86 protein-coding genes (1 of these 86 running past the window's edge) are annotated in these 88,538 nt (G+C 66.0%); 39 read left to right on the top strand and 47 right to left on the bottom strand.

Annotated features, from left to right (window positions below; translation table 11 throughout):
• From QX132_RS18650 to QX132_RS18625, 6 genes are all read right to left on the bottom strand, one after another.
• The coding region (locus QX132_RS18650; protein ID WP_316162289.1) for a bifunctional serine/threonine-protein kinase/universal stress protein at positions 1-1,364 on the bottom strand (1,364 nt) is incomplete at its 3' end.
• 3 nt (positions 1,365-1,367) lie between these two features.
• Positions 1,368-2,108 carry a metallophosphoesterase family protein gene (locus QX132_RS18645; RefSeq protein WP_315737398.1) on the bottom strand — a complete coding sequence of 247 codons (741 nt, stop codon included), beginning with the start codon at positions 2,106-2,108 and terminating at the stop codon, positions 1,368-1,370.
• A gap of 21 nt (positions 2,109-2,129) precedes the next feature.
• Complete coding sequence (locus QX132_RS18640; RefSeq protein ID WP_316162288.1) at positions 2,130-2,357, bottom strand: hypothetical protein; 228 nt, start codon at positions 2,355-2,357, stop codon at positions 2,130-2,132.
• Positions 2,358-2,397: 40 nt separating this feature from the next.
• Positions 2,398-3,006 carry a hypothetical protein gene (locus tag QX132_RS18635; protein WP_315737397.1) on the bottom strand — a complete coding sequence of 203 codons (609 nt, stop codon included), beginning with the start codon at positions 3,004-3,006 and terminating at the stop codon, positions 2,398-2,400.
• The gene (locus QX132_RS18630; RefSeq protein WP_315737396.1) at positions 3,003-3,674 is read right to left on the bottom strand and encodes a hypothetical protein; all 672 of its coding nucleotides are present in this window, start codon (positions 3,672-3,674) and stop codon (positions 3,003-3,005) included. Before QX132_RS18630 ends, QX132_RS18635 begins: the two co-directional genes overlap by 4 nt.
• Positions 3,671-4,450 carry a MotA/TolQ/ExbB proton channel family protein gene (locus tag QX132_RS18625; protein ID WP_316162287.1) on the bottom strand — a complete coding sequence of 260 codons (780 nt, stop codon included), beginning with the start codon at positions 4,448-4,450 and terminating at the stop codon, positions 3,671-3,673. The genes QX132_RS18630 and QX132_RS18625 overlap by 4 nt, the downstream gene beginning before the upstream one ends.
• A gap of 194 nt (positions 4,451-4,644) precedes the next feature.
• Between QX132_RS18625 and QX132_RS18620 the strand changes: the two genes are divergently transcribed.
• Positions 4,645-6,003: a histidine kinase gene (locus QX132_RS18620; RefSeq protein ID WP_316162286.1), complete on the top strand. Its 1,359-nt coding sequence runs from the start codon at positions 4,645-4,647 to the stop codon at positions 6,001-6,003.
• 10 nt (positions 6,004-6,013) lie between these two features.
• Positions 6,014-6,661, top strand: a complete 648-nt coding sequence (locus tag QX132_RS18615) for a response regulator transcription factor (protein ID WP_315771064.1) — start codon at positions 6,014-6,016, stop codon at positions 6,659-6,661.
• 212 nt (positions 6,662-6,873) lie between these two features.
• Here QX132_RS18615 and QX132_RS18610 read toward each other — a convergent pair whose 3' ends face one another.
• Both QX132_RS18610 and QX132_RS18605 read right to left on the bottom strand, forming a co-directional pair.
• Complete coding sequence (locus tag QX132_RS18610) at positions 6,874-7,461, bottom strand: TetR family transcriptional regulator (protein WP_315737392.1); 588 nt, start codon at positions 7,459-7,461, stop codon at positions 6,874-6,876.
• Positions 7,458-7,631, bottom strand: coding sequence for a hypothetical protein (locus QX132_RS18605; RefSeq protein ID WP_315737391.1), 174 nt, complete (start codon positions 7,629-7,631; stop codon positions 7,458-7,460). Before QX132_RS18605 ends, QX132_RS18610 begins: the two co-directional genes overlap by 4 nt.
• A gap of 280 nt (positions 7,632-7,911) precedes the next feature.
• On the opposite strand from QX132_RS18605, the gene purB reads away from it, so the two are divergent.
• Complete coding sequence (gene purB / locus QX132_RS18600) at positions 7,912-9,222, top strand: adenylosuccinate lyase (RefSeq protein ID WP_315779787.1); 1,311 nt, start codon at positions 7,912-7,914, stop codon at positions 9,220-9,222.
• Positions 9,223-9,234: 12 nt separating this feature from the next.
• Here purB and QX132_RS18595 read toward each other — a convergent pair whose 3' ends face one another.
• Positions 9,235-11,670, bottom strand: coding sequence for a DUF2235 domain-containing protein (locus QX132_RS18595; RefSeq protein WP_316162284.1), 2,436 nt, complete (start codon positions 11,668-11,670; stop codon positions 9,235-9,237).
• A 380-nt stretch (positions 11,671-12,050) separates the two neighbouring features.
• Here QX132_RS18595 and QX132_RS18590 point away from each other — a divergent pair, with 380 nt between their 5' ends.
• Entirely contained in the window at positions 12,051-12,584 is a 534-nt protein-coding gene (locus QX132_RS18590; RefSeq protein WP_315737388.1) for a cytochrome b, read from the top strand.
• A gap of 258 nt (positions 12,585-12,842) precedes the next feature.
• Here the strand turns inward: QX132_RS18590 and ftsH are convergent, their stop codons facing one another.
• Positions 12,843-14,690: an ATP-dependent zinc metalloprotease FtsH gene (gene ftsH / locus QX132_RS18585; protein WP_316162283.1), complete on the bottom strand. Its 1,848-nt coding sequence runs from the start codon at positions 14,688-14,690 to the stop codon at positions 12,843-12,845.
• A gap of 65 nt (positions 14,691-14,755) precedes the next feature.
• Positions 14,756-15,709 carry a lipid kinase gene (locus tag QX132_RS18580; protein ID WP_316162280.1) on the bottom strand — a complete coding sequence of 318 codons (954 nt, stop codon included), beginning with the start codon at positions 15,707-15,709 and terminating at the stop codon, positions 14,756-14,758.
• Positions 15,710-16,268: 559 nt separating this feature from the next.
• On the opposite strand from QX132_RS18580, the gene QX132_RS18575 reads away from it, so the two are divergent.
• From QX132_RS18575 to QX132_RS18550, 6 genes are all read left to right on the top strand, one after another.
• Positions 16,269-17,246 (top strand): TerC family protein, encoded by a 978-nt coding sequence (locus tag QX132_RS18575; protein ID WP_316162278.1) that lies wholly within the window; start codon positions 16,269-16,271, stop codon positions 17,244-17,246.
• Positions 17,247-17,274: 28 nt separating this feature from the next.
• Positions 17,275-18,228 carry an exopolysaccharide biosynthesis protein gene (locus QX132_RS18570; RefSeq protein WP_315811593.1) on the top strand — a complete coding sequence of 318 codons (954 nt, stop codon included), beginning with the start codon at positions 17,275-17,277 and terminating at the stop codon, positions 18,226-18,228.
• A gap of 242 nt (positions 18,229-18,470) precedes the next feature.
• A complete protein-coding gene (locus tag QX132_RS18565; RefSeq protein ID WP_315811594.1) occupies positions 18,471-20,216 on the top strand; it encodes a CHAD domain-containing protein in 1,746 nt (581 codons plus the stop codon).
• 83 nt (positions 20,217-20,299) lie between these two features.
• The gene (locus QX132_RS18560; RefSeq protein ID WP_315737382.1) at positions 20,300-20,512 is read left to right on the top strand and encodes an MJ0042-type zinc finger domain-containing protein; all 213 of its coding nucleotides are present in this window, start codon (positions 20,300-20,302) and stop codon (positions 20,510-20,512) included.
• Positions 20,513-20,705: 193 nt separating this feature from the next.
• Positions 20,706-21,878, top strand: coding sequence for a M20 aminoacylase family protein (locus tag QX132_RS18555; protein WP_315737381.1), 1,173 nt, complete (start codon positions 20,706-20,708; stop codon positions 21,876-21,878).
• A 348-nt stretch (positions 21,879-22,226) separates the two neighbouring features.
• Positions 22,227-23,144: a DMT family transporter gene (locus tag QX132_RS18550; RefSeq protein WP_315811595.1), complete on the top strand. Its 918-nt coding sequence runs from the start codon at positions 22,227-22,229 to the stop codon at positions 23,142-23,144.
• A gap of 147 nt (positions 23,145-23,291) precedes the next feature.
• Here the strand turns inward: QX132_RS18550 and QX132_RS18545 are convergent, their stop codons facing one another.
• Complete coding sequence (locus tag QX132_RS18545) at positions 23,292-24,305, bottom strand: NAD(P)-dependent alcohol dehydrogenase (RefSeq protein WP_316162275.1); 1,014 nt, start codon at positions 24,303-24,305, stop codon at positions 23,292-23,294.
• 183 nt (positions 24,306-24,488) lie between these two features.
• Positions 24,489-25,343 (bottom strand): HWE histidine kinase domain-containing protein, encoded by an 855-nt coding sequence (locus QX132_RS18540; RefSeq protein WP_315737378.1) that lies wholly within the window; start codon positions 25,341-25,343, stop codon positions 24,489-24,491.
• A 449-nt stretch (positions 25,344-25,792) separates the two neighbouring features.
• On the opposite strand from QX132_RS18540, the gene QX132_RS18535 reads away from it, so the two are divergent.
• The 4 genes from QX132_RS18535 to QX132_RS18520 all read left to right on the top strand — a co-directional run bounded on the left by QX132_RS18535 (position 25,793) and on the right by QX132_RS18520 (position 28,457).
• Positions 25,793-26,206 (top strand): hypothetical protein, encoded by a 414-nt coding sequence (locus tag QX132_RS18535; protein WP_315737377.1) that lies wholly within the window; start codon positions 25,793-25,795, stop codon positions 26,204-26,206.
• Positions 26,207-26,372: 166 nt separating this feature from the next.
• Positions 26,373-26,558: a hypothetical protein gene (locus tag QX132_RS18530; RefSeq protein ID WP_315737722.1), complete on the top strand. Its 186-nt coding sequence runs from the start codon at positions 26,373-26,375 to the stop codon at positions 26,556-26,558.
• 159 nt (positions 26,559-26,717) lie between these two features.
• Complete coding sequence (locus tag QX132_RS18525) at positions 26,718-27,242, top strand: thermonuclease family protein (RefSeq protein ID WP_410052870.1); 525 nt, start codon at positions 26,718-26,720, stop codon at positions 27,240-27,242.
• Between the two features lie 117 nt (positions 27,243-27,359).
• A complete protein-coding gene (locus tag QX132_RS18520) occupies positions 27,360-28,457 on the top strand; it encodes a D-alanine--D-alanine ligase family protein (protein ID WP_315798260.1) in 1,098 nt (365 codons plus the stop codon).
• A gap of 42 nt (positions 28,458-28,499) precedes the next feature.
• Here QX132_RS18520 and QX132_RS18515 read toward each other — a convergent pair whose 3' ends face one another.
• The 7 genes from QX132_RS18515 to QX132_RS18485 all read right to left on the bottom strand — a co-directional run bounded on the left by QX132_RS18515 (position 28,500) and on the right by QX132_RS18485 (position 34,802).
• Positions 28,500-29,699 (bottom strand): efflux RND transporter periplasmic adaptor subunit, encoded by a 1,200-nt coding sequence (locus tag QX132_RS18515; RefSeq protein ID WP_410052873.1) that lies wholly within the window; start codon positions 29,697-29,699, stop codon positions 28,500-28,502.
• A gap of 2 nt (positions 29,700-29,701) precedes the next feature.
• Positions 29,702-32,068: an ABC transporter permease gene (locus tag QX132_RS18510; RefSeq protein ID WP_316162304.1), complete on the bottom strand. Its 2,367-nt coding sequence runs from the start codon at positions 32,066-32,068 to the stop codon at positions 29,702-29,704.
• A complete protein-coding gene (locus QX132_RS18505; RefSeq protein WP_315737374.1) occupies positions 32,062-32,823 on the bottom strand; it encodes an ABC transporter ATP-binding protein in 762 nt (253 codons plus the stop codon). Before QX132_RS18505 ends, QX132_RS18510 begins: the two co-directional genes overlap by 7 nt.
• 167 nt (positions 32,824-32,990) lie before the next feature.
• On the bottom strand, positions 32,991-33,263 hold the full coding sequence (locus QX132_RS18500; protein ID WP_316162269.1) for a hypothetical protein: 273 nt from the start codon (positions 33,261-33,263) through the stop codon (positions 32,991-32,993).
• A 302-nt stretch (positions 33,264-33,565) separates the two neighbouring features.
• Positions 33,566-33,979, bottom strand: a complete 414-nt coding sequence (locus tag QX132_RS18495; protein WP_316162268.1) for a GFA family protein — start codon at positions 33,977-33,979, stop codon at positions 33,566-33,568.
• Between the two features lie 17 nt (positions 33,980-33,996).
• Positions 33,997-34,476: an SRPBCC domain-containing protein gene (locus QX132_RS18490; RefSeq protein ID WP_316162266.1), complete on the bottom strand. Its 480-nt coding sequence runs from the start codon at positions 34,474-34,476 to the stop codon at positions 33,997-33,999.
• Positions 34,473-34,802, bottom strand: a complete 330-nt coding sequence (locus tag QX132_RS18485; RefSeq protein ID WP_316162265.1) for a metalloregulator ArsR/SmtB family transcription factor — start codon at positions 34,800-34,802, stop codon at positions 34,473-34,475. The genes QX132_RS18490 and QX132_RS18485 overlap by 4 nt, the downstream gene beginning before the upstream one ends.
• Positions 34,803-35,695: 893 nt before the next feature.
• On the opposite strand from QX132_RS18485, the gene murI reads away from it, so the two are divergent.
• The 6 genes from murI (at position 35,696) to QX132_RS18455 (ending at position 41,128) form a co-directional block, all read left to right on the top strand.
• Complete coding sequence (murI, locus tag QX132_RS18480) at positions 35,696-36,493, top strand: glutamate racemase (protein ID WP_316162263.1); 798 nt, start codon at positions 35,696-35,698, stop codon at positions 36,491-36,493.
• A 13-nt stretch (positions 36,494-36,506) separates the two neighbouring features.
• Positions 36,507-37,280, top strand: a complete 774-nt coding sequence (locus tag QX132_RS18475; protein WP_316162262.1) for an HpcH/HpaI aldolase family protein — start codon at positions 36,507-36,509, stop codon at positions 37,278-37,280.
• Between the two features lie 293 nt (positions 37,281-37,573).
• On the top strand, positions 37,574-38,398 hold the full coding sequence (locus tag QX132_RS18470) for an acyltransferase (RefSeq protein WP_315779757.1): 825 nt from the start codon (positions 37,574-37,576) through the stop codon (positions 38,396-38,398).
• 213 nt (positions 38,399-38,611) lie between these two features.
• Positions 38,612-39,229, top strand: a complete 618-nt coding sequence (rpsD, locus tag QX132_RS18465; RefSeq protein ID WP_011925811.1) for a 30S ribosomal protein S4 — start codon at positions 38,612-38,614, stop codon at positions 39,227-39,229.
• Positions 39,230-39,654: 425 nt separating this feature from the next.
• A complete protein-coding gene (locus QX132_RS18460; protein WP_315737362.1) occupies positions 39,655-39,987 on the top strand; it encodes a hypothetical protein in 333 nt (110 codons plus the stop codon).
• A gap of 73 nt (positions 39,988-40,060) precedes the next feature.
• Positions 40,061-41,128, top strand: a complete 1,068-nt coding sequence (locus QX132_RS18455; protein ID WP_315774285.1) for a threonine aldolase family protein — start codon at positions 40,061-40,063, stop codon at positions 41,126-41,128.
• A 3-nt stretch (positions 41,129-41,131) separates the two neighbouring features.
• Here the strand turns inward: QX132_RS18455 and QX132_RS18450 are convergent, their stop codons facing one another.
• Together QX132_RS18450 and grxD are read right to left on the bottom strand one after the other, a co-directional pair.
• Positions 41,132-42,352, bottom strand: a complete 1,221-nt coding sequence (locus tag QX132_RS18450; RefSeq protein WP_316162301.1) for a serine hydrolase domain-containing protein — start codon at positions 42,350-42,352, stop codon at positions 41,132-41,134.
• Positions 42,353-42,466: 114 nt separating this feature from the next.
• Positions 42,467-42,805, bottom strand: a complete 339-nt coding sequence (gene grxD, locus QX132_RS18445; RefSeq protein ID WP_006609190.1) for a Grx4 family monothiol glutaredoxin — start codon at positions 42,803-42,805, stop codon at positions 42,467-42,469.
• Between the two features lie 306 nt (positions 42,806-43,111).
• On the opposite strand from grxD, the gene egtB reads away from it, so the two are divergent.
• Complete coding sequence (gene egtB / locus QX132_RS18440) at positions 43,112-44,362, top strand: ergothioneine biosynthesis protein EgtB (RefSeq protein ID WP_316162260.1); 1,251 nt, start codon at positions 43,112-43,114, stop codon at positions 44,360-44,362.
• A gap of 54 nt (positions 44,363-44,416) precedes the next feature.
• Positions 44,417-45,388 (top strand): L-histidine N(alpha)-methyltransferase, encoded by a 972-nt coding sequence (gene egtD / locus QX132_RS18435; protein ID WP_316162259.1) that lies wholly within the window; start codon positions 44,417-44,419, stop codon positions 45,386-45,388.
• On the opposite strand, the gene QX132_RS18430 is transcribed toward egtD, so the two are convergent.
• Together QX132_RS18430 and QX132_RS18425 are read right to left on the bottom strand one after the other, a co-directional pair.
• Positions 45,364-46,566: a low temperature requirement protein A gene (locus tag QX132_RS18430; protein WP_315774281.1), complete on the bottom strand. Its 1,203-nt coding sequence runs from the start codon at positions 46,564-46,566 to the stop codon at positions 45,364-45,366. The two genes, egtD and QX132_RS18430, sit on opposite strands and share 25 nt — an antisense overlap.
• Positions 46,567-46,604: 38 nt before the next feature.
• Complete coding sequence (locus QX132_RS18425; RefSeq protein ID WP_315737357.1) at positions 46,605-46,844, bottom strand: BolA family transcriptional regulator; 240 nt, start codon at positions 46,842-46,844, stop codon at positions 46,605-46,607.
• A gap of 251 nt (positions 46,845-47,095) precedes the next feature.
• Here QX132_RS18425 and QX132_RS18420 point away from each other — a divergent pair, with 251 nt between their 5' ends.
• A complete protein-coding gene (locus tag QX132_RS18420; RefSeq protein ID WP_316162256.1) occupies positions 47,096-47,461 on the top strand; it encodes a DUF427 domain-containing protein in 366 nt (121 codons plus the stop codon).
• 81 nt (positions 47,462-47,542) lie between these two features.
• On the opposite strand, the gene QX132_RS18415 is transcribed toward QX132_RS18420, so the two are convergent.
• Positions 47,543-47,716 (bottom strand): DUF1328 domain-containing protein, encoded by a 174-nt coding sequence (locus QX132_RS18415; protein WP_009031962.1) that lies wholly within the window; start codon positions 47,714-47,716, stop codon positions 47,543-47,545.
• A gap of 432 nt (positions 47,717-48,148) precedes the next feature.
• On the opposite strand from QX132_RS18415, the gene QX132_RS18410 reads away from it, so the two are divergent.
• Positions 48,149-49,345, top strand: coding sequence for an acyltransferase (locus QX132_RS18410; protein ID WP_315776528.1), 1,197 nt, complete (start codon positions 48,149-48,151; stop codon positions 49,343-49,345).
• A 303-nt stretch (positions 49,346-49,648) separates the two neighbouring features.
• Here QX132_RS18410 and purL read toward each other — a convergent pair whose 3' ends face one another.
• Positions 49,649-51,856, bottom strand: coding sequence for a phosphoribosylformylglycinamidine synthase subunit PurL (purL, locus tag QX132_RS18405; protein ID WP_315776527.1), 2,208 nt, complete (start codon positions 51,854-51,856; stop codon positions 49,649-49,651).
• 196 nt (positions 51,857-52,052) lie between these two features.
• Between purL and QX132_RS18400 the strand changes: the two genes are divergently transcribed.
• Positions 52,053-52,535 (top strand): PaaI family thioesterase, encoded by a 483-nt coding sequence (locus QX132_RS18400; protein ID WP_315759029.1) that lies wholly within the window; start codon positions 52,053-52,055, stop codon positions 52,533-52,535.
• Positions 52,536-52,634: 99 nt separating this feature from the next.
• Here QX132_RS18400 and QX132_RS18395 read toward each other — a convergent pair whose 3' ends face one another.
• The 5 genes from QX132_RS18395 to purC all read right to left on the bottom strand — a co-directional run bounded on the left by QX132_RS18395 (position 52,635) and on the right by purC (position 56,977).
• On the bottom strand, positions 52,635-53,372 hold the full coding sequence (locus QX132_RS18395) for a tetratricopeptide repeat protein (RefSeq protein WP_315737718.1): 738 nt from the start codon (positions 53,370-53,372) through the stop codon (positions 52,635-52,637).
• A 236-nt stretch (positions 53,373-53,608) separates the two neighbouring features.
• Entirely contained in the window at positions 53,609-54,865 is a 1,257-nt protein-coding gene (locus QX132_RS18390; RefSeq protein WP_315779869.1) for a DUF1236 domain-containing protein, read from the bottom strand.
• Positions 54,866-55,063: 198 nt separating this feature from the next.
• The gene (gene purQ / locus QX132_RS18385) at positions 55,064-55,765 is read right to left on the bottom strand and encodes a phosphoribosylformylglycinamidine synthase subunit PurQ (protein WP_315779744.1); all 702 of its coding nucleotides are present in this window, start codon (positions 55,763-55,765) and stop codon (positions 55,064-55,066) included.
• Between the two features lie 188 nt (positions 55,766-55,953).
• Positions 55,954-56,196 (bottom strand): phosphoribosylformylglycinamidine synthase subunit PurS, encoded by a 243-nt coding sequence (purS, locus tag QX132_RS18380; protein ID WP_315737351.1) that lies wholly within the window; start codon positions 56,194-56,196, stop codon positions 55,954-55,956.
• A 13-nt stretch (positions 56,197-56,209) separates the two neighbouring features.
• Positions 56,210-56,977, bottom strand: coding sequence for a phosphoribosylaminoimidazolesuccinocarboxamide synthase (gene purC, locus QX132_RS18375; protein ID WP_208866972.1), 768 nt, complete (start codon positions 56,975-56,977; stop codon positions 56,210-56,212).
• A 311-nt stretch (positions 56,978-57,288) separates the two neighbouring features.
• Between purC and QX132_RS18370 the strand changes: the two genes are divergently transcribed.
• The gene (locus QX132_RS18370) at positions 57,289-57,609 is read left to right on the top strand and encodes a DUF1476 domain-containing protein (protein ID WP_315798246.1); all 321 of its coding nucleotides are present in this window, start codon (positions 57,289-57,291) and stop codon (positions 57,607-57,609) included.
• Between the two features lie 55 nt (positions 57,610-57,664).
• Here QX132_RS18370 and QX132_RS18365 read toward each other — a convergent pair whose 3' ends face one another.
• The 8 genes from QX132_RS18365 to QX132_RS18330 all read right to left on the bottom strand — a co-directional run bounded on the left by QX132_RS18365 (position 57,665) and on the right by QX132_RS18330 (position 64,898).
• Positions 57,665-58,018, bottom strand: a complete 354-nt coding sequence (locus tag QX132_RS18365) for a gamma-glutamylcyclotransferase family protein (RefSeq protein WP_315798245.1) — start codon at positions 58,016-58,018, stop codon at positions 57,665-57,667.
• 112 nt (positions 58,019-58,130) lie between these two features.
• Positions 58,131-58,619 carry a cyanase gene (cynS, locus tag QX132_RS18360; protein ID WP_315779742.1) on the bottom strand — a complete coding sequence of 163 codons (489 nt, stop codon included), beginning with the start codon at positions 58,617-58,619 and terminating at the stop codon, positions 58,131-58,133.
• Positions 58,620-58,669: 50 nt separating this feature from the next.
• Positions 58,670-59,572 (bottom strand): ABC transporter ATP-binding protein, encoded by a 903-nt coding sequence (locus QX132_RS18355; protein WP_315759035.1) that lies wholly within the window; start codon positions 59,570-59,572, stop codon positions 58,670-58,672.
• 158 nt (positions 59,573-59,730) lie between these two features.
• Positions 59,731-60,570 (bottom strand): nitrate ABC transporter permease, encoded by an 840-nt coding sequence (ntrB, locus tag QX132_RS18350; RefSeq protein ID WP_315759036.1) that lies wholly within the window; start codon positions 60,568-60,570, stop codon positions 59,731-59,733.
• 211 nt (positions 60,571-60,781) lie between these two features.
• Positions 60,782-62,167 carry a CmpA/NrtA family ABC transporter substrate-binding protein gene (locus QX132_RS18345; RefSeq protein WP_315776522.1) on the bottom strand — a complete coding sequence of 462 codons (1,386 nt, stop codon included), beginning with the start codon at positions 62,165-62,167 and terminating at the stop codon, positions 60,782-60,784.
• Positions 62,168-62,273: 106 nt separating this feature from the next.
• Positions 62,274-63,149 (bottom strand): sulfurtransferase, encoded by an 876-nt coding sequence (locus QX132_RS18340; protein WP_316162252.1) that lies wholly within the window; start codon positions 63,147-63,149, stop codon positions 62,274-62,276.
• A gap of 50 nt (positions 63,150-63,199) precedes the next feature.
• Positions 63,200-64,321 (bottom strand): acyl-CoA dehydrogenase family protein, encoded by a 1,122-nt coding sequence (locus tag QX132_RS18335; RefSeq protein ID WP_315811611.1) that lies wholly within the window; start codon positions 64,319-64,321, stop codon positions 63,200-63,202.
• 34 nt (positions 64,322-64,355) lie between these two features.
• A complete protein-coding gene (locus tag QX132_RS18330; RefSeq protein ID WP_315737343.1) occupies positions 64,356-64,898 on the bottom strand; it encodes an OsmC family protein in 543 nt (180 codons plus the stop codon).
• Positions 64,899-65,155: 257 nt separating this feature from the next.
• Between QX132_RS18330 and QX132_RS18325 the strand changes: the two genes are divergently transcribed.
• Positions 65,156-65,836 (top strand): TetR/AcrR family transcriptional regulator, encoded by a 681-nt coding sequence (locus QX132_RS18325; protein ID WP_315737342.1) that lies wholly within the window; start codon positions 65,156-65,158, stop codon positions 65,834-65,836.
• 237 nt (positions 65,837-66,073) lie between these two features.
• Here the strand turns inward: QX132_RS18325 and QX132_RS18320 are convergent, their stop codons facing one another.
• The 4 genes from QX132_RS18320 to QX132_RS18305 all read right to left on the bottom strand — a co-directional run bounded on the left by QX132_RS18320 (position 66,074) and on the right by QX132_RS18305 (position 69,938).
• Entirely contained in the window at positions 66,074-66,289 is a 216-nt protein-coding gene (locus QX132_RS18320) for a hypothetical protein (RefSeq protein WP_315737341.1), read from the bottom strand.
• Positions 66,290-66,328: 39 nt separating this feature from the next.
• On the bottom strand, positions 66,329-67,447 hold the full coding sequence (locus QX132_RS18315; RefSeq protein ID WP_315737340.1) for a DUF2336 domain-containing protein: 1,119 nt from the start codon (positions 67,445-67,447) through the stop codon (positions 66,329-66,331).
• Positions 67,448-67,654: 207 nt separating this feature from the next.
• The gene (locus tag QX132_RS18310; protein WP_315737339.1) at positions 67,655-68,437 is read right to left on the bottom strand and encodes a hypothetical protein; all 783 of its coding nucleotides are present in this window, start codon (positions 68,435-68,437) and stop codon (positions 67,655-67,657) included.
• A gap of 301 nt (positions 68,438-68,738) precedes the next feature.
• Positions 68,739-69,938 carry a TrmJ/YjtD family RNA methyltransferase gene (locus tag QX132_RS18305; RefSeq protein ID WP_315737338.1) on the bottom strand — a complete coding sequence of 400 codons (1,200 nt, stop codon included), beginning with the start codon at positions 69,936-69,938 and terminating at the stop codon, positions 68,739-68,741.
• A gap of 300 nt (positions 69,939-70,238) precedes the next feature.
• Between QX132_RS18305 and QX132_RS18300 the strand changes: the two genes are divergently transcribed.
• Together QX132_RS18300 and QX132_RS18295 are read left to right on the top strand one after the other, a co-directional pair.
• Positions 70,239-71,453, top strand: coding sequence for an NADP-dependent isocitrate dehydrogenase (locus QX132_RS18300; protein WP_315759047.1), 1,215 nt, complete (start codon positions 70,239-70,241; stop codon positions 71,451-71,453).
• A gap of 99 nt (positions 71,454-71,552) precedes the next feature.
• Positions 71,553-72,059 (top strand): DUF3455 domain-containing protein, encoded by a 507-nt coding sequence (locus QX132_RS18295; protein ID WP_316162248.1) that lies wholly within the window; start codon positions 71,553-71,555, stop codon positions 72,057-72,059.
• Positions 72,060-72,065: 6 nt separating this feature from the next.
• Here the strand turns inward: QX132_RS18295 and QX132_RS18290 are convergent, their stop codons facing one another.
• Both QX132_RS18290 and QX132_RS18285 read right to left on the bottom strand, forming a co-directional pair.
• A complete protein-coding gene (locus QX132_RS18290; RefSeq protein ID WP_316162246.1) occupies positions 72,066-73,724 on the bottom strand; it encodes a copper resistance D family protein in 1,659 nt (552 codons plus the stop codon).
• Between the two features lie 2 nt (positions 73,725-73,726).
• Positions 73,727-74,092, bottom strand: coding sequence for a copper resistance protein CopC (locus QX132_RS18285; protein ID WP_315737334.1), 366 nt, complete (start codon positions 74,090-74,092; stop codon positions 73,727-73,729).
• Between the two features lie 323 nt (positions 74,093-74,415).
• On the opposite strand from QX132_RS18285, the gene ilvD reads away from it, so the two are divergent.
• Together ilvD and QX132_RS18275 are read left to right on the top strand one after the other, a co-directional pair.
• On the top strand, positions 74,416-76,257 hold the full coding sequence (gene ilvD, locus QX132_RS18280; RefSeq protein ID WP_315737333.1) for a dihydroxy-acid dehydratase: 1,842 nt from the start codon (positions 74,416-74,418) through the stop codon (positions 76,255-76,257).
• A 216-nt stretch (positions 76,258-76,473) separates the two neighbouring features.
• The gene (locus tag QX132_RS18275; RefSeq protein WP_315737332.1) at positions 76,474-77,439 is read left to right on the top strand and encodes an amidohydrolase family protein; all 966 of its coding nucleotides are present in this window, start codon (positions 76,474-76,476) and stop codon (positions 77,437-77,439) included.
• Between the two features lie 283 nt (positions 77,440-77,722).
• Here QX132_RS18275 and QX132_RS18270 read toward each other — a convergent pair whose 3' ends face one another.
• Together QX132_RS18270 and QX132_RS18265 are read right to left on the bottom strand one after the other, a co-directional pair.
• Positions 77,723-78,847: a fatty acid desaturase gene (locus tag QX132_RS18270; protein WP_315737331.1), complete on the bottom strand. Its 1,125-nt coding sequence runs from the start codon at positions 78,845-78,847 to the stop codon at positions 77,723-77,725.
• Between the two features lie 300 nt (positions 78,848-79,147).
• A complete protein-coding gene (locus QX132_RS18265) occupies positions 79,148-80,227 on the bottom strand; it encodes an AI-2E family transporter (RefSeq protein WP_315772557.1) in 1,080 nt (359 codons plus the stop codon).
• Between the two features lie 25 nt (positions 80,228-80,252).
• Between QX132_RS18265 and QX132_RS18260 the strand changes: the two genes are divergently transcribed.
• From QX132_RS18260 to QX132_RS18225, 8 genes are all read left to right on the top strand, one after another.
• On the top strand, positions 80,253-80,438 hold the full coding sequence (locus tag QX132_RS18260) for a hypothetical protein (RefSeq protein WP_315779724.1): 186 nt from the start codon (positions 80,253-80,255) through the stop codon (positions 80,436-80,438).
• A gap of 569 nt (positions 80,439-81,007) precedes the next feature.
• Positions 81,008-82,183, top strand: a complete 1,176-nt coding sequence (locus QX132_RS18255) for a transporter substrate-binding domain-containing protein (RefSeq protein WP_315776512.1) — start codon at positions 81,008-81,010, stop codon at positions 82,181-82,183.
• A gap of 14 nt (positions 82,184-82,197) precedes the next feature.
• The gene (locus tag QX132_RS18250) at positions 82,198-82,821 is read left to right on the top strand and encodes an ANTAR domain-containing response regulator (protein ID WP_315779722.1); all 624 of its coding nucleotides are present in this window, start codon (positions 82,198-82,200) and stop codon (positions 82,819-82,821) included.
• Between the two features lie 240 nt (positions 82,822-83,061).
• Entirely contained in the window at positions 83,062-83,937 is an 876-nt protein-coding gene (locus tag QX132_RS18245; protein ID WP_315757691.1) for a nitrilase family protein, read from the top strand.
• A gap of 49 nt (positions 83,938-83,986) precedes the next feature.
• Positions 83,987-85,147: a substrate-binding protein gene (locus QX132_RS18240; protein WP_316162242.1), complete on the top strand. Its 1,161-nt coding sequence runs from the start codon at positions 83,987-83,989 to the stop codon at positions 85,145-85,147.
• Positions 85,148-85,210: 63 nt separating this feature from the next.
• Entirely contained in the window at positions 85,211-86,047 is an 837-nt protein-coding gene (locus tag QX132_RS18235; RefSeq protein ID WP_316162240.1) for a branched-chain amino acid ABC transporter permease, read from the top strand.
• 34 nt (positions 86,048-86,081) lie between these two features.
• Entirely contained in the window at positions 86,082-87,857 is a 1,776-nt protein-coding gene (locus QX132_RS18230) for an ABC transporter permease subunit (RefSeq protein ID WP_316162239.1), read from the top strand.
• On the top strand, positions 87,854-88,538 hold the 5' portion of the coding sequence (locus QX132_RS18225; RefSeq protein WP_316162237.1) for an ABC transporter ATP-binding protein. The gene runs 17 nt beyond the window's last position; 685 of the gene's 702 nt are visible here — the first part of the coding sequence; it begins with the start codon at positions 87,854-87,856; its stop codon lies beyond the right edge, outside the window. The genes QX132_RS18230 and QX132_RS18225 overlap by 4 nt, the downstream gene beginning before the upstream one ends.

Here is an 88,538-nt window from a genome sequence, read left to right as displayed (position 1 = left end):
CCCGCCTCCGCGGCGACCTTCGCCGAGACGCTGCCGAGCAGTGAGCGCAGTACGGAATCGCGGCGGGCGCCGATGATGATGTGGTCGACCTGGTTGGCCTCGGCGAACTCGATGATGGCGGCGGCCGGATCGACGGCCTCCAGCACGTGCACCGTCAGCCGGCTCGTGTCGAGCTTGAGCGGCGTCGCCCAGTGCTTCAGCGCGACCATGCGGTCGATGTGCTTGTTGTTGCCCTCCTCGTCCAGGGTGCGGTCGATGGTGAGGCGCCCGAGCTTCAGCACGTTGACGCAGGCGAGCCGCGCCGCGGGCAAGGTGGCGAGGATGCGCTGCGCCGTAAGCCGCAGCGCGCCGTTGAGCTCCTCGCCGCCTTCCACGGTGTCGATCGCGACCGCCACGATCGGGCTGGAGGCGATCTGCACCGCGACGTCGGATGATTTCTGTTCCGGCTGCACCAGGCCGCGGTTGAAGCGGCGGCGCCACACCGTGGTGATCGGATCGCGCGTCACCTTCGCCGAACGCGCCGTGAGCTTGACCTGGTCGGGATGGCCGAGATCGAAGGCGAGTTGCGCCGCGGTCGGGTAGCGCCACACCGACTCGATCTCGAGACAGCGCAGCACGATCTCCTGCAGCCACGGTGGATAGTCCGGCTTCAATTGTCGCGGCGGATAGGGATCGCGCCAGAGACGCCGGCGCATGCCGCGCAGGGTCTCGCTCTCGCCGAACGGCCGCACGCCGGTGGTGAAGAAATAGAGCAGCACGCCGAGTGAAAAAATGTCGCTGCGCGGATCGCTGCGCGTCCCCATCATGCGCTCGGGCGCCATGTAGGGCGCGGTGCCGTAAGGCAGGCGGAATTCCTCCTGCAAGAGATCCGGCAGGTGCCTATGGCAGGACAGGCCGTAGTCGATCAACACCGCCTCCCCTGACGGCCGGAACATGATGCTCGATGGCTTGATGTCGTGATGGATCACGTGCTGCCGGTGAATGTCGGCGAGCGCCGTCGCGATCTTCGCGACCAGCACCCGCGTCTCCTCGTAAGCCAGTGGCAGCTCGGGCAGCCGCTTGTACAGCGTCTCGCCCGGAATTTGCTCGATCACCACATAGGCCTGGGTGGCGAAATCGCCGGTGCCGAAACAGGCCGGCACGTGCGGTCCCGACAGTCTTGGCAGGATCATCTGCTCCATCTCGAAGCTGACGATCGCCGCGGGGTCCTCGCCCTCGGAGACGCGCGGCACCTTCATCAGGATCGGCCGGTCGATATCCGGACGGGTGACGCTCCACAACGTCGCCATGCCGCCGGAATGCACGCATTCGCCGACCGTGAAGCCGTCGATCACGACGCCCGGCTGAAGCTTTGACCTCGGCATGTTCTATCGCCCCATCGAGAGCCGCTGCGCCAGCCAGGGCGGCAGGCCGTTGTCGCGAATGCGCTGCGCCGCAGCCTCGACGTCATAGGGCACACGGCAATAGGTCAGCTCGCGGGTCTTGGTGTCGAAGGTCACGAACGACGCGGCAGGATCACCGTCGCGCGGCTGGCCGACCGAGCCGACCACGGCCAGCCATTGCCGGCCGCGCAACAGCTGAATGGGCATGTTGGCGGTCGGGGTGAAGCTCGTCATCTTCGCGGTCGCGGACATCGAATACAGCGCGGGACGATGGATGTGGCCACAGAACGTCACCTGCGCCTCGGTCGCGATCATGCTGCGGGCCGCGTCGGCCGACGACTGCACATAGCGCCAGCGCGGCGGGCTCGAGGCCTCCGCATGCACGAACAGCCGGTCGTCGTCACCGATGCTCATCGGCAGCTCGGCGAGAAAGCGGCGCTGCTCGGCGCTGAGCCGCCCGCGCGTCCACTCCATCGCCGCCTGCGCCTCGGCATTCATGGTCTCACTCGCGACCGAGACCGCATTGTCATGATTGCCGCGCACCGCCAGCCCGCCACCGGCGACGATCTCCATGACGGTGTCGACCGACCATTCCGGATCGGCGCCATAGCCGACGATGTCGCCGAGACAGATGAGGCGGTCCGCGCCACGCGCACGCGCCGCCTCGAGGCAGGCTGCAAAGGCCTGCCGATTGGCATGGATGTCGGTCAAAATCGCCAGCAGCACCCGTTTCCTCCGGTTGTCAAGCTAGCGGCCGTGGTCGCACGAGACTTGAGGAACATCAAACAAGATAGGCGGAGAGATGCGGAATGTCAGCGTTGCAGGTCCCCTGCGATGCGCCGGTGCGGCTTTCCTTCCCTGGGTAAAGCTGAAGCCCAGGACGTTGCGGTGGTTCGGTCTGGCGACCGCACTCTTGGCCTTGTTGACCTTGAGCTCGAGGCGCCGTGCCAGGAACGTCTCGATGCCCGCCATCATTCGCGCGCTCGCTTCACGCGGAGGATACGGCTGCAGCCGCCTACTGCTCGTCCTTCGGCGGCATGCGCGGCGGCAGCAGTGGTGTGAACGAGACGCCGTCGCCGGCGGTCTTGGCGGCCTTGAACTCGCCGGTGGAGGGATCACCGCCGGCGGTCTCGATGATCGTCTTCGGCAGAATGTATTCGCGCGCGGCATCGATGACCCCGCCGTCGCCGGTGCCGAAATCGGCGGCGCGGCCGCCCTGCGGATGGCCGGCCGCGATCTGGTCGGCGGCGTGCTGGGCCTTGTCGGCAAGTGTGTCGCTGTAGGGGATACGATAGGCGCGCGGCACGCCGCTCGGACGGTTGTCGTCGTCGAGCGCCTCGACCCATAGATAGACCGTGCCGGGATCGCCCTCGACGGAGTGCGGATCGACGATCCGCACCTGCAGCACCTTGAAGCTCCTCGGCAGCCGGTCGACGCTGGCCCAGCCGAGCAGGCCGCGGGCGCCGACGAAGCTGCCGACATAGAACGCGCTGGTGATGACCACGGCGACCGCCTTGGCCTGCCACGGCAGCCGGGCATAGACCAGCACCAGCAGCAGCAGCGCGCCGATCAGCGCGTAGCACACGGACAGGGTGACGATGACGGTCTGCAGATTGCTCGTCATGGCCTGAGCATCCTGACGCCGGTCTTGGGATCGATATCGGCGCCGTTGCGCCAATTGCTGCGGAACGTCTCCAAGAGCGATTTCGGCCGGCGCTGCACGTCGATCACCTTGCCCTCGGCATTGAGCTTGAAGCGCAGCGCCGTCTTCTCGTCGCCGGAATGGTCGAGCACGACCTTGTCGTCGAAGATCACCTGCGCGGTCGGGTTGAGCTTCTGCACCTTCACCGTGGCCTCGACCGGCGCGCCGCTGACGTTCTGGAAATGCGAGATGTTGACCGTGTATTCGCCGGCGACGATGCCTCTGACGGTGACGATCTCCTCGCGGATCGGCGACGGGATCTTCAGACCGTTGACCAGGATGAAATCGTTGGCGCCGCCGCGGTCGTCGCGGTCGAGCGTGAGGAAGCCGGCCTCGCGATGCCGATACCAGGCAATGTTGCCGACGGGATCCTGCACGAACAGGTCGAGATCATCCGGATGGTTGTCGGGCCAGTCCATCGTGATCAGGAATTCAGCCTTGCTGTCGACCTTGCCGTCCTTGGCGTCCGGCGAGATCGCGAGCACCGCGATGAAGAAGAAGAACGCGACGATCTGCAGCGCCTTGAACAGCATCACGCTGAACGGGTCGAACTGCTCCTCGCGCGGATAGAGTCCGAAATCGTCCATCATGCGACCTGCTCCGGCGCGAGATCCATCGCGCGCTCGAGCCGCGGCGTCACCCGCGTCTCCGTCAGCATGACGGCGTCCGAGAACATCCGTCCCGTCGCCGCATCGAGCATGTAGTACTGGATGCGCACCAGAATCGAGCCGACGAGCCCGGCGAGCGTCGTGTACATGGCAATCGCCATGCCGTCGCTCATCAGCCCCATCGACGATTTCATCGCGAGCTTATCGTTGACGTCGAGGCCGGCGATCGGCGCCAGCATGATGATGAAGCCGATGATGGTGCCGAGCAGGCCGAGCTTCATCAGCGTGTCGGAGGCGAAGCCACCGAAGCCGTTGGAGCCGCGCAGGCGGTCGGCCAAGGTGCGCAGTAGCAGCGTCTGGTCGAGCCGCCCTGCTCCTTGCGTTTGCGCCTTGGTGACGAGGCTGCGGATGTGGTTGGTGACGAGCCCCTTGGGGAGCAGTTGTGCATCAGGTTCGAGCGCGCGCGCCGCGTCGGGTCCGATCAGCACGGCGCGGCAGCGCCGCGCTGCATCCGCCTCGCGCGCGATCGCTCTGGTGCGCCAGAAGCAATGGCAGCACGTGGCGACGTAGAGCACGGCGATGACGCTGGAGATGTAGGTGCGGTCGGAGGCGACCATCAGGTGGAAATAGCCGTAGCGGGCGAGCACCACGGCGGCGAATATCGTGAGGCCGGTGAAGATCATCCAGAGCAGCAGCGGCCCGCGCTCGGCTGCGTCGCGCGCAGGTTCCACTCGTTCGGCACTGCTGACCACGCTCATGCATGAACTCCCGATGCGCGCCGTTTCGTTCGGCGCTTCGCAGAGGAGTTAAGCAGAGCGGCGGAACAGCGTCCAAAGACATCTGCCTCGAGGCTCTCGGGAAAATTTCCCAACCTGTCGCTTGCTGCAGTGCATTTGCTTGGCGGAGCACCATCCCATTGTTACGCTGCGGCAAAAGCCGTGGAGAGGATCGCATGCGTCTCGTGCTCCAGCTCATTGCGCGCCTCGCGCTGATCGTGCTGCTGTGTCTGGCCGCCGCGGCCGTATGGGTCACCGTCGACGCCTATCGCAGCGTCGACCGCGCCACCGCGGCATCGGCCGACCGGGTCTCCCAGGCGCTGGAGGCGTTGTATTGGCGTGAGCTGCTGCTGCGCAGCAACCGGTCGCGGGAGCGGCTGCTGCCGCTGCCCGACTGGCGCACGACCGAGACCATGAAGCTGATCGCGCCCGGCATCTGCGTCCAGCTCAAGCCCGAGGCAGCGTTCGAGAAGCCGCTGTGCGGCCAGAGCAAGGGCCTCGGCGCCGCGCCGCCGCGCTGGTTCTCAGGCGCCGTGGAAGCCATCCTCGGCGATCACGCCGCGGTCGCGCAGCCGATCAGCGCGCGCGCCACGACAGCGGGAACCGTCTCGGCGATCGCCGATCCCGATGCGGCGATCCAGCTCGCCTGGCTGCGCATCCAGGACAGCTTTGGTGTGGCGCTGGCGATGGCGATCGCGATCGGCGTGCTGGCCTCGCTGGCGATCGCGCATGCGCTGGCGCCGGCGCGCAGCATCGTCCAGGCGCTGCAGCGGATGGCCGAGGGCGACCACCGCCCCGCGCTGCCGCGCTTCCGCTCGATGGAGCTCGCCATGATCGGCCGCGCCGTCGGCGAGCTCGGCGACCGGCTGGCGCAGGCCAACGAGCAGCGCGCCGCGCTGACCGAGCGCCTGCTCGACATCCGCGACGAGGAGCGGCGGGCGCTGGCGCGCGAGCTGCACGACGAGTTCGGGCAGAACCTCACGGCGATCCTCGCCTTTGCCTCGACGATCGAGAGCGCCGGCAGCGGCCGCAACGATCAGGTCGCCCAGGATGCACGGATGATTACGCAGTCCGTCAGCCATCTGATGGCGTGCCTGCGCGGCACCTTGAGCCGGCTGCGCCGTCCGCTCACCGAGGAGCTCGGCCTCGCCGCAGGCCTGATCGCGCTGACCGAGAACTATCAGCATGCCGCGCGGCCCGCGATCCGGCTCGACCTCCACGGCGACCTCGCCGACATCCAGGGCCCGGTCGCGGTCACCGCCTATCGCATGGCGCAGGAGTGCCTGACCAACGCCCTGCGCCACACCAGTGCGAGCGAGGTGTCGTTGCGGGTCGAGCGCCGTCAGGGTCCAGACAGTGCGCTCGTGATCTCGGTCGAGGACGACGGCGGCGGCGATGCGACCCTGCTGGCGCAATCGAGCGGCTTCGGCCTGACCGGAATCCGCGAGCGCATCGCCGCGGTCGGCGGCTCGCTGTCGATCGGACCGGCCGCGCGCGGGCTCAGCGTCTCCGCGACAATTCCACTGGCCGCCTGAGACAACCGGGATGCCCGAGCGCACAGGCATTTCGATCCTGCTGGTCGACGACCACCCGGTGGTCCGGCAAGGCTATCGCCGCGTGCTGGAGAGCCAGGACGGGTTTCGAGTCATCGCAGAGGCCGACAGCGCCGCGGCGGCCTATGCCGCGTTCAAGGCGCATGCGCCCGACGTGGTCGTGCTCGACATCTCAATGAAGGGCGCCAGCGGGCTGGAGGCGATCCGCAACATCCGCGCCCGCGACAACCGCGCCTGCATCCTCGTGTTCTCGATGCATGGCGAGGCGCCGCTGGTGAAGGCGGCGTTCGCCGCCGGCGCGAGCGGCTTCGTCACCAAGAGCAGCGAGCCGTCGGCGCTGGTCCGCGCCATCCGCATGGTCATCAACGGCGAGCGCGCGCTCAGCGACGACGTCGCCCACGTGCTGGCCGCTGACAGTCTTGATCCGCAGCAGACCGTGCTCGACCGGCTCGGCGAGCGTGAGATCGAAATCCTGCGCCAGTTCGCGTCGGGCCTGACCACCGAGCAGATCGCCGCCAACCTGCACCTCAGCGTCAAGACGGTGCAGAACTATCATTATCTGGTGAAGGCCAAGACGGGATTGCAGACGGATGCGCAGCTGGTGCGTCTGGCGGTGACCAGCGGGCTGACGAATCTGTAGGCTGCCGTAGGGTGGGCAAAGGCGCTGCCGTGCTGTCGCCGCATGCGAGCCAGCAGTGGCGCCGTGCCCACCATCAAACTGATGAGTTCGCTGATCGACGGTAGGCACGGCGCGCGCGATCTCGGCCCAAGCCGATGTCGTGCAACGCGCCTTTGCCCACCTACGAGCTGTGTGAACCCGCATGTCGCTGCGCTCATGCGGGCTAGGCGCGCCTAGCGCGCCTGAAGTCCACGGAGCAGCAGGGTCAGCACGGCATCGACCCGGGCCTGACAGGTGCACTCGCCCCACTCGTCGGCATGGGCGGGATGGTGAAAACTTCTCGTCGCGTCGAAGATCGCCGCGGCCGCGGTCTTGGGATCAGTGACGTGGAACGTCCCCTGCGCGACCCCCTCCGCGATCATGCCCTCGACCTGGGCGATCAGGTGCTGCTTGTGCGCCTTGACCACCGAGCACGCCTCGCGCGCCAGGGTGAGATAGGTCGCGAACATCTCCGGATCTTCACAGACCCGCTTCTGCTTGGCGCCGAACAGCTCGCGCAGCCAGCGCTCCAGTTTCGCCGGCGCGGGTCCCGGCTCGGCCGCGATCTGCGCCAGCGGCGCGCTGACCCGCTCGAGCCAGCGCCGCGCCACCGCCTCGCGCAGCGACGCCTTGCTGGGGAAGTGACGATAAACGGAGCCGTGGCTGACATCGAGCGCTCTCGCGACGTCGACGACCGTCGCTTTGGCGAGCCCGTAACGGCGCAACACGTCCTCGGTGACTTCGAGGATGCGCTCGGATGTCAGAACCACGGCCTCATTCATGCGTGCACCATATCGGTGTCGGACGTATGCGCCTTGATCTGGATCGTCTCGGCTCGATCGGCGGACGACGGCGCGCGGAATTTGGCTGCCTGGGTCTCCAGGTGACGCGCGACCTGGTGATTCAGCCAGTCCTGAAATTGTGAGTGCAACAATCGCTTTTCAATCTTCATCGAAGCGGTCCTTCGCAGTTGAAACCGCTGAACCCATGGTCAGACAGTGCAAGTTGATCTTCAGCATGACAGCGGCAGAGACATACACCATCGCGCTGACAGATTTCAATATCTGTCAGCGCGATTTTTTTTAACGGTATCATAATCCACCTCGATCGCACCGGCCGAGCGGAAAGACCGCCGTTTGTGTCGATCCGGCCGCTCTGGTAAAGCGCGGCGTAAAATGCTGGCGTGGACGCCCGGTCCCGCCCACCTTCCCTCCCGCCTCGGAGCGCCGTCGATGATCCCCCGCTATACCCGTCCCGAAATGGCCTCGATCTGGGAGCCGCAGACCCGGTTCAAGATCTGGTTCGAGATCGAGGCGCATGCGGCGGACGCGTTGGCGCAGCTCGGCGTGATCCCGAAGGACGCGGCCAAGACGATCTGGGCCAAGGCCAAGGACGCCACCTTCGACGTCGCCCGCATCGACGAGATCGAGCGCGAGACCAAGCACGACGTCATCGCCTTCCTGACCCATCTCGCCGAGATCGTCGGCCCCGAGGCGCGCTTCGTGCACCAGGGCATGACGTCGTCGGACGTGCTCGACACCTGCCTCAACGTCCAGCTCACCCGCGCCGCCGACCTGCTGCTCGCCGATCTCGACCGCGTGCTGGCGGCGCTGAAGACGCGCGCCTTCGAGCACAAGATGACGCCGACCATCGGCCGCTCGCACGGCATCCATGCCGAGCCGGTGACGTTCGGCCTCAAGCTCGCTTATGCCTATGCGGAATTCTCCCGCGCGCGCGAGCGCCTGGTCGCCGCTCGGAAGGAGGTCGCGACCTGCGCGATTTCCGGCGCCGTCGGCACCTTCGCCCAGATCGATCCGCGGGTGGAGGAGCACGTCGCCAAGGCGATGGGCCTGTCGCCCGAGCCGATCTCCACCCAGGTGATTCCGCGTGACCGCCACGCGATGTTCTTTGCCACCCTCGGCGTGATCGCCTCCTCCGTCGAACGCTTTGCGACCGAAGTCCGCCACCTGCAGCGCACCGAGGTGCTGGAAGCCGAGGAATTCTTCTCGGAGGGACAGAAGGGCTCCTCCGCGATGCCGCACAAGCGCAACCCGGTGCTGTCGGAAAACCTCACCGGCCTCGCCCGCATGGTGCGCGCCTATGTGACGCCGGCGATGGAGAACGTCGTGCTCTGGCACGAGCGCGACATCTCGCATTCCTCGGTCGAGCGCATGATCGGTCCCGACGCCACCGTGACGCTCGACTTCGCGCTGGTGCGCCTCGCCGGCCTGGTCGAGAAGCTGCTGGTCTATCCCGCCAACATGGAAAAGAACCTCGACCGCCTCGGCGGCCTCGTGCACTCGCAGCGCGTGCTGATCGCGCTGACCCAGAAGGGGGCGAGCCGCGAGGACTCCTACAAGCTGGTCCAGCGCAACGCGATGCCGGTATGGCGCGGCGAAGGCGACTTCCGTACCCTGCTCAAGGCGGACGCCGAGGTGAAGAAGTATCTCACCGACGCCGAGATCGACGAGCAATTCGACCTCGGCTACCACCTCAAGCACGTCGACACGATCTTCCGGCGCGTGTTCGGCAGCGCCGAGTGACGGCGCGCGCCGTTACAGCTTCTTCAGCGAGACGGCCGCATTGCCCTTGTTGTTGAAATAGAATCGATACAACAACCAAGGAAACAGGATGGAGGTGTCGTTGACGTAGACGAACACCTCCCCATCGCTGCGTGCGGTGAACTCGGCCGTCCAGCGGCTACTGCCGGGTGCTTCGGGTCGGAAGGTGGGGAGATGCTCCTCCAATCCCGTGCTGCCCACCCGTACGATGGGCGCGAACCAGTTCGACCAGATCAGCCGCTTGAACGGCACGCCCGGTAGCTGCGTCCAGGTCCCGTAACCAAAGCCGGCCGGGGATGCAGGGATGCTGCCGTCGCTCCATCCCTCTCCGACATCGAGCGTGATCTGATACGTCTCGTCCTGCGCCACGCTAAGCGCTGTCGGATAGCAATGGTGGCGCGTCTCGAACAACGGCCGGATACTTCCATTATGCCATGCCCCGATCTCTGTCTCGTTGACCTCGGTCGGCCTCAGTGTTGCCTTGCAGAACAGACCGGCCGTGTTGGCCGCGCCGAACGCCAGCCACCAGAACAGCCAGAACATGATGGCGGTCGGGAAGATCCACGATTTCAGGACGTAGAAACCGGCGATGTACCAGCCCTGGCGTCGCAGCGAATAAACCGTCGCGCGCCAGCCGGTCACCGGCTTGTGCCGGGATGGATCGTTCCAGGCGATGCGTGCGGCGTCGCGGATCGTTCGCTGCAGTGAGGTGCCGCACGCCGTCAAGCCGAGCGCAGCGGCCACACCGACCACCAGCAAACCCGGCGAATCCCGAAACGCGACGAACCATGGGTCGAGAAATTTTGGCAGGAAGGCTGCCGCTCCGTTGACCAGCGGATTTACCAGCCCATGCAAGGGCTCATAAAGCACGCGCGGCCAATAGATGACGAAATATGGGATCGCCGCGACGAACAGCAGCGCGAACATGGTGGCGAAATAGACCACGCGGCGCAGCCAGACCCAGTTCCAGACATCGTCCTGCACCCGCGTCCGCGCGTGCCCGCGATCGAGCGGATGCGGCGCATCGACCGGCGTATCGGTCTCATCCGTGACGCGGTAGCTGGCGGGTACGACCACCGGTGCATAATGATCGGGACCCGACTGGATGCGCTCGAACACCGTGCGGTGAATGGTCGGCTTCACCGGCGGCAAGGGCGGCTGCGGAAGGCTCGGATGCAGATCGTCAGCAAGAAGCCCGGTCTGGGCCTTGAACGGCGAATGAAGCAGCCACTTGATGCGACTGACATCGTACCGGAGCGATAGCTTGTAGGGCGGCGCTTCATAGATTTCGCGCAGATTGCGCGGCTTGTAGCGGTAATAGGCAGCCAACCCCTTGCGTGAGTCGTTCAGCGTATCGAGCGGATCGATCTCGGGATCGTAGAGTAGCCTGCGCCGCCCGTCGAGATAGACGAGACCATAGGCCTGGGCGCGGTCGAGCATCCAATCGAGCGTCACATAGGAAAGGCCATCCTGCGGATAGCCGCCGCCGATGTCGGAATGCACGCCGGTAAACCACACCTGGCTGATGCGCTCGCGGTCACGTGGCGGCAGGTCGGTGCGCAGATGCGGCGGCGGCTCGGCCAGTTTCGCAGCCGCGCTGCGCGGATCGTGGTCGATGCCGAACAGCCAGTCCTTCTTGTCACCGCGGCCCGGGACAGCATCGTCCCGTCCCCACACATAGCGTTCGTCCCAGATCACCGGGCGGAAGGCGTCACGCTCCTCCTCGATCGCGAGCGCGTGGCAAGCACGATGGATCTTTGAATTCATGAACTGGTCCGGCATCGACAGCGGCCAGATCCAATAGTCGATGGCGCGCGTCATCTCCTCGATCGGCCCGCCATAGGCGTCAACGGTGTCCCAAATGCCGACGAAATGCACGCTCTCGACCTCGATCGCCGGCGGCGCCTCGGGCGCAACGCCCTGCAGCCTGCGCAGCAGCTTGATCCCTCCATCGCGCCATTTGCGGAGGTCCAGGCCGATCTTGCCGAGATATCTGAGAAGTCCGGTGTTGTAGCGGCGACGATAGCGGCGATAGGCGTCCGCAGCGAAGCGCGCGAGGTCGGCCTCATTGTTGTTGTAAGCGACGAGGCCCTGACCCGCGATCATCGCCGCCACGATGCGGATCGTGAACGCGCCGCGGCTGAAGCCGAAGCAATAGATGCGGTCGCCCGGCTTGTAGTTGCGGCAGCAGAAGCTGTAGATCGCAATCGCATTCCGCTTCAGGCCGAAGCCGAAGACGCCGCCGAGGGCTGCGAACAGCTTGAAGGAGGACGTTCCGACGCCATCGTCGTAGAAGGCGACTTGCCGGCGCGGATCGCGCAGGTCCAGCAGCTGGAACAGCCGCCAGACATTGGTCTTGAACACGGCCTTGGCGCTGTTGCCGGTCCCGTCCGACAACAGCACGATGTTCTTTGCAACAGGATTGGACACGAGGCCCCCCGACCAGAATGCCGGCAGGGAGATTGGTCCGCAATTGCAAGAAAATCAAGGCGCAATCCCTGCGCGAGCCTGCAGGACACCCGCTCAGTTCTCAGCACCGCCCGTCATCCGCAAGGCAACATCGTCGCTTGATCCGATGCAGACATCGAACGGGGGACGGCGTATCGAGCCCCCCGCAGGCCGGGTCGGCGCGCCCCAGGGATCACCGGAGGCGCGACTGACAGAGCGGCACGCATGGAATCACTCAAAAATGATCAGCAGATACCTTTGTGCGGTTGTCCGACATCTCGTCGTCGACCTCCGATCCTTCGACACCGACCAGACGAGGCCCTATGCAGGTCGTCCTGCTCCCCCATCGACGAGACACCCACATGCCGGCGACCTATGATCCTCTGCTGCGACGGATCCATTGGGCAACGGCGCTGCTGTTCATTGCAGCCATGCTGATCGGACTCTATTGCGGCCTGCAGCCGGCCGGGACATCGCCGCGGCGCGAGTTGCTGGAAATCCACAAGTCGCTCGGCGTCACGCTGTTTCTGCTCGCCATTCTCCGTCTGATCGTGCGGGCTCGCACGACGGCCCCGGCAGCTCCGGCCGCCTTCGGCCCGATCGTCCGCGCGCTGTCGCAGCTCAATCATTGGACGCTCTATGCGCTGCTTCTGGTCATGCCCGTCACCGGCTACATGTTCTCGTCGGCCGGCGGCTACTCGCTGCGCTACTTCTGGACGTTCAGCTGGCCGCGCCTGTTCGCCGGCGACAAGACGATCGCGCAGGCCGGCGAGATCACGCACGACGCGCTGGCCTATGTGGTCTATCTCGTCGTCGGCCTGCACATCGCCGCCACGCTCTGGCATGAGTTCGTCAAGAAGGACGAGACATTGGCCCGGATGTGGCCGCGGCGGTGAGCGCGTAGCCCGGATGAGCGCAGCGACATCCGGGTTCATCGCAAGCAGCGTTGGAGACCCCGGATATCGCTCCGCTCATCCGGGCTACGAGGTCAACACGCTGCGCCTTCGTAGGGTGGGCAAAGCAGTCGCCGTCAGGCGGCAGCGTGCCCACCGTCGTGCGGCAGAGCAAGCGATCAGATGGTGGGCACGGCGCCTTCACGATCTCGCTCGTAGAATGAGCACGGCTGCGCCTTTGCCCACCCTACACAGCACCAACTACATCGGCTTCGCCGCCGCAACCAGATCGCCGGCGCGCTGGTCCTGTTTCATCAGCGAGGCCAGCTCGCTCTCGTCGAGCGTCTCCTTGACCAGCAGCCGACGCGCGGCGCGCTCCAGCACGTCGCGCTTGTCCTGCAGCAGCTTGCGGGTGCGCTCCAGCGCGTTCGTCACGATCGCCCGCACCTCGGCGTCGATCGCATCGCCCGCGGCCTCGCCATAGTCGGCGCTGCGTGAGACGCCCGGCGCAAGGAAGGACTGGTTGTCGCGCTCGTAGGCGACCGAGCCCAACTGCTCCGACATGCCGTAGCGGGTCACCATCGAGCGCGCGATGTCGGTGACGCGGCGCAGATCGTCGGCGGCGCCTGTCGACAGATGGCCGTAGACCACGAGCTCCGCGGCGCGGCCGCCGAGCAGCACCGCCATCTTGTTCTCGAGCTCCTCGCGCGTCATCAGGAAGCGATCTTCGGTCGGACGCTGGATGGTATAGCCGAGCGCGCCGACGCCGCGCGGAATGATCGAAACCTTGTGCACGGGATCGGTGCCCGGCAGGCTCATCGCAACGATCGCATGCCCCATCTCGTGATAGGCGACGATCTCGCGCTCCTTCGGATTGAGCAGCCGGTTGCGCTTCTCCAGGCCGGCGACGATGCGCTCGATCGCGTTGTTGAAGTCGTCGAGCCTGACCTCGTCGCCGCCGCGCCGCGTTGCCAGCAAGGTCGCCTCGTTGACGAGGTTGGCGAGATCGGCGCCGGTGAAGCCCGGCGTCAGCGCGGCCACCTTCTCCGGATCGACGTCGGCGGCGAGCTTGGCCTTCTTCAGATGCACCTGCAGGATCTGGATGCGGCCCGGCTTGTCGGGCCGGTCGACCAGCACCTGGCGGTCGAAGCGGCCGGCGCGCAGCAGCGCCGGATCGAGAATCTCGGGCCGGTTGGTCGCCGCCAGCAGCACCAGACCCGTCGAGGAATCGAAGCCGTCGAGCTCGACCAGCAGCTGGTTGAGCGTCTGCTCCTTCTCGTCATGGCCGCCGGCGAACGGGCCCATGCCGCGGGCGCGGCCGAGCGCATCGAGCTCGTCGATGAAGATGATGGCGGGCGCCTTGGCGCGGGCCTGCTCGAACAGGTCGCGCACGCGCGCCGCACCGACGCCGACGAACATTTCGACGAACTCCGAGCCGGAGATCGAGAAGAACGGCACGCCGGCCTCGCCGGCCACCGCCTTGGCGAGCAGCGTCTTGCCGGTGCCGGGCGGGCCGACCAGCAGCACGCCCTTCGGCATGCGGCCGCCGAGACGACCATAGGATTTCGGATCCTTCAGGAACGAGACGATCTCGCGCAGCTCGTCCTTGGCCTCGTCGACGCCGGCGACGTCGTCGAAGCGGACGCCGGTGTTGGATTCGACGTAGACCTTGGCCTTGCTCTTGCCGATCTGCATCAGGCCGCCGCCGAGCCCGCCGGCACCGCCCATCATCCGGCGCGACAGCCAGTACCAGACGCCGAAGAACAGCGCGATCGGCATCACCAGCGAGAGAATGTCGCCGAGGATGTTGCTCTCGACGCGGCCGGTGAACGTCACGTTGGCCTTGCTGAGCTCCTTGGCGAACTCCTGGTCGACGCGCGTCGTCGCGAAGCGCGACTGGCCGCTGGGCAGCGGCTCCTTCAGCGTGCCTTCCAGATAGTTCTCGGAGACGCCGACCTCCTTCACCTTGCCGGCGGACAGGAGATCCTGGAATTGACTGTAGGGAATGACGGCGACCTGGCGATAGCTCGTCCACGCATTGTGGATCATCATCGCTACGAAGATCGCGACGATCGCGTACCAGAGATTGAAGCGGGTCTGCTTGGTCATGGGTCTCTCAATCGGGTGATCAGTCGAAAACGAGCGGCCGCAAACGGCGGATCAAGCGCATCGCGTCAGGCACGGTCCCGCCCTTCGGCCTTGGGGACGAATACGGAGACGGCGCGCGGCAGCACGCCGAAGCGCGCCGGCGTGAAGGTGACGAGCTCGCCATCGGCATTGATCGGGCGCGGACGCCGCGTGCGGATCTCGAAGGATGTGTCGCGCGTGGCCCGCACCTCCTGCCACAGGCCGTGGCGACCCTTGCGGAAGTCATAGGCCATCGCCAGCAGCTTCCAGACGCGGCCGATCTCCAGCGAATAGAGATCCAGATGGGAATCGTCGATCTCCGCGCTGTCCTGGACGGCCATGCCGCCACCGTAATAGCGGCCGTTGCCGACCGCGATCTGCAAGGTCTTGACGCGCGCCGCGCCGTCGGACGACACGATCATGGCCCGGAACGGCCGCGCATTGGTGAGCACCTTGAGCGCCGTGATCGCGTAGCCGAGCCGGCCGAACCGGCGCTTGGTCTCCTTGGTCAACTGACGCGCGAGGTCGGCGCTCAAGCCGAGGCTTGCGACGTTGAAGAATGGATGACCATTGACCTCGCCGAGATCGATCTGGCGGCGATGGCCGGCGGCGATCACGTCGACCGCGGCCTCCATGTCATCAGGCAGGCCGAGCGTGCGGGCAAGGTCATTGGCGGTGCCGGCTGGAATAATGCCGAGCGGCAGGCCGGTCCTGACCAGTGCGGGCGCAGCCGCGTTCAGGCTGCCGTCCCCCCCGGCGACGACGACCGCCTCCGCATCGTCGGCATGGGCTTCGATCCACGGCGCCACCTCGCGCGGACTATGCGGCGCCGAGATCACGAGATCATAGCCGGCCGCACTCAGCCGCGACACGGCAGTGCCCGCGGCCTCGCCGCCGGAGCGGCTGCCGCGGTTGATGATCATCAAGAGACGGCGCGTTGCGACGGCCGATCGCGACGGCGGCGCCTTCGCGATCGATATCTGGTCACCCCCCGTGGTCACGATTGTCTCCCGTACACGAGATGCCCGTGCGCATCAGCGCACCGGTTCCATACAAAGTGACGAGCACGCGCTCCGGTTCCATCACGATCAGGGCCGCCATCCGAGGGATTGCGGGAGGTATGAGCGGGGTCATGATTGTTGGGGTGGTGATGTGGGGGGCGAGAGCCCCAAGGGCTTGATCGCAACAAGGGCTGATAGCAACAAGCGACGCGTGTGGCCGCATCTGGTCAAACTCCTCAGGAATACCGCCGGCATCGGTCATGAAAGAGAGTCCGACATCATAGTCGCATGGACTATCAGAGGGGCCCGGATCTCCGGCCCTCTGGAATTAGTTTGGAGCCGCACGCCCGCAAGACGGCTGCCGCGGCAGCAGACACTCTGTCGCACCTTCACGTTCATCTTGCTGAACGTGGACGCAAGGCGCTGGCTCTTGAAAACCGATCGGGACACACATACGTCCGTTCCCTACCCCTGGTCCGGGCCCCTCTGGTGAACCTGCCGGTGCGCTCACGATGTCGGACCTGACATCAATTTCACCGGCTAGATAAGAGGACCCGTCGTGGAATTCCTGTTCATCGCGTTTGCCGGCAAGCCCGTCTGGATGTGGCTCGCCTTCCTCGCAATCGTGCTCGCCCTCCTCGTCTTCGATCTCGGCATCCTCCATCGCAAGACGCGCGAGATCTCGGTGCGCGAGAGCCTCGTCATGAGCGCCATCTACATCATGCTCGCCCTGGCCTTCGGCGGCTGGGTATGGTGGCAGCTCGGCGGCGAGGCCGGCACCGCCTATCTCACCGCGTTCACGATCGAGAAGGCGCTGGCGATGGACAACGTCTTCGTCATCGCCATGATCTTCAGCTACTTCTCGATCCCGCGCGCCTATCAGCACCGCGTGCTGTTCTGGGGCATCGTCGGCGTCATCGTGCTGCGCGCGATCATGATCGGCCTTGGCGCCGTGATCGTCGCCCAGGCGAGTTGGGTGCTCTATCTGTTCGCGCTGTTCCTGGTCGCGACCGGCATCAAGATGCTGGTGTTCAAGGACAAGCCGCACGACATCGGCTCCAACCCGGCACTGGCCTGGGTGCGCCGTCGCTTCGACGTCACCGACCGCCTGCACGAGGAGCGTTTCTTCGTTCGCCAGCCGGATGCAAGCGGCAGGCCGACCTGGTTCATGACGCCGCTGTTCCTGGCGCTGATCCTGATCGAGTTCGCCGACGTCGTCTTCGCCGTCGACTCCGTGCCCGCGATCTTCACGATCTCGACCGACCCGTTCGTGGTCTACACCTCGAACATCTTCGCGATCCTCGGCCTGCGCGCGCTCTATTTCGCGCTTGCCGCGATGGTCGATCGCTTCCAGTATTTGAAGCTGGCGCTGGCGGCAGCGCTGATCTTCATCGGCTCGAAGATCTTCCTTGCCGACCTGCTCGGGCTCGAGAAGTTTCCGCCCGCCCTCTCGCTCGGCATCACCTTCGGTCTGCTCGGCGCGGGTATCGCCTATTCGCTGTGGAAGACGCGGCCTGCCGTCGAGCAGATGAAGTGACGCAGGCCAGAGGACATGAGGTTGCCGCGTGGTGATGAATGATGTCGCATCCAACGATGAGGACTCGTCGGCGCCGCGCCGTCACAACGGGCCGATCAGCCGCCGTCTGCTCGCGATCGCCCGCACGGTGCGGTCCGAGGAGCCGTCCATCGGCGAATTGTTCGACCGACTGGAGTCGGAAGGTCTCGGCCTGACGTTGCTGCTGCTGACCTTACCGGCGTTGATCCCATTGCCCGGCCCGTTCGGCATGGTGTTCGGCACCTTGGTGGCTCTCGTCGCACTGCAGATCCTGCTCGGCGCCGAGCGGCTATGGCTGCCCGAGCCGCTGCGCCGCCGGCCGGTGCCGCAGCGGCTGCTGCGCAAGGTGATCCGTGCCGGACTCGATTGGGCGGGCTTTGCCGAGCGCGGCCTGCGTGAGGACCGGCTGGTCTGGCTGACCGGCCGGCCGGCGCGGATGCTGCTCGCGCTGCCCCTGCTGCTGATGGCCGTCACCATCATCCTTCCGATCCCCATGGGCAACGTGATGCCGGCGTTGGCGCTGATCGCCGCCTCGATCGGCTTCATGGCCGGCGACGGGCTCGCAGTCCTGCTGTCGATCCTGATTGCGATGGCCGCGGTCGTGTGGACGGCGGTTCTGCTCTATACGGGTGCCGCGGCCGCCGATTATGCCGCAACTCTCCTGGCACGCTTTGCGGTGCATCTGCGGGCCATGCTGGAGAGCGTCGGTGTCGATCTCGGCTTTGCCGCCGGCGTGACGACCGTGTTTGCGGTCGCAACGGGCATCGCCGCGCTTGCCTTCTGGGTGCAGGCGGTGCGCCACCGGCGCAGCCGGCGCATACCCATCGATCCGACGCAGGATCCGCGCGAATGCTCCCGCGCGCTGGCGCGACGCGGCCGCGGTCTCGTGGCCGCCGCGAGCATTGCGACCACCGCAGCCGCCGTCTTCATCGCCACGCGTTTCATGCTGACCGGCTCGATCTGAGTTCCCGCTGTGGCAGCGCGGCCGCGCCACGGTGCATTGCGCGGCTACGAGGGACATATCTTCGTGAGCGCCCGCCGGCCGCAAGCGCGAGCACTTGTCATTGAAGTAGCAACAAAAAATGCGACCGATAAGCGCAGGCGCGTCGAGCATCGTCAGCCGCCTGCGAGAAATGCCACTGTCCCTTTGTGCCGGCTGCAGCTATACGAGAGATGACTGTCACTAAACGGTTACAGAATCGACACATGCCCGATTCGAACGCAACGGCGTCGATCCACGGCAGTGGCCATGCGGTCGGCCTGCGGGATAGTGGTGACTCGGCGAGCAGCGATCCCGGTGGCGCCGCCGATAGCTTGACTGCACAGCACCTTGCCGATCACGCGGTCACACGGGGGAATGCCGTGGCGCCGGGCGTGGAGGTCGTGACGCCGTCCTTGCCGGATCCCGCGGCCGGCGCCGGCCATGAGATCGAGCTGAAGCTCCTCGTCGCGCCCGATCAACTCGCCGGCTTCAACAACGCACCGGTCGTCACCGCGCATGCGCGCAACAAGGGTTCGCGCAAGCATCTGACATCGGTCTACTACGACACGCCGAAGCGCATGCTGTGGAAGAACGGCTTCACCTTGCGGGTGCGCCAGAGCGGCTCGCGCTTCGTGCAGACCGTGAAAGAGCAGCACAGCGACGACCCGCTCAAGCGCGGAGAGTGGGAGGCCAGCGTCAGCTCGCTGGCGCCCGATCCGGTGCTGGCGGCCGCGCTGCTGCCGGAGGAGCTTCGCTCCGCGCTGGCCGATGCAACGCTCGAGGCGGTGTTCACGGCCGACGTGCATCGTCACGCGCGCATGCTCGACGTGCCCGGCGCGACCATCGAGATCGCGTTCGACAGCGGTGTCATCAAGGCCGGCGAGCACCGTGAGATCGTGAGCGAGATCGAGCTGGAGCTCAAAAGCGGCAACCCCGCCGCCATCTACGAGATCGCGCAGCGCATCGCCGATCACGGACCGATCAGACCTTCGATCCGCAGCAAATCCGCGCGCGGTTTCGACCTCGCAGCCGGAGCAGCGCCGGGGGCCGAAAAGCCGCGCAAGCTGCGCCTCGATCCGGCGGTGTCTCTCGACGAGAGCTTCGCCGTCGTCCTGCGCGGCAGCCTGCGTCATCTGCTGCAGGCAATGCCTGCAGCAGATGACGGACGCGATACGGAAGGCGTGCATCAGTTGCGGGTAGCGCTGCGCCGCCTGCGCGCCGCGTTGCACCTGATGCGGCCGCTCGGGACCTCGGCGACGCTCGACGGTCTCGAGGCGGATGCGCGCTGGCTGGCACAGAGCCTCTCGGCGGCGCGCGACCTCGACGTGTTCCTGAACGATACGCTGCCCGAGATCGCCGAGGCGTGCCCCACGGTTGCAGGCTTCGACTCGCTCCGGTCGCTCGCCGAGCGGCGGCGCGAACTCGCCTATCGCACGCTGCGCATCGCGCTTGCCGAGCGCCGCTGCGCCGCTTTCGTGCTCAGCCTCGGCGAATGGATCGAGACCCGCGGCTGGCGCAACGACGTCTCCCCCGACGATCTCCGACGCCTCGCCGCGCCCGCGATCGATTTCGCCGGGCCCGTCCTGTCGGAGCGCCACCAGAAGGTGCTCAAGCGCGGCCGCCGCTTCAAGAAGCTGCCGGCCGAGCGGCGCCACCGGCTGCGTCTCGCACTGAAGAAGCTGCGCTACAGCATCGACTTCCTGCTGCCGCTCTACGGCGCGAGCAAATCGGCGAAGAAATATGCCAGGACGCTCGCCGGTTTCCAGGAACAGCTTGGCCACTACAACGACATGGCGGTCACCGCCGGCGTGATCGAGACCCTTGGCACCACCTCCACCGACGCGGCGATCGCGGCCGCCGCGATCACCGGCTGGCAGACGCATGCCATGGCCGGCGTGGAGCAGCCGTTGCGCGAGGCGTGGCGCGCCTTCACCAAGGCGCCGACGCCGTGGCAGGCCGAGGAGGCGTGACGATCGGACGCGATGACGTCGGTTCATGGAGCGCATTGATCCGGTTCAAGGTGTCTGGTCGAGATGTGTGGGAGCGTGATCTCATGAAGATATCCAGCGTGACGTGTCCGCATTGCCGTGCCGCCTACGAGATCGCGGAATCGACATCCGCCGTTGGCGCTGCCGGGCGGTTCGACTGCGGCGTCTGCGGCACGCCGTTGGCAGCGTGGGACGAGCCGAAGCTGCGGGCCTTCCGCCTGGAGGTGCCGCCCGAGCGCAAATACCCCCGCGTGCCCGCCCCCGCCCCGCTCGCCTGAATCCCGTTCCGTAATCCGGAACGCCCGGCATCGTCCGTCGAGGTGACCGCGCATCCGCGCATGGCGCCATGGCCGGCCGCAACTTGCCTCGCTTTTTTGACCGGGTCATAGTCGGTCGTTGCGCGGTGCTGTCGGCTGGCCTGGCCGCATCACTGCAGCGTTCCGATTCACTTCAGCGAGTCATCCGGTCCTCATGCCCATCCTCAACAGCATCGCCGCGCTCTCCGACGAAATGGCCGCCTGGCGCCACGATTTCCACGAACATCCCGAGCTGCTGTACGAAGTCCATCGCACCGCCGGCATCGTCGCCGACCGCTTGCGCGAATTCGGCTGCGACGAGGTCGTGACCGGCATCGGCCGCACCGGCGTGGTCGGCGTGATCCGCGGCCGCAAGTCCGGCTCCGGCAGGACCATCGGCCTGCGCGCCGACATGGATGCGTTGCCGATCGAGGAAACCTCCGGCGTTCCCTATGCCTCGAAGACGCCGGGCCTGATGCATGCCTGCGGCCATGACGGCCACACCGCGATGCTGCTGGGCGCTGCGAAATATCTCGCCGAGACCCGCAATTTCGACGGCACCGCTGTCGTCATCTTCCAGCCGGCCGAGGAAGGCGGCGCCGGCGGCAAGGCAATGGTCGACGACGGCCTGATGACGCGCTGGGGCATCCAGGAGGTCTATGGCATGCACAACATGCCGGGCGTCCCCGAAGGCCATTTCGAAATCTCGCCGGGCGCGATGCTGGCTTCGGCCGATGCGATCCACATCAAGGTCACCGGCAAGGGCGGCCATGGCGGCGCCGGCCCGCACCGGGCCGTCGACAGCATCCTGATTGCCTCGCAGATCGTCAACGCACTGCAGTCGATCGTCGCGCGCAACGTCGATCCCTTGAAATCCGCGGTGATCTCGATCTGCTCGATCCATGGCGGCACCACCTTCAACGTCATCCCCGAGACCGTCGAGATGCTCGGCACCGTCCGCACGCTCGATCCGGAGATCCGCGACCTCGTCGAGAAGCGCATCGTCGAGGTCACCGAGGCCACCGCCCGTGCCTATGGCGGCTCGGCCGAGGCGATCTACGAGCGCAAATATCCGGTGACGATGAACCACCCGGCCCAGGCCGCCTTCGCCGCCGACGTCGCCCGCGACGTCGCCGGTGACGAGCGCGTCAACGACCGCGCCATTCCCCTGATGGGCGGCGAGGACTTCGCCTTCATGCTGGAGGCCCGCCCCGGCGCGTTCGTGTTCCTCGGCATGGGCCCCGGCAACGAGTGCCACCACCCGGCCTATCGCTTCAACGACAATATCCTCAGCGCCGGCGCATCGTACTGGGTGAAGCTGGTCGAGAAGAGCATGCCGGCGAACTGATGAGCTGATGAAAACGTAGGGTGGGCAAAGCGGCAGCGTGCCCACCGTAGCGCGTCATTCTTCGCAACGAGATGGTGGGCACGGTGCCATCACGATCTCACGCGGCGCGGTCGCGCCTTCGCCCACCCCACATTCTGGATTGTTCGCTTCGCTCGCAATGACGGGCGTGGCGGGCACCGGAATTCCTCCAAGCTCCGCCATCGCGAGCGCCAGCGAAGCGATCCAGGGGCGCAGCGCACGAACCGGAATGGCTACTTCGTTCGGAGCCGGAACGTTTCGTTCCGCATCGAAACGTCGAGCGCTGCCGGGCCGCTATGAGAAGGCGTCCTTCTCCGCCGCGAGTCCCCCATGCAGCGCCGCTCCGACCTCAGCCGCGAAATCGCCCTCCTGGTTCTGCTCTCGACCTTGTGGGGCGCCTCCTACACCTTCATCAAGATCGGCGTCGAGACCATCCCGCCGCTGACCCTGATCGCGGCACGCACGCTGATCGCGGGCTTGCTGCTGGCCGCGATCATCCGCAGCCGCGGCCTCGCTTGGCCGCGTGACCGGACGATATGGCGTCGCTTCATGATCCAGGCCGGCCTCAACAGCGTCGTGCCGTTCACGCTGATCGCCTGGGCCGAGCGCACCGTCGAGGCGGGCCTTGCGACGATCCTCAACGCCACCTCGCCGATCTTCACCTTCCTGCTGACCGCGCTGGTGACGCACCACGAGCCCGTCACCCTGCGCAAGCTGGTCGGCGTCGCCGCCGGACTCGCCGGCACCTGCCTCATCGTCGGCACCGAGGCGCTGGGCGGGCTTGGCCGCGAGTTGTGGGCGCAGATTGCGATCGTCGCCGCCACCATCTGCTATGCTGGCGCCGCGATCATGGGAAAGAGCTTCAAGGGGCTCAACCCTATGCTGCCGGCGGCGGGATCGCTGCTGTCTGGCGCCTTGGTCCTGATCCCGCTTGCGCTGGTCGTCGACCATCCGTGGACGCTGGCACCGTCGCTGCGCTCGGTGCTGGCGCTGGCCGCGCTCGCGACCGTCTCGACCGCGGCCGCGATGGTGATCTATTTCCGCCTGGTGCAGACGCTCGGCTCGATCGGCGCCACCGCGCAATCCTATCTGCGCGTGCCGATCGGCGTTGCAATTGCCGTTGCCGGCCTCGGCGAGCGCCTCGCGCCGAGCGCCTGGATCGGGCTCGCCTGCGTCGTCCTTGGTGTGATCGCGATGACGCTGCCCTCGCGCAAGGGGGGGATGGATGGCAGAGAGACGGTCCGCTGACCGCATATCCCGGCAGGGCTCAAAACAAGCGCAACTCACGCCGTCATTGCGAGCGCAGCGAAGCAATCCAGGGCGGCGAGCAAACAAGTCTGGATTGCTTCGTCGCCTTCGGCTCCTCGCAATGACGAGAAAATTGATGCAGCGCCCTTACCCGATCGCGATCGCTACCTTTCCGACATGCGCGCCACTCGCCATGTAATGGAACGCCTCGCGCGCCTCGCCGAACGCAAACACGCGATCGACCACCGGCTTCACCTGATGCAGCGTCAGCGCGTTCGCCAGCGCCTGGAGATCGTCGACCGAGCCGACCGTGACGCCCTGCAGCCGCTGCTGCTGCATCACCATCAGCGGCAGCCGCAGCTCAGAGGCCGGCGCGCCGGCGAGCACGCCGATGAAGGCGATGGTGCCGCCGATCCGGGTGGCGCGGATCGATTCATTCAGCGTACCGACGCCGCCGACCTCGACCACGAGATCGACGCCCTGCCCGGTGATCTCGCGCGCCTTCTTGCCCCAGTCCGGCACCTGCTTGTAGTTCAGCGTGACATCGGCGCCGAGCGCCTTCAGCCGCGCGATCTTGGCCTCGCTCGACGACGTCGCGATCACCCGCGCGCCCGCGATTTTCGCGATCAGCAGCGCAAAGATCGAGACGCCGCCGGTGCCTTGCGTCAGCACGGTGTGGCCCGGCCTGATGCCGCCGAGCTTGATCACGGCACTCCAGGCGGTGACGCCGGCGCAGGGCAAGGTCGCGGCCTCGACATCGCTGAGATGCGCGGGCGTCCTGATCAGCGCCTGCACCGGAAAGACACGATACTCGGTCAACGTGCCGTCGACGCCGCCGCCGAGCGCCCCACGCATCTTCGCTTCGCTCGGCTCGCCGCCCGTCCAGCTCTCGAAGAAGCTGCCGACGACACGATCGCCGGCTGCGAACGCCGACACGCCATCGCCGACCGCCTCGACCACGCCTGCGCCGTCGGACAGCGGCACCAGCGGAAATTTCTGCCGTGAGCCGTAGCCGCCCCTCACGGTCAGGAGATCGCGGTAGTTGATGCTCGCCGCCGTCAGCCGCACCAGCACCTCGCCCCTGCCGGGCTGCAGCACGGGCTTGTCGACCAGCGCCAGCGCATCGATTCCGCCGGGCCCCTGCAGCTCGTAGCATTGCATCCGATGTCTCCCGCCCATGCGGCGCTGTCGCTTCGTTCTTCTGCCGGGAATGGTGAAGCGTTTCGTGCCGGCGATCAAGCCGACCGTCGTTCCATGCGACGGACAAACAACGCAAACACGCGCATGCTCCGCGCTGGAGTCCGGAGATCACCGCGACCGCGCGTGCCGACCGCCGACACGCCGTCACATCGCCGCTTCGAACCTGATCCGACAGACCAGACCCTCGTCGCGAAAATCCTGCTCGATGCTGCCGCCGATCGCTGCGAGGCTCGCTCGGATCATGCGCGCGCCAAATCCCTCGCTCCCAGGCGGCTCGATCGCGTGCGGACAGAGCTCGCGCCAGGCCACGGTGCCGCGGCCGCCTTCCTGCGCGATCTGGACCTCGAGCCGTCCGCCCTGACCGCGCAGCGCGCCGTATTTGACGGCGTTGGTCGCGAGTTCGTGGAACACCAGCGCGAGATTGCGCACCGCTTCCGGCCCCAACGGCATGTCCGGCCCGTCCACCGTCACGGCGCCGGAGGCGCGATACGGCTGCAGCTCGACGTCGAGCAGCATGCGCAAGGTCATCAGGCGGTGGTCCGACCAGGCGAGACTGTTGGCGCGCGCGACTGCGTCGAGCCGCAGCGCGATCGCCTCCCCTTTGGCGCGATCCTCGCCTGACAGGCTTGATCTGACGATCGCCTGAAACAACGCGAGCTGATTGTTCACGCGATGCCTCAGCTCGCCGAGCAGCAATTCGCGCGCATGCTCGCTGCGCTTCAGCTCCACGAGCGCGCCGCGACAGAGATGCCCGAGCCAGATGATCAGCGCCGCGGTGCTCAGGAATCCAACGAGGTTGATCGCCTCGGCATGATCAGGACGATCGGTGAAGCCGACGAGCACCACGGTGGCGGACAGCCAGGCGGCAAAAATGGCCGCGGGAATGCCGCCGAGCAGCGCTGCGAACACCACCGCCGGGTAGAACGTCGCGTAGGGCAGCGTCGCGCCGGCATAATCCAGCCCGATCCGGCCCGCGGTCGAAATCGCGACGGCGAGCATGGTGAGCAGAAACGTGGTCGCCGACCACCGTCTGCTCCGAACGATCCAATCTGAGAAACTCCGACCCGCGCGCACGATTGACCCCGAAGGCAAGGTCTATCGCCGGACGCCGGCTGGAACAAGCTGAAGGAACTGCCACCGGGGCGCAAATATTTTAGGAACCTTTGCCGCGCCGTTGCGTTTGGCTACCCCTGTTGCGCCAGACGGAACGCATCATGCCGCGCGGTGGGAGAAGCCACCGCTCCGCCGCCAAGGGCACGCACTCCGCGTCGCGTCTGCGCCGGCACGAATGCCGGACGTTGCACGATGAGTTCGTCGCAGGCTCGCCGACGAACTGAAAAGACAACGGTATCGGAACGCTGCACGCGAAAGAGCTTGTATCCGGCGCTTCTCGCTGCGCTAACCCTAGCGGCTTGCCGCTGAGCGCCGCAGCGTCGATCATCGCGGCCATGACGACGAAATCGCGCGAGAGACTCTACGGTGCCGGCATCCGCATCGCGCAGGAGCAGGCCGCGCGTGCGCGTAAGGAAGCGGATCGTCTGGCCTGCGACGCTTGGAATAAGCGCATGCTCGGCTACAAGGGGCCGGCGCAGCCGTCACCGCTGCTCGGCGATGCGCTCAACGCCGGCTATTACTATCTGGAAGTGCACTGCCTCGGCTGCGACACCAATCAGACCGTCGCGCTCGACATCATCAGGCGCGCCAAGACGACGCCAATCCATGAGCTCGAGCGCTACATGCGCTGCCAGGATTGCTCGCGGCTTCGCGGTCATCCCTACAAGCGCAGCGCGCTGGTGGCGTTGCGCGAGACCAAGATCTCGGCCGCGCATCCGGCCTCGACATGGTGGCCCGGTGAGCGATAGGCGGTCGAATACCCAGCGTCGCGTCCCCTCGGATTCGTGCAGAGGTACTCCGATCAGGCACTGACTGCGCCCGCTCGAAAAATACGTGGATACTCGGAACAATCATGACGATCCGTTGTTTCGAAAACTTGCCGGCGCGGCAGGGAAGCGGAACATGTCAGAGTTGATGACTCAGCCGGACAAGCTGCGGGCCGACGCGGCGGAATGCGCCCTCATTCGTGATCTCGCCACCGACCGCGACAAGCGCGAACTGTTCGCGCGTCTGGCCGAGCATCTGAGCATGCTCGCCGCCGAGGTCGAGCGCGCGGCCCGCGCGCAGGATGGGCGCACAGAGAAAGCGAGCCTTCGCTGAACCGCGAAGCTCCCTGGACGAGCTGCGCGGATTCACGCTCCCCTGCTGTCGCTGCGCTCGCCACACAATCGCGCAACTCCACTCCGTTATAGATCGGGATGATCCGCGATCGATTCGCGCAGCGAGCGATCACGCTCCTCTCAGCGTCAGGTGCCGATCTTGCGACGTTTCCTCCCCTGCCTCGTTCTGCCGCTTCTCCTCGCTTTCCCCGCCGCAGCGGCTGAGCTCGTTGGCCGCGTCAGCATCGTGGACGGCGACACGCTGGACATTCACGGCGAGCGGATTCGCCTGTGGGGCATCGACGCGCCCGAAAGCGCACAGCTCTGCCGCGGCCGCGACCGCAGGCCGTATCGCTGCGGCGCGCTGGCCGCCAACACGCTGGACGCCTTCACGCGCGGCAAGGTTCTGCGCTGCATGCCGGTCGACGGCGATCGCTACGGCCGCATCGTCGCGCGTTGCGCCGCCGGCGCGACGGATCTCGGCCAGTTCATGGTGTCGCGCGGGCTCGCGGTCGAGGAGCCGCAATATTCGCGCGGCGTTTACACCGCCGATCAGCGCGCCGCCCGCCGCGCCGGCCGCGGCATCTGGTCCGGCCGTTTCATTGAGCCGCCGCTCTATCGCGGCTGCATGCATGCCGGCAGGACGACGTCGGTGTGCTCGGACGGAGGGATCGGCTGGCGGTGAGCGCGGCCGCATGACGGCGTCGCCTTGTCCACCACACCGGCCACAACACCTCAATTGCCACGCGTCGCCCTCTGGCTGTACGGTCGCGCACCGCAAAGACCAGGCTGGATGAGGACGATGACAGAGACAAAGACGCGCGTGGCGATCCTGTTCGGCGGGCGCTCGGCGGAGCACGACGTCTCGCGGGCCTCGGCGGCCAACATCTTCCGCTCGCTCGATGCCGGCCGCTACGCCGTCACGCTGATCGGCATCACCACCGACGGGCGCTGGGTGCTCGCCGACGCTGCGAATGACGGTACAGGCGCGGCGCTGACCGTACCGACCGACGGCCCGCAGATCGTGCTGCTGCCGGCCGGCCAGGGCCGCGCGCTGGTCATCGGCGACGGCGCCCCGCGCGAGCTTGCCTTCGACGTCGTGTTTCCGGTGCTGCACGGTCCGAACGGCGAGGACGGCACCGTGCAGGGCGCGCTGGAGCTCGCCGATGTCGCCTATGTCGGCGGCCGCGTGATGGGATCGGCGGCGGCGATGGACAAGGACGTCGCCAAGCGCCTGCTCCGCGATGCCGGCCTGCCGATCGTGCCGTTCGTCACCATGACGGAAGCGTCTCCGGTGACCTATGAGGCGGCGGTCGACGCCGTCGGGTCGTCCGAGCTGTTCGTCAAGCCGGCCAATCTCGGCTCCTCCGTCGGCATCTCCAAGGCGCGCAGTGCCGAGGAGTTCGCCGCCGCCTGCCGCCTGGCGCTGCGCTTCGACCGCAAGATCCTGATCGAGCGCTGCATCAGCCCGGTGCGCGAGATCGAATGCGCGGTGCTGGAGCATCCCGACGGCAAGGTCGCCGCGTCCGAGCTCGGCGAGATCGTGCCGGCCGACAGCCACGGCTTCTATTCCTACGAGGCCAAATACACCGACGCATCGGGTGCCTCGCTGCACGTCCCGGCACAGGTCGAGCCGGGTCTCGCCGCGCGCATCCGCAAAATGGCGACCGAGGTGTTCGGCGTGCTCTGCTGCGAGAGTCTCGCGCGCGTCGATTTCTTCGTCCGCGGCGAGGAGGTCTACGTCAACGAGGTGAACACCCTGCCGGGCTTCACCAACATCAGCATGTACCCGAAGATGTGGGAGGCCACCGGCCTGCCCCAGCCGGCGCTGATGGACAGTCTGATCGCGCATGCGCTGGCGCGTCATGCGCGGCTCAGGGAGTTGGCGTCGCAGCGCTGACGACGATCGCCGGCCGCTCCTCGGGCCCGACGGCGCCGCAAGTCAGCGCGGCGCGACCTTGACGCCGTCGGCCACCCGGTCGCTAGGATAGATGATCACGACATCGCCGCTGGCGACGCCGTCGGCCACGGAGGCGAACCGGCCTGAGCGCCGGATGAGCCGGACGGTGCGCAATTCGGCGCGCCCATCCTTCAGCGCGAACACCGACCAGTCGTCACCGCGCTTGAACAGCGCGCCGGTCGGAACGATGGTCGCATCCTCCTGCGTGAAGACGACGATCTGCGCATCGAGCTGATAGGCATCGCCGAGCCGCTGCCATTGCTCGGCCGGCGAGACGATGTCGATCAGCACGTTGACCCTCTGCTCCTCGATTCCGAGCGTCGATATCTTGGTGAACGCCGCCGGCTCGACCCGGCGAACCCGCCCAGAGAGTCGGCCGGCGCCGCCCCAGCGATCGATCGTGACATCAGCGCCGGGACGGATCTCGACCGCATCGGTGCTGAGCACGTCGACGACCACTTCGAGATCGTGGGGATCGCCGAGGTCGAGCAATGCCGCACCCGGCTGCACCGTCGTTTCGCTTTCCTGGGTCACCTTCAGCACCAGCCCGCCGACCGGCGCGGTCACGCTCCAACTATCCGCCGGCGCATCGGCATCGGTCTTGCTCCCGTAGCGCACCAGCATCGCTCTGAGCTGGCTCAGCTCGTGCTCGGCGGCATGGTCGACATATTCGGCTGCGCGCAGGTCACGCTCGGCGATCCGCATCGCGAGCTCGGCACGCTCCCGCGCCTGCGCGGTCGCCGCTCCGCTGGCGGCCAGGGCCGTGGTACGCGCCAGATCGGCGCTTGCCTGCGCGCTCTGCGCCTGCGCTCGGGCCACGACCGCCTTGGCCCGCTCGACGTTGGCCTCTGCCGCGCCGAGCAGCTCCTCGGTCTCGCGGCGGGCGCGCGGATCGAGCAGCGGCGCTGGCCCCGGCGTGATGGTGGCAACCACGTCGTCCGCCTTGACCTGGTCGCCGGCCTTGAAGCGGATGCGCCCCAGCCTGCCGGCGAGCGGCGCGGCCACGATGTAGCGCTGGCGCACCCGCGTCTTGCCGTCGTCATCGACGGTGGCAACGAACCGCCCCTTGGTCACCACGGCCGTCTCCACCGGAACTGCGCCCGGCATCGCCATCCAGGCGATGACGGCGGCGGCCGCCAGGAACGCTGACACGATGCCGAGGCGGCGCAACACGGGACGCATGCTCATTCCCTGGTCTTGAGGGCCGCGACCAGATCGAGCCGATCGACCCTCCTGCGGACGATGATGGCGCTGATCGCGGCGCTGGCCAAGACCACCGCGGTGGCGATCAGGTAGGTCCGCAGCGCGATCACGCCAGGAATCTGGAAGCTTTCGCTGGAATGCAGGTGCGCGATCAGCGCAATGACGCCGCGCGACAGCAACAGGCCGAGCGGAATCCCGACCGCGATGTCCAGCGCAAACTCGCCGAACAGGATGCCCGCGACCTCGCTGCGGGTGAAGCCGAGCACCCGCAGGCTGGCGAGCTCCCAGGCCCGCTCCTGCAGGCTGATGCGTGCGCTGTTGTAGACCACGCCCACGGTGATGATCGCGGCGAAGCCGGTCAGGATGCCGGCGACGACGAACACGAGGCCCGCGATCTTCTCCATGAACGATGCGATGACATAGGCCTTCATGGTCACCGATTCGATCGCCGGCATGGTCTTGAAGCTCGCACCGAGCGCAGCCAGCGCCGCCGGCTCGACATGGAGGCTCGCCGCCGAGACCGCCGCGCCTTCGCCGGTGAAGCGATTGAGCGTGTCGATATCCATGTAGGACGCCATGCCGACCGCCTCATCGACGATGGCGCTGACCGGAACGTCGCGCCGCCGGCGACGGCCTTCCATCGCCTCCACCGTGACGATCTGCCCTGCGTTCAGCGCCAGGCGCTCCGCAAGGCGTCGGGTCAGCGTAATGCCATCAGGCGCCGCCACGATCGGACGGCGCGCGGAATCGTGCGGCCGGCGCAGTTCGTCCGTCGCGGCCAGCCCGATCACCGAGGTCAGGTAGCTCTGATGCCCGGCGCGCAGGCGCACCGGAACGATGCGCTGACCTTCGACCGCGAGCACGCCGGGCTGGCGCGCCAGATCGCGCAGCACCGCACGGTCGACCGGGTGGACAAAGGTGATCATGGCGTTGCCGCGCTCGACCAGGTTGAACTGCAGCTCGATCATGTCGCCGATCGCATCGCGCCAGAAGATCCCGAGCACCATCATCGGCACCGCGAAGGCGATGCCGATGATGGTGAACAGCGAGCGGAACGGCCGCCCCGCGACGTTGCGCAGCATCATCATCCGCCGCGCGCCGAACGCCCTGCCCGGCACGATGCGCTCGATCCAGGAGCGGCGGAACCCCAGCGGCATCGCGGGCCGCATGGCTTCCGCCGGCGCAAGGCCGACGACCTCCTGAAGCGCCGTGATGACCCCGAACGCGCCGGCCGCGACGCTGATCGCGACACCGGCCACCGCCGCCCATGGCGCCAGCCGGAATGGCAGCTCGGGCAGACGGAAGAACCCTTGATAGCTCGTGATCATGGCACGGCCAAAGCCGACGCCGCCGGCGATGCCGAGCGCCGATCCGATCAGCACGATGACCAGCATCAGCTTGAGATAGTGCAAGGTGAGCAGCAGCGTCGGAAAGCCGAGCGCCTTCAGCGCCGCGATCTGCTCGCGCTGCGCCGCGACCAGCCGCCCGAGCGCGCCGTTGAGCAGGAACGTGGCGACACCGAAGAAGATGATGGGAATGGTGATCGACATCACCTTCTGCTGGTTCAGCTCGTCCTCGAGAAAGCGGTTCGACGGCTGGTCCCGCCGCGCGATCGCGCCGATCGACCCATAGGGCTCAAGCAGCCGGTCGAGCTCCTCGATGACGGGCTTGGGATCGACGCCCGGGGCGAGCGCGATCACGGCGTCGTTGAACGCGCCCTTCATGTCGAAGGCAGCCTCGGCCGCGCTCCGGTCGACCCACAGAATGGCATAGAGGCGATCGTCGGGAATCGGCAATCCGGGCTTCACCGCGTAGACATATTCCGGCGACAGGGCGATGCCGGAGATCCGGAAGCCCTGCACCCGGCCATTGAGCAGCACACGGATCTCGCCGCCCGGCCTGACGCCGTTGGCGTCGGCAAACGCCTCGTTGACCGCGGCGCTGCGCGCGGCGCCCGGCTCGGGCGCCGTGCCGCGGCGCAGATGCAACCGCGCCAGGGGCTCGTCGCCGGCATGGGTCAGCGACACCAGGCGAGCCGAGACCGGTTGCGAGACGGCAGGCCAATCGACGATGACCTCGCGCACGATGCGCGGCTCGACCGCGACCACGCCAGGAATGGAATTGAGCCGCGGCACCAGCGCGAGCGGCGCCCGCTTCAGCGTGACGAAGATCTGCGGAAACCGGCCGTCGGCATAGAACTGCTCGCAGCCGCCGCGCAGGGACAAATAGGTCGAGACCGAGCCGACGAACACGGCGACACCAGCCGCCACCAGCAGCGCGATCGTGACCACCTGTCCGCGCATCGCGCCGATGTCGCGCCACAGCTTGCGGTCCAGCAGGCTCACCAGCGCACCTCATCGGCCGAGAGGCGCCGCGCATTGCGCGTCTCGCCGACGATGCGCCCGCCGCCGAGCCGCAGCACGCGATCGGCCATGCCGGCGATCGCCGCATTGTGCGTGATGATGATCGTGGTCGTCCCGAGCTGCGCGTTGGCCCGGGCGATCGCGGCGAGCACGACCTTCCCCGTCTCATAATCCAGCGCGCCGGTCGGCTCGTCGCACAACAGCACGTCGGGCGCCTTGACCATGGCGCGGGCCACCGCGACGCGCTGCTGCTCGCCGCCGGACAGCTGCGAGGGAAAGTGGTCGATCCGCCGCTCGAGGCCGACGAGCTTGAGCACCTCGAGCGGATCGAGCGGCTTGTCGGCGATCTCCGTGACCAGCGCGACGTTCTCGAGCACCGTCAGACTCGGGATCAGGTTGTAGAACTGAAACACGAAGCCGACATGCTCGCGCCGGTAGCGCGTCAGCTCGGCATCGCCGGCGCCGACCAGTTGATGATCGCGCCACTGCGCCTCGCCCGAGGTCGGGCTGTCCAGCCCGCCGAGAATGTTGAGCAAGGTCGACTTGCCCGACCCCGACGGCCCGAGCAGCACCACGAGCTCGCCTTCGTAGATGTCGAGGTCGACGTCGCGCAGCGCATGCACCTCGACCTCGCCCATCCGATAGGTCTTCGAGAGCTTGCGGGCGCGGAACACCGGGGTGGCGCCGGACCGATCAGGAGGCGCGGCGGGGCCCCCGTCGTTGGTGACGGCCGAACTCATCGGGCTGCGGCTCCTGCACCAAAGGCCCGCATCGAACCTGCGAGACGTCTCACGCCTGAATCCTCGACATCGGATGACATCCCGCCGACCATCGGTCGGTAGCCATCGTCATCCGTTGATGCATGTCAAGCGGGCACATCATCACGTGGCCAACGCGCTGATGTCCATCAGACCGCGGTCGCGATGACGTACACCAGCACGGCTGCGCCGAGGCATCGGCGCCAGGGGTTGACGCCGCGCAGGAGTTCGTCGAACGCCCAGACGAAGAGACCGGCTTTGACGAGACAATCCAGATTGGTGCCAGCCTGACCCGGCGGATGCCAGACCCAGCTCACGAGGCTGCCCACCAGCACGATCCACAGAGCGGGGTTGGGCATCTGGGCGATCGTGATCTCGCCGGTCGCGCGATTTCGGAAGAACCAATTCAGAAATCGCGACATCGTACCGCCAGTGGGGGATGATCTTGCGATCCTAGAGCTCAACTGCAGCCAAGTACAACCCGGTGGCACGGCTCAGGTTCTGGTGAATCGACGACCGATTTTCCAGATCGGCGGCGGGTGCTGGGTCGAGATCTCACGATCTCCACGGCTGTCATGCTCCGCGAAGGCGGAGCATCCAGTACTCCGCAGCAGAAGATATTGGACCGAGACGTCACCGCGCACTGGATCGTCGGCCTTCGCGGACGAAGACACGGGCGGTCTACAATGTCGATAGTCAACCCTCCTACGCCCAACGACCGAACTCACCTGGGCGGCATCTTCTCGAATTTCGGCAGCGCCGGATCGAGGTGATCCCAGGCCTGTCCCGCCGCAGTCCACGACACCAGTTGCGGCTTGTAGCGGCTGGGATCGTCGAGGCTCGCCGGCGGAACGATGAACACCTCGGGCATCGCGGGAAATGTCAGGTGAACGTGCGAGCCGCAGGTCGGGCAGAACGCGCGCCGCTTGACGGTGCCGCCGTCGCCGACGCTCTGCCAATGCGACACCTCGCCGTCGACTTTCACCTCCGCCGCGACGAAGGTCAAATGCGATTGATGCCCGGTGCCGCTGTCGCGCTGACATTGCCGGCACTGGCAGTCCAGCATCACGGCCGGCTCGCCCGTGATCTCATAGCGTACCGCGCCGCAGGCGCAGCCGCCGGCATAGGACTGGGTCATACCGTTCTCCTTTGGCATCAGTGCAGCTGTTTCGACGACGCCTCTTCGCCGGCGATCCGGTCGAGATTGGCGACGACCTTCTTCCAGCCTTCGCTCATCTTGCGATAGGCGGTGTCGTTGGTTGGAATTACGAAGCCAGAATGCACCAGGCGAAGGCGCGTGCCCGTGTCCGCCTTGGAAAGACTGAAGGTGACCACCGTCTCCAGCTTCGCGCCGTAGCCGACATTGCTGTCGTGTCCGCCCTTCCACGCGTAGGACAGCCGCTCGTTCGGCACGACCTCCAGCACCTCGCAATGAATGGTGCCATCCCATTCGCCCGCCGGAGTGGTCTGAAAGGTGAAACGAGTGCCGACGACGGCCTCAAATCCCTTCGGCGCCATCAGCCAGCGACCGATCAGTTCGCCGCTGGTCAGGGCTTTCCAGATGACCTCGGGCGCATGAGGGAAGGTGTCCTCGACCACAATGGCCTGCGTGTCCGCATTCACGGCTTGGTTCATGGATCGATGTCCTTCAGCAGGTTTTTCAGCTTGGCGAAACGGTCGCGCCAGAACACGCCGTAATGGCTCATCCAGTCGGCCAGCGGCTCCAGGCCGCGTGGCTCGGCGCGGTAATAGACCTTGCGGCCCTCGGGGCGCTCGCAGACCAGGCCGGCCTGTTTCAAGGATTTCAGATGCTGGGAGATCGCGCCCTGCGTGACGGTGCTGCCGCGGGTGAGTTCGACGACGGTGATCTCGTCGGCCTCGACGATGCGCTCGAACACCGCACGCCGGGTTGGGTCGGCCAAGGCGCGCATGACGGTGGTGATGGTTTCAGGCTGGAACATGCAAAACCAATAGCCACCACTAATCAATTAGTCAATACTAATGTTATTATTCTGCCTGGTCTTTCGCCCTGGCGGGACGACTCCAGCGTGAGAGACCACCCCGGAAAATCCGAATTTTCTTCTTCCGTTTTTCGGAATTCGATGCTATGATGTCGCATCCCGCCTCGATTGAGGGGCGTTTCGCGATCGTCACGAGCGTTGGTGCGGGATGCGGTGGGCGTGTCGGGTTGCAGCGTGAGCGATCATGCCGACGAACGATCCGATGCGCACGGCGAAATCGTGTAGTCCTGGCATCCCGGTGCTGATGCCAAGTCCGGTGCGCAAGTTCGACGAGCGCGCGGGCGACGGGGGCAATAAAGCCGATCCCCGGGGAGATCACGTATAAGCCGTAACGCCATCGCGCGGGGAAGGCCGGATGATCCGGCCCGTACCTGTGGTTCCTGCCGCCTGCATTTTTTTCGCAGGCGGGCCATGGGTGCGACCGGCACCCGGCCTTTCCCGCGCCCTCATCTCTGAGAGGGCGATCAGAGGACAACACTCGGACGCAAGATGCGGGCGCGAGGATGAGAGCGCATGTTTCACGGTCTTCATGTCTCGGCGTCATTGCGAGCGAAGCGAAGCAATCCAGAGTCCCGCGCCGACTCTGGATTGCTTCGTCGCTGCGCTCCTCGCAATGACGCCTCCGTCTCCGCTGTCGTCCCGGACAAGCTGCGCCAACGCGTCAGCGTGGGCGTGGCGCCGCGCCCCGCGACTATCTGGCAGCCACGGCGGCTCGTATTGCGGATGTTTGAACCTCTCAGCTCGCAACCGGAACACACCCAGACGCCTCATTCCTGCCAAACCCCGCAGAAAAACCGACTGAATCACCCCTCCCATTCCGGTAGACTCGCCACGTGACCCACCGCCCGACGATTCTCGTCTTCGACTCAGGCCTCGGCGGCCTGTCCGTGCTGCGCGAGGTGGTGCGGGCGCGGCCTGACGCCCACTACGTCTACGTCGCCGACGACGCCTTCTTTCCCTACGGCCATCACAGCGAGCAGGCCCTGATCGCCCGCGTGGTGCCGCTGATGGGCGAGCTGATCGCCGCGCACCGGCCCGACCTGATCGTGATCGCCTGCAACACCGCCTCGGTGCAGACGCTGGCGCCGCTGCGGGCCGCCTACTCCACGCCCTTCGTCGGCACGGTGCCGGCGATCAAGCCGGCCTGCGCGCAGTCAAAGACTAGGCGCGTCTCCGTGCTCGGCACCAAGGCGACGGTCCAGCGCGAATACACCCACGCGCTCATTCGCGATTTTGCGCAAGGCTGCAACGTCACCCTGGTCGGCTCGCCGGAACTCGCGTCACTGGCGGAGGCCGCGCTCGGCGGAACGCAGGTCAGCGACGCGGCCATCGCCGCCGAAATCGCGCCTTGCTTCGTGGGCGACGCCGCCGATCCCGCAGGCCGGACCGACACGGTCGTGCTGGCCTGCACGCATTATCCGCTGCTGCTCGACCGGCTCGAACGCCTCGCGCCCTGGCCGGTCGCCTGGATTGATCCGGCGCCGGCCATCGCGCGCCGCGTCGTGGAGCTGCTGGGCCCAGCATCCGGCCATGCCGACGACGGCGACTCCGCGATGATCTTCACCTCGAACAAGCCACATCAGCTCGGCCGCGCGCTCACGCCCTATTTCGGCGGCCGCGTCCCGGCCTGACGGAGACCGTCCGATGTCCACAGCGCCCCAACCGCTCAACCGCCTCAAGCAGGCCTGGCGCGACAAGCGGCCGACGTTCGGCGCCATCGCCACCATCCCGAGCATCCAGACCGTGCGCATCATGGCGCAGTCGCTCGACTGGATCATCGTCGACCTCGAGCATGGGCCGATCGATCTCTCGACGGCGCATGCGATGATCACGGCCACCGCAGGCACGCCCTGCGTGCCGCTGGTGCGCATCGCCGCCAACGAGCCGCATCTCGCCAAGGCGCCGATGGACCTCGGCGCGCTCGGCATCAACTTCCCGATGATCTCGAGCCGCGCGGACGCCGAGAAAGCCGTGCGCAGCGTGCGCTACCCGCCCCACGGCGACCGTCTGTGGGGTCCGTTCCATGCGCCATTCCGCTGGAACGTGTCGATGGCCGACTACATGGCGACCGCCGACGACGACATGGTCTGCATGGTGACGATCGAGCACGTCGAGGCGGTCGAGCGCATCGACGAGATCGTGGCCACCCCCGGCATCGACATTGCCGTGATCGGTCCCGGCGACTTGGCGACCTCGATCAACAAGCGCGGCCAGCTCGATGATCCCGAAGTGAAATCCCTGATCGCCCGCGCCGAGGCCGGCATCCTCAGATCGGGCGTGCCGATCGGCGGCGCCGCGCGCTCGGCTGAGCAGGCCAATGCAATGATTGAGCGCGGCTACCTGGCGCTGGCGCTCGGCTTCGACTGGTCCTTGTTCCAGCGCGGCATTGCCGCGAGCTTCGAGGGGATCAAGCGCTAGAGTCGGCGGCCGGCTTGGGCCGGTCCTTCACGTTCCAAACAAAGAACAAGAGTTGGGGGGAACACCATGATGAAAAAGACGATTCTCGGCCTGTCGCCGGCCCTGCCCGGGCTCGGGGTGGTCGACAAGACCAAGCCGCTCGCCTCGCCGGCGCCCTGACGCCCAAACGAGGCGTTTGCTGCACGGCGCCCCGGTGCTAACAGAGGCCCGCCACCGGCCCAGGCCGGGAGCCACCAAGCAACGGCCACGCGAGACGGCCAAGACAGAAACCAGCGGGAGCGATCGATCTCACGATGCGCGGAACAACCAAGCCGATCTCGCTGCACCGCCGTCTGATCATCGATCTGATGCATGCCTCGCGTGACGTGCCGTTCGTGTCGCTGGCGCGTACGATCCATATCGGCCCGCTGCTCGAGGCCCGCGCCGCGGCCGTCCGTCCGCCCGGTTTCGCCGCGATCTTCGTCAAGGCGTTCGCCCTGGTCGCCCGCGACGAGCCGGTGCTGCGCACGCTCTACGTCAAATGGCCCTGGCCCTGCTTCTACGAGCTGCCGCGCAGCGTCGCCACCGTCACCATCGCCCGGGTCGAACATGGTGAGGATTGCGTGCTGCCGCAGCGCATCTCCGGGCCGGAGACCATGACCCTGGCCGAGATCGATGCCGTGATCCGGCAGGGCAAGGAGGCGCCGGTCGAGGACGTCGCCATGTTCCGCAAGATCATGCGGGCGACCCGGCTGCCGTTGCCGCTGCGCCGGTTCGCCTGGTGGGTCGGGCTCGGCTTCGGCCGGCAGCGGGCCAACTGGTTCGGCAATTTCTCCGTGACCAGCGTCGCCGCCTGCGGTGGCGGCCAGCTGCTGGCCCTGAGCCCGGGACCGTTCATCGTCAATTACGACGTCATCCAGCCCGACCATACCCTGGCCATCCTGATCCGCTGGGACCACCGGGTCACCGACGGCGCCATGATGGCCAGGACCGCAATCCGGCTCGAGCAGGTGCTGAACGGGGAGATCGCGGCCGAGCTGAAGGCCGGAACCCCGTGCGGCCGTGGGCCGGCGGAGGCCGTACCCGGATTCCCGGCTGCGCGGCAGAAAATTACCGTTGCGGGAGAGCCGCAGCGGTGATTCGCCGGCAAAAGCGCCGGTTGCGGTTTGACAAGTCGGCAGGTTCTCCCGTAGAACCCGCCTGCTCGCGGGCCGGTTTCGGCCCGCGTTGCGTTTCGCGACCCGTGGCCTTCATCCCTTCATGCTTTGGGGATGGGCCTGTCGGTGGACCGGGCTTCCGGACACACAGGAGGGCGCGTTTCCTCAAACCCTAACTTGATCGAAGAGGACGCGATGACTAAGCGCAGTGAGGCGAAGTACAAGATCGATCGCCGCATGGGCCAGAACATCTGGGGCCGCCCGAAGAGCCCCGTCAACCGCCGCGAATACGGCCCCGGCCAGCACGGCCAGCGCCGCAAGGGCAAGCTCTCGGACTTCGGCGTGCAGCTGCGCGCCAAGCAGAAGCTGAAGGGCTATTACGCCAACATCTCCGAGCGCCAGTTCCACGGCATCTATGTCGAGGCCGGCCGTCTCAAGGGTGACACCGGCGAGAACCTGATCGGCATTCTGGAGCGCCGTCTCGACACCGTCGTTTTCCGCGCCAAGTTCGTCTCGACCATGTTCGCGGCGCGCCAGTTCATCAACCACGGCCACATCAAGGTGAACGGCCGCAAGGTCAACATTGCGAGCTACCAGGTCAAGCCGGGCGACGTGATCGAGGTCAAGGAAGCCTCGAAGCAGCTCGCCGTGGTGCTGGAAGCGACCCAGCTCGCCGAGCGTGACGTGCCCGACTACATCGAGGCCGATCACTCCAAGATGACCGCGAAGTTCATCCGCATCCCCGCGCTGTCGGACGTGCCGTTCGCGGTGCAGATGGAGCCGCATCTGATCGTTGAGTTCTACTCGCGCTGATCTTGACCGGACCGCGGTCCGGTCCCATCTGATAATCCGAAGGCCCTGGCACGCGCCGGGGCCTTTCTTTTTTGGGCTTCTTTTCGGATGGGCGAACCGATTCCCGAATGCCACACCTGCCACGAAATCGCCCCAAGCTGGGCTGACAGCGAATCCGTCCCGTGATTCACTGTCTGCAGTTGTAAAGTAGCGGGGCGTTCGCCATGGAGTTCAACAGGCGCAATATCATCTTCGGTGCGTTGCCGACCGATGCGGTCGGTGCTCCGCCTCTGCCGCCGTTGCGGGCGCCGCCCCTCAGCGCTTCACCGTTACGCGCACGGCCCTCGGGGATCCGTTACCGATTCAATGACGGCCTCTACCCTTCGACGGTCTTCGACATTCTCGAACGCTCCTGCTGGCACGTCCAGTCTGATGCGACAGCCCATGTGATCCGCCATCTCGGCACCGGGCTCACCTTCGCCGACGCGCAGCTTCGCCACGATCCCTACGCGCTCGAGCTCCTGCACTGTTTCGACGATTCCCGCGAACTCGCCGACGAATGGCACACCATGCTGGTCGGCTGGGCCGCGGTGAACATGGGCTGGAACATCCGGCGGCAGCGGCCGGGCGCCGCGCTGCTGCTTTCACCGTCACGGCAGAGCCCGCTCGACTCCTGGGTGTTCGATTGCACCGAGGCGCCGCCGCTGGTGGCCGAGCCGATCGAGACCCGGCCGTTGCGGCGGCCGGACATCTGGCTCAACCCGCCGCGCGCGGCGTAATCGAGGAGGCGTTTTGCGGGGGCGATGCGAGTTGGGTAAGGTCGGGTCGTGATGAGCCGAACGAGGACTGCCGATGTATTACACCCCGCCCCCGCGCGATCCCAAGGCGCCGCCCGTGCGCGTCAATCTGTTGTCGGACACGCAGACCCGCCCGACAGCCGCGATGCGCGAGGCCATCGCGCGCGCCGAGGTCGGCGACGAGCAGATCGGCGACGATCCGACCGTGCATGAATTGTGCGGCCGCGTCGCCGCGCTGCTCGGCAAGGAGGCCGCGGTGCTGATGCCGTCGGGCACGATGTGCAACGTCGCGGCGACGCTGGTGCATTGCCGGCCGGGCGACGAGATCCTCGCGCATGAGACCGCGCACATCATCTCGCGCGAGGGCGGCGCCCATGCCGCGCTCGGCGGTTTCCAGGTGACGCAGTTGAAGGGGCCCGACGGCCAGTTCACGCCGGAGACATTCCGCGCCGCGCTGCATCCGCGCTCGCGCTACCAGCCGCCGCAGACCGTCGTCAGCGTCGAGCAGACCGCCAATATCGGCGGCGGCACGATCTGGAAGAAGGCCGCGCTCGACGAGATCGTGCAGATCGCGAAGGCCCAGGGCATGGCGACGCACATGGACGGCGCCCGGCTGCTCAATGCCACCGTCGCCACCGGCATTCCGGCGGCGCAGATGACCGCGGGCTGGGATTCGGCCTGGATCGATTTCTCCAAGGGGCTGGGCGCGCCGATCGGCGGCGTGCTCGCCGGCAGCGCCGCCTTCATCGACGAGGTGTGGCGCTGGAAGCAGCGGCTCGGCGGGTCGATGCGCCAGGCCGGAATCGTCGCGGCAGCCTGCATCTACGCGCTCGATCACCATGTCGACCGGCTCGCCGAGGACCACGCCAATGCACGGGCGCTGGCGCGCGGGCTGTCGCAGATCCAGGGCGTCGAGGTCCAGGAGCCAGAGACCAATCTCGTGTTCTTCAAGCCCGACGGCGCCGGTGTGCCCGGCGACAAGATGGTGGCCGAGCTGCGCAAGCGCGGCGTGCTGCTCGCGATGATGGACGGCCGCATCCGCGCCTGCACCCATCTCGACGTGACCGCAGCCATGATCGAGGAGACCATCGGCCATGTCCGGGAGATCTTGCGCGGAGCATGAGGATCATGGTGCGAGCGCCGCATAGACCAGCCGCCGCACATCGCTCGCGATGCGGCCGCGCTGCGAGGGCGCCTGCATCATGACGATGACGAACAGGTCGTCGGCGGGATCGATGAAGAAGAACGTCCCGCCGACGCCGTCCCAGCCATATTCGCCTGATGGCACCGGAGGCTTCTCCGTGATGCGCACGGAGAAACCCAAGCCGAAGCCGCTGTCGGCGCCGGGAAAATAGAGGTCGTCACGACGAATTCCCGCCCCAACGACATGATCCCGCGTCATGACCGCGACGGTCTCAGGCTTGAGATAATAGCGGCCGTCAAGCTCACCGCCGTTCAGCAGCATCTGAGCGAACCGCGCGTAGTCGGAGATGGTGCTGATCATCCCCGCCCCGCCCGACTCCCAGCGTCTGGGCCGAATGGGATCGTCGATGCCGGCGATCGGACGATCGAACCAGTCGCGCGGCGACGGTTCGGCGACGCGGCTACGCTGGCTCGGGTCGGCGAGGAAGAACGCCGTCTCGCGCATGCCGAGCGGCCCGAGCAGCCGCTCCTGCTCGAACTCATAGAGCGAGCGGCCGGAGACGATTTCGATCACACGCCCGAGCACATCGGTCGAGTGGCCGTAGTCCCACACCGTGCCAGGCTGCTCGGCCAGCGGCAGCCTGGCGAGGCGCTCGACGAAGGTGGCGTTGTCGATGTCGCCGTCAAACAGAGGCGCCTTCGCATAGAGCCGGCGCACGGCCGTCTCGCCATAAAAGCCGTAGGTGATGCCGGAGGTATGGCGCAGCAGATCGCGGATGGTGATCGGGCGCGCCACTGGAGCAGCGCCGACCCTCACGTCAGCGAAGGCGGGAATGTAGCTCGCCAGCGCATCATCGAGCTTCAGCCTGCCGTCATCGACCAGCATCATCGCCGCCACCGACGTGACCGGTTTCGACATCGAGTAGATGCGGAAGATCGCATCCTCCGTCATCGGCGCGCGCGTCGCGGGATCGCGAACACCGAAACACTGCAGCAGGACAGGGCTGTCGTGCTGCTGAATCAGCACGACCGCGCCCGGAATGTTGCCGGCGTAGACTTCGTCGCGGAAATAGGTCGGGACCGCCTCGAGGCGCCGCCGGTCGAGATCGCGCGGCGACTGTGCGCCTGCGCGGGCCAGAGCAGGCAGCATGGGCGCCGCGAAGAGTGCGCCGAGCAACGCGCGTCGCGAGACGAGGCCGTCCATGACGCCAGCCCCGCCCGTCAGTCTTGCTCTCGACATCGCACGCTGCCGCGCCGTGCCATCAACGCGGCGCCGACAATCCCGTCAGCGCTGCGTTGGGGGATGTCCGCGGATAGCTCAGGCCGAGGCCGCCGTGCCGACCGGGATGCCCTTGTCGGTGAACAGCTGCTGCAGCTCGCCGCTCTGGAACATCTCGCGGACGATATCGCAGCCACCGACGAACTCGCCCTTCACATAGAGCTGCGGAATCGTCGGCCAGTTCGAGAACGTCTTGATGCCGTTGCGCAGCTCGGCAGATTCGAGAACGTTGAGGCCCTTATAGCCGACGCCGACGTGGTCCAGGATCTGCACGACTTGGCCGGAAAATCCGCACTGCGGAAACTGCGGTGTCCCCTTCATGAACAGGACGACGTCGTTCGACTTCACTTCGTTGTCAATGAATTGCTCAATGCTCATCTTCGCTTCCTCTAGGGCGCCTCAAGGAACGCCTGGGGCTCGGTGCCGCGCGGGTCGCCGCCGGACAGATTTCGTCCAGAGCCGACCGTCACTGTCTTATATGTAGCGCAAACCGTTGTTCAGCCAAAGTAAAATGCCGAGGATCAGTCCGCAACACAGTCACCCGGCCGGACCATAGGCTGATGGCAGCAATATTATAGCCGCCACGAGGGTTTCATCCCGTAACCAAGCCCCTATCTAGGACGAACCGCCCAAAAGGAACTTGTTCCGTCGAACATCGTTTTCTCCCGGCAAACGGAGACCCTCGTGACCAGTTCAGCGTCCGCCACGGCCCCGCATCAGATCACCGCTGCGCAAACCCCTGGGCCGGGTCGCCTGGCCGGCAGTCTGATCGAGGCGTATCTCGCGGTCCGGAACGAGACCGAAGCCCGGGCGGCCCCGCTGACCCCGGAAGACCAGGTCATCCAATCGATGCCGGACGCCAGTCCGGCCAAATGGCATCGCGCCCATACCACTTGGTTCTTCGAGCAATTTGTGCTCGGCGCGCACTGCCGAGGATATGCCCCTTTTCACCCCGATTATGCCTTCCTGTTCAACTCCTATTACGTCAGTGCGGGCCCGCGCCACACGCGGGGCGAGCGGGGCCTGATCACCCGCCCGGGGGTGGCCGAGATCACGGCGTACCGCCGGCATGTCGACGCGGCCATGGTCGACTTCCTGGGCCAAGCCGACGCCGCGACCTTGGCAGCCGTGGCGCCGCTCGTGGAGGTCGGCCTCAATCACGAGCAGCAGCACCAGGAGCTGATGCTGACCGACATCCTGCATGCGTTCGCGCAGAATCCGACGGCGCCGGCCTACGATCCATCGTGGACATTTCCGTCCCCAACGGACCGGAGCAAGGATTGGGTCCACCTCCCCGAAGGCATCCACACCGTCGGGCACGCCGGCGATGGTTACCATTTCGACAATGAGGGGCCGGCGCATCGGGCGCTCGTCGGGCAGGTCGGGATCGCGCGCAATCTCGTCACCAATGCCGAGTGGCTCGCCTTCATGGATGACGGCGGCTACCGGACCGCCACGCTCTGGCTCATGGACGGCTTCGCTGCCGCCAGCCGCGAGGGCTGGCAGGCTCCCGGTCATTGGTACAAGGTCGAGGGCGAGTGGCGCATCATGACGCTGGGCGGATTGACGACCGTCGATCCTGACGCAGCCGTCTGCCACGTCAGCTACTACGAGGCTGATGCGTTCGCGCGCTGGCGCGGCAAGCACCTACCGACCGAGATGGAGTGGGAGGTCGCCGCGCGCGGCAACCAGCTCAATGATGCCTTCGGCACCGTGTGGCAATGGACCCGCAGCGCCTACAGCCCCTATCCCGGCTATCGTGCCATCGAAGGCGCGCTCGGCGAGTACAACGGCAAATTCATGGTCAATCAGCTGGTGCTGCGCGGCTCATCGCTCGCGACGCCGGCAGGCCACAGCCGCGTCACCTATCGCAACTTCTTCTATCCGCATCATCGCTGGCAATTCACTGGGCTCCGGCTCGCCGACTACGCCTGATCAACCCACATTCGCTTCCCGACAGTCGCGCCCGTGCGCGTCCAGGAGAGTATCATGAACGTGCACGTCAACACGTTGTCCAACGCTCACCTTCCCGACGCCGAGACGTCGGCATTCGCGCGCGATGCGGTCGCAGGCCTCGCGCAGCAGCCCAAGCAGCTGTCGCCGAAGTATTTCTATGACGCGGCGGGATCGGATCTGTTCGAGCAGATCACGCGGCTGCCGGAGTACTATCCGACCCGCACCGAGCTCGGCATTCTCAGGGATCGCGGCGCCGAGATCGCAGCGATCATTCCCGATGAGGCGGCCTTGGTCGAGTTCGGCGCCGGCGCCACCACCAAGGTGCGGCTGCTGCTGGAAAGCTGCCGCTTCGCGGCCTACGTGCCGGTCGATATTTCCGGCGAGTTCCTGACCGCACAGGCCGACAGCCTGCGCCGCGACTTCCCGCAGCTCGCCGTGCACCCGGTCGTCGCCGACTTCACGACGGCGTTCAAACTACCCGAGGCCATCGACGGCAAGCCGAAGGTCGGCTTCTTTCCGGGATCGACGATCGGCAATTTCGAGCCGCACGAGGCCTGCCGCTTCCTGCGCTCAGCGCGCGAGATCCTAGGGACCGGCGCGCTGATGATCGTCGGTGTCGACCTGGAGAAGGACGAGCGCGTCCTGCATGCCGCCTACAACGACGCGGCCGGCGTGACCGCGCGCTTCAATCTCAATCTGCTGTTGCGGATGAACCGGGAGCTCGGCGGCAATTTCGACCTGTCCGCCTTCGTCCACCGGGCGATCTACAATCGCGAGCAGCACCGCATCGAGATGCATCTGGTGGCGCGGAAGCCGCAGACTGTACGGCTGCTCGGCACCACCCTCTCGTTCCGCGCCGGTGAGAGCATCCACACCGAGAACAGCTACAAATACAGCATCGAGCGCTTCGGCGCGCTGGCCCGTGGTTCTGGCTGGAAAGTCCGGACCGTGTGGACGGATGCCGAGAAGATGTTCTCGGTTCAGGCGCTCGTCGCCGAGGCGTGAGGCTCTGGCTTCGATCGCAGCGACAGCGTCTCCCACAAGGCGACGATCGCCAGCAACGCGCTCGTCAGGGCCGAGAGCACGAGAGGCGACAGTTCGGTCGCGAACCAGCCGAGCCCGATCAGCGCCAGCAGTCCAGCGCCGTGCGACAATTGCAGGAAACCGCGGATGTTGAACTTGAAGAGGATGGTCCCGAGCAGAAACACGAACGGACCGCCGATCGTTGTCGCCGCCGTATTCAAGTCGGCATGCCCGAGCGGGTGCTTCAGGACGATCTCGTCCGACACGGCCGACACGATGATGCCGGCGACGATCGGCATGTGCAAGTAGGTGTAAGCCGAGCGCGCCATCAGCCCGGATTGCGCCGACTGCGAAATCACCTCCGATCCCGCCTCGGCGCCGCGGTTGAAATACACCGCCCACATCGCCACCGTGCCGATGAAGGCGCTGGCGAAGGCGGCAATGTTGGCTCCGGTCCAGTCGAGCTCGGCAAAGGTCGCGCCGGTGACGACGATGGATTCGCCGAGCGCGATGATGATGAACAGCGCACAGCGCTCCGCCATGTGGCCGCCTTCGACCATCCAGTCCTCCACGGTGGATGCACCCAGCCCGGGGACCCAGAAGCGGACGGCCGGCGAAACATATTCCAGGGTGAGCGCCGCCCCCCACAGCCCCATCCGCGCCGGGCCCTCGGCAAGGCCGCCGAGCAGCCAGAGCACGGCGGAGGCACTGAGCCAGGAGAGGATGCGGGCGGCGTTGCGGCGGACGGCAGATCGCTGCGGCGGCGTCGCGGTCAACCAGAACGCGGTCCGGCCGACCTGCATGGCGGCGTAGGCCATCGCGAACCACAGGCCGCGGTCGTCGAACGCCCGCGGGATCGACATCGACAGCACGAGGCCCGCCAGCATCAGCGCGAACAAGAGACCTCGGACCAGCGCCTTCTCGGGATCGAGCCAGTTGGTGACCCAGGCGGTGTAGACCCACACCCACCAGACCGCGAGAAACAGGACGGCTGTCTGGGCGGCGCCGAGCGGCGAGAAATGGCCGATCAGATAGTGCGAGATCTGCGTCACCGCGTAGACGAAGACGAGATCGAAGAACAGCTCGACGAACGTGACCCGGCTGTGCCGGTTCGGCTCAATGACGCGAAACAGCGCACCACGCGGATCGTCCACCGCCATCTCCCCCGGATGCGTGCTGCGCGATCTGCAATGAACGGTCAGCGCTGCTCAGGCACGCCGGTCTGCAGCGCCAGAGCGTGCAGCACGTCACCCATCTGGCCGCGCAGCGATTGATAGACGAGCTGATGCTGCTGCACGCGGGATTTGCCGCGGAACGATTCCGAGATCACCGTCGCGGCGTAATGGTCGCCGTCGCCGGCGAGATCGCGAATCGTCACCTGGGCGTCAGGGATGGCAGACTTGATCATCTGCTCGATATCGTGGGCATCCATGGGCATCCCGGTGCATCTCCTTATGTCAGGCAGGCGCCGCATCCCGTGGACGATGTAGCCCGCAGGGCCCGCGGCTTGGCTGCACTCCCATCAGTGGCCCGCCGAGCACGGCGAATCAAGGCGTTCTCGCGGGACCGTGATGGTGAAATCTAGCGCGAACCGCTTTCGAGGTCACGCGCGGAACCACTATATACCGGGATCAAACGAGATACGTCGGACCGGGTGACGCACCCAAAAGGCTGAATCGTGAGGGCGACATGAAGCTTCCAGGACCGGATCACCCGATCACCATCACCCCCAATCCGAAACGTGTGCGGGTGATCGCCGACGGCGCCGTGATTGCCGACACCACCCGCGCGTTGACGCTGAAGGAAGCGAGCTACCCCGCGGTTCAATACGTGCCGCGGGCCGACGTCGACATGGAGGCCCTGCAGAAGACCGATCGTGTCACCCATTGTCCGTACAAGGGGGATGCGAGCTATTTCAGCGTCGTCGCCAACGGCAAGACATTGGACAATGCGATCTGGAGCTACGAGGCGCCCTTCCCGGCGATGACCGAGATCTCGGGCCACCTGGCGTTCTATCCGGACAAGGTGCGGATCGAGGAGATCGCAGTTGATTGAACTGCGGTGACAGCCCGCCGCGCGGCCGGCGCGAGGCCATACCGGCGCGGCGGTCGTTTCGGTCACTGACCTGATGGCGTGCTACACTCTGAAAATCGTAAGCCCCAGAATCAGGAGCACGAGGAAGATCACCAGGAAGATGTAGAACAGGATCCGCGCAATGTCGGCGGAAGCTGCCGAAATGCCGGTGAAGCCGAGAATACCGGCCACCACCGAGATCACGAAGAACAGCAACGCCCATTTGAGAAGTGTCACGGTATGGTCCTCCGGTTCTGCGCCGTGCCGGCGCGGCGCCTCACTAACGATGCCGCGGGGAACCGGTTCCTTCGGCCATCGATCCCGTCGCCGAGAAGTGCGCAACCCACGGCAGTCCCGCCCGTAACTTCGTAGGTCGTCGGTTCGTAAGGATATCGGGAGCGGAAATCGGCAGAGGGTGTGAGAAACCGGCTTGCGGACCGCGGCACTTGCTGATTTGCAGCACCAACGACAACATCTGGTGGTCCGGCGCCGTCATTCGCTCGCTTGCGGGCGTCTCCAGCGAATGACGGTGCCAGACAGTCACACGATCTCATTGAATCATTCCGGCTCGCGCAGCCTTGGACGGCGTTTGCGTGACGCCCCGCGGCGAAGGGGATGCGAACGTCACATCCGCTGCACGGGCCGGGCAGCAGCGACGCTGGGGGGCATATGGTCATATCGGTTACACAATCGGCGGCGGCCGCAAAGGTCGAGCTTCAGGCCCGCCCGCGCGCCCGGGCGCGCAACGCCGCGCTCGATCATGCCCGGACATTCCTGACGCTGGTGGTGCTGCTCCACCACGCCGTGATTCCCTATACCTATTTCGGGCACACCGATCCGACGTCCTTCCTCGGCTTCGATGCCATCGTGCTGGCCACCGACAGCTTCTTCATGGCCATGTTCTTCTTCCTGTCGGGCCTGTTCGTGTGGTCGGGCCTTGCTCACAAGTCGACGCTGCAATTCCTGCGCGACCGGCTGTTGCGTCTTGGCCTGCCCTTCGCCATCGCGGCCCTGACCGTCATTCCGTTTGCCTATTACGCGATCGAGCTGCGCGCCAATCCCGAAGCCAGCTTCGCTGCCTTCTGGTGGAAGACGGTCACGGTCGGTCCATGGCCGAGCGGGCCGATCTGGTTCATCTGGGTGCTGCTGGCGTTCGACACCTCGGCGGCCCTGCTGTACCGCGTCTCGCCGCGCCTGCTGGATCCGATCAACCGGCTGTCGCAGCGCGCCTTCGAGAATCCGGGCGACTTCTTCTTCGTCTTCCTGCTGATCACTGGCGTGCTCTACATCCCGTCCCGGCTCTATTTCGGCCCGACCTTCTGGTTCGAGGCCGGACCGCTCTCGGTGCAGGCCAGCCGCGTCTTGCTCTACGCCGCCTATTTCTACGTCGGGGCTGGCATCGGCTCGGCCAATTTCGAACGCGGCCTGCTGGCCGCAGAAGGGCAGATGTCGCAGCGCGGACTCGGGGCCTGGATCGTGGTCACGCTCGTGCCCTATGCGCTGCTCTGGGTGCTGATCACGATCAAGCGCCAGGTGCTGGGCAATCCGCCCGTGTTGCCGCAGTGGTACGAGGCGGCCTACGGCTTCTTGTTCGTCATCTTCAGCGCCGCGATCCTGTTCGCGATCCTGTCCTACTTCCTCAACAACCGCCGCTCGGAATTCTCCGTGCTCGATCGCATGCAGGCCGATGCCTATGGCATGTTCCTGGTGCACTATCCGATCGTGCTGTGGATCCAGTACTGGCTGTTCGACCTCAATCTGCCGGCCATTGCCAAGGCCACGATCGCCTTCGTCGCCACCGTGCTCCTGAGCTGGGGTGCAACGTGGGCGCTACGGCAGATTCCGGGAGCGAAGAACGTGCTGTAAGCACGACCCTGTCTCCTCCGTCATTGCGAGGAGCGAAGCGAAGAAGCAATGCAGACTGCATCCGCCGATGGAGTCCTGGATTACTTCGCTTCGCTCGCAATGACGCCGGGCAAGGCTGCGGCGCTCACGGCAATTTCCCCTGTCGTCCCTGCGAAAGCAGGGACCCATAACCACAGGGCGTCGTTGTTGAAAGAGCTCAACGACCAGCGTGCGTGACAACCGCGGCCGCGGAGTCTGGGTCCCGGATCGGCGCCGCGACGGCGCCTTGCGCCGTCGTGGCTTGTCCGGGACGACAGGGGTGAGTTAGGCGGCCCCGCCCATGTAGCCGGGCAGCCAGCTCTCGAAGCGGGTCTTGAGCGCAGTGACCTCGACCGACGCGTCGCCAGCGATGGCAAGCGCTGTGCCGCCGGTGGTGCCGATGCGGGTGCACGACACGCCGGCGCCGCGCATCTTGGCGAGCACGCGGCCAGCCTCGGTCTCCGGCACCGTCACGAGATAGCGCGCCTGGTCCTCGCCGAACCAATAGGCATGCGGCACGATCGACGCAGGCGCGGCCAGCAGCCGCGCGCCGATCCCGGAGGCCATCGCCATCTCGGCGAGCCCCACCAGCAGGCCGCCGTCGGAGAGATCGTGTGCGGCCGTCGCTGTGCCCGCATGGATCATGCCGCGGACGACATCGCCGATGCGCTTCTCGGCGGCGAGATCGACCGGCGGCGGGGCGCCCTCCTCGCGGCCGCAGATGTCGCGCAGGTAGACCGACTGGCCGAGCCAGCCATGGGTCTCGCCGATCAACAGGATCGCCTCGCCCTCGGCCTTGAACGCGATGCTCGCCGATTTGGTGAAATCATCGAGCAGGCCGACGCCTCCGATCGACGGCGTGGGCAGGATCGCGCGGCCATTGGTCTCGTTGTAGAGCGAGACGTTTCCGGAGACGACGGGGAAGTCGAGCGCGCGGCAGGCTTCCGAAATGCCTTTCAGACAGCCGACGAACTGCCCCATGATCTCGGGCCGCTCCGGGTTGCCGAAATTGAGATTGTCGGTGATGGCGAGCGGCCGGCCGCCGACCGCGGTGATGTTGCGCCAGGCCTCCGCGACGGCCTGCTTGCCACCCTCGAACGGGTCGGCCTCGCAATAGCGCGGCGTGACGTCGACGGTGAGCGCAAGCCCCTTCGGGCCATCCTGCACGCGCACCACTGCGGCATCGCCGCCGGGGCGCTGCACGGTGTTGCCGAGGATCACATGGTCGTACTGCTCCCAGATCCAGCGCTTGGAGCACAGATCGGGCGTTGCGACGAGCTTCTCCAACGCCGGGATGATGTCCATCGGCGACTTGACCTCGCGGGCGTGGATCACCGGCAGCGCCGATGAGGCCACATGCGGACGGTCGTACAGCGGCGCCTCGTCACCGAGCTCCTTGATCGGCAGGTCGGCCATGACGTCGCCGCCATGCTTCACCACGAACCGCTTGCTCGGCGTGGTGTAGCCGACCACCGCGAAATCGAGCCCCCATTTGCGGAAGATCGCTTCCGCCTCCTTCTCCTTCTCCGGCTTCAGCACCATGAGCATGCGCTCCTGGCTTTCGGAGAGCATCATCTCGTAGGCGCTCATGCCGATCTCACGGGTCGGCACGGCATCGAGATCGAGATCGACGCCGAGGTCGCCCTTGGCGCCCATCTCGACCGCCGAGCAGGTCAGGCCGGCCGCACCCATGTCCTGGATCGCAATCACGCAGTCCGCGGCCATGATCTCTAGGCACGCCTCCAGCAGCAGCTTCTCGGCGAAGGGGTCGCCGACCTGCACCGTCGGGCGCTTCTCCTCCGAGGAATCGTCGAACTCGGCCGAGGCCATCGAGGCGCCATGAATGCCGTCGCGGCCGGTCTTGGAGCCGAGATAGACGATCGGCATGTTCACGCCGGAGGCCGCCGCATAGAAGATCTTGTCGGCGTCGGCGAGGCCGACCGCCATGGCGTTGACCAGGATGTTGCCGTCATAGCGGGTGTGGAAGCGGGTCTGGCCGCCGACCGTCGGAACGCCAAACGAGTTGCCATAGCCGCCGATACCGGCCACCACCCCGGACACCAGATGCCGGGTCTTGGGATGCTCCGGCGCGCCGAACGACAGCGCGTTCAGGCAGGCGATCGGGCGCGCGCCCATCGTGAACACGTCGCGCAGGATGCCGCCGACGCCGGTGGTCGCACCCTGGTACGGCTCGATGTAGCTCGGGTGGTTGTGGCTCTCCATCTTGAACACGACCGCCTGGCCGTCGCCGATGTCGATCACGCCGGCATTCTCGCCGGGGCCTTGGATCACCCAGGGCGCCTTGGTCGGCAGTCCCCGCAGATGGATGCGCGACGACTTGTACGAGCAGTGCTCGTTCCACATCGCCGAGAAGATGCCGAGCTCGGTAAAGGTCGGCACCCGCCCGATCAGCTTCAGGATGCGCTCATATTCATCGGGCTTCAGCCCGTGGGCGGCGACGAGCTCGGGGGTGATCTGCGGTTCATTGCGCATGGAGAAATGCCTTTGCCCGTGGGCCGCTGGTCCCTTGAAGCCTGCTTCATAGAAAGATCGCCAGGGCGGGAAAAGGCCTTTTACGGCCCTATTCCGCCCTGTCCAGAGCTTTGGCCCGGACCGCCAGAAGGGATATTTGCAGATTGGCGACCAATCGGATTTAAGACGGTAAATCAACAGTTAAAGGCCCTGACACGTGCACGACCTGTCCCGTTCCGCCTTCGAGAACCGTCCTGGCATCCACATCGCGACCGACGGCGAGTTCGCCGGCTGGCGGACCTGGATGCGCGACAGCTACGAATCCCACACCGGGCCATTCTGGCACCGGATGGAGGACGATGGCTCGATCCGCTGCGCCTTCCGGGTCGAGAAGAAGCACCTCAACGGCGGCGGCAACGTCCATGGCGGCTGCCTGATGACCTTCGCCGACTACTGCCTGTTCGCCTTCGCCGCGCCGATCATGCAGGGCCCGGGTGTCACGGTGTCGTTCTCGAGCGAATTCCTCGACGCGGCGCGCGAGGGTGAGTTGATCGAGGCCACCGGCGAGGTCACCCGCGCCGGCGCCTCGCTGATCTTCCTGCGCGGCATGCTGCATTCCGGCCCGAGGCCGCTGTTCTCGTTCTCTGGGACCATCAAGCGGGTCAAGCGGCGGACGCCGGAGGCGGCGAACTCGCCGTAGCGGATGATGTCGTAGCCCGGATGAGCGCAGCGATATCCGGGGTCTCACGCGCGCTGTCCGTGAACCCGGATATCGCTGCACTCACCCGGGCTTCCGGCGTCACCCCGCGAGCTGCTTCTCGGCGAGGGCGATCCACTCGGCCTGCGCCTTGCGCACATGTCGTGGCGCGCGCTTCATCTGGATCAGCAGCTCGGTGAACACGACCTTGGCCTCATCGATCCGGCCGACCAGCTTGAGCAGCGTGCCGTAGCGGACCTTCGCCTCGCTGCCCGGCGCATAGTCCAGCAGCGCCTGGTACTCCTCGATAGCCTCGTCGGTGCGGCCGGCTTCCTGCAAAGCCCGCGCATAGAGCAGATGCGCCTCGGCCGAATTGTAGTCCGGCCAGGCCTTCTGCAGCTCGTCGAGCGTCGCCAGCGCATCCGCGGGGCGGCGGCGCGCGAACTGCGCCTTGGCCTTGCCGAGCGCGAACAGCGGCTCGTGGCCCATCGGCAGGCTCAGGATGTGATCGTAATGCTGCTCCGCCTCGTCATAGCGTCCGACGGCGACGCATTCCTCGGCCAGCGCCGCGCGGTTGGCGATCGTGTCCGTGATCGCGACACGATCGGACAACTCGCGGTAGTACTTCTCCGGGTCGAGCTTGTTGGCGACGCGCTTGCGCGCCTTCTGGACGTCGTGGCTGCCCAGCCATTCCGGCACCAGCTCGACCACGATGTAGGCGAGCGCGCCGATCAAGGGGACCAGCAAAATGATGAACGCCCAGGGCTGCATCCGCCCGGTACGCGAGGCGTGGTAGATCAGCGAGATCTGAAGAAGTATAATGACGAGTGCAACCGGCACGACGGTCCCCACGGCCAATCCCTACACGCCGACGTTGATAGCGTGGCCGAGCGCGGCCGACAATCCCGCATCCGCCGGCTCAATTGACGATGCCGGTTGGACGCATCGGGACAACGGCCGGTTCAAACAACAGAGCAAGGCTTGTTCAATGGCCGTACGGAAGGCGGTCCTGTCGCGAAAAAGGGCGGAAGCGCGTCGCGCTCCCGCCCTCGAGCCGCCGTCGTATCGCCGCGCTGTTATTGCTGCTGGTCGATGACCTGCACCACCTTCTGATCCCGCGGGTCGACCAGCACGACCTGCTCGCCGATCGCCAGATACTGGTAGTTGGCGAGCTCCGGATTGCTGCGCGCGAGCTCATCGGGCACGCGGCGCAGGCTCAGGCAGCTCGGTCCGGACGAGGTCGATGACGATGTCGTCGAGCCCACAGTGCCTGTCTCGGTGGCGGCGCGGCGCAGGATCTGGCGCTGATCGTCCGACAGCACGATGCGGGTCGAGCTTACGCCGTAGCCACCGCGGTCATAGCCGCGATCGGCGCGCATGCCGTTTTGCGGGATCACGTCGACGATCTCGCGGCTGCGCGGATCGATGATGGCGATCTCGTCATGCACAACCGTATACTCGTAGCCGCGATATTGCGGAACGATGGTGACAATCTCCGACGGCAGCGGACGCGGCCGCACGCGCTCCGGCAGGCGCTCGCCGACATTGATGCGGATGTCGATATCGGTGCGGGCACGGTCGAAGTCGTGATCACGCTTGAGCTGGTCGACCACGCGGGTCTTCTGCTGCTCGTTGACCGAAACCTGCGTGCTCGAGCGGGTGCTGTTGGTCTGGGTCTGGTTGCTGGCCTGCCCGGTCGCATCCGGCTTGCCCGCGGTGGCGCCGGCCGGACCGGTCTGCTGGTTCTGCTGCGCGGTCGTGCTCTTGCTGTCCGTTGCGCCCGGCTGATTGGGCTGCCTGCTGCGGTCGGTCTGCTTGTCGGCCGCCTGGTCCGACGTGCCGGCCTTGCGCTCGTCCTGGCTCTGCCGGCTCTTGTCGATGCCGCTGCGATCGGCCTCGCGGTCGGACTTGCGGTCGGTTGCACCCGACTTGCTCTCGGCCGCGCGATCCTCGCCCTTGCGCGGTTCGTCGGCGCGTCCCTGCTGTTGCTTCGACTCGGCCTTGCCCTTGCTGTCAGACTGCTTGCTGTCAGCCTGGGACCTGGTCTCGGCGCTGTCCTTGGCATCGTGGTCGCGCTGCGCCGAGGCCGGCCCGCGCTCAGCCTTGCTGTCAGCGCCCTGCTTGGTCTCATGCGCCGAGCGCTCCGAGGCTCGCTCCTGCGCCTGCTCGCGCCCGGTCGAGGACGAAGGTTCGCTGCGGCGCAGATCCTGCGCGCTCTGCTTCGCATCGGACCCGGCGCGTTCCGCCGCGGCAGCGCCGCCGCCCTTGGACTCCGCGCCCGGACGGGCCGCCTCGCGCGGCGAGGCCGCGGCCGGGCCACCCTCGTGCTTCATTTCCGATTGCGCTGACGCGGCATTCGCACCCGCGCCGATCGCGAGAATGATGGCGGCAGTTCCCAGCCAATGTTTCGTCGTCATATAAGAACCTCCTTGGTTCATGCCCCATGGAATCGGGCGGACAACGCAAACAGCCGCCCGGTGTTGCCGGGCGGCGCGAGAAAAAAGCTACGGAACGATTTCGATGAACGGCCTTCAGGCCGCGCGATCGAGATGGGCGACGAGACCGGCAAACAGGCCGCGACCGTCGGTGCAGCCCATGATGTCCTCGACGTGATTCTCGGGATGCGGCATCATGCCAAGCACATTCCCGTTCTCGTTGACGATGCCGGCGATGGAATGCGCAGCACCGTTGATGTTGCTGATGTCGCCGACCTCGCCATCGGCCGAGCAGTAGCGATAGAGCACGCGGCCATCGCCATTGAGGCGCTTCAGGGTCTCCTCGTCGGCTGCATAGTTGCCCTCGCCATGGGCGACCGGCACGCGGATCACCTGGCCGGCATTGTAGCCGCGCGTGAACGGCGAGTCGGAGCGCTCGACCCGCAGATGCACGTCCTTGCAGATGAACTTGAGCTTGTCGTTGCGCATCAGCACGCCCGGCAGCAGGCCGGATTCGCACAGGATCTGGAAGCCGTTGCAGACGCCGAGCACAAGACCGCCTTTGGCGGCGTGGTCGCGCACCGCATCCATGACAGGTGCCCTGGCCGCGATCGCGCCACAGCGCAGATAGTCGCCATAGGAGAAGCCGCCGGGGACGACGACGAGATCGGTGCCCTTCGGCAGCGACGTCTCGGCGTGCCACACCATCGCCGGCTCATGGCCGGAGATCATGCGCAGCGCGCGCGCCATGTCGCGCTCGCGGTTGATGCCGGGGAAGACGAGAACGGCGGATTTCATGATCTTACGTGCTTGCTCGAGGATCGCTCCCTCGCGGCCACGCGAGAGTGTTTGAGTCTGACGAGAGCTCCAAATTCAACGCTCGCACACCGGCAAGGAGCTCATCGACCGAATGTTCGACAAGGACCAGATCACGCGAGATCTCCAGCAGTCGCTCGTAGATCTCGCGCTCGGTCACGGCCATTGCCCTATCCCAGCAGCTCCACCCGGTAATTCTCGATCACCGTGTTGGCGAGCAGCTTGTCGGCGGCCGCCCTCAGGGCGGCCTCCGCCTTGGCCTTGTCGGCGCCTTCGAGCTCGATGTCGAACACCTTGCCCTGGCGCACGCTCGCGACGCCGTCGACGCCGAGCGATTTGAGGGCGCCCTCGATCGCCTTGCCCTGCGGATCGAGGATGCCGGATTTCAGCGTCACCGTGACACGCGCTTTCACGTCTTGTTCCCTTTTAGCTCTTGACGAGAACCGGACCGGAGCCCACCGGACGCTCGTTCTCCATCAGGATGCCGAGCCGCTTGGCGACCTCGGTATAGGCCTCCAGAAGGCCGCCAAGATCGCGGCGGAAGCGGTCCTTGTCGAGCTTCTCGTTCGACTTGATGTCCCACAGCCGGCAGGAATCGGGGGAAATCTCGTCGGCGACGATGATCCGCATCATCTCGTTCTCGAACAGCCGGCCGCACTCCATCTTGAAGTCGACGAGGCGGATGCCGATGCCGAGGAAGAGCCCGGTCAGGAAGTCGTTGACGCGGATGGCGAGCGCCATGATGTCGTCGATCTCCTGGGGGGTCGCCCAGCCGAACGCGGTGATGTGCTCCTCCGACACCATGGGGTCGTTGAGCTGGTCGTTCTTGTAATAGAATTCGATGATCGAACGCGGCAGCTGGGTGCCTTCCTCGATGCCGAGGCGCTGCGACAGCGAGCCCGCCGCCACATTTCGAACGACGACCTCGAGCGGCACGATCTCGACCTCGCGAATCAACTGCTCGCGCATATTGAGCCGGCGGATGAAGTGAGTCGGTACCCCGATGTCGTTGAGGTGCTGAAACAGGTACTCCGAGATGCGGTTGTTGAGGACGCCCTTGCCTTCGATCACCTGGTGCTTCTTGGCATTGAAGGCGGTGGCGTCGTCCTTGAAGTGCTGGATCAGGGTGCCCGGCTCGGGGCCTTCGTACAGGACCTTGGCCTTGCCTTCATAAATGCGACGCCGACGGCTCATTGGGATGTACCGTGTTTTGTTGAAATCCATGAAATGGTGGGCTCCGGATGACTTTGGACAGGACCACGACGGAGCTGCCGCGAGGGCCCGGATGTTAAGGAAACAGAACGAGAACCGGGCCTGTGGGAAACCTATCTCATTGGTGTCCCGAGCACAATCGATCCGGGCCTCGGGAGCGGAGTTTTACCGCCCTTCCCTGCGGCCTCGTACCCGTTGTATTGGCAAGATGTTCCAATTATTTAGGCGTGCGGCCACCGCCCCGCAACCGCCTGCGCGGTTAACCCTCTTCGGCAACACTGGAAGTTCCGACCATGACCACGTTCGACAAGCGCGAGGACGCCTTCGAGAAGCAATTCGCCCATGACGAGGAATTGAAGTTCAAGGCAGAAGCCCGCCGCAACAAGCTGCTCGGCCTGTGGGCAGCCGAAAAGCTCGGCAAGTCCGGCGCTGACGCCGACGCCTACGCAAAGGAGGTCGTCGCGGCCGATTTCGAGGAAGCGGGCGATGCCGACGTGCTGCGCAAGGTGCTGGGCGACCTCACCGCCAAGGGCGCTTCCGTTACCGAGGCCGAGGTCCGCGCCAAGATGAGCGAGCTGCTGGCGACCGCGGTCGCCCAGATCAAGGCGGGATAGTGCGAGGCCAATAGCGGCTTGGGAGTAGCGAATGGGGATGTCCGTCCCCTCTTCGCTACTCGCCTGCTTTGACGTACACCCACGCGCGAGTGCCGGAGCGCAGCACCACATCTACCCGCTTGTAATCGGCCACCTCGTACTGGTCGGCTGCGTGCAGTTCGGCTGCCGTGATTTCAAACACCGTTCCGTCGACGGCATCGTCAGGATCGTCGCTCGGCACGACGATAGGGTGAAACTGCTCTCCACTGCTGGCGAGCACATCCGGGTCCGTGATCTCAATGAAGCTCTTTCTGAAGCCCGGCATCGAATCGGCACGCCCGACGAGACGTCGGCCGAAAGACTTCAATTGAACGCTTTCGAGCTGAAGCGTGCCATAGGAGAACAGGAACGTGGTCTGGATGACGCTCAAGCGCAGTCTCCGCGCGATCTGGCCAATCGCGGATAGACATATCTGACACCAGAGTGAATGGCGAGCAGCAAATAGGATGTCGTTCTATTCGCTACTCGCTATTCCCTGCTCGCTATTCCTCTTTAAATCCATATTCCGGCACGTTGCCGCTGGCGCCGTAATATTTGTACGGCAGGAACTTGCCCGACATCGTGATCTTGACGCGGTCGCCCTTGGCATTGGGCAGGCGCTCCATCACCATGTCGAAATCGATCGCCGACATGATGCCGTCGCCGAATTCCTCCTGGATCAGCTCCTTCCAGGCCGGGCCGTTGATCATCACGAGCTCGTAGAAGCGGTAGATCAGCGGATCGGTCGGCGGCATCTGCACGCCCTCGCCACGCATCGGCGTCTCGTTCAGCATCGCGATCTCGGACTTCGACAGGCCGAACAGCTCGCCCGCATTGGCGGCCTGCGGCTTGGTCAGCTTCATCTGGCCGAGGATGGCGCCGACGATCAGCACCTCGGAATAGCCGCCGATCGTCTCGCAGATGTACTTCCAGCTCCAGCCCTTCTCGCGCTTGATGTCGAGCAGCTTCTCGGTGAGGTCGGATCGCTTCATGCTTGGTCTCCCTTGAGAGTCTTCGTTGATGGGTTTCTTCCGGCTGGGCGTCAGCGGGCGATCGCCTGCGGCGCGTCGTTCTCGACCGGGTTGGACGCGACGATCGTCGGCTCGCTGCGCCCGATCTTCACCACCGGCACCTTGCGCGGGTCGTAATCGGGCGTCTCGGCGGTGAAGGTCTTGCTGCGGCTGACCAGGAAGTCGATGATGTGGTTGCGCAGCGCGTAGTACAGCGGATGGCGGTGCAGGTCGCCGCGCAGCCGGTCCTTCGGCAGCGGGTTCTCGACGATCTCCGCCAGCACCGCGCCCGGCCCGTTGGTCATCAGCACGATCTTGTCGGCGAGATAGATCGCCTCATCGACATCGTGGGTGATCATGAACACGGTCTGGCCGGTCTCGACGCAGATGCGCCGCACCTCGTCCTGCAGCGTGCCGCGCGTCAGCGCATCGAGCGCTGAGAACGGCTCGTCCATCAGCATGATCTTCGGCGTGATCGACAGCGCGCGGGCAATGCCGACGCGCTGCTTCATGCCGCCGGACAGCTCCGACGGCCGCTTGTGCTCCGAGCCGGCGAGGCCGACGAGCTCGATATATTTCAGCGCATGCGCCTTGACCTTGGCGCGGTCCCATTTGCGCCACTTCGACGAGACCGCATAGGCGACGTTGCCGAGCACCGTCCGCCACGGCAGCAGCGCGTGGCTCTGGAAGATGACGGCGCGGTCGAGGCTCGGCCCCTCGATCGCCTGGCCATCGACGATGACGGCGCCCTCGCTCGGCACGTCGAGGCCGGCAAGAACATTCAGCACCGTGGTCTTGCCGCAGCCGGAATGGCCGATCACGCAGACGAACTCGCCGCGCGCCATCGTGAGCCACAGGTTCTCGAAGATCGTCGTGCTCCGCGCCCCATCATAGCGCTTGGCGATCCCCTCGATGGAGATGAACTTGTCGGTCATAGGAAGGTCTTTCCGTTCCCTCCCCCCTTGTGGGGGAGGGGCAGGGAGGGGGGTTCCCCACAAAGACTCGTGCCTGGGGCACCCCCACCCCTAACCCCTCCCCGCAAGGGGGAGGGGAACGGAGTTGCGCACCTTGCAGCAGTTCGCCTGATCATGCCCTACTCCGGAAACGTCACGAGCCGCGACACGCGGGCCAGGATCTGATCCAGCACCATGCCGACGAGACCGATCAGCAGGATCGCGATGATCACGTTGGTGATCGACAGGTTGTTCCACTCGTTCCAGACGAAGTAGCCGATGCCGGTGCCGCCGACGAGCATCTCGGCGGCGACGATCACGAGCCAGGCGATGCCGATCGAGATCCGCATGCCCGTCAGGATGGTCGGCGCCGCCGCTGGCAGGATGACGGTGAAGGCGCGGCGGAAATTCCCGACCTCGAGGGTGCGGGCGACGTTGATCCACTCCTTGCGGACGCTGGCAACGCCGAACGCGGTGTTGATCAGCATCGGCCAAACCGAGCAGATGAAGATCACGAAGATCGCCGACAGGCTGGAATCCTTGATGGTGTAGAGCGCCAGCGGCATCCAGGCGAGCGGCGAGATCGGCTTGAGAATCTGGATGAACGGATCGAGCGCCTTGCTCATCAAGGGCGACATGCCGATCAGGAAGCCGAGCGGGATCGCGACCGCGACCGCGATCAGGTAGCCGAGCATGACCCGCCCGAGCGAGAAGGCGAGCTGGATGCCGAGCCCCTTGTCGTTCGGACCGTTGTCGTAGAACGGCCGCCGCAGATGCTCCCACAGCTTGGCGCCGACATCGAGCGGCCCGGGCATCGCCGACTTGCCTTGCGTCGCTGTCATGCCCATCAGCTTGGCGTATTCGGGGCTCATGTTGGCAGCCGTGCCCGTGCTACGGGTGGCGATATGCCAGGCGCCGAGGAAGACGGCCAACAAGACGATCGAGACGACGGCGGCGCGCAGGCGGAGTGAGGCGGTCATGACGTCGCTCCACCCACGCTGTCGTCCCTGCGAACGCAGGGACCCATAACCACCGTCGGCAGTTGATGGAAACGATTGTCGCTACCGCCCCTGCCCCAAGACAGGTCACGGCGTATGGGTCCCCGCGTTCGCGGGGACGACACCGGTGGTGTGGTTGGCGGCGTGTTCATCACCATGGGTGGGGTCGGCAGCGTCGCCCTCGTCGCCCCCATCACGACGCCTTCTTGATCTTGAAGCTGGCGACGTAGTCGTCCGGCTTGGTCGGGTCGAACGGCTTGCCCATCACCGAGAACGATTTGTAGGAGTCCTTTGGCGGCGTCAGGCCCATGTCGGTCATGACCTTGCGGGTGTCGGTGGCGAGATAGATCTGCTCGGCGACCGCCTTGTAGTCGACATCGCCCTTGATCTGGCCCCAGCGCTTCATCTGGGTCAGCATCCAAACCGCGAAGGACTGCCACGGGAACGGATCGAAATCGACCCGCTTCGGATCGGTCTTCACGCCGCCGAGGCCGTCGGCATAGGTGCCGGTCAGCACCTGCTCCAGCACCGTCACCGGCGCGTTGATGTAGTTGGCCGGCGCGATCGCCTCGGCGATCTGCTTGCGGTTCTCGGCTTTCGACGCATAGGCGGTGGCATCGACGATGGCGCGGGTCAGCGCGGCGAAGCTGTTCGGCGCGGCCGTGATGAACTCGCGGCTCGCCGCGAAGCTGCAGCAGGGGTGACCGTCCCAGATCTCCTTCGAGAGAATATGCAGGAAGCCGACGCCGTCAAAGATCGCACGCTGGCAGATGTTGTCCGGCGCGAGGAAGCCGTCGATGTTGTCGGCGCGCAGGTTCGCGACCATCTCCGGCGGCGGCACCGAGCGCAGTTGCACGTCGGTGTCGGGATCGATGCCGTGCTCGGCGAGATAGTAGCGCAAGAGATAATTGTGCATCGAATAGTCGAACGGAATGGCGAACTTCATGCCCTTCCAGTCCTTCGGGTCGCGCTTGTCCTTGTGCTTCATCGCCAGCACGATGCCCTGCCCGTTGATGTTCTCGATGGCAGGTACGGTGAACGGGATCGGCTGCGCGCCAAGCCCGAGCGAGATCGCGATCGGCATCGGCGCCAGCATGTGCGAGGCGTCGTATTCCTTGTTGATGGTCTTGTCGCGAATGACGGCCCAGCCGGCGGTCTTCACCACCTCGACGTTGAGCCCGGCCTTGGCATAGAAGCCGAGCGGCGCGGCCATGATGATTGGCGTCGCGCAGGTGATCGGGATGAAGCCGACCTTGAGATCCTTCTTCTCTGGCGCGCCCGCTTCGGCAAAGGCTTCGGTCGCCGTCTTCAGCGGAAAGAATTGTGAGACCGCGGCGAGCGCGGTGGCGGCACCCACCGACTTCAGGAACGCGCGACGGGTGGCTGCTTCCGGAAACACCGCGCGCAGCACGGCTGACGCGACCACGTTCTCGTAACGCTTCTCGGTGGAGTCCGTCACGGGCTCGCAGCGCAGCGCCAGCACGGCGTGCTCGTGTTCGGCCGGACTGCGATGCTGGCCGCAGATACAACCGGCATTCACGCTGGCCTCGGCATCGAACGGATCATCGAAAATCGACATGTGCTGCGCCCCTTTGTCACACCTGCGCGAACTGCGCCTTCGAACTGCTCATCCGGCCGCATTTTTCAGCGGCCGGACGTGCCCTTGCGAATTTTCTATGCAGCTTTTATGCCGCCTTGCTGGTCATCGCCGGCATCGGCAGACCTTCCTCGATCGGCAGCGACGGGTCGCGCGACCACTCGTTCCACGAGCCGAAATACATCCGCACATCCTTCACGCCGGCGTTCTTCAGAGCGAGGAAGGTGTTCGACGCACGCGCGCCCTTGAAGCAGTAGAGATAGACCGGCGTGTCCGGGGTGATGCCGACGGTGGCGCATTCGGCGAGGATCTCGTCCTTCGACTTGAAGCGCGGACCTTCGGCGGTCGGCTTCATCATGCGGTACCATTCGAGCCAGACGGCGCCGGGGATGCGGCCCTTGCGCGGGCAGAAATCCTTGCCGTAGGGCGAGGAGGAATCGCCGATCCACTCGTCGACATCGCGGACATCGAGAATGGCGATGGCGGGATTGCCGACCGCCGCCAGCATGGCCTTGGCGTCGATCAGGATGCTGCCCGCCTCCGGCACGATCGCGAACGAGGCCTTGGCCGGCGACGGCGCATCGGTGGTCACGGCCATGCCTGCGGCAACCCAGGCATCGTAGCCGCCATGCAGCACCTTGATCTTGGGATAGCCCAGCATCGTCAGCAGGAAGTAGCCGCGGCAGGACTGGCCGAAGCCGGAGTTCATCGACTGCTCGTAGACGACGGCGGTCTCGGCACCCGACAGGCCGGCGGCGCCGAACGCGTCGGCGAATTTCGTCTTCAGCTCCTCGATGCCTTCCGGCGTCGACGTCGCGAGATAGGTGAAGATCTCATGGACGTTGACCGCGCCGGGAAGATGTCCCGCGCCATAGGCATCCGGATTGCGGGTGTCGATGACGACACACGGTTCTTTCTTGATGAAATCAGCGAGTTCGCCGGCAGTAATCAGAACGTCCGTCATGGCAGGCCTCTCCTGGTCTAAACTTTGTTGGTTTGCCGTTCTCGCCGGCGTCAGCCGTCGGCGAGCATCTTGCGGAGCTGCTTGGTCGCGGGGGTGACGATCGCGACGAAATAGGCCTCGCGCAGGCGACGTTCGGCGCGATTGCCCTTGATGTAGCCGCGCGCTCCGCAATGGAGCATCGCGGCGTGAGCCGCAGCCACGCTGGCCTCCCCGGCCCGGAGGCGCAGCGCGACGACCTTGCGCCAGGTGGTCTCGTCCGTGTTGAACGGATCGCTGGCGAGGATCATGGTCTCCCGTGCGAGCTCATCGGCGAGCGCGCTGAAGTCGACCGGCTGCTGCGGCAGATAGCGGTTGACGTGGCCGAGCGGCGCCTCGACCTCCTGCATGATCTTGATGCAGTCCCTGATCAGGCCGAGCGCCATGCCGGCCTGCAGAAGAATGAAGCCGGCGCGGATCTTCTTCACGAAGGGGCCAGCGGGATCTGCCAGAATCAGTTCGTCCGGCACGAACAGGTCGCGGAGCTGGATGCCGTAGGTGCCGGTGCCGTCCATTGCGAGGAACTGCTGGCACGGCTGCAGCGTCACCGCCGGGTCCGAACAGTCGACGATGAACATCACGATCTCGCCGGGCGCATCCTCGCGCTCGAAGATCGTGCCGAACATGTGGTCCGGCCCGAGGTTCGAGACCCAGGGCAGCACGCCGCGCACGACGTAGCCGCCCTCCACTTTCCGGCCCTTCAGCTTGAGCTTCTCGATGCCGAAGAAGCTCTTCATCGGGTTGGAAAGGCCGGTGCCGCCGAGCAGCCTGCCGCTCGCGGCATCGTCGAGCAGACGCTTCTTGAGCGCCTTGTTGTCCGAATTGGCGATGTACCAGACCAGCGTGTTCTGGCACCACGCCATGAAGGCCGAGGCGCCGCAGACCTCGCCGATCGCGCCGATGGCATCGATCGCACAGTTGAGATCCGCCGCGCCATTGTCCGGCACGTGGCTGCTCCACGCGCCGACCTCGCCGAAGCGGCGGAGAACGTCAGCCGGATACACCGTTCCGGCGTCGATTCCGCTGGCCAGCGGCGCAAGCTCGTTGCGCGCGATCGCCGCGACCTGCTCCACGGTCGACGGCACGGGCATCACGCCCGCACTGTCGATCGCCAGATGCTGTCCGAGTGAACCCATGACGTCCTCCGCTCCATATGGCCTCGAGCCAGGCTCAGACACCGACCTCGAGATTGACGGGACGCGTGAAGGTGTTGGCGACGGGCGACCACTTCTTCACGTGGTCGACCAGGGCCTGGACCTCCTCCTTGGAAATGCCTTCGCACTCCATGTCGACCTTGACGCGCACGTCGGTGAAGCCGACCGGCTTCTCGCTGACGTCGCCGGTGCCCCAGACAGCGGTGATGTTGAGGTCGCCCTCGAGCTCCAGCTCGAGCTTGTTGACGGTCCAGCCGCGATGCACGGCATTGGCGTGCAAACCCACCGCAAGGCAGGAGCCGAGCGCGGCCAGCGAGGCCTCCGACGGATTGGGCGCGGTGTCGTCACCGAGCAGGCCCGGCGGCTCGTCGACGATGTAGGGCGCGAGGTTGCGGATGTAGTTGGCGTGGCGGAACTTGCCTTCCGCCACGGTCTTGCACTTCAGGGTCTTGATGACCTTGGGGTTGGCCTTGCCGTTGACGATGAGCTGTTCGAGCCCGTTCTTGTCGATGGGTGCGAGGCAGCCCGTCAGCGCCGTCTTCTGAACCACAGCGGTCATCTCATTTCTCTCCCTGGGATGAGGATACCGAACGGTCTGTATCCTGCACGAAGCGTGCCAGAGAGGCCGAAAATCAAAAGCCGGAATGATCCTCGCGGCTTATGCGATCAGGGCGGCGAGCAGCGCCCCGCCACGACCCAGCCGCTGCCCAAGTGCGATGCAGAATGCCGCCTTCAGCGATCAAATTGAGCGCAACGCTGCCTCGACCGCATCAGCAGCCTTGCTGACTCACGCGCACAGCGATTAAGCTCGTACACATGGGCAAGTCAGCTGCGGGCAAACAAACCGGCAAGAAGCAGGCGATCGCAAGGACGATCGCGGCCAGCGATGACGAATCCGCGCGCGGCCGTCTGCTCGGCGCCGCCACGCGGCTGTTCTGCAAGAACGGCATCAATGCCACCGGCATCGATGCGATCATCAGTGAGGCGGGCACCGCGAAGACCACGCTCTACAAGCTGTTCGGATCAAAGACCGCGCTCGTCACAGCCGTGCTCGAAAGCGAAGGCAAGCAGTGGCGTGAATGGTTCATCGCGGAAATGGAGAGCGGCGGCGGTGACGCCGAGACCAAGCTGGCACGCATCTTTCCGGCGCTGAAGAGCTGGTTCGGCGAGGAGCGCTTCTACGGCTGTCCCTTCATCAATGCAGTCGGCGAGCACGACAAGGACCAGAAGCAGTTTCGCACCATTGCAATGCGCCACAAGAAAGTGGTGCTGGCGCATATCGAGAAGCTCGCCCGTGAGATGGGCGCTGCCGAGCCGGAGAGCTTCTCGCATCAGCTCGCACTGCTGATCGACGGCGCGATCGTGGCGGCGATGGTGTCACGCAATCCCGAGGTCGCGGACACGGCCGGGCTGGCCGCGAAGGCGCTGATCGAGCCGGCGAAGCACAAGACGGGAAAGCGCCTCGGCAAGCCGGACACGCAGCTCGCCGCTGTGTGAAGCGGCCTGCTCGCCCTGAGTCCCACCCACCGTCATTCCGGGGCAAGGCCGCAGGCCTTGAACCTGGAAGCTCTATCTTGTCTTGCGTCCATTCCTCACAATCTCGAGATTCCGGATTCAATCGCCAACGCGCAAGCGCGTTGGCGATTGCCCCGGAATGACGGCGGAATGGACGGGGAGGACGGAGTTGTCAACTCGTGACGCCGCGGAGCGCCCCGTGCAAAGCCATCAATCGAACTAGCGGAAGTAGTCTGTCACAAGCTTCACGTCGGCCTGATCCGCGACTGCGCCGTTCAGGCTCGAATCGATCACGCGGCGGCAGGCGGCGACCGCAGCCTCGTCGCCGAGCTCGTTGGCCGCTTCGAGCACATGCCAGGCCGCATCGACTGCCGCGCCGTCCGCAGGCGCCTCGCGATGGCCGAGCCGTTGCTCTCCGCGAAGAGGAAATCCCATGCCGCTCATCCGCGATCACCTCCGTCCGTCGCTGCAGGTTCAATACGCCGCGGCGCGCGGCGCGGACGCCTTGCCGCCTTTGCCTGGATTCTTGCGGGACTGATAGAATTCGAGCACGCTGCGCGACGTCTGCGACTGGAGCTTGGCATAGTCGCGCTCCAGCTCCTGCAGCTCGCCGGCCGTGATGCGATGTTCGCGGGCGCCGAGAAAGGCGAGCGCCATCATCGTATCCCAGGTAAAGCCAAGCGCCTTGGCGAGCATCAGCAGCATCTCACGGTTACGGTCGAACAAGGCGCGCTCGACCACGTCGACCGGCAGTCCCGACAGCAGCGCGAGGCCGATCGTCACCTCCTCGACCTTGTGTGCCGTCGCATAGCTGGCAATGGTGCTCTCGTGCAGATTGCCGAGGCGGTGCTGGATCGTCACGGTGCGCTTGGCGACGAAGTAGTTGCGCGAGCCGGGGCCGAACTTCGACTGCAGGTCGCCGGCGATGTTGGCGACCGAGCTACTGATCTCGCCAAGCAGCTCCGGCCGCTCCCCGGCCAGCCGCTTGCCGACATCGTCCGAGGCCTTGGCGATCAGTTGCTGGAACAGGTGGCGCGGGATGTCGAGCCGCCGGCCGAGATGCTCGGCGAGGATCGAGTCGTTCTCTGCTCGCTGGACCATGTGCAGGAAACCGGCACCGGAGAACTGGGCGCCCTGATTGCGCGCCACCGCCGTGGCGACGTCGCGGTTGCCGCGCGTGGCCAGCACGTCGGTCACCGCCGGGCTGAGCGTTCGGCGTTCGGCGATCGCGAGCAGATGGTCCTGGCTCTTGGTGCTGGCGTTCTCGACCAGCGTGGCGTCATCGAGCCGCTCGGACTCGCGCAGCACTGGACCGGCGACCCAGATCTCATCGTCGAAGGCCAGCTTGCGGATGACGCTGGCCGGCGAATATTCGATCCTGGCGAGGCGATCCGCAAGCTTGGCGCGCGCTTCGATCTCGATCTCGTCGGCGAGCCGGCCGATCACCTCGCCGAAGGTGGCGATCTCCTCCTCGCAGTAGCGCCCCGCGATCAGCAGGTCGGTCGCATGCCACAGCGCGCGTTCGCGGCTGTCGGCGGTCCCCCGCGCAATCGCATCCTCGAGGTCCCGCAACACCGATCTGGTTTCGTTCATGATGAAAGGCCGCACAGTTGCAACGATGAAAGGGCAATGCGCAGATCATAGCGTTCGAACCCGAGCGTTCCGTAACCCGCGCCGTGCGGATTTGACCGGGCATTTTCACTCAAATGCGCGCGTGGGCGTTAAGCATGCGGTCGGGGATCCGGTCGCGGCGCGATCGCCGCGCCGATCCGTTCTTGCCGCGCGAGCGACGCAGGACGCCTACGGCATGACGCGGAGCGCGCGCGCCTCAGCCTCGGCGACCGAGCGTTCGCGCGATGTCCACGGGCACTCGGCGAGAGCGCGGTCGATCAATTGCATGGCATCACGCTCACGACTCTGGTCGAGCATCAGCTCGCCGGCGAAGAAGCTCGCCTCGCAACGCCGTGCCCTGCGCGTGGCGGGAGCACCACGGTCGGCCGCCGCAAGCACAGCCTCTGTCGTCTCCTGCCCGAGGAAGAGACGGACGATCGGGGCCGGCCATTTGCCCATGTCGAGCCGCTTCGCGTGGTCGGCGAGCTCGCTCGGCAGGCCGGCGCGGCGGCGGGCCAGATCCAGCCACAGGGCCGCATCGGCATTGTGGGGATCGATCTCGCTGAGCCATCTGAAATCGTCGTGCGACTGCTCCAGAAGACCCGCCTGGAAGCTTGCGATCCCCAGCGCGCGATAGGCTTGCGCCCGGTAGCCGTTGCGCCCGAACGCCCGCCCGAAACCCGACCCCGGCTGCGGCTCGCTCTCGCGCAGATCAGGAGCGGCGCGATCGAATGCGGCAAGAAGACCGGCCGAGGACTGCTCGATGACGATCTTGTAGTCGTCGATCGCATGCTCGACGTCTCCCTTGCGGAAATAGGCTCCGGCGCGCGCGAAACGGGCCTCGATCACCAGCGGCGTCGCCGGCTTGCCGTGCTCGATCACCATGGTGCAACCGGCAATGCGCTCTTCGGCGCCGAGATCGGCCGCGGTCGTGCACCGCTTCGCGCCGGCTGCGTGGGCACTTGCCGACAAGCCGAAGATCGAACCGATGATCAACGCACAACACAGAAACGAGCGCCATCGTCGCGTAGTCATGAATGCCCCCTTGGTCTTGCTCTTTGTGCTGCGATCTAACCAAAACCGATCGGGCAAACCACAATCTGGAATTGCGATCGCAAATCATCCTTCAGCCGGTGTAAACGGGATCGCAGACTCGGCCTGCCCTGGATGTTTGGATCAACTGCTACGGCGGTGTGAGCCACGCGACGGCGCAATCGGCGATTGCGCTCACGCGTGGCAGGCGGCGCCGTGCAGCCGGCAATGCGACCGTCAGCTACTTCGCTTCGGCGATGAGCGCCTGCAGCCGCACCAGCTCGGCCTCGAGATTCCCTTCGACATCCGCCGCCTTCACTTCGGTGACGCGGTAGTCGCGGCTTTCCAGCCACGCCCGTCGCGCGCTGCGGTCGGCGACGACGCCCTCGCTCTCGCCGGGGCCCACCAGCTCAATGGCGAGGCGGTGGATGAAAGAGACGAAGTCGGGGATGTGGCGGCCGACCGGGGTCTGGCGCTTGAACTGGCCGGCGAAGCGGCGGTCGCGCGACAGCGCGTGCCACAGCGCGCGCTCGGCGTCGGTCGGGTTGCGGCGGAGCAGCCGCGCCAGCCCGCGCAGCGAGCCGCGCGAATCCGGCAGGTTCGCCACCGTGCCCTGCTCGGCGATCAGGGCGCGCAGACGCGTGGCCTGCTCGCTGTCGAGCACGCCGCCCTTGGCCGGCCCCTTGCGCCCCTCGGCGATCGCCATGACCACGCCGTGCAGGGTGTGGATGTCCTGCCGCGACGGCTCCATGCGGAAGAAGATGTTGCGCAGGTTGACCAGCATGGTCTCGCGCTTCTCGGCCGGCCGCAGGAATTCGACCCGGTCGAGCTCGCGCACCAGGTTCTCGAAGAACGCTTCCATCTGATCCTGGGAGGCGCGCTCGGAGCGCTCTGGCATCGCGAACGGCAGCGAGCCTGACGTGACCAGCTTGAACCATTCATAGCCCATCAGCAGCACCGCCTGGGCGAGGTTCAGCGAGGCAAAGCCTGGATTGACCGGATAGGTGACGATGCGGTTGGCGCGGGCGACCTCCTCGTTGGTCAGGCCCGCGCGCTCGCGGCCGAACAGGATGCCAGCCCGGCCGCCAGCGGCGATCTGGCCCTGCATCTCGCGGGCGGCCGCCTCCGGTCCCATCACCGGCTTGGCCTGGTCGTGGGCGCGGGCGGTGGTCGCGAAGACGAGGTCGAGGTCGGCGATCGCCTCCGGCAGGGTGTCGAACAGCCGGACATGATCGATGATGTGGTCGGCCCCGGCGGCAGCCCGCTGGGCGGCGATGTTCGGCCAGCCGTCGCGCGGATTGACCAGGCGCAGCTCGGACAGCGCGAAATTGCCCATGGCGCGCGCGGCCATGCCGATGTTCTCGCCGAGCTGCGGCTCGACCAGGATCACCACCGGGCCTGCAATCTCCAATCCCACCTTGGTCTTGTCGGTGCCCGACACGCTCAATCCTCGCCCTCTGAATCCGGTTGAAGCGCCCGCGGCGCGCCCTGCCCGCTCCGTTGACCTGACCGGGGAGAATTCTCAAGCAAAATAATCGGCTTAGCCAAGAATTTTAGGGTTTGCTCGAACCTGCAGGCCGGCCGGTAGCCGCCGTTGCCCACCGCATGAGCGGGCTGCGAAAATCAGCACCGGGCGCATACCGGCTGCGCTTCCGCCCGCGGTGCAGCAGTGCTATGACGCGCTTGATTTCACAAGCGCTTTCCACTCCTGGCGCGCTGTTCCCAAGAGGCCCCATCGATCATGGCAAAAATCAAGGTGACCAACCCGGTCGTCGAGCTCGACGGCGACGAGATGACCCGGATCATCTGGCAGTACATCAAGGACAAGCTGATCAACCCCTTCCTTGATATCGACCTGATGTATTTCGACCTGGGGATGGAGAGCCGCGACAAGACCAACGACCAGATCACGATCGATGCCGCCAACGCGATCAAGAAGGTCGGCGTCGGCGTCAAGTGCGCCACCATCACCCCGGACGAGGCGCGCGTGAAGGAGTTCGGCCTCAAGGAGATGTGGAAGTCGCCGAACGGCACCATCCGCAACATCCTGGGCGGCGTCGTGTTCCGCGAGCCGATCATCTGCAAGAACGTGCCGCGCCTGGTCCCCGGCTGGACCAAGCCGATCATCATCGGCCGCCACGCCTATGGCGACCAGTACCGCGCCACCGACTTCAAGTTCCCCGGCAAGGGCGTGCTGACGATGAAGTTCGTCGGCGACGACGGCACCGTGATCGAGAAGGAGGTCTTCAGGGCGCCGGGCGCCGGCGTCGCGATGGAGATGTACAACCTCGACGAGTCGATCTACGATTTCGCTCGCGCCTCGCTCAACATGGGCCTCGCCAAGAACTATTCGGTCTACCTGTCGACCAAGAACACCATCCTGAAGGTCTATGACGGCCGCTTCAAGGACATCTTCCAGGAGGTGTACGACAAGGAGTTCAAGGACAAGTTCGAGGCCAAGAAGATCACCTATGAGCACCGCCTGATCGACGACATGGTCGCCGCGGCGCTGAAGTGGTCGGGCGGCTATGTCTGGGCCTGCAAGAACTATGACGGCGACGTGCAGTCCGACACCGTGGCCCAGGGTTACGGCTCGCTCGGCCTGATGACCTCGGTGCTGATGACCCCGGATGGCCAGACCGTCGAGGCCGAGGCCGCCCACGGCACGGTGACCCGCCATTTCCGCGAGCACCAGAAGGGCAAGGAGACCTCGACCAACTCGATCGCCTCGATCTTCGCCTGGACCCGCGGCCTGTCGCACCGCGCCAAGCTCGACAACAATGCCGAACTGGCGAAGTTCGCCGCCACCCTGGAGAAGGTCTGCGTCGACACCGTCGAGTCCGGCTACATGACCAAGGACCTCGCGCTCCTGGTCGGCGCCGACCAGCGCTGGCTGTCGACCACCGGATTCCTCGACAAGATCGCGGAAAACCTCACCAAGGCGATGGCGGCGTAAGTTTCCCCACTTTCGCCTTCTGGTTTCGTCACCTATCAACGGGCCGCGCCACAAGCGCGGCCCGTTTCTGTTTCACTCCTGCCGTCGAGGAACCTGATCATGCGCTTGACCTCATCGCTCGCCCTGCTGTTGCTCGGGGCCCAGATCGGCTCCTCCCACGCCGCAGAGACCACGATTCCCGATGCGCTGGTCGCCGCCGGCGAAAAGGCCGTGCTGACGCTGCATGCCGAGGGCGCGCAGGTCTACGACTGCAAGACCGACAAGGACGGCAAGCTCGCCTGGACCTTCCGTGAGCCGATTGCCACCCTGTTCGCGGACGGCAAGACCGTCGGCCGGCACTATGCCGGGCCGAGCTGGGAGCACCAGGACGGCTCGATCGTCGGCGGCCGGGTGCAAGGCACCGCCATCGGCGCCACCGACAACGACATCCCCTGGCTGAAGCTCGCCGTCATTTCTCACCGCGGCGCTCAGGGCGTGCTCTCCGACGTCACCACGGTGCAGCGGATCAACACCGCCGGCGGCAAGCTGGAAGGCACCTGCGACACCGGCGGGCAATTCCGCAGCGTCGCCTATTCCGCAGATTACGTGTTCCTGCGGAAGGAGTGAGGCTCGTTACGCCTCGCGATAATCCAGCAGGATCAGCCCGACCAGCACGAAGGCCACCGGCCAGACCCAGGCGGCGGCGCGGCTGATGCGGCCGTCCAGGCGCAGCTCGAGCCAGCGCGCCCAGCCGGCGGTGATGCCGCACAGCGCTAAGGGCGTGTGGCTCATCTCGATCAGGAGCTGATCCTTGATGTTGGCGATGGCGTGCGAATGGGTCAGCAGCAGCGCGCCGCCGGCGGCGACCGTCAGCGGAAACACCAGCGCCGCCCGGCCCGCCGCCTGCCCGCGCAGCCGCACCCGCCATTCGAACAGGCCGAACAGAATGATCAGCACCACGAACAGCCGGTGCTGCGCCACTTCGGGATCGCGCAACGAGGCGAAGAAGCCGATCGGGCCGAGCGGCCAGGCCATCTCGTCGGCGCGCAGGAACAGGAACGCCGCCATCCCCAGGAACAACAGCGGCCAGTGCCGGGCCCAGCGGCCCCAGGAGAAGCGCTCGATCAGCGCGAGCACGCCGATCAGCACGACGAAGATGCCCGCCCAATGGTGGTTGTATTCCGACCAGGCGATGTCGGCGGCGCTGCGCGGCAGGATCACGCCCTCGCCGGGGACATAGGCCTGCGGCGCGGTCACGCGCTGCGCGTCGGCGGCATCGATCCTGGCCTGCAGCTGCGAGATCGTGAGCTGGTCGACCGAGGGGCTCGTCAGCCGCGGCCATTGCGGCGCGGCGCGCGCGACGATCTCCTGCCAGCTCAGCCGGTCCTGGCTGAGATCGATGCCCGGCGGCAGCGAGGTCAGCGAGCCCGCGGTGAGCAGCACCGTCAGCCCGATGCCGAGCTCGACCTCGACGAAGCGCCTTATGCGCGAGAGCGGTGCGATGGGATCACGACGGCGCAGCCGCTCCACGGCGAAGAAGTTGGCCGCCCCGAGCGCGAGCAGCATCAGCAGCATCGCGACCTTGGCCGAGGTCATCACGCCGTAAGCGGTGCCGTAGATCGCCGCGAACGCGCCGAGATAGGCGATCGCCATCACGGTGCCGCCGATCACGATGGCTGCCACCGAGACCATCGACATCAGCGAGTAGCGCCGCCCGATCAGGCGCTGATCGTCATCCGCCTTGCAGCCGTTCAGCGCCATCAGGAAATACGGCAGGCCGCCGATCCAGACGCCGGCGCCGAGCATGTGCAGGAAGTCGGCGGCAAGCAGCGGCCAGCGCACCTCAAGCCGGCTCGCCGCGTGCGTCAGGTTGAGCTGCAGCAGCAGCGCTGAGACGGTCAGCACAGTCAGCGCCACGACGCGCCAGGCGGCCCAACCGCCGGTCCGGGCGAGCACCGCGATGCCGAGCGCGCAGGCGGCAACGGCCATGTCGGAGCGGGCGAAATCCGCGCTCGCCGCCGCGCCGAGCGACAGGTCGAGCGTCCCGATCAGCGCGCCCATGTTGACTGCGAGCGAAGCCAGCACGACCGCGAACCAGCCGAATGCGCTTCGGCGCAGGAAACGCTGGCCGCGCTTGCCGACCACGATCGCGTCAGCGGACAGCCTTTGCTGTAGCGGGCGCAGCAGCAACAGCAGAAATGCCAAGCCGCCGATGGTGAAGGACTGTGCCAGCAGGGTCAGGCCGCGCAGCACCACCGAGAGATAGCCGAAGATGTCGAGCAACAGCGACACGGCTAGCGCACGTTGAAAGGAATGTCGCCACGGGTGATGTGGCCATCGACGCTGAGCACCTGCCATTGCAGATGCCAGGCGCCGGGGCTGAGCGCCTTGGCCTCGGCGTCGATCTCGTCGGCCGGCGCATCGGCTGCCGGAGTAAGCGCCTGCTCGGCTCCGTCGGGCGCGCGCAGCTTCAGCCGCGAGCGGGCGTGATCGATGCGGCTGTTGAAGCGCAGCCGGATCAGTGTCGGCTGCGTCTCGATGGTCCCGCCCGCCGCGGGCTGCGACGAGACGATGATGGCATGGGCCGAGGCGGCGCCGGGAACGCCCAGAAGCAGCGCGGCAAGGGTCGGCAGGTGGCGGAAGCGGATGACGGACGGCATGGGACGCGCGGGCGGCGGAAGCTGCGGCAGGGACGTTCGGGGACAAGACCGGGACGAACAAAACTCGACCGTTCTAATCTAAGCGACCTTCCTGTTCCCGACGTAGCCACAAACGCGTGACCGGGGCCGGCCGGAACCTGCGGGAGCGGCACGAGGCCCCGGCCCTGCCCGGAGGGCATCCCGGAACAGCGAAATTTAGGGTCGAATCATCAAGCCCTTCGCTGTATGCCTCGCCGCATCATTGCCGTCCGTCGGTTGTCGGGACCCTTTCCGCCCCACGGACCAACATTGCCTGATCCCGAGGAACGCCTGAGGAAACCGCCATGCCCGCCTATCGCTCCCGTACCTCCACCCATGGCCGCAACATGGCCGGCGCCCGCGGCCTGTGGCGCGCCACCGGCATGACCAACGAGGATTTCGGCAAGCCGATCATCGCGGTCGTCAACTCCTTCACCCAGTTCGTGCCCGGCCATGTGCATCTGAAGGATCTCGGCCAGCTGGTCGCGCGGGAGATCGAGAAGGCCGGCGGCGTCGCCAAGGAGTTCGACACCATCGCCGTCGACGACGGCATCGCGATGGGCCATGACGGCATGCTCTACAGCCTGCCCTCGCGCGAGCTGATCGCCGACAGCGTCGAGTACATGGTCAACGCGCATTGCGCCGACGCCATGGTGTGCATCTCCAACTGCGACAAGATCACCCCTGGCATGCTGATGGCCGCGATGCGGCTCAACATCCCGGCCGTGTTCGTCTCGGGCGGCCCGATGGAGGCCGGCAAGGTCAACATCGCGGGCAAGCTGCGCAAGGTCGATCTGATCGACGCCATGGTGACCGCCGCCGACGACAAGGTGTCGGACGCGGATGTCGAGGTGATGGAGCGCTCGGCCTGCCCGACCTGCGGCTCCTGCTCCGGCATGTTCACGGCGAACTCGATGAACTGCCTGACCGAGGCGCTCGGCCTGTCCCTGCCCGGCAACGGCTCGGTGCTGGCGACCCATGCCGACCGCAAGGGCCTGTTCGTCGAGGCCGGCCATCTCGTCGTCGACCTCGCCCGCCGCTATTACGAGCAGGACGACGCGTCCGTGCTCCCGCGCAACATCGCCAACTTCAAGGCGTTCGAGAACGCGATGAGCCTGGACATCGCGATGGGCGGCTCGACCAACACCGTGCTGCATCTGCTCGCGGCCGCGCATGAGGGGGAAATCCCCTTCACCATGACGGATATCGATCGCCTCTCGCGCAAGGTCCCTTGCCTGTGCAAGGTCGCGCCCGCTGTGGCCGACGTGCACATGGAGGACGTGCATCGCGCCGGCGGCGTGATGGGCATCCTCGGCGAGCTCGCCCGCGCCGGCCTGCTGCACACGGAATTGCCGAGCGTGCATTCGACTTCGCTGGCGGCTGCGCTGGAGCGTTGGGACATCCGCCGGACCGCGAGCGAGAGCGTGAAGAACTTCTATCAAGCCGCGCCCGGCGGCGTGCCGACGCAGGTCGCCTTCAGCCAGGACCGCCGCTACGAGGAGCTCGATCTCGACCGCGAGAAAGGCTGCATCCGCGACATCGAGCACGCCTATTCCAAGGACGGCGGCTTGGCCGTGCTGACCGGCAACATCGCGCGCGACGGCTGCATCGTGAAGACCGCGGGCGTCGATGCCTCGATCCTGAAGTTCTCCGGCCCTGCGCGCGTCATGGAGAGCCAGGACGCCGCGGTCGAAGCCATCCTGACCAACAAGATCAAGGCAGGCGACGTCGTCGTCATCATCTATGAGGGCCCGCGCGGCGGCCCTGGCATGCAGGAGATGCTGTATCCGACCAGCTATCTGAAGTCGAAGGGCCTCGGCAAAGCTTGTGCGCTGATCACCGACGGCCGCTTCTCCGGCGGCACCTCGGGGCTCTCGATCGGCCACGTCTCGCCGGAAGCTGCCGAGGGCGGCCTGATCGGCCTCGTCCAGGACGGCGACCGCATCGAGATCGACATCCCCAACCGCACCATCCATCTCGCAGTGTCGGATGAGGAGCTCGCCAACCGGCGCGCAGCGATGGCGGCGAAGGGCGATCAAGCCTGGAAGCCGAAGACGCGCGCCCGCAAGGTCTCGACCGCGCTGAAAGCCTATGCGGCGTTCGCGTCGAGCGCCGCCAAGGGCGCGGTGCGCATCGTCAAGGAGTAAGACCGATCTGTTCGGTCGGCAGCACCGGTCCTTTCCGACCGGTTGCTGCGGCCGGCGGCCGCGGCCTCACCATAGACTTCCTCGTCTCGCTCTCGTCCTGCGAACAGCGATGCCGCACTTCGTTCTTGCCCACTGACGACAGCGGGTTCAGGCTCCCTTCATCGACAATGAGCGCGTCAGCCACAATGCACGCGCCAAGCCCTGGGAAGGATCGCCATGCTGAACCGCCGCAGCCTGCTGCTCGCCTCGCTTGCCGCCGGAGTGACGATGACCACGACAGCCGCGCGCGCCAAGCCGGCGCAACCTTCGACCCCGGTCGATTTCGACGTGCCGCCACAGGCCTGCGACTGCCACACCCACATCCACGGGGACCCCGAAAAATTTCCGTTTGCGGCGAGCCGGGTCTACACGCCGGAGCCGGCCCTGCCCGACGAGATGGCGGCGCTGCACAAGGCTCTACATATCCAGCGCGTGGTGATCGTGACGCCGAGCGTCTACGGCACCGACAACTCTGCGACGCTGTACGGCATGAAGGCGCGCGGCAATGACGCGCGCGGCGTCGCGGTCATCGACGACAAGACCACCGAGGCACAATTGGATGCCATGCATGCCGAGGGCTTCCGCGGCATCCGCCTCAATCTCGCGACCGGTGGCATCAACGACCCCAATGTCGGCCGCGCCCGCTTCCATGTCGCGGTCGAGCGGATGAAGGCGCGCGGCTGGCATGTCCAGCTCTACACCAACACGGCGATGATCGCGGCCATCAAGGACCTCGTGATGCAATCGCCCGTGACGGCCGTGTTCGATCATTTCGGCGGCGCGCAGGCTGATCTCGGCCTCGGGCAGCCGGGCTTTGCCGATCTGGTCGAGCTCGTCCGCAGCGGCAAGGCCTATGTAAAGATCTCCGGCGCCTATCGCGCCTCGACCCGCGGCCCCGACTACGCGGACGTGATCCCGCTCGCGAAGGCCCTGATCGAAGCCAACCCCGATCGCATCGTCTGGGGCACCGACTGGCCCCACCCGGATTCGTCGCCGCATCCCGAATTGAAGGTCACGGATATCAGGCCGTTCTATCCGATCGACGACGGCCGGCTGATGAACCAGCTCCCGGTGTGGGCTCCAGACGCCGCGATCCGCAAGAAGATCCTGGTCGACAATCCGGCGCGGCTGTATGGGTTTTGATGGCGTTGTCAGTCCGTAGGGCGGGTTAGCGCAGCGTAACCCGCCGCACGATGCTACGCCGCCCGTTGGCGGATTACGCTCCGCTAATCCGCCCTACATACTTTGATTGCGAGCGCAGCGGCGCAGCGAAGCAATCGTAGGGTGGGCAAAGGCGCGCTCCACCGCGATCTCGGCTTGCACCGCAGTATCGCGCGCCGTGCCCACCGCCGTCACGCACCGGCGCCGTCGGTGGGCACGCGCCGCCTGACGGCGTCGCTTTGCCCACCCTACGATTCCCGGGGCTTTAGCGCCTCGCCATCCTGGCTTCGCGGAACGACACCAGCCGGCGCTGCGACTCGTCCCACAGCACCAGCCGGACGCAGCGCAGGCTCTCCGGCAGCGTGATGCGGCCGATCTCGCGCAGTTCGGGATGATCGCGCAGCACGACCGGCAGCCGGTAATAGGGAATCCGGCTCGAGAGATGGTGGACGTGGTGGATGCCGATATTGGCGGTCAGCCAGTGCAGCCATCCCGGCAGGTCGTAGTGTGAGCTGCCGTAGAGCGCGGCCTGCTGCATCGTCCAGCGCTCGTCCCGCTCCCAGACGGTGTGCTCGAACTGATGCTGGACATAGAACAGCCACACGCCGGCCATGGCGGCGAGCAGCATGATCGGGAGATGCACGACCAGGAACGCCTGGATGCCGATGAGCCACATCAGCCCGGCAACCACCAAGGCAATGCCGAAATTGGTGGCCATCGTGCTGATCCAGGGCGACCAGCCGGCCCGCATGAGACCGAACGGCAGACGGTGCTGCAGGAAGAACAAATACGCAGGCCCTGCCACGAACATGACCAACGGGTGGCGGTACAGCCGGTAGCGCAGCCGCGCCCAGGCTGACCGCGCCTGATATTCCCGCACGGTCAACGTATCGATGTCGCCTATTCCGCGCCGATCGAGGTTGCCGCTGGTGGCGTGGTGGATCGCATGGGTGCGCCGCCACCAGTCGTAGGGCGTCAGGGTCAGCACGCCGAGGACACGGCCGACCCAGTCGTTCGCCTGACGCCCGGCGAAGAAGGTGCCATGGCCGCAATCGTGCTGGATCATGAACAGACGCACCAGGAAACCGCCGGCGGGGATCGCGATGAGCAACGAAGCCCAGGCATGGCCGAGCGAGAACGCGAACCAGGCGGCCGTCCACAGGGCCACCAGCGGCACGGCGGTGATCACCAGCTCGGTCACGCTGCGCAGGCGGTTTGGCGTGCGGTAGCTGCTGAGAATCTGCATCCAGTAGCGGGCATCGGCCGCGGCGCGGCCCTCGTTATCGCCGGCGCGCAGCGTGGCGCGGTCCTTGGGCGGCACAATCGCCATCGCGACTGGCTGATCGAACTGCAATGTCGTCTCCACCTTGTGTTCTTGGCGATCGCGCATGGCGAGACCGCGGCCAAATGGACCCCTGCGGACCGCCGAACAGGCTGCAGGAGTTCGAAATCACGAGCTATCGTCGGTTTAACCGCCGTCGAAGCCAAATGGTTCATCGTGCGCCTGACAACGAACCGCTCTGGAAGAGAAAGTCTGGGACGTGGACGCCCGTCAGGAGACGGGTAAAGAGCGCATGCGGCGGATCAATGAACTTAACCCGTCGAACGCCTCATGGCTAGGAGAGGACGGGTTACGATCCGTTAATCCGCCCGATGAAATGCGCGCTCCACATTGTGCACCGCGTTCCCCTCATCCCGTCCCACGCGTGGCATCCGGCGCCAAGGCCCTCTCACAGCGCGAGGTCGAGAAGATGTCCCAGATCGCGATGAACATTGCCGCGATCACCGGCCCGATGACGAACCCGTTGAGGCCGAATGCCTCGATCCCGCCCAATGTCGAAATCAGCACCACATAGTCGGGCATCTTGGTGTCCTGTCCGACCAGGATCGGACGCAGGACATTGTCGACGAGACCGATGACGAGGGCGCCATAGGCGATCAGGACCACACCCTGCCAGATCGATCCGATGGCAAGAAGATAGAGCGCGACCGGAAACCAGACGAGGCCCGCTCCCACTGCCGGAAGCAAGGACAGGAAGGCCATCACGACTGCCCACAGCAGGGGCGCGTTGATGCCGAGGAACCAGAACATCAGGCCGCCCAGCGCGCCTTGCGCCAGAGCGACGAGCAGACTGCCCTTCACCGTCGCGCGGATGACCACGGTGAACTTCCGCAGCAGCGCATCGCGTTGCTCCGGGCGCAGCGGAATGGCGCTCTTGATGCGCTCCGATAGCGTCTCTTCGTCACGCAGCAGGAAGAACAGCAGATAGACCATGATGAACAGATTGACGAAGACTTCGAACGTACCCTGTCCGATCACGAGCGCCTGGCTCGCAATGACCTCGCTGCCCTTCAGCAGGACGGCCGACAGCTTGCCCTTCATTCCGGCGAGGCTGCCGAGTCCGAAGCGATTGAGCAGATCGACCACCCATGTCGGAAGCGCGGCCAGCATCTTCTGGAAGTACTGTCCAATGTCGAGCTGACCGGACTGCATCTGTTTGTAGACTCCGGAGGCCTCCTGCGCCAGCGACGCCCCGATCAGCGACAGCGGAAGGATGACGATCACGACGAACATCAACACCACGACGGCCGCCGCCAGGCCGTGTCGGCCGTGCATCGACCGCGCCAACCAACGGTGCAGCGGAACGAAGACGATGACGCCGATGACGCCCCACAGAACCGCGCCGTAGAACGGCAGCAGGATCCACCCGAACATCAGCGATATCGCGACGAGCAAGAGAAGCAGGGCTCGGTCTTCGAGGCTACGCATCTGGCTTTCCTAGCGGACCGGGACCATGAGTTGGACCGTTCCTTCCTCCACGGCGGACGGTTTGCCGCTTGGTCGCGAAATGGTCAACGTTCGAATTCGACTTTGGCCCCTGCCACGACGCGACGTTGCCGGCGAAAACATGCTCCAGAACGCCGAATTTGTCTGCCGTTCCAGCAACAACGCCGATTTCAAGAGCCTGCTCGAAAAATAAAGTTCTTCTGAAAATCCGCAAATCAGGCGTATAAGGTCCGCGTTCCGGTCCGGATGAGGGGCGTACGCGTCGTCACGAAACGTGGGCCGGCAATGCGGTGGACGCGAGGGCATCGGCGCGCATCTGTGCGGACGAGCGATGCGCTTCGCGGACGTGAAATCGCGTGGTCCTGGCCTCCCGGTGCTGAGGCTGGAGGTTGCGGAGTCCTGATGAGCTCCGCGATCGACGGGGTCAATCAAGCCGGTCCCCGGGGAGATCGCGTATAAGCGTTAAAACCTCCGCGCAGGGAATGCCGGGATGTCTCGGCTGACCTGTGGTGACTGCCGCCTGCTTTTTTTCTGCAGGCGGGCCATGGGTGCGGCCAGCGCCCGGCATTCCCTGCGCCCTCATCATTGTCGAGGGCCCGCCTGATGCATGATCCGGACGCCCTGGCGTCGCGGCGATGCTGCGGCTTGCCTGATCGGGATCCCCGCCTGCGGCCCCACCCCCGGTTGCCAAGCGCACGGCGAGCCGCAATAGTCCGCGCTTCCGAGCCGGCCCGACCGGCCCGTTGACCTGGAGGCATGATGATGACGACGAGACCGGCCGCAAAATCATCCGACAAGGATGTCTGGCGCGTCGGCGTGCTGTTCTCGCGCAGCGGCCTGATGGAGGTCACGGAGTCCGAGCACTTCTTCGGCACCGCGCTGGCGATCCAGGAGATCAACCGGGACGGCGGCGTGCTCGGCCGCGAGATCGAGGTCATCGCCTATGATCCAGGCTCGCAGCCGGAAACGTTCCGCAAGCTCGCCGACCGCCTGCTCACCGAGGACGGCGCCTCCGTGATCTTCGGCTGCTCGACCTCGGCCGAGCGCAAGGCGGTGCTGCCGGCGATCGAGCGTCGCAACGGCCTGCTCTGGTACCCGTCGCTCTACGAGGGTTTTGAATATTCGCCGAACGTGATCTACACCGGGCCGGCGCCGAACCAGAACGCGTTCCAGCTCGCCGAATACATCGTGCGCAAGCACGGCCCGCGCGTCTATATGATCGGCTCGGACTACATCTACCCGCGCGAATCCAACCGCATCATGCGCGACCTCGTCGAGTCCTATGCCGGCCGCGTCGTCGGCGAGCAATATGTGACGATGGAGGCGACCGACGCCGAACTCGCACGCGGGCTCGACTCCATCAGGAACGCCGCGCCCGACGTGGTGTTCTCGACCATCGTCGGCCGTACCGCGCAGCGCTTCTACCGGATGTATGCACAGGCGGGCTTCGATCCGAAGCGGCTGCCCATCGCCAGTCTCACAATGGCTGAAGGCGAGGTCCGCGCCATCGGCGCCGAATACTGCGCGGGTCACCTCACCGCGGCGAGCTATTTCGGTACGCTCGCGCGCGACAGCAACGACCGCTTCAAGGCGGCGTTCGCCGCCGCCTTCGGCCCCGACAAGCCGGTCAGCATGTGGAGCGCCTCGGCCTATGCGCAGATCAAGCTGTTCGCGCTGGCGCTGGCGCAGGCGGGCAGCCTCGACACCCAGAAGCTGGTGGAAGCTGCGCTCGGCCTCAGCCTCGATGCGCCGGAGGGACCGATCCGGATCGATCCCGACAACAACCATGTCTGGGTGACGCCGCGGATCGGGCGCGTGCGCGCCGACGGCCAGTTCGACATCGTCTGGGAGAGCAAGAGCCCGATCAAGCCCGATCCCTATCTTTCGGTGTCGCCGATTGGCGGCCGCTGGCTGAGCGAAGAGGCGCTGTCGGCATGAGGCCGGATGACCGCATGAAGCCCGGCGTGCGCCGCCTCATCGAGGAGCTGCGCGGCGCCCGCGTGCTGGTGATCCATCCACGCGACGCCGAGGGGGACGCGCTGATCGACCAGCTCAAGCGCATCGGCTGCAACGTGCGCGGCGTATGGCCGCCGCCGGCCACGATCCCGCACGACATCGACACGGTGTTCCAGCTGATCGAGACCTCGGAGGAGATGATCTTTCCGGAAGGCACCAGCGATCATCCCCTCACCTTCATCGCCATCGTCGACTACGAGAACCCGACCATCCTGAAGCGACTGCTCGACAGCAATGCACATGGCGTCGTCAACAAGCCGATCCGCTCGTTCGGCATTTTGTCGTCGCTGGTGCTGGCGCGCTCGCTGCGCGGCTACACGCGCCGCCTCGAAGGCAAGGTACAGAAGCTCGAGGAGACCTTGAAGGCGCGGCGCGACGTCGACAAGGCGGTCAAGATCCTGATGGGGCTGAAGCAGGTCGGCGAGGTCGAGGCTTACGAGCTGATCCGCGCGCAGGCGACGCAGAAGCGCGTCGCGATGGCCGACATCGCAATCTCCATCATCAATGCACAGGAGACGCTCGGAGGACTGGGGGTGCTGGATGCGCCGGCCTCGCGCTGAGCGGGTGTTTCCGCGCTCATGCGTTGGGCAGCCGCGGCCCGAAATTTTTGCAGCCAATGGCGTTGACTTCGTATCAAGCATGGGAATTACTTGAGTCCATCGCGGACATCGGATGTCCGCCAATGGCCGGTCGGCCATTTCACATCAGGCTATGCAGCCCTCGCATTGCGCCGCAAGGCGCAGTCGGGGGCTTTTTGTTTGGCGCGCGCGGACCTCGCTAACGCAACGGAGACTCGTGCCTTGACGACGGATGACGACAGCAAAGTGCGGATCGCCTGCATCCAGATGCAGCCGATGGTCGGCGAGTTGGCAACCAACCTCGCCCACAGCCTCGATCTGATCCAACAGGCGGTGGCGCAAGGCGCCAAGCTCGTGGTGCTGCCCGAGCTCGCCTCCTCCGGCTACGTGTTCAAGTCGCGCGAAGAGGCCTTCGCCGCCTCCGAGACTATCCCTGGCGGTCCCGCCGTGACGGCCTGGAGCGAGATCGCGGCCGAGCACGGCCTGCATCTCGTGGCCGGGATCTGCGAGCGCGACGGCGCAAAGCTCTACAACAGCGCGGTGCTGATCGGGCCGAAGGGCTACATCGGCACGTTCCGCAAGGTGCATCTGTGGAACGAGGAGAACCTGTATTTCGAGCCCGGCAATCTCGGCTTCCCCGTCTACCACACCGAGATCGGCCGCATCGGCATGGCGATCTGCTACGATGGCTGGTTCCCGGAGAGCTATCGCCTCAACGCGCTGCAGGGCGCCGATATCGTCTGCGTGCCGACCAACTGGGTTCCGATCCCCGGCCAGGCGCCGGGCCGCGAGGCCATGGCCAACATTCTGGCGATGGCGGCGGCGCATTCCAACTCGATCTTCATCGCCTGCGCTGACCGCGTCGGTGTCGAGCGCGGCCAGCCGTTCGAGGGCCAGAGCCTGATCGTCAGCTACACCGGCTGGCCCGTCGCCGGCCCCGCGAGCCGCGATAAGGAGGAGATCGTGATTGCCGACGTCGCGCTCGGCGAGGCCCGCCGCGCCCGCAACTGGAACGCCTTCAACCAGGTCCTGCGCGACCGCCGCTCCGACGTCTATGACGAGATGCTCGGCAGCGAGGTCAAACGGGGTTGGTACTGACTGCTTCACAACGACTTTTCAGCTTTCGACCATTCACGGAGGACAATCGATGACGTCGCGTTTGATCACCACCTCGCTGGCGCTCGCCCTTGCGGCGACGGCACTCTCCCCTGCTTTGGCCGCCGATCCGATCAAGATCGGCGTCCCCGTCGGCCTGTCCGGCGCCAACTCCGTCGTCGCTCCCTCGGTCGTACAGTCGGCCGAGCTCGCAGTTGAGGAGATCAACGCCAAGGGCGGCGTGCTCGGCCGCAAGCTCGCGCTCGAGGTCGCCGATGACGCCTCGGGCGCCGCCGGCGCGCAGAAGGCATTCGACGCACTGATCTTCCAGAAGAAGGTCAACGTGCTGATCTCGATGGAGACCAGCGCGGCCCGCAATGCCGGCCTGCCGATCGTCGCCCGCGGCAAGACGCCCTACATCTACACCTCGTTCTACGAGGGCAAGTCCTGCAGCCCCTATCTGTATGTCAACGCCTGGGTGCCGGACCAGCAGGTGCCGCCGATCGTCGACTACTTCAACAAGGAGAAGAAGGCGAAGAACTATTTCCTGATCGGCTCCGACTACGCCTTCGGCCGCGGCATGCTCGGCTTCACCAAGAGCTACATCGAGAAGACCGGCGGCAAGGTGGTCGGCGAGGAATATCTGCCGATGGATGGCTCCGACTGGACGTCGATCATCTCCAAGCTCAAAGCATCGGGTGCGGACGCGCTGATCACCTCGACCGCGGGCGGCGCACCGAACGTGACCCTGACGAAGCAGTTGCGCGCCGCCGGCGTGAACCTGCCTTACGGCAACCTCGCCGTCGACGAGGGCACCGCCAAGGGCATGGGCGCTGATGCCGCCGGCATCTTCCTCTCCGCCTCCTACGTGACCGGCATCGACACGCCCGCCAACAAGACGTTCCTGGCGGCGATGGCCAAGAAGTTCGGCGCCGAGCTCAAGACGCCGAACGATCTCTCGGTCCCGGAATATGAGGCGGTCTACGCCTACAAGGCGGCGGTCGAGAAGGCCGGCAGCACCGACCAAGACAAGGTCTTGAAGGCTCTGGCGGAGGTCTCGGTCGACGGTCCGCGCGGCACGATCAAGATGGACAAGCAGCGTCACGCGCCGCTGACCATGTATCTCGGCCAGGTCCAGGCCGACGGCAGCGTGAAGGTGATCCAGAGCTTCCCGAACGTCGATCCCGGCGCGCAGTGCCCGGGCAAGTCCTGATCGCGTATGATGAAGGCGAGGCGGACCGCGGTCCGGCCTCGCACCTCTCGACTGGAAATGACCATGCTGACCGTCGCCCTCGATGCCGTCACGACGGCCGCCATGCTCTTCATCATCGCCGCCGGTCTCCTGATCGTGTTCGGCGTCATGAAGATCATCAATTTCGCCCATGCCGCCTTTCTGACCGTCGGCGCCTATGCCGCGCTGGTCGGCACGCAGTTGAACCTGCCCTGGTTCCTGATCTTGCCGTTTGCCTTTGCTGCCGGCGCCGTCTGCGGCGGGGTCACCGAGGTCGTGATCGTGCGGCGTCTCTACAAGCGCCCGCTCGATGCGATCCTCGCCACCTGGGGACTCGGAATCGTTCTCGGACAGCTCATTACGTTGATGTTCGGCCGCGAGGTCCAGTTCGTGCAGGCGCCGATCTCAGGCACGATCCACGTGTTCGGGACGGACTATTCGGCCTACCGCCTGGTGATGATCGTAGCCGCGTTGATTGTCGCGTTGCTGTTCACGGGTCTGCTCAATGGAACACGGCTCGGCCTTTCGACCAAAGCGGTGATCATGAACGAGATGCTTGCGCAGGGCCTCGGCGTTGATTCTTCGCGCGTCAGACTCATCACCTTTGCGCTCGGCAGCGGGCTTGCGGCGCTCTCCGGCGCCCTGGTCACACCGCTCTCCAGCGTCGATCCGAACATGGGCGTCCCATGGCTGATCGGCGCGTTCATGCTCGTCATGGTGTCCGGCGGCTCCCTGCTTGCGCTCGCCGGCTCCTGCGCCGTGCTCGGGACGTTGCAAGTCTTGGTCTCCACCTTCGTCAATCCGATCCTCGGCGGCCTCACCATTGCGATCTGCGCCGCCATCGTGCTGCGGATCCGGCCGGAGGGTTTTGCCCGTGCCTGATGCGCGTCCCCTCGCCTCTCCCGAGACGCCCGCAATGAGCCGTGCGATGCCGCGCATGATCGTCCCGGTGGTGCTCGTGGCCATCGCGGCCGGCGTGATCGTCATCGCGCCACTGCTGCTCGATACCTACCTCGTGAACATCCTGGTACGTGCCTGCTTCGTCGCCATCGCCGCCATTACCGTCGACATCATGTGGGGCTATTGCGGCACGCTGACCTTCGGCCAGTCCGCGTTCTTTGGCATCGGCGCCTATGCGCTCGCAATCATGTTCACCGAATATGGCTTCGGCACCTGGCAGGTGTGTGCAGCGATCGCCGCCGCGGTTGCCGTCGCTGCGGCGGTGGCTGCCTTCACCGGCTGGCTATCGTTCTATCCCGGCTCGACACCGCTCTACGCCTCGGTGATCTCTCTGGTGGTGCCGATCGTGCTGGTGCAGATCCTCTATTCCGGCGGCACCTTCACCGGCTCGTCCAGCGGCCTCGTCGGCTTCGAGAGCTTCGATCTGGAGATCGACACCTGGCTGCGCCTCGCCGGCCTCGGGCTGCTTGCCTCGGCCGTGCTGGCGCTCATCCTGATGCGCAGCGACACCGGGCGCCTGCTTGCAGCGCTGCGCGACAACGACGCGCGCTGCACCTATCTCGGCATCGACACCTCGCGGCTGCGCATCATCGTACTCGTGCTGTCCGCGATCGTCTCCGCGCTGGCCGGCTTCTTCTATGCCGGATTCGGCGGCGTCGCCGCGCCCGAGAACGCGAGCTTCGCCTTCGGAACCAACCTCGTGATCATGGTCGCGCTCGGCGGCCGCGGCACCGTGATCGGTCCGGTGATCGGCGCGCTTTGCATCGAGGTGGCGAGCGCCTACCTTGCCAATAGCCTCCCCTATGTGTGGGAGCTGATCGTCGGGCTTGCGCTGATCATCGTGATCCTTGTCTTCCCCGACGGCCTGCTCGGCGCTGTGATGCGCCTGTTCAAGCGCGGTGGTTCGGGACGGAGCACTGCGACGACGCTGCGCCCGGCCGCCACCGCCACGGCGGTCAGCAATCCGGACGCCGTTGCAATCGAAGTTCGCGCGCTCGGCAAGCATTATGGCAGTCTCGCAGTGCTGGACGGCGTGCAGTTCACGGCATATCGCGGCGAATTGCTGAGCCTCGTCGGTCCTAACGGGGCCGGCAAGACCACCTTGATCCGTTGCCTCTCCGACGGCCGCGAGCGCTCGACCGGCGACGTCGCGATCGCCGGCCATGACATCGTACGGCTGCCGCCGGATCGCGTCGTCCGTTTTGGTCTCGGGCGCAAGTTCCAGACGGCTTCGGTGTTCGAGACGCTGACCGTCGCCGAGTGCCTGCGCGTCGCGCGGACACATGCTGATCCTCCTGCGCTGACGTCGCGCGCGGTGACGCTGGTGCTGCCGCCTGCCGCCATGTCGGTCGTCGAACGCTCCGGGCTCAGCGAGCGCCTCGACGAGGAGGCCCGCAATCTCAGCCATGGCCTGAAGCAGGCGCTCGAGCTCGCGATGGTGCTGTCGCTCGAGCCCGACGTGCTGCTACTGGATGAGCCAACCGCCGGACTGACGCGCGCGGAGCGCCAGAGCTTCGCCGATATCCTCACCGCCCTCGCCCGTCGCGACCGCCTCTGCATACTCCTGGTCGAGCACGATCTCGATTTCGTCCGCGAGATCTCCTCGCGCATCATCGTACTGCACCAGGGCCGGCTCGCGCTCGACGGCTCGGTCGACGAGGTCGTGAACAGCGATCTGGTACGCGAGATATATACCGGCCAGCACGCGCCGCATGCGGAGGCCACGGCATGAGCGCGACGCTGGAAGTCAGCGATCTGGCGAGCGGCTACGGCTCGTCGGAGGTGATCAGCAATGTCGGTTTTGCGCTCGGCAAAGCCGAAACCCTCGCCATCGTCGGCAAGAACGGCATGGGCAAGACCTCGCTGCTCAAGGCCATCGTCGGCTTCCTGCCGGCCTGGCGCGGCCGAGTGAAACTTGCAGGCAAGGACGTGACGCGGGTGGCGCCGCATCTGAAGCGGAAGATGGGGCTGGTCTATGTTCCCCAGGAACATGCGCTGTTCCAGGACCTGTCGGTGCGCGACAATCTCAGACTTGGGGTGCTCACGGACGATGACATGACCGCGCGTTTCGAGCAGGTCGGCGGCTGGTTTCCGGTGCTGACCAAGCGGCTGAGCCAGCGGGCCGGCACGCTGTCCGGCGGCGAGCAGAAGATGCTGATCGTGGCGCGCGCGCTGATGGCGAAGCCCGACGTGCTGCTGCTCGACGAGGTCACGGAAGGTCTGCAGCCGTCCGTCGTCGACCGGCTGTCCGAGGTGCTGGTGCGGGTCCGGCGCGAGATCGGCACCTCCATGATCGTGGTCGAGCAGCATCTGCCGTTCGCGCTTTCGATCAGCGACAGATACCTCGTGTTCAAGCGCGGCGAGATCGTCGATGCCGCCGCAGTCGATCGTGACTCCGCCGCGCGCATCGACG

Source organism: Bradyrhizobium sp. SZCCHNRI20481 (assembly GCF_032485055.1).
In the GTDB taxonomy this organism is placed as follows: Bacteria; Pseudomonadota; Alphaproteobacteria; order Rhizobiales; family Xanthobacteraceae; genus Bradyrhizobium.
This window is presented reverse-complemented; position numbering and strand designations above follow the sequence as displayed.

Bases quoted from the DNA above. Each gene is read 5' to 3' on its own strand.
- QX132_RS18640 (WP_316162288.1), bottom strand. From the start codon at position 2,357: ATGATGGCGGGCATCGAGACGTTCCTGGCACGGCGCCTCGAGCTCAAG.
- QX132_RS18635 (WP_315737397.1), bottom strand. From the start codon at position 3,006: ATGACGAGCAATCTGCAGACCGTCATCGTCACCCTGTCCGTGTGCTAC.
- QX132_RS18630 (WP_315737396.1), bottom strand. From the start codon at position 3,674: ATGATGGACGATTTCGGACTCTATCCGCGCGAGGAGCAGTTCGACCCG.
- QX132_RS18625 (WP_316162287.1), bottom strand. From the start codon at position 4,450: ATGAGCGTGGTCAGCAGTGCCGAACGAGTGGAACCTGCGCGCGACGCA.
- QX132_RS18620 (WP_316162286.1), top strand. From the start codon at position 4,645: ATGCGTCTCGTGCTCCAGCTCATTGCGCGCCTCGCGCTGATCGTGCTG.
- QX132_RS18615 (WP_315771064.1), top strand. From the start codon at position 6,014: ATGCCCGAGCGCACAGGCATTTCGATCCTGCTGGTCGACGACCACCCG.
- QX132_RS18610 (WP_315737392.1), bottom strand. From the start codon at position 7,461: ATGAATGAGGCCGTGGTTCTGACATCCGAGCGCATCCTCGAAGTCACC.
- QX132_RS18605 (WP_315737391.1), bottom strand. From the start codon at position 7,631: ATGAAGATTGAAAAGCGATTGTTGCACTCACAATTTCAGGACTGGCTG.
- purB (WP_315779787.1), top strand. From the start codon at position 7,912: ATGATCCCCCGCTATACCCGTCCCGAAATGGCCTCGATCTGGGAGCCG.
- QX132_RS18590 (WP_315737388.1), top strand. From the start codon at position 12,051: ATGCCGGCGACCTATGATCCTCTGCTGCGACGGATCCATTGGGCAACG.
- ftsH (WP_316162283.1), bottom strand. From the start codon at position 14,690: ATGACCAAGCAGACCCGCTTCAATCTCTGGTACGCGATCGTCGCGATC.
- QX132_RS18565 (WP_315811594.1), top strand. From the start codon at position 18,471: ATGCCCGATTCGAACGCAACGGCGTCGATCCACGGCAGTGGCCATGCG.
- QX132_RS18560 (WP_315737382.1), top strand. From the start codon at position 20,300: ATGAAGATATCCAGCGTGACGTGTCCGCATTGCCGTGCCGCCTACGAG.
- QX132_RS18555 (WP_315737381.1), top strand. From the start codon at position 20,706: ATGCCCATCCTCAACAGCATCGCCGCGCTCTCCGACGAAATGGCCGCC.
- QX132_RS18550 (WP_315811595.1), top strand. From the start codon at position 22,227: ATGCAGCGCCGCTCCGACCTCAGCCGCGAAATCGCCCTCCTGGTTCTG.
- QX132_RS18545 (WP_316162275.1), bottom strand. From the start codon at position 24,305: ATGCAATGCTACGAGCTGCAGGGGCCCGGCGGAATCGATGCGCTGGCG.
- QX132_RS18540 (WP_315737378.1), bottom strand. From the start codon at position 25,343: ATGCTCGCCGTCGCGATTTCGACCGCGGGCCGGATCGGGCTGGATTAT.
- QX132_RS18535 (WP_315737377.1), top strand. From the start codon at position 25,793: ATGACGACGAAATCGCGCGAGAGACTCTACGGTGCCGGCATCCGCATC.
- QX132_RS18530 (WP_315737722.1), top strand. From the start codon at position 26,373: ATGACTCAGCCGGACAAGCTGCGGGCCGACGCGGCGGAATGCGCCCTC.
- QX132_RS18520 (WP_315798260.1), top strand. From the start codon at position 27,360: ATGACAGAGACAAAGACGCGCGTGGCGATCCTGTTCGGCGGGCGCTCG.
- QX132_RS18515 (WP_410052873.1), bottom strand. From the start codon at position 29,699: ATGCGTCCCGTGTTGCGCCGCCTCGGCATCGTGTCAGCGTTCCTGGCG.
- QX132_RS18505 (WP_315737374.1), bottom strand. From the start codon at position 32,823: ATGAGTTCGGCCGTCACCAACGACGGGGGCCCCGCCGCGCCTCCTGAT.
- QX132_RS18500 (WP_316162269.1), bottom strand. From the start codon at position 33,263: ATGTCGCGATTTCTGAATTGGTTCTTCCGAAATCGCGCGACCGGCGAG.
- QX132_RS18495 (WP_316162268.1), bottom strand. From the start codon at position 33,979: ATGACCCAGTCCTATGCCGGCGGCTGCGCCTGCGGCGCGGTACGCTAT.
- QX132_RS18490 (WP_316162266.1), bottom strand. From the start codon at position 34,476: ATGAACCAAGCCGTGAATGCGGACACGCAGGCCATTGTGGTCGAGGAC.
- QX132_RS18485 (WP_316162265.1), bottom strand. From the start codon at position 34,802: ATGTTCCAGCCTGAAACCATCACCACCGTCATGCGCGCCTTGGCCGAC.
- QX132_RS18475 (WP_316162262.1), top strand. From the start codon at position 36,507: ATGTCCACAGCGCCCCAACCGCTCAACCGCCTCAAGCAGGCCTGGCGC.
- QX132_RS18470 (WP_315779757.1), top strand. From the start codon at position 37,574: ATGCGCGGAACAACCAAGCCGATCTCGCTGCACCGCCGTCTGATCATC.
- rpsD (WP_011925811.1), top strand. From the start codon at position 38,612: ATGACTAAGCGCAGTGAGGCGAAGTACAAGATCGATCGCCGCATGGGC.
- QX132_RS18455 (WP_315774285.1), top strand. From the start codon at position 40,061: ATGTATTACACCCCGCCCCCGCGCGATCCCAAGGCGCCGCCCGTGCGC.
- QX132_RS18450 (WP_316162301.1), bottom strand. From the start codon at position 42,352: ATGGACGGCCTCGTCTCGCGACGCGCGTTGCTCGGCGCACTCTTCGCG.
- grxD (WP_006609190.1), bottom strand. From the start codon at position 42,805: ATGAGCATTGAGCAATTCATTGACAACGAAGTGAAGTCGAACGACGTC.
- egtD (WP_316162259.1), top strand. From the start codon at position 44,417: ATGAACGTGCACGTCAACACGTTGTCCAACGCTCACCTTCCCGACGCC.
- QX132_RS18430 (WP_315774281.1), bottom strand. From the start codon at position 46,566: ATGGCGGTGGACGATCCGCGTGGTGCGCTGTTTCGCGTCATTGAGCCG.
- QX132_RS18425 (WP_315737357.1), bottom strand. From the start codon at position 46,844: ATGCCCATGGATGCCCACGATATCGAGCAGATGATCAAGTCTGCCATC.
- QX132_RS18420 (WP_316162256.1), top strand. From the start codon at position 47,096: ATGAAGCTTCCAGGACCGGATCACCCGATCACCATCACCCCCAATCCG.
- QX132_RS18410 (WP_315776528.1), top strand. From the start codon at position 48,149: ATGGTCATATCGGTTACACAATCGGCGGCGGCCGCAAAGGTCGAGCTT.
- purL (WP_315776527.1), bottom strand. From the start codon at position 51,856: ATGCGCAATGAACCGCAGATCACCCCCGAGCTCGTCGCCGCCCACGGG.
- QX132_RS18390 (WP_315779869.1), bottom strand. From the start codon at position 54,865: ATGAAGCACGAGGGTGGCCCGGCCGCGGCCTCGCCGCGCGAGGCGGCC.
- purQ (WP_315779744.1), bottom strand. From the start codon at position 55,765: ATGAAATCCGCCGTTCTCGTCTTCCCCGGCATCAACCGCGAGCGCGAC.
- purC (WP_208866972.1), bottom strand. From the start codon at position 56,977: ATGAGCCGTCGGCGTCGCATTTATGAAGGCAAGGCCAAGGTCCTGTAC.
- QX132_RS18370 (WP_315798246.1), top strand. From the start codon at position 57,289: ATGACCACGTTCGACAAGCGCGAGGACGCCTTCGAGAAGCAATTCGCC.
- cynS (WP_315779742.1), bottom strand. From the start codon at position 58,619: ATGAAGCGATCCGACCTCACCGAGAAGCTGCTCGACATCAAGCGCGAG.
- QX132_RS18355 (WP_315759035.1), bottom strand. From the start codon at position 59,572: ATGACCGACAAGTTCATCTCCATCGAGGGGATCGCCAAGCGCTATGAT.
- ntrB (WP_315759036.1), bottom strand. From the start codon at position 60,570: ATGACCGCCTCACTCCGCCTGCGCGCCGCCGTCGTCTCGATCGTCTTG.
- QX132_RS18345 (WP_315776522.1), bottom strand. From the start codon at position 62,167: ATGTCGATTTTCGATGATCCGTTCGATGCCGAGGCCAGCGTGAATGCC.
- QX132_RS18340 (WP_316162252.1), bottom strand. From the start codon at position 63,149: ATGACGGACGTTCTGATTACTGCCGGCGAACTCGCTGATTTCATCAAG.
- QX132_RS18335 (WP_315811611.1), bottom strand. From the start codon at position 64,321: ATGGGTTCACTCGGACAGCATCTGGCGATCGACAGTGCGGGCGTGATG.
- QX132_RS18330 (WP_315737343.1), bottom strand. From the start codon at position 64,898: ATGACCGCTGTGGTTCAGAAGACGGCGCTGACGGGCTGCCTCGCACCC.
- QX132_RS18325 (WP_315737342.1), top strand. From the start codon at position 65,156: ATGGGCAAGTCAGCTGCGGGCAAACAAACCGGCAAGAAGCAGGCGATC.
- QX132_RS18320 (WP_315737341.1), bottom strand. From the start codon at position 66,289: ATGGGATTTCCTCTTCGCGGAGAGCAACGGCTCGGCCATCGCGAGGCG.
- QX132_RS18315 (WP_315737340.1), bottom strand. From the start codon at position 67,447: ATGAACGAAACCAGATCGGTGTTGCGGGACCTCGAGGATGCGATTGCG.
- QX132_RS18300 (WP_315759047.1), top strand. From the start codon at position 70,239: ATGGCAAAAATCAAGGTGACCAACCCGGTCGTCGAGCTCGACGGCGAC.
- QX132_RS18295 (WP_316162248.1), top strand. From the start codon at position 71,553: ATGCGCTTGACCTCATCGCTCGCCCTGCTGTTGCTCGGGGCCCAGATC.
- QX132_RS18285 (WP_315737334.1), bottom strand. From the start codon at position 74,092: ATGCCGTCCGTCATCCGCTTCCGCCACCTGCCGACCCTTGCCGCGCTG.
- ilvD (WP_315737333.1), top strand. From the start codon at position 74,416: ATGCCCGCCTATCGCTCCCGTACCTCCACCCATGGCCGCAACATGGCC.
- QX132_RS18275 (WP_315737332.1), top strand. From the start codon at position 76,474: ATGCTGAACCGCCGCAGCCTGCTGCTCGCCTCGCTTGCCGCCGGAGTG.
- QX132_RS18270 (WP_315737331.1), bottom strand. From the start codon at position 78,847: ATGCGCGATCGCCAAGAACACAAGGTGGAGACGACATTGCAGTTCGAT.
- QX132_RS18265 (WP_315772557.1), bottom strand. From the start codon at position 80,227: ATGCGTAGCCTCGAAGACCGAGCCCTGCTTCTCTTGCTCGTCGCGATA.
- QX132_RS18260 (WP_315779724.1), top strand. From the start codon at position 80,253: ATGAGTTGGACCGTTCCTTCCTCCACGGCGGACGGTTTGCCGCTTGGT.
- QX132_RS18255 (WP_315776512.1), top strand. From the start codon at position 81,008: ATGACGACGAGACCGGCCGCAAAATCATCCGACAAGGATGTCTGGCGC.
- QX132_RS18250 (WP_315779722.1), top strand. From the start codon at position 82,198: ATGAAGCCCGGCGTGCGCCGCCTCATCGAGGAGCTGCGCGGCGCCCGC.
- QX132_RS18240 (WP_316162242.1), top strand. From the start codon at position 83,987: ATGACGTCGCGTTTGATCACCACCTCGCTGGCGCTCGCCCTTGCGGCG.
- QX132_RS18235 (WP_316162240.1), top strand. From the start codon at position 85,211: ATGCTGACCGTCGCCCTCGATGCCGTCACGACGGCCGCCATGCTCTTC.
- QX132_RS18230 (WP_316162239.1), top strand. From the start codon at position 86,082: ATGAGCCGTGCGATGCCGCGCATGATCGTCCCGGTGGTGCTCGTGGCC.